This is a genomic window from Pseudomonas sp. NPDC090208 (assembly GCF_044746785.1).
In the GTDB taxonomy this organism is placed as follows: Bacteria; Pseudomonadota; Gammaproteobacteria; order Pseudomonadales; family Pseudomonadaceae; genus Aquipseudomonas.
The window spans coordinates 311,076-422,464 of sequence record NZ_JBIVCU010000004.1 but is presented as its reverse complement, the minus strand read 5'-3'; the positions used below and the strand labels follow the sequence as shown (position 1 = coordinate 422,464).

At 61.9% G+C, this 111,389-nt stretch carries 109 protein-coding genes (1 of these 109 only partly in view); 55 read left to right on the top strand and 54 right to left on the bottom strand.

The genetic code is table 11. From position 1 onward, the window contains the following. The 7 genes from ACIPL0_RS10235 to ACIPL0_RS10205 form a co-directional block, all read right to left on the bottom strand. On the bottom strand, window positions 1-204 hold the 5' portion of the coding sequence (locus tag ACIPL0_RS10235) for a periplasmic heavy metal sensor (RefSeq protein ID WP_400599803.1). The gene continues 270 nt to the left of window position 1, outside the view; only the first 204 of its 474 coding nucleotides appear in the window; it begins with the start codon at window positions 202-204; its stop codon lies beyond the left edge, outside the window. Further along, on the bottom strand, window positions 201-635 hold the full coding sequence (locus ACIPL0_RS10230; RefSeq protein ID WP_400599804.1) for a hypothetical protein: 435 nt from the start codon (window positions 633-635) through the stop codon (window positions 201-203). Before ACIPL0_RS10230 ends, ACIPL0_RS10235 begins: the two co-directional genes overlap by 4 nt. Then, window positions 632-1,213, bottom strand: a complete 582-nt coding sequence (locus tag ACIPL0_RS10225) for an RNA polymerase sigma factor (protein WP_400599805.1) — start codon at window positions 1,211-1,213, stop codon at window positions 632-634. Before ACIPL0_RS10225 ends, ACIPL0_RS10230 begins: the two co-directional genes overlap by 4 nt. 103 nt (window positions 1,214-1,316) lie before the next feature. Then, window positions 1,317-1,637 carry a YXWGXW repeat-containing protein gene (locus ACIPL0_RS10220; protein ID WP_400599806.1) on the bottom strand — a complete coding sequence of 107 codons (321 nt, stop codon included), beginning with the start codon at window positions 1,635-1,637 and terminating at the stop codon, window positions 1,317-1,319. 344 nt (window positions 1,638-1,981) lie between these two features. Then, entirely contained in the window at window positions 1,982-2,926 is a 945-nt protein-coding gene (locus tag ACIPL0_RS10215) for an ABC transporter substrate-binding protein (protein WP_400599807.1), read from the bottom strand. A 314-nt stretch (window positions 2,927-3,240) separates the two neighbouring features. Next, the gene (locus ACIPL0_RS10210; RefSeq protein ID WP_062382299.1) at window positions 3,241-3,465 is read right to left on the bottom strand and encodes a DUF6555 family protein; all 225 of its coding nucleotides are present in this window, start codon (window positions 3,463-3,465) and stop codon (window positions 3,241-3,243) included. Window positions 3,466-3,780: 315 nt separating this feature from the next. Next, complete coding sequence (locus tag ACIPL0_RS10205) at window positions 3,781-4,923, bottom strand: aldose epimerase family protein (RefSeq protein ID WP_400599808.1); 1,143 nt, start codon at window positions 4,921-4,923, stop codon at window positions 3,781-3,783. 269 nt (window positions 4,924-5,192) lie between these two features. Between ACIPL0_RS10205 and ACIPL0_RS10200 the strand changes: the two genes are divergently transcribed. The 5 genes from ACIPL0_RS10200 to araH all read left to right on the top strand — a co-directional run bounded on the left by ACIPL0_RS10200 (window position 5,193) and on the right by araH (window position 10,640). After that, window positions 5,193-5,885: a FadR/GntR family transcriptional regulator gene (locus tag ACIPL0_RS10200; RefSeq protein ID WP_400599809.1), complete on the top strand. Its 693-nt coding sequence runs from the start codon at window positions 5,193-5,195 to the stop codon at window positions 5,883-5,885. A gap of 60 nt (window positions 5,886-5,945) precedes the next feature. Continuing rightward, window positions 5,946-6,824 (top strand): SMP-30/gluconolactonase/LRE family protein, encoded by an 879-nt coding sequence (locus ACIPL0_RS10195; RefSeq protein ID WP_400599810.1) that lies wholly within the window; start codon window positions 5,946-5,948, stop codon window positions 6,822-6,824. A gap of 167 nt (window positions 6,825-6,991) precedes the next feature. Continuing rightward, the gene (locus tag ACIPL0_RS10190; RefSeq protein ID WP_400731524.1) at window positions 6,992-7,996 is read left to right on the top strand and encodes a substrate-binding domain-containing protein; all 1,005 of its coding nucleotides are present in this window, start codon (window positions 6,992-6,994) and stop codon (window positions 7,994-7,996) included. Between the two features lie 92 nt (window positions 7,997-8,088). Beyond that, window positions 8,089-9,630 carry an L-arabinose ABC transporter ATP-binding protein AraG gene (araG, locus tag ACIPL0_RS10185; RefSeq protein WP_400599812.1) on the top strand — a complete coding sequence of 514 codons (1,542 nt, stop codon included), beginning with the start codon at window positions 8,089-8,091 and terminating at the stop codon, window positions 9,628-9,630. 41 nt (window positions 9,631-9,671) lie between these two features. Then, window positions 9,672-10,640, top strand: a complete 969-nt coding sequence (araH, locus tag ACIPL0_RS10180) for an L-arabinose ABC transporter permease AraH (protein WP_400599813.1) — start codon at window positions 9,672-9,674, stop codon at window positions 10,638-10,640. Between the two features lie 991 nt (window positions 10,641-11,631). Here the strand turns inward: araH and ACIPL0_RS10175 are convergent. From ACIPL0_RS10175 to ACIPL0_RS10150, 6 genes are all read right to left on the bottom strand, one after another. Beyond that, complete coding sequence (locus ACIPL0_RS10175) at window positions 11,632-12,924, bottom strand: amidase (RefSeq protein WP_400599814.1); 1,293 nt, start codon at window positions 12,922-12,924, stop codon at window positions 11,632-11,634. Window positions 12,925-13,003: 79 nt separating this feature from the next. After that, window positions 13,004-13,471, bottom strand: a complete 468-nt coding sequence (locus ACIPL0_RS10170) for a helix-turn-helix domain-containing protein (protein ID WP_400599815.1) — start codon at window positions 13,469-13,471, stop codon at window positions 13,004-13,006. Between the two features lie 364 nt (window positions 13,472-13,835). Then, window positions 13,836-14,447 carry a membrane integrity-associated transporter subunit PqiC gene (locus tag ACIPL0_RS10165; protein ID WP_400599816.1) on the bottom strand — a complete coding sequence of 204 codons (612 nt, stop codon included), beginning with the start codon at window positions 14,445-14,447 and terminating at the stop codon, window positions 13,836-13,838. After that, the gene (locus tag ACIPL0_RS10160; protein WP_400599817.1) at window positions 14,444-16,132 is read right to left on the bottom strand and encodes an intermembrane transport protein PqiB; all 1,689 of its coding nucleotides are present in this window, start codon (window positions 16,130-16,132) and stop codon (window positions 14,444-14,446) included. Before ACIPL0_RS10160 ends, ACIPL0_RS10165 begins: the two co-directional genes overlap by 4 nt. Beyond that, window positions 16,122-16,739 carry a paraquat-inducible protein A gene (locus ACIPL0_RS10155; RefSeq protein WP_400599818.1) on the bottom strand — a complete coding sequence of 206 codons (618 nt, stop codon included), beginning with the start codon at window positions 16,737-16,739 and terminating at the stop codon, window positions 16,122-16,124. Before ACIPL0_RS10155 ends, ACIPL0_RS10160 begins: the two co-directional genes overlap by 11 nt. Then, a complete protein-coding gene (locus ACIPL0_RS10150; RefSeq protein WP_400599986.1) occupies window positions 16,736-17,365 on the bottom strand; it encodes a paraquat-inducible protein A in 630 nt (209 codons plus the stop codon). The genes ACIPL0_RS10155 and ACIPL0_RS10150 overlap by 4 nt, the downstream gene beginning before the upstream one ends. A gap of 380 nt (window positions 17,366-17,745) precedes the next feature. On the opposite strand from ACIPL0_RS10150, the gene ACIPL0_RS10145 reads away from it, so the two are divergent. Beyond that, window positions 17,746-19,932, top strand: a complete 2,187-nt coding sequence (locus tag ACIPL0_RS10145) for a PQQ-dependent dehydrogenase, methanol/ethanol family (RefSeq protein ID WP_400599819.1) — start codon at window positions 17,746-17,748, stop codon at window positions 19,930-19,932. Window positions 19,933-20,132: 200 nt separating this feature from the next. Continuing rightward, window positions 20,133-21,575, top strand: a complete 1,443-nt coding sequence (aldA, locus tag ACIPL0_RS10140) for an aldehyde dehydrogenase (protein ID WP_400599820.1) — start codon at window positions 20,133-20,135, stop codon at window positions 21,573-21,575. A gap of 151 nt (window positions 21,576-21,726) precedes the next feature. On the opposite strand, the gene ACIPL0_RS10135 is transcribed toward aldA, so the two are convergent. Further along, window positions 21,727-23,676 (bottom strand): sigma-54-dependent Fis family transcriptional regulator, encoded by a 1,950-nt coding sequence (locus tag ACIPL0_RS10135; RefSeq protein ID WP_400599821.1) that lies wholly within the window; start codon window positions 23,674-23,676, stop codon window positions 21,727-21,729. A 549-nt stretch (window positions 23,677-24,225) separates the two neighbouring features. Here ACIPL0_RS10135 and pqqA (ACIPL0_RS10130) point away from each other — a divergent pair. After that, on the top strand, window positions 24,226-24,297 hold the full coding sequence (pqqA, locus tag ACIPL0_RS10130; protein ID WP_375099634.1) for a pyrroloquinoline quinone precursor peptide PqqA: 72 nt from the start codon (window positions 24,226-24,228) through the stop codon (window positions 24,295-24,297). 84 nt (window positions 24,298-24,381) lie between these two features. Here the strand turns inward: pqqA (ACIPL0_RS10130) and ACIPL0_RS10125 are convergent, their stop codons facing one another. Continuing rightward, complete coding sequence (locus ACIPL0_RS10125; RefSeq protein WP_400599822.1) at window positions 24,382-25,251, bottom strand: LysR family transcriptional regulator; 870 nt, start codon at window positions 25,249-25,251, stop codon at window positions 24,382-24,384. Window positions 25,252-25,369: 118 nt separating this feature from the next. On the opposite strand from ACIPL0_RS10125, the gene ACIPL0_RS10120 reads away from it, so the two are divergent. The 3 genes from ACIPL0_RS10120 to ACIPL0_RS10110 all read left to right on the top strand — a co-directional run bounded on the left by ACIPL0_RS10120 (window position 25,370) and on the right by ACIPL0_RS10110 (window position 28,622). Beyond that, on the top strand, window positions 25,370-26,542 hold the full coding sequence (locus tag ACIPL0_RS10120; protein ID WP_400599823.1) for a mandelate racemase/muconate lactonizing enzyme family protein: 1,173 nt from the start codon (window positions 25,370-25,372) through the stop codon (window positions 26,540-26,542). A gap of 164 nt (window positions 26,543-26,706) precedes the next feature. After that, a complete protein-coding gene (gene dctA, locus ACIPL0_RS10115; protein ID WP_400599824.1) occupies window positions 26,707-28,023 on the top strand; it encodes a C4-dicarboxylate transporter DctA in 1,317 nt (438 codons plus the stop codon). Between the two features lie 245 nt (window positions 28,024-28,268). Then, on the top strand, window positions 28,269-28,622 hold the full coding sequence (locus ACIPL0_RS10110) for a hypothetical protein (protein ID WP_400599825.1): 354 nt from the start codon (window positions 28,269-28,271) through the stop codon (window positions 28,620-28,622). 165 nt (window positions 28,623-28,787) lie between these two features. On the opposite strand, the gene ACIPL0_RS10105 is transcribed toward ACIPL0_RS10110, so the two are convergent. After that, the gene (locus tag ACIPL0_RS10105; RefSeq protein WP_400599826.1) at window positions 28,788-29,105 is read right to left on the bottom strand and encodes a YqjD family protein; all 318 of its coding nucleotides are present in this window, start codon (window positions 29,103-29,105) and stop codon (window positions 28,788-28,790) included. 203 nt (window positions 29,106-29,308) lie between these two features. Here ACIPL0_RS10105 and ACIPL0_RS10100 point away from each other — a divergent pair, with 203 nt between their 5' ends. The 3 genes from ACIPL0_RS10100 to ACIPL0_RS10090 all read left to right on the top strand — a co-directional run bounded on the left by ACIPL0_RS10100 (window position 29,309) and on the right by ACIPL0_RS10090 (window position 31,186). Beyond that, on the top strand, window positions 29,309-29,569 hold the full coding sequence (locus ACIPL0_RS10100) for a hypothetical protein (protein WP_400599827.1): 261 nt from the start codon (window positions 29,309-29,311) through the stop codon (window positions 29,567-29,569). 170 nt (window positions 29,570-29,739) lie between these two features. After that, window positions 29,740-30,531, top strand: a complete 792-nt coding sequence (locus tag ACIPL0_RS10095; RefSeq protein WP_400599828.1) for a nitroreductase — start codon at window positions 29,740-29,742, stop codon at window positions 30,529-30,531. A 73-nt stretch (window positions 30,532-30,604) separates the two neighbouring features. After that, window positions 30,605-31,186, top strand: a complete 582-nt coding sequence (locus ACIPL0_RS10090) for an NADPH-dependent FMN reductase (protein ID WP_400599829.1) — start codon at window positions 30,605-30,607, stop codon at window positions 31,184-31,186. A 39-nt stretch (window positions 31,187-31,225) separates the two neighbouring features. On the opposite strand, the gene ACIPL0_RS10085 is transcribed toward ACIPL0_RS10090, so the two are convergent. Further along, window positions 31,226-32,215 carry a LysR substrate-binding domain-containing protein gene (locus tag ACIPL0_RS10085; protein WP_400599830.1) on the bottom strand — a complete coding sequence of 330 codons (990 nt, stop codon included), beginning with the start codon at window positions 32,213-32,215 and terminating at the stop codon, window positions 31,226-31,228. A gap of 183 nt (window positions 32,216-32,398) precedes the next feature. On the opposite strand from ACIPL0_RS10085, the gene ACIPL0_RS10080 reads away from it, so the two are divergent. From ACIPL0_RS10080 to ACIPL0_RS10070, 3 genes are all read left to right on the top strand, one after another. Then, window positions 32,399-32,935 carry a DUF4863 family protein gene (locus ACIPL0_RS10080; protein ID WP_400599831.1) on the top strand — a complete coding sequence of 179 codons (537 nt, stop codon included), beginning with the start codon at window positions 32,399-32,401 and terminating at the stop codon, window positions 32,933-32,935. A gap of 69 nt (window positions 32,936-33,004) precedes the next feature. Next, window positions 33,005-33,484, top strand: coding sequence for a chorismate--pyruvate lyase family protein (locus ACIPL0_RS10075; protein WP_400599832.1), 480 nt, complete (start codon window positions 33,005-33,007; stop codon window positions 33,482-33,484). A gap of 191 nt (window positions 33,485-33,675) precedes the next feature. Then, complete coding sequence (locus ACIPL0_RS10070; protein WP_400599833.1) at window positions 33,676-34,452, top strand: transporter; 777 nt, start codon at window positions 33,676-33,678, stop codon at window positions 34,450-34,452. Window positions 34,453-34,669: 217 nt separating this feature from the next. Here the strand turns inward: ACIPL0_RS10070 and ACIPL0_RS10065 are convergent, their stop codons facing one another. Then, window positions 34,670-35,992 carry an MFS transporter gene (locus tag ACIPL0_RS10065; RefSeq protein WP_400599835.1) on the bottom strand — a complete coding sequence of 441 codons (1,323 nt, stop codon included), beginning with the start codon at window positions 35,990-35,992 and terminating at the stop codon, window positions 34,670-34,672. A gap of 170 nt (window positions 35,993-36,162) precedes the next feature. On the opposite strand from ACIPL0_RS10065, the gene ACIPL0_RS10060 reads away from it, so the two are divergent. Then, window positions 36,163-37,074, top strand: a complete 912-nt coding sequence (locus ACIPL0_RS10060) for a LysR family transcriptional regulator (RefSeq protein ID WP_400599837.1) — start codon at window positions 36,163-36,165, stop codon at window positions 37,072-37,074. A gap of 154 nt (window positions 37,075-37,228) precedes the next feature. On the opposite strand, the gene ACIPL0_RS10055 is transcribed toward ACIPL0_RS10060, so the two are convergent. Then, window positions 37,229-37,708, bottom strand: a complete 480-nt coding sequence (locus ACIPL0_RS10055; protein ID WP_400599839.1) for an LEA type 2 family protein — start codon at window positions 37,706-37,708, stop codon at window positions 37,229-37,231. 59 nt (window positions 37,709-37,767) lie between these two features. Continuing rightward, a complete protein-coding gene (locus ACIPL0_RS10050; RefSeq protein ID WP_400599841.1) occupies window positions 37,768-39,240 on the bottom strand; it encodes a nucleobase:cation symporter-2 family protein in 1,473 nt (490 codons plus the stop codon). 363 nt (window positions 39,241-39,603) lie between these two features. Between ACIPL0_RS10050 and ACIPL0_RS10045 the strand changes: the two genes are divergently transcribed. Together ACIPL0_RS10045 and ACIPL0_RS10040 are read left to right on the top strand one after the other, a co-directional pair. Then, window positions 39,604-39,897, top strand: coding sequence for an ArsR/SmtB family transcription factor (locus ACIPL0_RS10045; protein WP_400599842.1), 294 nt, complete (start codon window positions 39,604-39,606; stop codon window positions 39,895-39,897). 166 nt (window positions 39,898-40,063) lie between these two features. Next, the gene (locus tag ACIPL0_RS10040) at window positions 40,064-41,497 is read left to right on the top strand and encodes an NAD-dependent succinate-semialdehyde dehydrogenase (RefSeq protein WP_400599844.1); all 1,434 of its coding nucleotides are present in this window, start codon (window positions 40,064-40,066) and stop codon (window positions 41,495-41,497) included. A gap of 128 nt (window positions 41,498-41,625) precedes the next feature. On the opposite strand, the gene ACIPL0_RS10035 is transcribed toward ACIPL0_RS10040, so the two are convergent. Beyond that, window positions 41,626-42,375 (bottom strand): GntR family transcriptional regulator, encoded by a 750-nt coding sequence (locus tag ACIPL0_RS10035; protein ID WP_400599987.1) that lies wholly within the window; start codon window positions 42,373-42,375, stop codon window positions 41,626-41,628. 115 nt (window positions 42,376-42,490) lie between these two features. Here ACIPL0_RS10035 and ACIPL0_RS10030 point away from each other — a divergent pair, with 115 nt between their 5' ends. From ACIPL0_RS10030 to ACIPL0_RS10020, 3 genes are all read left to right on the top strand, one after another. Continuing rightward, window positions 42,491-43,846, top strand: coding sequence for an adenylosuccinate lyase family protein (locus ACIPL0_RS10030; RefSeq protein ID WP_400599846.1), 1,356 nt, complete (start codon window positions 42,491-42,493; stop codon window positions 43,844-43,846). 164 nt (window positions 43,847-44,010) lie between these two features. Further along, window positions 44,011-45,312, top strand: coding sequence for a C4-dicarboxylate transporter DctA (dctA, locus tag ACIPL0_RS10025; protein ID WP_400599848.1), 1,302 nt, complete (start codon window positions 44,011-44,013; stop codon window positions 45,310-45,312). Further along, a complete protein-coding gene (locus ACIPL0_RS10020; protein WP_400599850.1) occupies window positions 45,309-46,700 on the top strand; it encodes a class II fumarate hydratase in 1,392 nt (463 codons plus the stop codon). The genes dctA (ACIPL0_RS10025) and ACIPL0_RS10020 overlap by 4 nt, the downstream gene beginning before the upstream one ends. A gap of 188 nt (window positions 46,701-46,888) precedes the next feature. Here the strand turns inward: ACIPL0_RS10020 and ACIPL0_RS10015 are convergent, their stop codons facing one another. After that, on the bottom strand, window positions 46,889-47,362 hold the full coding sequence (locus ACIPL0_RS10015; RefSeq protein ID WP_400599851.1) for an REP-associated tyrosine transposase: 474 nt from the start codon (window positions 47,360-47,362) through the stop codon (window positions 46,889-46,891). Window positions 47,363-48,113: 751 nt separating this feature from the next. On the opposite strand from ACIPL0_RS10015, the gene ACIPL0_RS10010 reads away from it, so the two are divergent. Then, window positions 48,114-49,553 (top strand): MFS transporter, encoded by a 1,440-nt coding sequence (locus tag ACIPL0_RS10010; protein WP_400599853.1) that lies wholly within the window; start codon window positions 48,114-48,116, stop codon window positions 49,551-49,553. Between the two features lie 263 nt (window positions 49,554-49,816). Then, window positions 49,817-50,404 carry a LysE family translocator gene (locus tag ACIPL0_RS10005; RefSeq protein WP_400599855.1) on the top strand — a complete coding sequence of 196 codons (588 nt, stop codon included), beginning with the start codon at window positions 49,817-49,819 and terminating at the stop codon, window positions 50,402-50,404. Here the strand turns inward: ACIPL0_RS10005 and ACIPL0_RS10000 are convergent, their stop codons facing one another. Both ACIPL0_RS10000 and ACIPL0_RS09995 read right to left on the bottom strand, forming a co-directional pair. After that, window positions 50,405-51,238: an AraC family transcriptional regulator gene (locus tag ACIPL0_RS10000; protein ID WP_400599857.1), complete on the bottom strand. Its 834-nt coding sequence runs from the start codon at window positions 51,236-51,238 to the stop codon at window positions 50,405-50,407. It lies immediately after the preceding gene. A gap of 6 nt (window positions 51,239-51,244) precedes the next feature. Further along, the gene (locus tag ACIPL0_RS09995; protein ID WP_400599859.1) at window positions 51,245-52,888 is read right to left on the bottom strand and encodes a phosphoethanolamine transferase; all 1,644 of its coding nucleotides are present in this window, start codon (window positions 52,886-52,888) and stop codon (window positions 51,245-51,247) included. Between the two features lie 404 nt (window positions 52,889-53,292). Here ACIPL0_RS09995 and ACIPL0_RS09990 point away from each other — a divergent pair, with 404 nt between their 5' ends. After that, the gene (locus tag ACIPL0_RS09990; RefSeq protein ID WP_400599861.1) at window positions 53,293-53,904 is read left to right on the top strand and encodes a glutathione S-transferase family protein; all 612 of its coding nucleotides are present in this window, start codon (window positions 53,293-53,295) and stop codon (window positions 53,902-53,904) included. Window positions 53,905-54,096: 192 nt separating this feature from the next. Here ACIPL0_RS09990 and ACIPL0_RS09985 read toward each other — a convergent pair whose 3' ends face one another. The 3 genes from ACIPL0_RS09985 to ACIPL0_RS09975 are packed head-to-tail and all read right to left on the bottom strand — an operon-like array spanning window position 54,097 to window position 56,983. Further along, on the bottom strand, window positions 54,097-54,846 hold the full coding sequence (locus ACIPL0_RS09985; RefSeq protein WP_400599863.1) for a substrate-binding periplasmic protein: 750 nt from the start codon (window positions 54,844-54,846) through the stop codon (window positions 54,097-54,099). A gap of 17 nt (window positions 54,847-54,863) precedes the next feature. Continuing rightward, on the bottom strand, window positions 54,864-56,210 hold the full coding sequence (locus ACIPL0_RS09980) for a diguanylate cyclase domain-containing protein (protein ID WP_400599865.1): 1,347 nt from the start codon (window positions 56,208-56,210) through the stop codon (window positions 54,864-54,866). Between the two features lie 2 nt (window positions 56,211-56,212). Next, window positions 56,213-56,983 (bottom strand): substrate-binding periplasmic protein, encoded by a 771-nt coding sequence (locus ACIPL0_RS09975; protein WP_400599866.1) that lies wholly within the window; start codon window positions 56,981-56,983, stop codon window positions 56,213-56,215. Between the two features lie 1,180 nt (window positions 56,984-58,163). Here ACIPL0_RS09975 and pqqA (ACIPL0_RS09970) point away from each other — a divergent pair. The 3 genes from pqqA (ACIPL0_RS09970) (at window position 58,164) to ACIPL0_RS09960 (ending at window position 61,270) form a co-directional block, all read left to right on the top strand. Further along, complete coding sequence (gene pqqA / locus ACIPL0_RS09970; protein ID WP_009394664.1) at window positions 58,164-58,235, top strand: pyrroloquinoline quinone precursor peptide PqqA; 72 nt, start codon at window positions 58,164-58,166, stop codon at window positions 58,233-58,235. 157 nt (window positions 58,236-58,392) lie between these two features. Continuing rightward, on the top strand, window positions 58,393-59,556 hold the full coding sequence (gene ercA / locus ACIPL0_RS09965) for an alcohol dehydrogenase-like regulatory protein ErcA (protein WP_400599868.1): 1,164 nt from the start codon (window positions 58,393-58,395) through the stop codon (window positions 59,554-59,556). Continuing rightward, complete coding sequence (locus tag ACIPL0_RS09960; protein WP_400599870.1) at window positions 59,540-61,270, top strand: NahK/ErcS family hybrid sensor histidine kinase/response regulator; 1,731 nt, start codon at window positions 59,540-59,542, stop codon at window positions 61,268-61,270. Before ercA ends, ACIPL0_RS09960 begins: the two co-directional genes overlap by 17 nt. A 612-nt stretch (window positions 61,271-61,882) precedes the next feature. On the opposite strand, the gene ACIPL0_RS09955 is transcribed toward ACIPL0_RS09960, so the two are convergent. Next, window positions 61,883-62,110 carry a hypothetical protein gene (locus tag ACIPL0_RS09955; RefSeq protein WP_400599872.1) on the bottom strand — a complete coding sequence of 76 codons (228 nt, stop codon included), beginning with the start codon at window positions 62,108-62,110 and terminating at the stop codon, window positions 61,883-61,885. Here ACIPL0_RS09955 and ACIPL0_RS09950 point away from each other — a divergent pair. Beyond that, on the top strand, window positions 62,109-63,398 hold the full coding sequence (locus tag ACIPL0_RS09950) for a nitrate- and nitrite sensing domain-containing protein (protein ID WP_400599874.1): 1,290 nt from the start codon (window positions 62,109-62,111) through the stop codon (window positions 63,396-63,398). The two genes, ACIPL0_RS09955 and ACIPL0_RS09950, sit on opposite strands and share 2 nt — an antisense overlap. A gap of 68 nt (window positions 63,399-63,466) precedes the next feature. Here ACIPL0_RS09950 and moaA read toward each other — a convergent pair whose 3' ends face one another. From moaA to ACIPL0_RS09905, 9 genes are all read right to left on the bottom strand, one after another. Then, window positions 63,467-64,465, bottom strand: a complete 999-nt coding sequence (moaA, locus tag ACIPL0_RS09945; RefSeq protein WP_400599876.1) for a GTP 3',8-cyclase MoaA — start codon at window positions 64,463-64,465, stop codon at window positions 63,467-63,469. Window positions 64,466-64,512: 47 nt separating this feature from the next. Continuing rightward, window positions 64,513-65,340: a formate/nitrite transporter family protein gene (locus tag ACIPL0_RS09940; protein WP_400599878.1), complete on the bottom strand. Its 828-nt coding sequence runs from the start codon at window positions 65,338-65,340 to the stop codon at window positions 64,513-64,515. Between the two features lie 746 nt (window positions 65,341-66,086). Beyond that, entirely contained in the window at window positions 66,087-67,139 is a 1,053-nt protein-coding gene (locus ACIPL0_RS09935) for an ABC transporter substrate-binding protein (RefSeq protein WP_400599880.1), read from the bottom strand. Beyond that, window positions 67,136-68,329 (bottom strand): NAD(P)/FAD-dependent oxidoreductase, encoded by a 1,194-nt coding sequence (locus tag ACIPL0_RS09930; RefSeq protein ID WP_400599882.1) that lies wholly within the window; start codon window positions 68,327-68,329, stop codon window positions 67,136-67,138. The genes ACIPL0_RS09935 and ACIPL0_RS09930 overlap by 4 nt, the downstream gene beginning before the upstream one ends. Next, complete coding sequence (locus ACIPL0_RS09925) at window positions 68,326-69,687, bottom strand: FAD-dependent oxidoreductase (protein ID WP_400599884.1); 1,362 nt, start codon at window positions 69,685-69,687, stop codon at window positions 68,326-68,328. Before ACIPL0_RS09925 ends, ACIPL0_RS09930 begins: the two co-directional genes overlap by 4 nt. Beyond that, a complete protein-coding gene (locus ACIPL0_RS09920; protein WP_400599886.1) occupies window positions 69,684-69,974 on the bottom strand; it encodes a (2Fe-2S)-binding protein in 291 nt (96 codons plus the stop codon). The genes ACIPL0_RS09925 and ACIPL0_RS09920 overlap by 4 nt, the downstream gene beginning before the upstream one ends. Window positions 69,975-70,035: 61 nt before the next feature. Then, entirely contained in the window at window positions 70,036-70,830 is a 795-nt protein-coding gene (locus ACIPL0_RS09915) for an ABC transporter permease (RefSeq protein WP_400599888.1), read from the bottom strand. A gap of 3 nt (window positions 70,831-70,833) precedes the next feature. Continuing rightward, window positions 70,834-71,706 carry an ABC transporter permease gene (locus ACIPL0_RS09910; RefSeq protein ID WP_400599890.1) on the bottom strand — a complete coding sequence of 291 codons (873 nt, stop codon included), beginning with the start codon at window positions 71,704-71,706 and terminating at the stop codon, window positions 70,834-70,836. Beyond that, window positions 71,703-72,731 carry an ABC transporter ATP-binding protein gene (locus tag ACIPL0_RS09905; protein ID WP_400599892.1) on the bottom strand — a complete coding sequence of 343 codons (1,029 nt, stop codon included), beginning with the start codon at window positions 72,729-72,731 and terminating at the stop codon, window positions 71,703-71,705. Before ACIPL0_RS09905 ends, ACIPL0_RS09910 begins: the two co-directional genes overlap by 4 nt. Before the next feature lie 249 nt (window positions 72,732-72,980). Here ACIPL0_RS09905 and ACIPL0_RS09900 point away from each other — a divergent pair, with 249 nt between their 5' ends. Next, window positions 72,981-73,817: an IclR family transcriptional regulator gene (locus ACIPL0_RS09900; RefSeq protein ID WP_400599894.1), complete on the top strand. Its 837-nt coding sequence runs from the start codon at window positions 72,981-72,983 to the stop codon at window positions 73,815-73,817. Between the two features lie 1,096 nt (window positions 73,818-74,913). Here ACIPL0_RS09900 and ACIPL0_RS09895 read toward each other — a convergent pair. The 4 genes from ACIPL0_RS09895 to ACIPL0_RS09880 form a co-directional block, all read right to left on the bottom strand. Continuing rightward, on the bottom strand, window positions 74,914-76,359 hold the full coding sequence (locus ACIPL0_RS09895) for a curlin (RefSeq protein ID WP_400599896.1): 1,446 nt from the start codon (window positions 76,357-76,359) through the stop codon (window positions 74,914-74,916). A gap of 43 nt (window positions 76,360-76,402) precedes the next feature. Then, on the bottom strand, window positions 76,403-76,897 hold the full coding sequence (locus ACIPL0_RS09890; protein WP_400599898.1) for a curlin: 495 nt from the start codon (window positions 76,895-76,897) through the stop codon (window positions 76,403-76,405). A 79-nt stretch (window positions 76,898-76,976) separates the two neighbouring features. Beyond that, the gene (locus ACIPL0_RS09885; RefSeq protein ID WP_400599900.1) at window positions 76,977-79,235 is read right to left on the bottom strand and encodes an Ig-like domain-containing protein; all 2,259 of its coding nucleotides are present in this window, start codon (window positions 79,233-79,235) and stop codon (window positions 76,977-76,979) included. Window positions 79,236-79,271: 36 nt separating this feature from the next. Further along, window positions 79,272-80,669, bottom strand: a complete 1,398-nt coding sequence (locus ACIPL0_RS09880; protein WP_400599902.1) for a hypothetical protein — start codon at window positions 80,667-80,669, stop codon at window positions 79,272-79,274. 519 nt (window positions 80,670-81,188) lie between these two features. On the opposite strand from ACIPL0_RS09880, the gene ACIPL0_RS09875 reads away from it, so the two are divergent. From ACIPL0_RS09875 to ACIPL0_RS09865, 3 genes are all read left to right on the top strand, one after another. Continuing rightward, the gene (locus ACIPL0_RS09875; protein WP_400599989.1) at window positions 81,189-82,622 is read left to right on the top strand and encodes a sensor histidine kinase; all 1,434 of its coding nucleotides are present in this window, start codon (window positions 81,189-81,191) and stop codon (window positions 82,620-82,622) included. A gap of 10 nt (window positions 82,623-82,632) precedes the next feature. Then, a complete protein-coding gene (locus tag ACIPL0_RS09870) occupies window positions 82,633-84,072 on the top strand; it encodes a sigma-54-dependent transcriptional regulator (RefSeq protein ID WP_400599904.1) in 1,440 nt (479 codons plus the stop codon). A gap of 104 nt (window positions 84,073-84,176) precedes the next feature. Beyond that, the gene (locus tag ACIPL0_RS09865; RefSeq protein WP_400599906.1) at window positions 84,177-84,647 is read left to right on the top strand and encodes a Dps family protein; all 471 of its coding nucleotides are present in this window, start codon (window positions 84,177-84,179) and stop codon (window positions 84,645-84,647) included. A 299-nt stretch (window positions 84,648-84,946) separates the two neighbouring features. Here ACIPL0_RS09865 and ACIPL0_RS09860 read toward each other — a convergent pair whose 3' ends face one another. Continuing rightward, complete coding sequence (locus ACIPL0_RS09860; RefSeq protein ID WP_400599908.1) at window positions 84,947-85,801, bottom strand: NAD(P)H-binding protein; 855 nt, start codon at window positions 85,799-85,801, stop codon at window positions 84,947-84,949. A 111-nt stretch (window positions 85,802-85,912) separates the two neighbouring features. On the opposite strand from ACIPL0_RS09860, the gene ACIPL0_RS09855 reads away from it, so the two are divergent. Next, window positions 85,913-86,818: a LysR substrate-binding domain-containing protein gene (locus tag ACIPL0_RS09855; protein WP_400599910.1), complete on the top strand. Its 906-nt coding sequence runs from the start codon at window positions 85,913-85,915 to the stop codon at window positions 86,816-86,818. An 8-nt stretch (window positions 86,819-86,826) separates the two neighbouring features. Here ACIPL0_RS09855 and ACIPL0_RS09850 read toward each other — a convergent pair whose 3' ends face one another. Beyond that, window positions 86,827-88,647 (bottom strand): monovalent cation:proton antiporter-2 (CPA2) family protein, encoded by a 1,821-nt coding sequence (locus tag ACIPL0_RS09850; RefSeq protein ID WP_400599912.1) that lies wholly within the window; start codon window positions 88,645-88,647, stop codon window positions 86,827-86,829. 257 nt (window positions 88,648-88,904) lie between these two features. On the opposite strand from ACIPL0_RS09850, the gene ACIPL0_RS09845 reads away from it, so the two are divergent. Continuing rightward, window positions 88,905-89,093: a hypothetical protein gene (locus ACIPL0_RS09845; RefSeq protein WP_400599913.1), complete on the top strand. Its 189-nt coding sequence runs from the start codon at window positions 88,905-88,907 to the stop codon at window positions 89,091-89,093. Window positions 89,094-89,333: 240 nt separating this feature from the next. Further along, entirely contained in the window at window positions 89,334-89,771 is a 438-nt protein-coding gene (locus ACIPL0_RS09840; RefSeq protein WP_400599915.1) for a GNAT family N-acetyltransferase, read from the top strand. A gap of 35 nt (window positions 89,772-89,806) precedes the next feature. Here the strand turns inward: ACIPL0_RS09840 and ACIPL0_RS09835 are convergent, their stop codons facing one another. Beyond that, window positions 89,807-91,045 (bottom strand): NAD(P)/FAD-dependent oxidoreductase, encoded by a 1,239-nt coding sequence (locus tag ACIPL0_RS09835; protein WP_400599917.1) that lies wholly within the window; start codon window positions 91,043-91,045, stop codon window positions 89,807-89,809. Window positions 91,046-91,210: 165 nt separating this feature from the next. On the opposite strand from ACIPL0_RS09835, the gene ACIPL0_RS09830 reads away from it, so the two are divergent. After that, window positions 91,211-92,242: an Ldh family oxidoreductase gene (locus ACIPL0_RS09830; RefSeq protein ID WP_400599919.1), complete on the top strand. Its 1,032-nt coding sequence runs from the start codon at window positions 91,211-91,213 to the stop codon at window positions 92,240-92,242. Here ACIPL0_RS09830 and ACIPL0_RS09825 read toward each other — a convergent pair. Then, window positions 92,239-92,685 carry a hypothetical protein gene (locus ACIPL0_RS09825; protein ID WP_400599921.1) on the bottom strand — a complete coding sequence of 149 codons (447 nt, stop codon included), beginning with the start codon at window positions 92,683-92,685 and terminating at the stop codon, window positions 92,239-92,241. The two genes, ACIPL0_RS09830 and ACIPL0_RS09825, sit on opposite strands and share 4 nt — an antisense overlap. Between ACIPL0_RS09825 and ACIPL0_RS09820 the strand changes: the two genes are divergently transcribed. Beyond that, a complete protein-coding gene (locus ACIPL0_RS09820; RefSeq protein WP_400599923.1) occupies window positions 92,663-92,872 on the top strand; it encodes a hypothetical protein in 210 nt (69 codons plus the stop codon). The two genes, ACIPL0_RS09825 and ACIPL0_RS09820, sit on opposite strands and share 23 nt — an antisense overlap. A 46-nt stretch (window positions 92,873-92,918) precedes the next feature. Here ACIPL0_RS09820 and ACIPL0_RS09815 read toward each other — a convergent pair whose 3' ends face one another. Beyond that, window positions 92,919-93,071 carry a hypothetical protein gene (locus ACIPL0_RS09815; protein WP_400599924.1) on the bottom strand — a complete coding sequence of 51 codons (153 nt, stop codon included), beginning with the start codon at window positions 93,069-93,071 and terminating at the stop codon, window positions 92,919-92,921. 191 nt (window positions 93,072-93,262) lie between these two features. Here ACIPL0_RS09815 and ACIPL0_RS09810 point away from each other — a divergent pair, with 191 nt between their 5' ends. The 3 genes from ACIPL0_RS09810 to map all read left to right on the top strand — a co-directional run bounded on the left by ACIPL0_RS09810 (window position 93,263) and on the right by map (window position 94,701). Beyond that, complete coding sequence (locus tag ACIPL0_RS09810) at window positions 93,263-93,610, top strand: helix-turn-helix domain-containing protein (RefSeq protein ID WP_400599925.1); 348 nt, start codon at window positions 93,263-93,265, stop codon at window positions 93,608-93,610. Between the two features lie 78 nt (window positions 93,611-93,688). After that, complete coding sequence (locus tag ACIPL0_RS09805) at window positions 93,689-93,919, top strand: ParD-like family protein (RefSeq protein ID WP_400599927.1); 231 nt, start codon at window positions 93,689-93,691, stop codon at window positions 93,917-93,919. Then, the gene (map, locus tag ACIPL0_RS09800) at window positions 93,916-94,701 is read left to right on the top strand and encodes a type I methionyl aminopeptidase (RefSeq protein ID WP_400599929.1); all 786 of its coding nucleotides are present in this window, start codon (window positions 93,916-93,918) and stop codon (window positions 94,699-94,701) included. The genes ACIPL0_RS09805 and map overlap by 4 nt, the downstream gene beginning before the upstream one ends. Before the next feature lie 313 nt (window positions 94,702-95,014). Here map and ACIPL0_RS09795 read toward each other — a convergent pair whose 3' ends face one another. The 4 genes from ACIPL0_RS09795 to ACIPL0_RS09780 form a co-directional block, all read right to left on the bottom strand. Continuing rightward, window positions 95,015-95,269, bottom strand: coding sequence for a hypothetical protein (locus ACIPL0_RS09795; RefSeq protein ID WP_400599931.1), 255 nt, complete (start codon window positions 95,267-95,269; stop codon window positions 95,015-95,017). 81 nt (window positions 95,270-95,350) lie between these two features. Continuing rightward, on the bottom strand, window positions 95,351-95,575 hold the full coding sequence (locus ACIPL0_RS09790) for a DUF6555 family protein (protein WP_400599991.1): 225 nt from the start codon (window positions 95,573-95,575) through the stop codon (window positions 95,351-95,353). Between the two features lie 361 nt (window positions 95,576-95,936). Continuing rightward, a complete protein-coding gene (locus ACIPL0_RS09785) occupies window positions 95,937-96,992 on the bottom strand; it encodes an endonuclease/exonuclease/phosphatase family protein (protein WP_400599933.1) in 1,056 nt (351 codons plus the stop codon). 95 nt (window positions 96,993-97,087) lie between these two features. After that, window positions 97,088-97,369, bottom strand: a complete 282-nt coding sequence (locus ACIPL0_RS09780) for a DUF1654 domain-containing protein (RefSeq protein ID WP_400599993.1) — start codon at window positions 97,367-97,369, stop codon at window positions 97,088-97,090. 172 nt (window positions 97,370-97,541) lie between these two features. On the opposite strand from ACIPL0_RS09780, the gene ACIPL0_RS09775 reads away from it, so the two are divergent. Further along, complete coding sequence (locus tag ACIPL0_RS09775; RefSeq protein WP_400599935.1) at window positions 97,542-97,766, top strand: YgdI/YgdR family lipoprotein; 225 nt, start codon at window positions 97,542-97,544, stop codon at window positions 97,764-97,766. A gap of 66 nt (window positions 97,767-97,832) precedes the next feature. Here ACIPL0_RS09775 and ACIPL0_RS09770 read toward each other — a convergent pair whose 3' ends face one another. Beyond that, window positions 97,833-98,936 (bottom strand): asparaginase, encoded by a 1,104-nt coding sequence (locus tag ACIPL0_RS09770; protein WP_400599937.1) that lies wholly within the window; start codon window positions 98,934-98,936, stop codon window positions 97,833-97,835. 437 nt (window positions 98,937-99,373) lie between these two features. Here ACIPL0_RS09770 and ACIPL0_RS09765 point away from each other — a divergent pair, with 437 nt between their 5' ends. From ACIPL0_RS09765 to ACIPL0_RS09735, 7 genes are all read left to right on the top strand, one after another. Continuing rightward, a complete protein-coding gene (locus ACIPL0_RS09765; protein WP_400599939.1) occupies window positions 99,374-100,333 on the top strand; it encodes a sugar ABC transporter substrate-binding protein in 960 nt (319 codons plus the stop codon). A 64-nt stretch (window positions 100,334-100,397) separates the two neighbouring features. After that, window positions 100,398-101,948 carry a sugar ABC transporter ATP-binding protein gene (locus ACIPL0_RS09760; protein ID WP_400599941.1) on the top strand — a complete coding sequence of 517 codons (1,551 nt, stop codon included), beginning with the start codon at window positions 100,398-100,400 and terminating at the stop codon, window positions 101,946-101,948. After that, window positions 101,948-102,943: an ABC transporter permease gene (locus tag ACIPL0_RS09755; RefSeq protein ID WP_400599943.1), complete on the top strand. Its 996-nt coding sequence runs from the start codon at window positions 101,948-101,950 to the stop codon at window positions 102,941-102,943. Before ACIPL0_RS09760 ends, ACIPL0_RS09755 begins: the two co-directional genes overlap by 1 nt. Window position 102,944: 1 nt before the next feature. After that, complete coding sequence (locus ACIPL0_RS09750) at window positions 102,945-103,967, top strand: LacI family DNA-binding transcriptional regulator (RefSeq protein WP_400599945.1); 1,023 nt, start codon at window positions 102,945-102,947, stop codon at window positions 103,965-103,967. Between the two features lie 37 nt (window positions 103,968-104,004). Beyond that, window positions 104,005-104,922: a ribokinase gene (rbsK, locus tag ACIPL0_RS09745; protein ID WP_400599947.1), complete on the top strand. Its 918-nt coding sequence runs from the start codon at window positions 104,005-104,007 to the stop codon at window positions 104,920-104,922. Then, window positions 104,919-105,323, top strand: a complete 405-nt coding sequence (rbsD, locus tag ACIPL0_RS09740; RefSeq protein ID WP_400599949.1) for a D-ribose pyranase — start codon at window positions 104,919-104,921, stop codon at window positions 105,321-105,323. Before rbsK ends, rbsD begins: the two co-directional genes overlap by 4 nt. 97 nt (window positions 105,324-105,420) lie before the next feature. Next, window positions 105,421-106,392 (top strand): nucleoside hydrolase, encoded by a 972-nt coding sequence (locus ACIPL0_RS09735; protein WP_400599995.1) that lies wholly within the window; start codon window positions 105,421-105,423, stop codon window positions 106,390-106,392. A gap of 6 nt (window positions 106,393-106,398) precedes the next feature. Here the strand turns inward: ACIPL0_RS09735 and ACIPL0_RS09730 are convergent, their stop codons facing one another. Continuing rightward, entirely contained in the window at window positions 106,399-106,596 is a 198-nt protein-coding gene (locus ACIPL0_RS09730; protein ID WP_400599951.1) for a hypothetical protein, read from the bottom strand. Between the two features lie 326 nt (window positions 106,597-106,922). On the opposite strand from ACIPL0_RS09730, the gene ACIPL0_RS09725 reads away from it, so the two are divergent. Then, window positions 106,923-107,249 carry an I78 family peptidase inhibitor gene (locus ACIPL0_RS09725; RefSeq protein WP_400599953.1) on the top strand — a complete coding sequence of 109 codons (327 nt, stop codon included), beginning with the start codon at window positions 106,923-106,925 and terminating at the stop codon, window positions 107,247-107,249. A 59-nt stretch (window positions 107,250-107,308) separates the two neighbouring features. On the opposite strand, the gene ACIPL0_RS09720 is transcribed toward ACIPL0_RS09725, so the two are convergent. Together ACIPL0_RS09720 and ACIPL0_RS09715 are read right to left on the bottom strand one after the other, a co-directional pair. Then, window positions 107,309-107,521, bottom strand: coding sequence for a cold-shock protein (locus ACIPL0_RS09720; RefSeq protein ID WP_017904083.1), 213 nt, complete (start codon window positions 107,519-107,521; stop codon window positions 107,309-107,311). Between the two features lie 285 nt (window positions 107,522-107,806). Continuing rightward, window positions 107,807-108,121 (bottom strand): hypothetical protein, encoded by a 315-nt coding sequence (locus ACIPL0_RS09715; protein ID WP_400599955.1) that lies wholly within the window; start codon window positions 108,119-108,121, stop codon window positions 107,807-107,809. Window positions 108,122-108,513: 392 nt separating this feature from the next. On the opposite strand from ACIPL0_RS09715, the gene thrS reads away from it, so the two are divergent. From thrS to ACIPL0_RS09695, 4 genes are all read left to right on the top strand, one after another. After that, window positions 108,514-110,436 carry a threonine--tRNA ligase gene (gene thrS / locus ACIPL0_RS09710; RefSeq protein WP_400599957.1) on the top strand — a complete coding sequence of 641 codons (1,923 nt, stop codon included), beginning with the start codon at window positions 108,514-108,516 and terminating at the stop codon, window positions 110,434-110,436. Beyond that, window positions 110,436-110,987, top strand: coding sequence for a translation initiation factor IF-3 (infC, locus tag ACIPL0_RS09705; protein WP_400599997.1), 552 nt, complete (start codon window positions 110,436-110,438; stop codon window positions 110,985-110,987). Before thrS ends, infC begins: the two co-directional genes overlap by 1 nt. A 60-nt stretch (window positions 110,988-111,047) precedes the next feature. Further along, window positions 111,048-111,242, top strand: a complete 195-nt coding sequence (gene rpmI / locus ACIPL0_RS09700) for a 50S ribosomal protein L35 (RefSeq protein WP_027620572.1) — start codon at window positions 111,048-111,050, stop codon at window positions 111,240-111,242. A 29-nt stretch (window positions 111,243-111,271) separates the two neighbouring features. Beyond that, a partial coding sequence (locus ACIPL0_RS09695) for a 50S ribosomal protein L20 (RefSeq protein WP_400731528.1) occupies window positions 111,272-111,389 on the top strand: 118 nt, incomplete at its 3' end.

The following is a 111,389-nucleotide window of genomic DNA, read 5'->3' as shown; positions in this document are numbered from 1 at the left end:
GCGCAGCATCTGTCGCAGTTGATGGCGGCGGGTGTCGGGTAACTGCGCCAATGCCTTGCCCAGTCCTGGCTGGATGACGGGGGCGGCTGGTGCTTTCTGGTTCGACCATTGGAACAGGCCGCCAGCGATGCCTCCGACCAGAAACACGTTGAGCAGCAATGATGCGACGAGGCCGGTTTTCAGGCGTGTGGGCGTGCGGCTCATGGTTGGTCCTCCTCGGCGTCGACGCCCAGTATCCATTCGATGTCGCCATGATCGAACACGCTCGGCAGGACCTCGGACGAGTCTGCCAGCGGCAGTTGCAGCGACATGACCAGCATGCCCGCCGCGATGCCGGCAAGGCCAGCACCCAGAAAGCCAAGCCGTGACCACCACTCGGCGTGACGTGACCACCACGATGGGCGAGGTTCAGCGAGCGCCGATGTGGCGATCCGGGTCTTCAGCAGCGGGTCGGCCAGCAGGGCCTGGTGCGAGTCCAGCCGACTGTCGAGCCAGCGCGCCTGATGCAGGGCGTCGAGCACGCAGGCGTCACCCCGCGCGATCAGTGTCTGCGCGCCGCTACGCTCGGCAGCAGGCCAGCGCCGCAGGTCGGCGCCATAGGCTTCGGCCAGATGAACGAAACGTTCGGGCGTCATCGCTTCTCCCTCCCTGAGCGGACCCTGTCGTCGGTGGCGGCAAGGTGGTTGCGTAAGTTGCGTCGAGCCCGCGCCAGCAGGCTTTCCAGTGCCTCGACACTGATCTGCATCAGTGCGGCGGCTTCGATGTTCGACAGGTCCTGATAGTACTGCAGCACGATCGCTTCGCGCTGGCGGTCCGGCAGGGCGGCCAGTGCCGCATCCATCTCCTTGCGTTGCGCTTCGGCCTGAAGCAGCGCTTCGGGCGGGGGTGCTTCATCGACGATGGTCAGGGCTTGCGAGCCATCGTCGAGGGCGAGGATCTTGCGCTTGCGCAGGCGATCACGGCACAGATTGAGTGTGACCTGGTGCAGCCAGGTGTCGAACCTGGCCGGACCGCTACGCCAGCTCGCGGCAATTTTCCAGATGCGCAGAAAGCTGTCCTGCGCCACGTCACGGGCTTCTTCGGCATCGCCCAGAAGGCGACCGGCCAGTGCCAGCAATCGCGGCAGCTTGCGTGTCACCATTTCCCTGACGGCGTCCGCTTCGTTGTTGCCGATGCGGGCCAGCAGCTCAAGGTCCGGATCAGTTTCTTTCAATCGGGTGGTACTCGGTCTGGTTACAGGTTGCCAGAGCCCTTTCGGCGCTGGCGGGGAAAGGCTGAAATATCCTGTAACTACAGACCACTTCCCCGCCATTGGTTCAGCGCACCCAACGACCTTCTATCCAGTACCAGTTCGGTCCGCGGGATTCCCAGTGTCCCGGTTGCCATTGGGCGTTACGACGGACCCGCTGCCAGTGGCCCGGCGCCCAGACATAACCGCGTCCATCCCAGCGCCAGTGGCCTCGGTCCCAGGCGTAGCCATGGCGCGGACCGGGCATCGGCTCCATGCGCATGGGCGGTGGCGCCTGGCGAATGATGACGTCGGCCTGCGCGAAGGTCGGTGTGCCCGCCAGCGCTGCGAGGGCCAAAGGGATGATCAAGGCATAGCGAATTTTCGCCAGAGATCGTGAGACGCTCATGACAACTCCTTCAAACCTGCACTCGATGGTGAGCGCAGTTGAAGGGTTAAACGGCGTGGGCAGAAATATCCGTCGCAGGAAAAGCAGATTTTTTATCGCTGTAATGCGATGGGCGCGCTACTTTTGAAAAGAGCCACCGCCCAACCGCGCAGAGCGATGAAGCGGTAGCCGGAATGCTTTGAAAGTCAACGCCATATCGTTGAAAAAGTTGTCCACGGAAAACGTGAATATCTCTGTGGATAACTGGCTGCATGCCAATAAATCCAAGGGCTGACCCAGAATGATCGTTTAATGATCAGTTTCGCCAATGGCGCTGATACAGCCCGCCAATCGTCAGAAAATGTTCAGTGAAACGCCCCGTTGAACGACGTATCGATCACGCTGCCGACGTCGAATGCCTTGGGCAGCGCACCGGTCTGCACGAGGAAATCGGCGGTGCCCTGATAGTCCGCTGCCGCGCTTTTGTCCACGGGACCGACGCTCATGTCGGCCTGGCCGATCCAGTGCCGTGACACCGCCTGATCCAGATTGGCCTTTTTCGCCCACAAGTCCGCGTAGGTTTCCTTGTTGGCCTGCACCCAGGCCCGCGCTTTCTGCAGGCGTGCGAGGAAATCGCTGATGGCGGCGCGTTTCGGCTCGATAGAGCGGGCGTTGGCGGCGATGCTAGACAAGCCCGGCATCAGGCCACGAGCCGTGATGATTGGCCGCGCCCCGGAAAACACCTGTTGTTGCGAGATGTAGGGTTCCCATACCGGGAAGGCGTCGATGCTGCCCTGTGGCAGTGCGGCGGCAGCGTCGATCGGCATGAGTTTGACGAACTCCACGTAATCCTTCGGCAGGCCGGCTTTCTCCAGCGCGCGCAAGGTCAATTGCTGGCTCCAGGCGCCGGGCCAGTAGGCGACTTTCTTGCCCTTGAGGTCTTCGATGGTCTTGGCGGGCGAGTCCTTCGGCACCAGCAGGGCGATGGTGTCGGGGTTCTGCCGCGAGACGCCGATCAGTTTCACCGGAGCGCCCTTGGCCGCCAGAAAGATAAACCCTGAATCCCCGAGAAAGCCCAGGTCCAATGCCCCGGCCTCAAGGCCTTCGGCAACCGGCGCGGCGGACTGGAAGTGCTTCCATTCAACGGTGTAAGGCGCGTCCTTGAGCACGCCGGATGCCTCCACCGAGGCGCGCACGTTGTAGTAGTTCTGGTCGCCCACGACGAGGGTGACGGGGTCGGCGGCATGCGCCATGGGGGTGATCAGGGCCAGCGCAGTCAGGCTGCGGCGAATGAAACGGGACAGGGTCATTGCGGGTTCTCGATGGGCATCGGTCCGGTGCTGTGCTGCCGACGCAGAGGTAGGGGCGCGCGGGTAAAGCCCGGGCGTAAAGTGAAGATTGCAGGGGATGTGCCAGCGGCCGTGGCGGTGCCGGTGTGGATGGCGAGAGCGTGTGGCGGAGCGTTGGACCGGCACCAGAGCGCCTGGTGTGAGGCGTGTGGCGGGGGTGTGTCGGTCAATGGCTCAAGCCGGTCTGTGCGAATGCCCGCAGATTGCGGATCTGCTGTTGGCTGGCGTGCAGTCGGGTGCGAGGCAGGGCTGCCGCGCACCGGGATGAATGTGAATCAGGACTCCGCCCACTCGACATCGGTCAGGCCCAGTTGCTCGGCCTTCGGCTTGCTGACCTTCGGCACTTTGTCCGAGCGGTATTTCGGTATCTGCCCGAAGCCGGCATCCACGGAAGCCCAATGCCAGGCGGATGCGTTGTCCATGGCTTCGGCGCTGATGTAGAAGCTCTTGTACTTGCCGTGAAGCAGGTAATCGATTCTGAAATGCTTGTACTGTGCCACTCTCGCGAACCTCCCTATCAGTCGCTGACATTTCAGTGAGTCGCGACGCTGCGGAAAATTCAGTCGAAATGCTCTATCCGGTGCCAGACGGTTGCAATTGGTACAGATGGAGGAAGCGTTGCGGGCAGATGAGGGCAAGTGGATGGGGCGGGTGATGCAGGCGTTGCTGGCAAGTCATGCAGACTGTTTTTGTGGGAGGGAGCCCTGCTCGCGAAAGCGTCTTTTCAGTCAACGCTGCAGTGTCTGAGCTGACGCATTCGCGAGCAGAGCTCCCTCCCACGGCCTTCGGCCAGAGCCAAAAGCCGTCGGCGCGGGTTACTTGCTCAGAAACTTGAACACCGTGGTCTGAGTGTAGGCCTTGCCCGGATCCAGTCGGGTGGACGGGAATTTCGGCTGGTTCGGCGAGTCCGGGTAGTGCTGGGTTTCCAGGGTGAAGGCGCCCCAGTGCGGGTAGATCTTGCCGCCCTTGCCCTTGACGGTGCCGTCCAGGAAGTTGCCGGTGTAGAGCTGCACGCCCGGCTCGCTGGTGAACAGTTGCAGGCGGCGCCCGGATTTCGGATCGACGATATCGGCGGCCAGTGCCGAAACCTTGCCCTTGGTGTCCAGCACCCAGTTATGGTCGTAGCCGCCCTGGGTCGCTTCGGCGAATTTCAGCTGCTGGTTGTCTTCGCGGATGCGCTTGCCGAACGCCACCGGCTTGAGGAAGTCGAACGGCGTGCCGGCCACGACGGGCAATTCGCCGGTGGGGATCAGTTTGACGTCGACCGGCGTGTAATGCGACGCCTTGACGATGGCGACCTGATCGAGAATGTCGCCATTACCCGCGCCGGCCAGGTTGAAATAGCTGTGGTTGGTCAGGTTCAGCACCGTCGGCTTGTCGGTGGTGGCGTGGTACTGGATGCGCAGCTCGTTCTTGTCGTTGAGGCTGTAGGTGACTTCGGTCTTCAGCGTACCGGGGAAGCCCATTTCACCGTCCGCCGACACGTAGGTCAGCTTGACTCCGACCGAATCCTTGCCCTTGACCGGCTCGGCTTTCCAGACCTGCTTGTCGAAACCCTTGGTGCCGCCGTGCAGGGCGTTGGTCTTGTCGTTCTGCGGCACCTGATAGGTCTTGCCGTCGAGTTTGAACTGACCATTCGCCAGGCGGTTGCCGAAGCGGCCGATGGTGGCGCCGAAGTAGGCAGTGCCTTTGAGGTAGCCATCCAGATCGTCGAAGCCGAGTACCACATCCTCGGCCTTGCCGTGTTTGTCCGGCACCAGCAGCGATTGCAGCGTGCCGCCATAGGTGATCACCGTGGCCTGCATGCCGAGGCTGTTGCGCAGGGTGTATTTCTCGACCTGAGTGCCGTCCGGCAGGGTGCCGAAAGCGCCGTGTTCACTGGAAAGGCCAGCGGCGTTCGCCTGAAGGGCGGCGGCCAACAGGGTCAGTCCTACAGCAGGGATAAGCGTTTTCCTCATTACGTCCTTCCTTTTGTTGTTATGGATGCAAAGGTTCCTGATGCTGATTTGGTCATACTATTTGAAGCGTTGAACTCGGTTTTGCTGATTAAGGCTGCGAAAATACTCGCCAAAAAAATAAATTGTAATACTATTTGGCGAAGATCTTCCTTGCAGTCACGCGCCGGACAGGTTTAGACCAGCTTTTTCGCCTTGTACAGGGGTTTGACGCGCAATCGTATGATCATTAGCCTCGATTTGCGGAAACGGCCGCAAAAAGGGGCGGATCAATGAGCAACAGTTTTCACGCGTCGACAGTGGACCGCCTGGGGGCGTGGATTGCTCAAGGCAATGTCACGCCGGGGCAGTCGCTGAAAGTCGAGGCGGCATTGGGTGAAGAGTTCGGCGTCAGTCGTACGGTGATCCGCGAAGCGATCAAGACCCTGGTGGCCAAAGGCATGCTGGAGGTCGGGCCGAAGGTCGGTACGCGGGTGCTGCCGGTGCGCAGCTGGAACCTGTTCGACCCGCAGGTGGTCGGCTGGCTGGCGGCCAAGGGGTTGCCGAAAAGCTTTGTGATGGATTTGCTGGATTTGCGTCGTGCCATCGAGCCGATGGCGGTGCGCTGGGCCTGTGAACGAGCGACCCCGCAACAGATCGCCGACATTCAGGCGGCGTATCTGGTGCTGGCGGCCAGCGTCGAGAACATGGGGGACTACAACCACGCCGACCAGTGTTTCCACGAGGCGGTACTGGCGGCCAGTCACAACCAGTTCATCGAGCAGATGCTGCCGGCGCTCGGCGCGTTGCTGGCGATCTCGTTCGAGGTGTCGTCGGCGGTGCCGGGCGAGCTGGGGCGGACCCTGCCGCTGCACAAGGATCTGGCCGATGCCATCGCGACGCGAGATGCGGCCCGTGGTGTGTGGGCCTGCATGAGTCTGATCGAAAACGCCTGCGAGGTGATTTCCCGCTCGCTGGTGTCGTAACTGCTGATGTCGTCAATGTGCCTGCGGGCCGAACAAGAATAACAACAGGAAAAACGCGAGATGAAATGGCTTCCGGTCTGTGACCAGCGTTTCAAACTGGCCGAAGGGCCGTTCTGGGATGACGCACAACACGCCCTGTACTGGGTCGATATCGCCGGGTTCTGCGCCCTGCGCTGGCAGCAGGGGCACCTGCGTCACTGGCAGTTCGACGAGCCGGTGTCGGCCATCATTCCTACCACCGAAGGTGACGCGCTGGTGACACTGGCCAGCGGTGTCTATCGCCTGGATCTGAATTCCCCTGCCGAGCGCCCGCAGTACAGCCTGTTCGTCGTGGCTGACACGGTGCCTGGCAACCGCGCCAACGAATCGCGCTGCGACAGCCAGGGCCGGCTGTGGCTGGGCAGCATGCAGAACAACCTCGATGCCGAAGGCGGTGACTTGCCGCTGGAGCGCCGCTCTGGCGGGTTGTTCCGGGTCGATGCCGACGCCACTGTCACGCCGCTGCTGGGCGGGCAGGGCATCGTCAACACGCTGCTGTGGGCCGACAACGATACCGCGGTGCTGACCGCCGACAGCCTCGACGGGGTGATTTACCGCTATCCGATTCAGCCAGACGGCGCCCTTGGCGAGCGCAGGATCTGGGCCGCGCAACATGCCCGCGGCGTGCCTGACGGTTCGGCGATGGACGCCGAGGGATATGTATGGAACGCCCGCTGGGGTGGTCATTGCATCATCCGCTTCGCCCCGGACGGCAGCGTTGACCGGATCGTCGAAGTGCCCGTGAGTCATCCCACCAGTTGTGTATTCGGTGGTCCGGACATGACCACGCTGTTTGTCACCAGTGCGCGTCCGGCCACGGACCCGCTGGCGCTGGACGGCGCTGTCATCCAGATCGAAACCGGTGTGGTCGGGCTGCCGTCGCAGCGCTTTGTCGGCTGATTTGATCGGGCCTTCGGGGGAGGTGTGACACTCGGTTACATAGGCTGCATTGATAATATGATATGACTGTTTTCAGTCGAGCGGCCGGAACGGTTTTCCCGTTTTGCGGCCGCCACGACACCCACTGCTGAACGCTGTAGCTAGTCAATAAAAATAAGGAGTTAGCTATGTTGAGTCGCCACGGGATCCGTTCCCTGTGCTGTGCTGCTGTTGCCACCGCCATCATGGGCATGGGCGCCGGTGTTTCCGCCGCCGACAAGGTCAAGATCGGTTTTCTGGTCAAGCAGGCTGAAGAGCCTTGGTTCCAGACCGAATGGGCCTTCGCCGAAAAAGCCGGCAAGGATCACGGCTTCGAAGTGATCAAGATCGCCGTGCCGGACGGTGAGAAAACCCTCTCCGCCATCGACAGCCTGGCCGCCAACGGCGCCAAGGGCTTCGTCATCTGCCCGCCTGATGTCTCGCTCGGCCCGTCGATCGTCGCCAAGGCCAAGGCCAACGACATGAAGGTCATGGCTGTCGACGACCGTTTCGTCGATGCCAAGGGCAAGTTCATGGAAGACGTGCCGTACCTGGGCATGGCGGCGTTCGAAGTCGGCCAGAAACAGGGCGCGGCAATGGCCACCGAAGCGCAGAACCGCAAGTGGGACTGGAAAGAAACCTACGCGATCATCAACACCTACAACGAGCTGGACACCGGCAAGAAGCGCACCGACGGTTCGGTGGACGCGCTGAAGAAAGCCGGCCTGCCTGAAGACCACACCCTCTTCACCCCGCAGAAAACCCTCGACGTACCGGGCAGCATGGACGCCACCAACGCGGCCCTGCCTAAACTGCCTTCCGGCGCCAAGAACCTCATCGTCGGTGGCATGAACGACAACACCGTGCTCGGCGGTGTGCGTGCCACTGCAGGTGCCGGTTTCGCGCCTGCCAACGTGATCGGCATCGGCATCAACGGCACCGACGCCATCGACGAATTGAAGAAGAAGGAAAGCGGCTTTTTCGGCTCGATGCTGCCTAGCCCGGACAAAGAGGGCTACAACACCGCCCTGCAAATGTACGAGTGGGTCACCACCGGCAAGGAACCACCGAAATACACCGCCATGGACGACGTGACCCTGATCACTCGCGCCAACTTCCAGGACGTGCTGACCAAGATCGGTCTGTGGAAATAACGCGGCTTCTGCACAGGCACGCCTGAACGACAGGCGGATATCTGCAAGACCTCGTCCCGTGCTGCCAGGCCGGGGCGAGGCGGAGGTGGTTCATGCAACACGCATCGGTTGAGCAACACGACGTTTCCCCTGCGCGGCAGGGCGGCAGTCTGCGTTTCAACGGGATCGGCAAGACCTTTCCCGGCGTGAAAGCGCTGTCGGACATCAATTTCGAAGCCCGCGCCGGCAGTGTCCATGCACTGATGGGCGAAAACGGCGCAGGCAAATCGACGCTGCTGAAGATTCTCGGCGGCTCGTATCAGCCCAACAGCGGCGATCTGCAGATCGGCGAGCAGCATCTGGCGTTCAAATCGACGGCCGACAGCATCGCTGCCGGGGTCGCGGTGATTCACCAGGAGCTGCATCTGGTCCCGGAAATGTCGGTGGCAGAAAATCTGCTGCTCGGCCACATGCCCAATCGCTGGGGCATGGTCAACCGCCGGGCGATGGTCCGTCGGGCCCGTGAGCTGCTCAAGGGGCTGGCCGACGAAATCGACCCGAACACCCGTCTGGGCGATCTTTCGCTGGGGCAGCGGCAACTGGTGGAAATCGCCAAGGCGATGTCACGCAACGCTCACGTCATCGCCTTCGACGAACCCACCAGCAGCCTGTCGGCGCGGGAGATCGACCGCCTGATGGCGATCATCGTCAAACTGCGCGACGAAGGCCGGGTGATTCTGTACGTGTCGCACCGCATGGAAGAAATCTTCCGGGTGTGCGACGCCGTGACCGTGTTCAAGGACGGCCGCTTCGTGCGCACCTTCGACGACATGGCCGAGCTGGACCACGACCGGCTGGTGACCTGCATGGTCGGTCGCGACATCCAGGACATCTACAACTACCGTCCCCGCGAGAAGCACGGCCCGAGCCTGCGTGTCACCGGGCTGTTGGGGCCGGGTTTGCAAGAGCCGGTCAGTTTCGCGGTGGAGAAGGGCGAAGTGCTGGGCTTCTTCGGTCTGGTCGGCGCCGGTCGTACCGAGCTGTTCCGCCTGCTGTCCGGGCTCGCCCGGCGTCAGGCCGGCACCCTGCAACTGGACGGTGCACCGCTGGAACTGAAGTCGCCGCGCGACGCGATTTCCGCCGGGATTCTGTTGTGCCCGGAAGACCGCAAGAAAGAAGGCATCGTGCCGCTGTCCAGCGTCGCCGAGAACATCAACATCGGTGCGCGTCCCCGTCACGTACACATGGGCTGCCTGATTCAAGGCCGCTGGGAGCGTGACAACGCCAAGCACCAGATTCGCTCGATGAACGTGAAAACCCCTTCGCCGGAGCAACAGATCATGTTCCTGTCCGGCGGCAATCAGCAGAAGGCCATTCTCGGCCGCTGGCTGTCGATGCCGATGAAGGTGCTGTTGCTGGACGAGCCAACGCGTGGCATCGACATCGGCGCCAAATCGGAGATCTACCAGATCATCCACAACCTGGCCGCCGACGGCATCGCGGTGATCGTCGTGTCCAGCGACCTGATGGAAGTCATGGGCATTTCCGACCGCATTCTGGTCATGAGCGAAGGCGCCATCACCGGCGAGCTGTCCCGCGATGAGGCCAATGAACAACGCTTGTTGCAATTGGCACTGCCGCGTACCCGCGGCTGAACACACTGGCTGAAAACGTGAAAAATAAAAACGAGGTGCGTATGTCTACCGAAACCAGCCTGACGGCGGCTCCCCGCCAGGGCATGAACATGCGTCGATTCGTCGACGACTGGGCCATGTTGCTCGCCGCATTGGGCATCTTCGTGCTCTGTGCCCTGTTGATCGACAACTTCATGTCGCCGCTGAACATGCGCGGCCTGGGGCTGGCGATTTCCACGGTCGGCATCGCCGCCTGCACCATGCTGTACTGCCTGGCGTCGGGGCATTTCGACCTGTCGGTCGGTTCGGTGCTGGCCTGCTCCGGGGTGATCGCCGGTATCGTCATCCGTGACACCGACAGCGTCTTTCTGGGTGTTTCCGCTGCGTTGGCCATGGGCCTGCTGGTGGGGCTGATCAACGGTATCGTCATTGCCAAGCTGCGTATCAATGCGTTGATCACCACCCTGGCGACCATGCAGATCGTGCGCGGTCTGGCCTACATCTTCTCCAATGGCAAGGCGGTCGGTGTCGGTGACGAGGCGTTCTTCGTGTTCGGCAACGGCCAGCTGTTTGGCGTGCCGGTGCCGATCCTGATCACCATCGTCTGCTTCGTGTTCTTCGGCTGGCTGCTGAACTACACCACCTACGGTCGCAACACGCTGGCCATCGGCGGTAACCAGGAAGCGGCGTTGCTGGCGGGTGTGCATGTCGACCGGACCAAGATCATCATCTTCGCCGTGCACGGCCTGATCGGTGCACTGGCCGGTGTGGTGCTGGCGTCGCGGATGACGTCGGGCCAGCCGATGATCGGCCAGGGCTTCGAGCTGACGGTGATTTCGGCTTGCGTGCTGGGTGGTGTGTCGCTCAGCGGCGGTATTGGCATGATCCGTCATGTCATCGCCGGTGTGTTGATTCTGGCGATCATCGAGAATGCGATGAACCTGAAGAATATCGACACGTTCTACCAGTACGTCATTCGCGGCACGATTCTGTTGCTGGCGGTGATCATTGACCGGTTGAAGCGGCGCTGAAGCCAGCGCTTGCGTAGCAGCATGGCTTGCCAGCGGCGGCGTCTTCGAGATCGCTGACGTCGGCAAGCCGGACTGCTACAGGTGGTTTGCGCTGTATCTGTAGGAGCTGGCTTGCCCTGCGACCGGCTGTAGGAGCGCGCTTGCCCGCGATCGGCGACGAAGTCGTCGTAAAACCCGTGCATGCGGTTTGTCTGGTCTGACGCTGTAGCTGCTAACGCAGCCTGTTTCGCCTGGCGGCGAGTTACTTGGAAAAGCCCCCCTCTCTGTTTCAAGAGGCAGCCAAGGGCTTTCTACCCCGCCATACGGTGCCTCGCTAATGCTCGGCATACCCTCACTCCGGCAATGCTCCGTGGGCACGCCGCGAATGGGCCATCCATGGCCCACGCGGCTCTCGCGACATCCTGTCGCTCGACCCACTGCGCATCGCCTGCGTTTGGCCTTCTGGGACGGGGCCCCAAGATCAAAAGCCAAAGCCAGATCAAAAGCCGGCAAACCCACACTCCCTGTGGGAGCGGGCTCGCCCGCGAAGGTGTCCTCAAGATCGCTATCGCCGGCAAGCCGGACTGCTACGGAGCGATGTATGCCACCTGCTTTTTTGATTCTGGCCGAAGGCCGTGGGAGGGATCGGAGTTTGCGAGGGTCGCGAATGCGGTTTGTCAGGCAAATCACATGGGTCCGGATACGCCCTGTCCCTCGTAGCCTCGGCTCCCTCCCGCGTGGGTTGGCTTTTTTCCGGCAAGTTTGCTGGTATGCCAGGTCCAACAAGCACCACGCATCCGTGGGAGGGTGCTCTGCTCGCGACGGCGTCCGGTCAGGCAATGCTGTGTTGGCTGAGTAACCGCATTCGCGAGCAGGGCTCCCCCCCCACAGGTTTTGCGGTGTCCGGTCTAGTTCGGTATGACACCCTTCCCCCGTAGCAGTCCAGCTTGCCGGCGGCAGCGATTCCAGAAGCGCCGCGCCAGCAAGTGGAATGCTCAGAAACGCCCCCGGCTCAATCGCGCAAACGCTGTTCGATCCAGTGGCAGAACCCCAGCATCTGCGTATCACTGTGCATCGGTCCGATCAGTTGGATACCCAGCGGTAGCCCTTGTGGGCCGACGCCGACTGGCAGGTTCAGGCTTGGCCAGCCGAGCAGGCTCCAGACCCTTGAAAACAGCGGGTCGCCCGTGCGCTCCAGACCGTGTTCGGCTTCGCCGCAGGCGCTGGGGGTCAGTAGCAGGTCGTAATCGCTAAAGCCACGTCCCAGTTGGTGCCGGGCCGAGGCCAGTTGCACGCGATGTTGCAGGCTCTGTTCGTAGCTGACAGTGCCGCCGCGCTGCAGCATGGTCTTCAGGCGCTCGCTGAGTCGATCCCGGTGATTCAGGCGCTCTTCCGCCAGCGCCTTGTACGCTTCGGCGCTCATCAGTTCGTCGTGCACCTCGGTCAAGGTGGCAACCGGCCCGGGCAGGGTGACGTCGATAATCTGCACACCTGCCTTGATCAGCCGTTGCACCACCGTTTCGAATGCGTGCTGCGCAGCGGCACTGGCCTTGTCCCACCAGGGTGTGCGGCACACGCCGATTCTGGGTGTGTGATTCTCGGGCAGTTGCCGCCACGCCGGGGCATTGGCCATCACCGAGGTGAGCAGGGCAACATCTTCGACACTGCGGCCAAAGCCGCCCACGGTGTCCAGCGACTCGCTGAGGCTCTTGATCCCCGCGCGAGGGATCAGGCCGAAGCTCGGTTTGAAGCCGACGATGCCGCAGTACGCTGCCGGACGGATCACCGACGCCGCCGTTTGCGTGCCCAGGGCCAGTGGCACCATGTGCGCGCCCACGGCCGCTGCCGAACCGCTGGAAGAACCGCCGGGGGTGTGCGCCGGGTTGTGTGGGTTGCGGGTCGGACCAGGGGTGAAGGTGGCGAATTCGGTGGTGACGGTCTTGCCCAGCACAATGGCGCCGGCCTCGCGACACAACGCGACAGCAGCGGCATCGTGGCCCGGGCGGTGTCGTTCATAGATCGGCGAGCCGTAACCGGAGGCAAAGTCGTGGGTGTCGAACAGGTCCTTCACGCCCAGTGGCAGGCCATGCAGCGGGCCACGCACAGGTCCGTTGTCCAGTGCTCGGGCCTGTTCGAGGGCATGGGCAGGGTTGAATTCGCGCCAGGCCAGCACCTCGGGCTCACGTTCCTGAATCCGTTCAAGGCATGAACCGAGCAAGGTCTGTGCAGTCAGTTCGCGTCGTTGCAACAGCCGCGCGGCGGCGCTGGCGGTCAGCAGGCTGGGGTCTTTCTCGGAGAGGGCCACGGCAATGTCCGGATCTTGTTATGGGGACGTAAATCATGCCGCAGCATTCAGGCGGGTGTATATCGTCTTGCAGTTATGCTCACGCCAGTTTCGAGGTCACGAAAATCAACCGCACCGAAGCCTGTGCCAAGGATTGCGCCTCAACGCGAATGCTGTCGAGTTCGTTCTTGACCTGCTGGTCTTCGGTGTCACTGACGCAGGCGTCGATCAATATCGAGATCTGGTATAGCGCATCGATCAAACCGTGCAGGTTGCGGTGCAATTGATGGGTGACCTTGCCCAGATGTTCGGTCAGCGCATGCTGCTGAGCCGCGGTTTCGACAGAGACGGTCGGGTCGATCACTTGGTTGAACTTGCCGGTCAGCACGAAGGTGATGTCGACCCCGGCCTCGGCGATGCGCAGCAGGTAGTCGGCCTTGGGAGAGCGCGCCCCACTTTCGTAGTTGCCCTGTGCGTTGGTTTCCACGCCACCCAGGCTGCCCAGCGCGCTCTGCGATAATTTAAGGCGGTTGCGCTCCTGCCTCAGCCGTAGACCAATCCCTATCATGGTATTTCTCCTCCTTGCTTTCGGTGGTGCAGATGCTCAATCCGGCTCGACAGCATTTGAATAAATGTGGCCCTGTCTATACCGGTTTATTGGTCAAACGCATAAACCTGTACAAGGTATGTGCTCACTGGCAGTCAAATTTGTAGCGCGCGGTGTGGATCCTATCTTGAATTCGATTGAATTGTGGCTGTATTCAAACGGCTGTGTAGGACTTTTCGCAAACAAGCGTATGACTGACGTTAAATTTTGGCTGTACAACGCAATTTTTTTGTATAGCTTTTTGCCATCCGTGTGCAAGTAACGGATAGATAAAGTGGACGCCACCACAATGACGGGCGCCCGCTTCGGGAGAGTTGAGGCGAGGTCAGGACGGGCAGCGAGATGATGGCTGGCGAACCCATTCGCCCGCAGTACGGGCGATGCTGTCCGCCAGGCTGGAAACGGCTTTTTGATGGGCCAGCACCAGATTCTCCATGCCCATGCCTGCCGGTTGGCGAATCACGCTGCTGCAGGTCAGTGACTGGCGTTTGCCGGTGTTGCCGCGCACGCTGAGGTTCCACACCACATCGATCAGTGCGTACTGACCGAGCACTGATTCGAAGCGGCGGACGTCGGTGCGGATCGACAGCACCGGTTGATCGCTCTGCTTGGGCAGGCCCGCCAGATCGCGAGAGCCGAAGCGGCGTTCCAGCTGGCCGGTCAGCGCGTCGTGAAACTCGTCGCCCAACGGCGCGCCCCAGCGTTCGTTTTCCAGAATTGCCAGGCTACCGTCGCCCTGGCGCACCACCAGCGGCGGCTGGTCGACCTGTACCGGCATCAGCACCGATTGCATCTCGAACTGGAACGGCGCCTCGCTGGTCGCAGATGGGCTCTGGGTCGGCGGGGCGATCAGGGTGTAATAGTGGGTCTGCGGCGACGCGCAGGCGCCCAGGCCCAGCGCGCAGGCCAGGGCCAGCAGGTGATTACGCACGGTCATTGCACAGGCTCCGGAGCAATTTCACGGGAAGAAGATGAACCTTTGTACGAACCCGGCGCGGCATCGCCGGAGCGACCCCGGATCAGCGATTCAGGGTGACGGCTGAGGAAGTCGGTCAGCACCCGTACCGAACGGGCGGTGCGCTGCACTTCTTCCATGGCCTGGCCCAGTTGCTGGCGGGCCGGCGAATCGTCCGACAGCGTCTCGTTGGCACTGCCCAGGGTTTTCTGCGCCTGCTGCAGGGTGCCGCGCATCTGCGGCAATACCTCGCCGTTGACGGTTTTCATGGTTTTCTGCAGTTCCATCAGGCTGCCATTGAGGTTGTTGGCCAGCTCGTCGATGGGGATCTTGCCGAGCTTGTCGACGAACGCCTGCAACTGTTCCTGCAGCTTGTCGAAGCTGCCGCCGATGGTCGGGATTTCCAGCGGCCGCGCCTTGGCGTTATAGGTGACTTTCGGTGCCTTGGGGTCGAAATCCATCGCGATGTACAACTGGCCGGTGAGCAGGTTGCCGTTGCGAATCTGCGCGCGCAGGCCTTTTTCCACAAAGCGGCTGAGGATGCGCGAGGTCTGTTCTTCTTCATCGCCCTCGATGCCGCCGATCTGCTCCCTGAGCTTGTCGTCAGCGGCGCCCAGGCGCTTCGGATAGATCACTGCGCCGACCACACCGGGGAACGTACCGGTGGCCGAGTCGTAATCGAGGTCCACCGAGACCACCCGGCCGATGGTGACGCCGAGGAAGTCCACCGGGGCGTTGACCACCAACCCGCGCAGCGACTGATTGAAACGCATGCGAATGTATTTCGGGTCGCCGTCCGGTGGCGCCAGCGCAGTGGCCTGGTCTTCGAACAGCTTGAACTGGGCGTTGCTGTCCGCCGCTTTGGCGTCAGGGCTGTACTTGGGTTCGCGGAAGGCGATGCCGCCGGAGATGATCGATGTCAGCGATTGCGTGGACACTTTCAGTCCGGCCGCGCCGAGGGTCACGTCGACGCCGCTGGCATTCCAGAAACGGGTGTCGGTGAGGACGAATTGGTCGTTGGGCGAGTTGACGAAAATCTCGACGTTGACGCCTTTACCGTCCTTGGCCAGTTCGTAGGCCACCACCTGACCGACCTGGATGCGGCGGAAGTACACCGGTGAGCCGATGTCCAGCGAGCCGAGGTCGTCGGTTTGCAGGATGAAGCGCTTGCCCTTGTCGCCATAGGTGACGGGGGGCGGGGTTTCCAGGCCGGTGAAATTCTTTTCGGTGTGCTCGGAGCTGCCGGCGTCGGCACTGATGAACGCGCCGGAAAGCAGGGTGTCGACCCCGGACACGCCGTGGGCGCCGATGCGCGGCCGCACCACCCAGTACTGCGTGTCGGCGCGGGTGAACGGTGTGGCCGACTGGTTCAGCTCGATGGTCGCCAGAATGTGCGTGCGGTCTTCGCTCAGCTCGATGTCGGTGACCATGCCGATCACCACGTTCTTGTACTTGACCTGGGTTTTCTTCGCTTCCAGACCTTCGGCGGTGAGGAAGCTGACCACCACTTTGGGACCGACGTTGAGGAAGTCATGGATGACCATCGACAGGCCGATCAGGCCGGCCACGATCGGCACCAGCCAGACCAGCGAAACGCGGGCCTTGCGTGCCTTGACCTGCGGTCGTGTCGGCGCCGGGGCCGACGGGGGTAGGGTGTTATCTGACATCTTCAACCTCTGCGTCCCAGATAAGCCGGGGATCGAAACTCATGGCGGCGAACATCGTCATCACCACCACCAAACCAAAGAACAGGATGCCCAGTCGCGGCTCGATGGTGCTCAAGCCGCGAAACTGGACCAGCGCCGCGACCAGCGCGACCACCAGTACGTCGAGCATCGACCAGTAGCCGATCAGCTCGATGAAACGGTACAACTTCGAGCGCTCGCGCATGGCCCACTGGCTGCGACGCTGGCAGGTCACCAGCAGCATGCCGAGGACCAGAAACTTGATGCACGGCACCAGCACGCTGGCGATGAAAATCAGGATGGCGATGTCCCACGAGCCATGCTCGGCGAACTCGATGACGCCGCTCATGATGGTGTTTTCGCTCTGGCTGCCCAGCAGCGTGGTGAACATTACCGGCAGCACGTTTGCCGGTATGTAGAAGATCAGCCCGGCGATCAGGAACGCCCAGGTGCGCACCAGGCTGTTGGGCTTTCTTGCATGCACCGGCGACTCGCAGCGCGGGCATTCGTCGGCGTCGAGCGCGCAGACCTGGCCGCAGACATGGCAGAGGGTGACGTTGTGCTCGCGGGCGAAGGGAATGTCGTTCATTCGGCGCCCACTCCCAGTTCATCCCACAGGCGGCGGATGTCCTTGCCGGCAATCAGCACGATCAGCACCATCAGCATGGCCATCGCCCACAGGCCGACGCCGGGGTGGACATCGAGCATGCCGGCCAGCTTGATGATCGCCACCAGAATGCCCAGCAGACAGACTTCGAGCATGCTCCACGGGCGCAGGTGTTCGAGGGTGCGCATGCAGGTCTTGAAGCCCGGCGCGATCTCGCCGCGGTGGGCGTGGGCCAGGACCCAGAACAGCAGGGCGATCTGCAGCGCCGGGGCGAGGATGATCGCCAGCCCCGCCACCAGGGCAATGAATGTGATCTGGCCCTGGGCCAGCGCCTCCACCGAGCCCCACAGCGTCACCGAGTTGTGCAGGCCCTGCATGCTGATGCTGATGACGGGGAAGACGTTGGCAAAGATGAACAGAATTCCCGCCGCCACGCTCAGGGCCAGCAGTTGTTCGATGCTCAGGCGATGGCCGCGGTCGAGCACGGCGGCGCAGCGCAGGCAATAGGCTCCCTCGCCCTTGTTCAGGGTTGGAGCTTCGTAGAGCGAGTCGCAATGCTCGCAGATGATCCACTTGGGATCGGCTTGAAGCGGTGAACGGTCGGTCATCGGAGCCGGGTCATTGAAGGAGTGGACAGGTTGACGCTGGATTGCCGCTGGCGGGTCACGGTTGCGGGCGTGGACGGCGGCACGCAACGGCTTTGCCTGAGTCATTGACCACATTGCCAGCATCCGGTTCGCCACTGCTCAAGCAGTATGGGAAACAAGCCGGGCAAAAGCACGTCCTGCCGTTGCCGGACGTCCGCAATGGTTGTAGCGGCTGTTGCTGAAAACGCGACAAGTGTAGCGCGACAGCGTCCCTTCGGACTGTCGGGCAAACGACATAAGTGGCTGAAAAACATAGGCTTGTCTGCCGTGGCACAGCGCTTGCTCTCCCGCTTGCAGCCGGGGCACACACGTTCCCGGTTCTAATAAGAACGGAGAGCCTCATGAACCGACCTGGCCCGCTTCCCTGTCTTCCTCGCACTTGTTCCGTTGCACCTACCGTGCTGCTGGCCGCCGCCATCGCACTGGGCATCGCTGCGCCGACCTCGCTTTTCGCCGCCGAAAAACCTGCCGCCGTGGATGGCGCGCGCATCAGCGCCGCCGATCAGGAGCCCGGCAACTGGATGAGCCACGGGCGCACCTATGACGAACAGCGCTTCAGCCCGCTGAAGAAAATCAACGACGGCAACGTCGGCGGACTGAGCCTGGCCTGGACCTACAAGCTGGACATCGACCGTGGCGTCGAAGCCACTCCCATCGTGGTCGACGGCGTAATGTACACCACCGGGCCGTTTTCCGTGGTCTACGCGCTGGATGCACGCAACGGCAAACTGCTGTGGAAGTACGACCCGCACTCCGACCGCAGCCGCGCCGGTGAAGCCTGTTGCGATGCGGTCAACCGTGGCGTGGCGGTGTGGGGCGGCAAGGTCTTTGTCGGCGTGCTCGATGGTCGTCTTGAAGCCATCGACGCCAAGAGCGGGCAGAAGGTCTGGTCGGTCGACACCCGCACCGACCCCAACCGCAGCATCACCATCACCGGAGCACCACGGGTGGTGAAAGGCAAGGTGATCATCGGCAACGGCGGCGCCGAATATGGCGTGCGTGGCTACATCACCGCCTATGACGCCAACACCGGCAAGCAGGACTGGCGTTTCTTCACTGTGCCGGGCGACCCGAAACTGCCGCCGGAAAACAAGGCCATGGAGATCGCCAGCAAGACCTGGTACGGCGACAAGTTCGTCGAACAGGGCGGCGGCGGTACGGTCTGGGACTCGATGTCTTACGACCCGAAACTCAATCTGCTGTACATCGGCGTCGGCAACGCCTCGTCGTGGAACCCGCGTCTGCGCTCCGAGGGCAAGGGCGACAACCTGTTCCTGTCGTCCATCGTCGCCATCAACCCGGACAACGGCGAATACGTCTGGCACTACCAGACCACCCCCGGCGACGCCTGGGACTTCACCGCCACTGCGCACATCATGCTGGCGGACCTGCCGATCAACGGCAAAGTGCGTCAGGTGCTGATGCAGTCGCCGAAGAACGGCTTCTTCTACGTGATCGACCGCAAGACCGGCGAGCTGCTGTCGGCCAAGAACATCGTGCCGATCAACTGGGCCACCGGGGTCGACATGAAGACCGGTCGGCCCATCGTCGACGAGAAAGCCGCCGTGTACTGGCGCGACCCGGAGAAAAAGGCGCTGCGGGTGCAGCCTGCATTCTGGGGCGCCCACGACTGGCAGCCGATGTCCTACAACCCGCAGACCGGTCTGGTGTACATCCCGGCGCACATCATGTCGGCGCTGTATCAGGACGTCGACGGCCAGCCGCCGCGCAAGAAGTTCAAGAGCATGTACCAGTTGCAGGTCAACACCGGGATGATGCCGGAAGACCCCGACGGCCTGCGTAAGCTGGCCGACACCTGGACCGGCAAGCTGATCGCCTGGGACCCGCTCAAACAGGAAGCGCGCTGGGAAGTGCCGTACTCGACGATCTTCAACGGCGGCACCTTGAGCACGGCCGGCAACCTGCTTTTTGAAGGCACGGCGGACGGCCGGGTGGTCGCCTATTCGGCGGACAAGGGCAAGGTGCTGTGGGAGCAACCGGCAAACACCGGGGTGATGGCAGGGCCGGTCACCTACGAGGTCGACGGCGAACAGTACGTGACCTTCATGGCCGGCTGGGGCGGGGCGTTTTCTACTTTTGCCGGGGCGCTGTCGTTGCGTGCCGGGGTCAAGCCCAATGCCCAGGTGCTGACCTACAAGCTCGGCGGCACGGCGAAGCTGCCTGACCTGAAATACAAATACGCCGACCGCAGGGTTGACCCGCCGGCCTTCACCGGCACCACCGAGCAGGTCGACAAGGGCCGCGCACTGTTCAACGGCCACTGCGACACCTGCCACGGCATCAACGCCATCAGCGGCGGCGTGCTGCCGGACCTGCGCATGCTCAGCAAGGAAAACCACCAGATGTTCCTCGGCATCGTCTACGGCGGCCGGGTCAATGACGGCATGCCGTCGTTCGCCGACGAGCTCAAGCCGGATGAAGTGGAGCTGGTGCACCAGTACATCATCAAACGGGCCAACGACCTGAAGAAGGAAATGGCCTCGGCCAAGACCGCAGCCGCCCAGTAAGAGGATCAATCGGCTCGTTCCGTGATTCCTGTAGGAGCTGGCTTGTCCTGCGACCGGCGGGGAACCCGTCGTAAATTCTGCAAATGCGGTCTGCCTGACACACCGCATTCTCTGATTTTACTGCCGCTTCGCGTCAGGTCGCAGGGCAAGCCGGCTCCTGCAAGGGATCGCATATCCATTCAATAAGAGAGGCAAACCCCATGAGCAACCCGCTACCGATCTACCAGAGCTACATCGACGGCGCCTTCAGTGCCAGCGACAACCTGATCGAAGTCTTCAACCCGGCCAACGGCGACCTGCTCGGCGCAGTGCCGGAAACCAGTCTCAATGAAGTCGAACGCGCCATCGCCGCCGCCCGGGCTGCGCAAAAGGGTTGGGCGCGCAAGCCGGCCAACGAACGGGCCGGTTATCTGCGCCGCATCGCCACCAAGGTTCGGGAAAACGCCGACCGCCTGGCGCACATCATCACCGCCGAGCAGGGCAAGGTGCTGGGTCTGGCGCGGGTGGAAGTGGACTTTACCGCCGATTACCTGGATTACATGGCCGAGTGGGGCCGCCGTCTGGAAGGCGAAATCCTGACCAGCGACCGTCCGGGCGAGAACATCTTTGTCTTTCGCAAACCATTGGGTGTGGTGGCCGGCATCCTGCCGTGGAACTTCCCGTTCTTCCTGATCGCCCGCAAGCTGGCGCCGGCGTTGATCACCGGCAACACCATCGTCATCAAACCCAGTGAAGAAACCCCGATCAACTGCTTCGAATTCGCTCGCCTGCTGGCGGAAACCGACCTGCCCAAAGGTGTGGTCAACATCGTTTCCGGCAAGGGCTCGACCGTCGGCAATGCGCTGAGCGCCAGTGCTGCGGTGGACATGGTCAACTTCACCGGCAGCGTCGCCACCGGCCAGCGCATCATGGCCGCTGCCGCACACAACATCACCAAGCTCAATCTGGAACTGGGCGGCAAGGCGCCGGCCATCGTGCTGGCCGACGCCGACCTGGACCTCGCTGTAAAAGCCATCACCGCCTCGCGGGTGATCAACACCGGGCAGGTGTGCAACTGCGCCGAGCGCGTCTATGTGCAGCGCAAGGTGGCCGATCAGTTCATCGAGCGGGTCAGTGCGGCGATGGCGGCGACCAAGTATGGCGATCCACTGGCGGAAGAAGGTCTGGACATGGGGCCGCTGGTCAATCAGGGCGGTCTGGACAAGGTGGCGCAGATGGTCAGGACCGCCGTCGGCGACGGCGCGCAGATCATCACCGGCGGTGCGGTGGCCGACAAGAACGGCAAGGGCTTCCACTATCAGCCGACCGTGCTCGCCAACTGCCGCCAGGACATGGAAATCATGCGTCAGGAGATTTTCGGGCCGGTGCTGCCGATCCAGATCATCGACGACCTCGACGAAGGCATCGCCCTGGCCAACGATTGCGAATACGGCCTGACTTCATCGCTGTACACTCGTGACCTGAGCGCCGCGATGCGTGCCTGCAACGAGATCGACTTCGGCGAAACCTACATCAACCGCGAGAACTTCGAAGCGATGCAGGGCTTCCACGCCGGGGTGCGCAAGTCCGGCATCGGTGGCGCGGATGGCAAGCACGGGGTGTATGAATTCACCCATACCCATGTGGTGTATATGCAGATCTAGCGTCCGACAGGAAACAATCCTTGGGGGCTGGAATGATTCTGGCCGAAGGCCGTGGGAGCCGGCTTGCTGGCGAATGCGATGGGTCAGCCACGTTGTTGTATCTGACCCACCGCTGTTCGCCAGCAAGTCGGCTCCTACAGGGGGATGGTGATCACTGTTCCACCTGATTCGGCGCGACGATCCGGTATTTCTTCATCTTGCGGTACAGGGTCGATCGGGCCACGGCGAATTCTTCGGCGACACCGGTGATGTTCCAGCGGTGTCGGCGCAGGGCGTCGAGCAGGCGCTGGCCTTCGTCGTCGGCGTTCAGCTGCGCCAGTGGCGTGCAGGCTGGCGGGCGGGTCGACGGCAGCATCGGTGATGGCGTCAGCACCTCGCCCGGCAGGCAATCGGCATCGATCACGCCGTTGTCGGCCAACGCCACCGCGTAACGCAGTACGTTGATCAACTGGCGGATGTTGCCTGGCCAGGCGTAGCGGGTCAGATGGTCCATGGTCGCGGCGTCGATCCGGCAACGTTCACCGCCGGGCTGATCACGCAACACTTCTTCGATCAAGACCGGCAGGTCGGTACGCTCGCGCAGTGCGGGCAGTTGGAGTGTCATGCCGTTGAGGCGATAGAACAGGTCTTCGCGAAAGCTTTTGCCGGCCATCATCTGCGCCAGATTCTGGTGGGTGGCGGAGATCACCTGAATGTCCAGCGGTGACGGCATGTCCGCACCCAGCGGGGTGATTTCCCGTTCCGCCAGCACCCGCAACAGGCGGGTTTGCAGGTGCGCCGGCATGTCGCCGATTTCGTCGAGAAACAGCGTGCCGCCATTGGCCAGTTCCAGCTTGCCTTTCATGCCTTTCTTGCTGGCGCCGGTGAAGCTGCCGCTGCGGTAGCCGAACAGCTCGCTTTCGATCAGCGTCTCGGGAATCGCCGCGCAATTGAGCGCCACGAACGGCCCGCCATGGCGACGGCTGGCCTGATGGATAGCGCGGGCAAACGCCTCCTTGCCGGTGCCGGTTTCGCCGTTGATGAGAATCGGCAGGTCCTTGTCCAGCACCTTGCGCAGCCGCGCCACGCTCTGTTGCAGGCCGGCATCGGCACCGCTCAGACGATCAAGGGTCGGTGTGCCCGGCAATGTATCGGCGGCGCGCACTTCGCGTTTCTTGCCGACTGCGCCGACCTTGACCGGCATGCGCAAACCCACTTCCAGCAGACGCCGTCCGGCCTGCAGCCGCGTGGCGTTGGCGCCGCCGTTGCACAGACGCAGCAACTCGTCGACGTTCACCGGCAGCAACTCGTCCAGGCGTCGGCCGAGCAGGACGCCGAGGTCATGCCGATCATGCTCGACGAAGGCCGCATGGTTGGCGCCGATCACCCGGCCCTGATCGTCCAGCGCCAGTAGTTGCTCGTTGGCCAGGTCGCTGATGTCTTCGCACGGTTTGAGCATTAGGGTCAGGGTGTTGCGATGGCTGTGGCGAAACCAGGCGTTCTCGATCATCCGCGCATACATGATCACCAGATGCAGGGTCAGATACTGCGCTTCTTTCGGGCCATTGCTGTTCAGGCACGAGGCGTTCAGGCAGCCGCGCACGTTGCCCAACGCGTCGAAGATCGGCGACACCGAGCAACTGAGCCGGCCGTTCTCGCGCAGAAAATGCTCGTCGCGGTGGATGATCAGCGCGCTGCCCGAGGCCAGGCCGGTGCCGATGCCATTGGTACCGACCAGCGATTCGTCCCAGCGCGATCCGACAATCAAGCCGCAGTCGGAATAGACATTGCCGCTGCCAGGCACCCGCGAGTCCAGTGCGATGCCCTGTTCGTCGCTGAGCAGCACGGCAAAGCCGGCCTGGCCGACGCGGCGGGCCAGGCCGCTGACACCCTGACCGGCGATGGACATGTAGTCGTGATGGAAGTCTTGATGGCGATGGATCTCGGCGGCGCTGAGGACCACCTTGTGCCCGCGACCGGCGGGTTCCAGGCCGTGCTCGACCACGCTGCGATACCAGGACTGCACGATCAGGCCGTCGGACGGCAGGCGCCGGTCGGGGAAGTAGTCGCCGACGAAGGTGCTGAGGTCGGCAGGCGTGGTGGCCGTGGTCTGCAAGGACATCGTGTTCCTCCCTGATGCGGCTGCGAACGAGGCGCGCAGCGCATGTTTATTGTTGTGCAGCCTGTCAGGGCTGACGACGCCGGATCACTCCGGGGCCGGGGCGTAGATACTCAGACCAGGCCCTGCACGAAATGTCCTGACACTCGGTGATGCTGCGTTGAAAACAGGCTCGGAATGCTCATTTACAACTCGTAGACTCCGCTTCCTCGCCTGTTTTCGCCTTGCCTCACCTTCGCGTCAAAACTTTTCGTACAGAGCCTAGCGTCTGACGAAAAAAACGTCTGTTACAAAAAATAATCCGGCGGGTAAAAATGTCTCAGCAAAAGCTGTACCGCCAGGCTTCCGACCACTGCCGGGCCTCTAAACCGCGGCACCTTGCCTGCACCGTGGACGGCGTGTCGCGCTACGCCTGAAGCAACGTTGCAACAGTTGTAGCGCCAGTGTTGCGGCGTTGCGGCAAGCCTGCAACGGCGTGGCCTTGCAGCCTTGGGGCATCGGCGTATAACGGGGCTTGCCGGACTGTCCCGGTGATTTCAGGGAGCATCGCCTATGTGGAGCAAACCCGCGTACACCGATCTGCGGATTGGTTTCGAAGTCACCATGTACTTCGCCAACCGCTGAGTTCATCCGTTGCATCAAGCCCCGACGGGTTCGGGGCTTTTTCATGCCCGGACTGCTACAAGCAGGATGGGGCGATGCCTGGGCCTAAAGCTTGGCCCAGAACGCTTCGCCGAAATCACTCAGCGCGGTGTTGGGCCGGAACAGGCGGATTTCCACCGGGATGTCCCAGCGCTCATCCAGTGCCCGCACCAGCCGCCCGCTGCTCATTTCGCTTTCGGCCAGGGTCAGTGGCAGCCAGGCGAAACCCTTGCCTTCCTGGGCCATCGACAGCAGCACCGCCGCCAGGTGTGAGCTGAACACCGTGTGCAGGGCAGGGGGCTTGTTTTCCTTGGCCAGTCTGGCGGCGACGATGCGGCCCAGCCCGGATTCGGCGGTGTAGGCCAAGTGCGGTGCTGCGCCAGCGTCAGTGATCGACGGCGCGTCGCGGGACTGCAGCGGGATCAGCAAATCGCTGCCAATGACCCGGGATTGGAATTGATCGGCGGCGAATCTGGGGGGAACGTCGGGGTGCTGGTGGCACAGCAGAAACTGCACTTCGCCGCCCAGCAGCATCTGCTCGCACACGCTCATGTTGTCCGACAGCAGGCGGATCGCCTCCAGCGGACCGGAACGCTCGGCGGCGCGCACCCAGCCGGGGAAGAAGGTGAACGACAGCGAATGGGTGGCCGCGAAATGCAGCGTGCGCGCCTGCTTGCCGGCGACTTCGCGAGCTTCCTGACGCATCTGGTACAGGCGCCGGGTCAACTCCTGGGCGTTCTCCTGCATGTGCCGCCCGGCATCGGTCAGGGTCGCGCCCTGGGTGGTGCGCTCGAACAGGTCGACGCCGATCCACGTCTCCAGCGCGCGGATCCGTCGGCTGAACGCCGGCTGGGTCACATGGCGCAATTCAGCGGCGCGGGAGAAGTTGCCGCATTGCGCCAGTACATTGAAATCTTCCAGCCAGACCAGTTCCATCGTGATGCCATCCGCGCATTGAGTGCCGCGTTTTTAGCATTGGCCGCCGCGAGAGGTCCACCCCTAGAGTGGGGCCAACACGCTGCACCTCTTCACTAAAAACAACAGGAGTCACCCGATGCGTATCGTCGACATTCGCGAGAAGACCGTTTCCATTGCCTCGCCCATTGCCAATGCCTACATCGACTTTTCCAAGATGACCTGCTCGGTGGTCGCGGTGGTCACCGACGTCATTCGCGACGGCAAACCGGTGATCGGCTACGGCTTCAACTCCAACGGCCGCTACGGTCAGGGCGCACTGATGCGCGACCGTTTCCTGGCCCGGGTGCTGGAAGCCGATCCCGAATCGCTGATCGACAAGGAACACAACAACCTCGACCCGTTCGCCATCTGGAAAGCCCTGATGACCAACGAAAAGCCGGGCGGCCACGGCGAGCGTTCGGTGGCGGTGGGCACCATCGACATGGCGGTGTGGGACGCGGTGGCGAAGATCGAAGGCAAGCCGCTGTACCGCTTGCTGGCCGACCGTTATCGCGACGGTGTGGCCGACGACAAGGTCTGGGTCTACGCGGCGGGCGGTTACTACTACCCCGGCAAGGACCAGAGCAAGCTCAAGGCGGAAATGCAGAGCTACCTGGACCGCGGCTACGACGTGGTGAAAATGAAGATCGGCGCCGTGCCGCTGGCCGAAGACATCCGCCGGATCGAGGCGGTGCTGGAAGTGGTGGGCGACGGTCGGCGTCTGGCGGTGGATGCCAACGGACGCTTCGACCTGAAGACCGGTATTGCCTACGCCGAGGCGATCAAGCCGTACAACCTGTTCTGGTACGAAGAAGTCGGCGATCCGCTGGATTACGCCCTGCAAGCCGAACTGGCCAATCACTACGAACTGCCGATGGCCACCGGCGAAAACCTGTTCTCTCACCAGGACGCGCGCAACCTGCTGCGTCATGGCGGCATGCGCCCGGATCGCGATTTCGTGCAGTTCGACTGCGCGCTGTCCTACGGCCTGGTGGAATACCTGCGCACCCTCGACGTGATGAAAGAACTGGGCTGGTCTTCTCGCCGCGTCGTTCCCCACGGCGGTCACCAGATGTCGCTGAACATCGCTGCCGGCCTACACCTGGGGGGCAACGAATCCTACCCGGACGTGTTCCAGCCGTTCGGCGGCTTCGCCGACGGCATCCGCGTGGAGAACGGCTATGTCGGCCTGCCGGACATTCCGGGCGTGGGCTTCGAAGCCAAGTCGGCGCTGTATGCAGTGATGCGCGAGCTGGGTGAGGGCGCCTGATCGCAGCTTCCCCTGTAGGAGTGAGCTTGCTCGCGATCACTGTGTGTCAGGTAACACAGGTGGCACTGATACATGGCAATCGCGAGCAAGCTCACTCCTACAGATCCGATTTTCTGCAACACACAGTCCTTTCCCCTCATACAAAAACAACAGTGAGGCATTCCATGGAACAGGCTTCGACACGCTGGTACGCCCAGCTCTACGTGCAAGTGCTGATCGGTATCGTCATTGGCGGTGCGGTCGGCTTCTTTCTTCCCGACATCGGCGCGAAGCTGCAACCGCTGGCCGACGGTTTCATCAAGCTGATCAAGATGCTGCTGGCACCGATCATCTTCGGTACGGTGGTGGTCGGCATCGCCAAGATGGGCAGCGTCAAGGAGGTCGGGCGCATCGGCGCCAAGGCGCTGATCTACTTCGAGGTGCTGTCGACCCTGGCGCTGGTGATCGGCATGGTGGTGGTCAATATCCTCAAGCCCGGCGTGGGCATGAATATCGACGTCAACACCATCAACGGCAGCGCCATTTCCGGCTACACCCAGGCCGCGGCGGCCCAGGGCGGAGTGGTCGAATTCTTCCTCAACATCATCCCCAGCACCCTGTTCGACGCCTTCGCCAAAGGCGCGATGCTGCAGGTGATTCTGGTCTCGGTGCTGATGGGCGTGGCGCTGGTGCAAATCGGCGAGCCGGTCAAGCCGCTGGTCAATGTCATCGACATGCTGCTGCAGAGCCTGTTTCGCATCGTCGCCATGGTCATGCGCCTGGCGCCGCTGGGCGCCGGCGCCGGCATGGCCTTCACCATCGGCAAATACGGTATCGGCACGCTGATGTCGCTGGGGCAGTTGCTGGTGGCGCTGTACCTGACCACGCTGGTGTTCATCGTCGTGGTCCTCGGTGCCGTGGCGCGCTGGTCGGGGCTGCCGCTGTTGCAGTTCCTGCGCTATTTCAAGGATGAAATCCTCGTCACCCTCGGCACCTGTTCCACGGAGGCGGTGCTGCCACGCATGATGGTCAAGCTGGAAAAGCTCGGCTGCGAGAAGTCCGTGGTCGGCATGGTGCTGCCCACCGGCTACACCTTCAATTCCGACGGCACCTGCATCTACCTGACCATGGCGGCGATCTTCGTGGCCCAGGCCACCAACACGCCACTGACCTTGTGGGATCAACTGACCGTGCTCGGTGTGCTGTTGCTGACCTCCAAGGGTTCGGCGGGGGTGGCCGGTGCCGGTTTCGTCACCCTGGCGGCAACGCTGTCGGTGGTGCACGGCATCCCGATGATCGGCCTGGTGCTGTTGCTCGGCGTCGACCGTTTCCTCAACGAGGCACGAGCAGTGACCAACCTGATCGGCAACGGTATCGGCACCATTGCCATTGCCAAATGGGACGGCGCGTTCGACAAGGCCAAGGCACAGCGGGAATTGGCGGCGATGAATGCTGCGTCGGGTAAAGCCATGGGAAGTCGTGGGGTGAGCGAAGGTGCCTAGCCACCTTCGGTTGCTGTAGGAGTGAGCTCGCTCGCGATTGCGTCAGGTCAGACGACTGAAAGGGTGGCTGACACATTGCAATCGCGAGCAAGCTCACTCCTACAATCATCCACATCCACATCCACATCCACATCCACATCCACATCCACATCCACATCCGCATCCGCGTCGGAACGTCGCAGGTCGGCAGATCGCTTCTCCCTGCAGTGGTAGACTCTCGCCACTTCAGATGAGGAGCGACAGACGTGCGCAAGATGGCAATGATGGTGGCGGTGTTGATGCTGGCGGGCTGCGATGGCGGCAAACCAGCGCCCACGGCGAAAGTTTCGACCACTGATACGGTGGCGGAGGCGCCAACCCCGGCTTCGGCGCAGTGGACCATTCGCGTTCATTTGAAAGAAGCGCTCAGCGACATGGCTTACTGGCTGGTCGAGCACCATTACCCGTCTTACGTGGTCAAGGTCGATGACAAGGAAGTGGTGATGATCGGGCCGTTCGAATCTCAGGAAGCCGCCGAAAAGGCCAAGACCGACATCGATGCAGCGCTGGTCAAGGGCCATCGCCTGTCGCAGCTGGAAGTGATTCCGCCGAAATCCTGAGCGCCTGTATGAACGACGTGGTGTGACATGCGCACCACGTCATTGTGGGAGGGAGCTCTGCTCGCGATGACGGCATGTCAGACACATCAATACAGACTGACTTGACGCCATCGCGCGCAGAGCTCCCTCCCACCTGTTTTCAGCGTTCAGCAGCAGTACCGTCGATCAACGACGCCCCAGCAACAACCCCACCACCAGACCGAAGCCGGCGGACACCGCCACGGTCTGCCAAGGGTGGCCGCCGATGTAGGTTTCGGTGGCCTCGACCGCAGGCTTGGTGCGATCGCGCACGCTGCCCACCGAATCCAGTGCCTGCTTGAGTTTCAGGCTCAGTTGCGCACGCACGGTTTCGGCCTCTTCACCGACCAGCGCAGCGCTGTCCTTGAGCAGTTTGTCGGACTCCTCGATCAAGGCCGCCAATTCGCTGAAAGCCTGATCCTTGATCTGGTCGGCGGCATTCTGGGCAGCAGTTTTACGAGCCATGGCAATTTCCTTTCAGTTGATGATGGCAGTGAGCAATGGAGTCATCGCGGTTTGAAAAAGTTGCAGCGGGTTTTCCACTGGCGGTAAAAAGTGCGACGAATGTCGTCGGGTGACGGCCGTCGCGGGTGTAAGATGCGCTCGCTTTGCCGCCGTTTGCCGGTGCGCAGTATCGCGTTTGATTTTTGCATACAGAGGTTAATGTCATGAGCTTCAACCTGGCCAACAAGTCGCTTGCCGAGCGCGCCGCCATCGAAGACGAAAAATCCCGTCTGTTCGAACTGTGGCAGAGCAACCTGGGCAAGGCCAAGGGCGAGGCCGCGCGGCTGATGGGCGAGCGCGGCAAGCGCAAGGGCCGATGGGGCGAGTGGGTGCGCGCCGAGCTGGACGTGATGTCGCCGCCTGAATACGCCAACATGGTGCGCAGCGAAGTCAACCGTCTGGTGGCGGCGGCCAAGGCCGGTTGACCCGAGCCGAGCATCGAGACCCGTAGCCGAGACACACGGCGTACGGGTCCAACCCAACCCAACCCAACCCAACCCAACCCAACCCAACCCTCCGCCGACACCCCTGCCGACCGACACCGCACATCGCCAACAAGCCCGCTGCCACGGGCTTTCACGGCAGTTCTGTGCTCTTGCACCGCCTGCATTTTCAAGCTGCATACACTTCACTGCTCCTTGAGCAGAGCCTATGTGAAACTCCCCGGACTGATGACAAGAACATGGCCGTTGTGGAGTGTCGTATGCGTTCGCTGGTGGATGATTTTGATGCCGTGGTTGCCTCGCGCAAGGCTGTGCGGGCTTTCGCTTCGACGCCCGTTTCAAGGGCTTTGATCGATGAAATCATCGACGTTGCACGTTTGGCCCCCAGCAATTCCAACACCCAGCCGTGGTCGGTGCATGTACTGACCGGCGAGCCCAGGCGTGCCCTGAGTACCTTGCTGGCCAGCGCGCACGCCGATCCCCAGGCCGAGCCGTTGCAGCATCTGCCGGACGATCTGGCACAGAAATACCGCGACCGTCAGGAGCAGTTCGGCACCCTGTTTTACGGCCTGCAGCGGATTGAAAAGGGCGACAGGGAAGGCCGGGCGCGCGTGAGCGGGTTGAATTTCGAGTTCTTCGGCGCGCCAGTCGGGCTGATCTTCACCATCGATACGAACCTGAAGAAATACAGCTGGCTCGACTACGGTCTGTTTCTGCAAACCCTGATGCTGGCGGCGCGCGCTCGCGGACTGTCGACTTGCCCGCAGGTGTCATTCGCCCGATTCCAGGTCTTGATCCAAGACTTTCTCCAGCTGGACGGCGATCAGGAAATCGTCTGCGGCATGTCGCTGGGGTATGCCGACGACACGGCACCCGTGAACGCCCTGGACATGCCACGAGAGTCGTCCCGGGCCTTCACGCGTTTTCTTGGCTTCGATCAGTAGCCCATTTTTCCGGACGCCACCCGCTACCCACCACGTGGCGTCCTTCACATTGCAGCATGAGGTACACATCAAGATGGTAGTTCGAGTTCTGGCGATATCTGGCAGCACCCGCAGGGGTTCGCTGAATCAAAAACTGCTGAACGTCGCGGTGCAGGGTGCGCTGGCCGCCGGCGCTGAAGTGACCGTGGTGTCGTTGAGCGATTATCCGCTGCCGTTTTACGACAGCGAGCTTGAAAAGGAGCAGGGCGTACCTGTTCATGCGCTGAGCCTGCAGAAACTGCTCAGCGAGCACGACGCATTGCTGGTGGCTTCCCCGGACTACAACGGCGGTTACACGGCATTGTTGAAAAACGCCATTGACTGGATGAGCCGGCCGACCCCGGAAAAAATCTCCGGCCTGGCCCTGTTCGCCAACAAGGCAGCGGCGGTGATTTCGGCATCGCCAGGCCCGATGGGCGGCGTGCGTTCGATGCTGGCCATGCGTGGGGTGCTGGATAAACTGGGCGCGGTAGTGATCCCGCAAACCTTCACGCTGGGGGCGGCACACCAGGCCTTTGGCGAGAATGATCAGTTGAACAATCCACAAGTGGACAGCGAAGTGAGAGCCGTCGGCGCGGCCCTGACCCGCGTCTCCCGCGCCCTGCGCGCCGCCTGATCCGCAGTTGAGCAAGGACGTTGCCCCGAACGGCCTTGCTCAGTCGTGCAAACGCGATATTGCATCCGCCGCCGCGCTGATCTGTCCATGCAGCCAGCGTTGCGCCGGATCGCCGTCATTGCTGCTGTGCCAGATCATGTCCAGTTGCTGGCGGGCAACCGGGTAGGGCAATGGCTTGATCATGAAGTCCAGGGTTCGGGCGAAGGTCGTGGCCAGCGGGCGCGGCACGATTGCCAGCAGTTCGCTGTCTTCAAGCAGCATCGGCAATGCCAGAAAATGTGGCAGCACGATTTGCCTTCTCACCGACAGACCCGCCTCGGCCAATGCATTCTCCAGCGCATTGCGGTCGTACATCTGCGCCTGCCGCGCCAGACCCCTTTCCAGTATGAAGCCGCTTAGCATGCCTTCGCCGTCGCCGCCCAAGGACACCACGGCCAGCGGGTATCGGGCCAGGTCTTCGAGTTGCAGCGCCTTGTCGCCGATCGGGTGGCCCCCGCTGCAGGTGAGCACCTCGTCCTGAAACAGTACCGGCCGGGTGTGAAACCGCTCCGGGGTGTTGCGGAAAGTGCCGATGGCGACGTCGATGCGCCCGAGGTCGATCTGCTCGGCCAGGTCGAGCCGGGTTGCCGGGGTGATCGACAGGTCGATGCCCGGGGCCGCCGTCGATAACTGGCGATTGAGTTGTGGCAGCAGGGTGGCCGACACGTAGTCGTTGGCGGCAATCACAAAAGACCGGCTCACGGTTTCCGGCAGGAATGAGGAGGCGGCCTGCGACAGGGTCTGGCTCATGCTGTGCAGTGCCGCGCGCAACGGCCCGCTGATCTCTATCGCATAAGTGGTGGGGGTCATGCCTTTGCCGGTGCGGACAAAAATTTCCTGGGCCAGGCTTTCACGCAAACGGGACAGCGCATGACTGACTGCGGACTGGCTCAAGTGCAGACGCTGGCTGGCACGGAGCACGCTGCGTTCTTCCATGACGGCATCGAAGACTCTAATCAGATTCAGATCCAGCTTGTCGAAACTCATCATGGCGGGGCATTCCGGGTGGCGCGCGTCAGCCAGTAATTTGAGGCCATATATCAAGTGTTTGCAAGCGAGTGTCGAGGGCCGGTCATATTGAATATCGTGCATTTGGACACTGCAAAAAGTTCGCTTTTTGCCCGCTGGCGACTATGGGAGAGTGTAAAAAACCTTTGAAACAGCGAGCATTACATGATGAGCAAGCGTGATGAGTTGATCCAACTTTGTATCGAGTTTCTCGCCAAGGTAAAAGACAAGACGGCGAGCGATAATCTTGAACAGTGGCTTAATGAAACTTATGGGCCGGACAGCGAAACCTATCAGCGAATCGCCGATCTGGTCATCGAAGGGGTGGCGCAGGGCTGGGCCGCCAATTCTGAAATCACCGGGCCGAATTATCGTCGCAGCCGTCTGTGCGAACCGTGCGCGGAAACCTTCTACTTCAGCATCACCACGGTCTACATGGACAGCAAGGGGCACGAGCTGGATAACCAGCAGCGCTCTTTCCGTGGTGATTACCACAGCCATCCGTACGGCGAGTTGAACATGGTCATCCCGCTCGATGAAGGGGCTGTGCTGGCCGGGCCGCGGGGCTGGCAGGGCGCGGGCTGGACCGCGCCGTCGCCGGGCAGCCATCACTTTCCGGAAGTGAAGGGCGGTGCCCTGATCGCCTTCTTCTTCCTGCCTGCCGGGCGCATTTCCTACGACTTCCCCGCACAGGCCAGTTGAATGGAGCCTGCGTACCGGTTTTCGCAACCGCAGCTGCAGTGGAATGACTATGGGCACTGGCATGCGTCGATGCCCGCGATCCATCGCGACTGGTTGTTCGACCGCAGTTCATTGACCCGGCGTCTCAGGAAGCTGTCCGACGGCGAGTTCCAGGTGATTCCCCTGTGTGAAACCGAGGGGCCGATCTTGCCGGAAGAATGCCGGGCGCTGGGGTTGCAACCCGGCAGCACGGGCTGGATTCGTGAAGTCTACCTGGTCGGTTTCGGCCGGCCGTGGGTGTATGCAAGGTCAGTGATCGATCACCGTGATGTTGAAGCCAGTGATTCGGCGTTACTTCAACTGGGCAATGCGCCGCTGGGCAGTCTGTTATTTGGCGAGAAGCCCTATAAGCGCAGCGAAATAGAAGTATGCCGTTATCACGATGACGGCCAGTCCGACAGTCGATCGGTTTATCCGTTATGGGCCAGGCGCTCAGTGTTCAGTCGTGGGCAAAGTCGCGTCCTGGTTCATGAAATGTTCTTGCCTGCACTGTGGGATGAGTTGAGTTAAACAGCAACAGCGCCACACCCCGTAAAACTGAACAACCATTTTAATAACAATAACCAGGTATCCAGATGAGCGTTTATCAATATGCGCGCAGGGTGTCCCTGCGCGCCTCGTTTGTTGTTTCCACCTCTGTATTAAGCGTTTATTGCGGCGGTGCCCATGCGGTTGATGTTTCGCCAGGTGGCTATATACCCATGCCCGCTGGCAGCAATCTTGCGATGTTGTATCTGGGGGGCGGCAAGGCCGGTGAGTTCGAGCCGGTGCATGGCAAGGCCGTCAGCAAAGGCACCGAGCTCAAGACCCGAACCGGGCTGGTGCGCCTGTTCCATATGTTCGAGGTGGCCCGGCACCGGGTGCAACTGCAGTTCGGGTTGCCGTTCGGCAGTCAGGACCTGAAGCTCAACGGCGTGAAAATAGGCCATGAGGGCGGCATTTCCGATGCGTACGCGGCGGTGACGGGCTGGCTGATCGATGACCCTGCGCTCAAGCGCTATTTTTCGGTGACGGGGTACATGGCGATTCCCACCGGCTCGTATCAGAACAACCATTCATTGAACATGGGCAACAATCGCTATGCCCACGCGCTCTCGCTCGGGTATGCGGAAAGCTGGGGGCCGTGGCGGCTGGAGCTCAACCAGGACGTGACCTGGTATGGCGACAACGATGACTACGGCCCGGCAAAACGCAAGCTGGAGCAGGACCCCACCTACAACTTTCAGCCGTGGCTGAGTTACACCTTCGACAACAAGGTCACGACCTCGCTGGGTATTGCGCGTACCTGGGGTGGCGAGTCGAGTGTCGAGGGTATCGAGACCGGCCGGCGCACCGACTACCTGCGGGCGCGCGCCGGTGTCGGCTATTGGGTGCGCAAGAATGTGCAGCTCTACACCGAGCTGGGTCGCGACATCGAGGTCAAGGGCGGCTACAAATTCGACTACACCGGATTCGTGCGCATGGCGGTGATGTTCTAGCGCAGGGCGTGAGTACAGGACCCATCGGGTTTTCAGTTGAACGTCGGGTGTCGGGGTTGCGGTTTTTACCGGGATCCTGCCCCGGCGTTTTTTTTTTGCTGTCGCGCGAGGCGCCGAAGGTCAGCGTAAAGGCGTTGCGCAGAAACGCCAATGCCCGCCGGGTGAGGACTCGGCGGGCATTGGCAGGTCAGACGATCGGGGCGGGCGCGTCAGGCGTTCAGCTCTGCAACTGAACTGCCGCGGGCGCCTCGGCGTTGCGCCGGGTAACGGCCGCCACAGCCAGCAAAGCGATCATGCCCGGTACGGCGCAGAGGATGAAGTTCAGCTGCAGCGACAGGTTCAAGCTCAGCATCAGGCCGCCCAGGGCCGGCCCGGCGATGCCGCCCATGCGTCCGACGGCGGAGCACCAACTGATGCCGGTGGCGCGGATGTCGGTGGGGTATTGCTGCGCGGCGAACGCGTGGATCACCGACAGGCTGCCAATGGTGGCGGCCCCGGCGAGAAACAGCATGACATCCAGCAATAGCGGCCCGGGCTTGATGCCTAAGGTGATCAGTGACACCACGGCCAGCGTCAGGCACATCATCAGGGTCGGCTTGGTGCCCCAACGGTCGGCCAGCCAGCCGCCGCCCAGGGCACCGGCGATGGAGCCCAGGTTCATGGTGATCAGGAACATCAGACCGGACACCAGCGGGTATCCCCCCGCGACCATGATCTTCGGCAGCCAGGTATTGAGGCCGTAGACCATCAGCAGGCACATGCCGAATCCGATCCACAGCATCAGGGTGTGAAGGGCGCGGCCGTCTTTGAACAGGCCGGACACTGGTGCGGAAACCCGCTGCGTGTCCAGTGAAGGCCAATGCAGTTTGCCGACGTCGAGCCCCGGCTGGATTCGACGCAACAGGGCGGTGGCGGCGACCTTGTCACGCGCCACCAGGTACGGCAGGGATTCCGGCAGGAAGCGGTACATCCACGGCAGCGTCAACAGCGGCAGCCCGGCGATGATGAAGGTCGACTCCCAGCCAAAACGCGACAGCACCAGCAGCGCCACCAGTGCCGAGAGCAGTGCGCCCAGCGAGTAGCAGCCGAGCATCACCGTGGTCATGATGTTGCGCCGGGCCTTGGGTGCCATGTCGTTGATCAGCGCGACGATATTGGGAATGGTCCCGCCCAGGCCGATCCCGGTGATGAAGCGCAACACCGCAAAGCTCACGGCATCCCAGGCAAAGGCATTGGCAAACGCTGTCAGGCTGCCCAGGGCAATGGCCAGCAGAATCACCCGGCGGCGCCCGAAGCGGTCGGCCAGCGGCCCCAGGGTCAAGGCGCCGAACATCATCCCGAACAGCGCCGCGCTGCCCATCCAGCCGGCCTGCACGGCGGGCAACTGCCACTGCTCCATCAGGTGCGGCACCACTGAGCCGTAGATAACCAGGTCATATCCGTCGAACAACATGATGAAAGAACACCAGAACAGCAATCCGAAGTGGAAGCGGTTCATCGGCGCAGTTTCAGCGACTTCTAATACGTCGTGTGTAGCCATGGAAAAATCTCTTTTTGTTGTATGAATCGCGACTGCGCGTAGGCCGGCCCACAGCCCTGTCATCGTGGGAGGGGCCGGGTCGTTTCAGTCTAAAAATTAACGATTCATGCAACCAATCAATATTTGGTGGTGGCAATATAGATAGTATCTATAGAGGTTGGGTGTGAGCGATGAGCGCCTTTGATTTGAATCTGATCCCCATGTTCGTGGCCCTGCACGAGACGGGCAGCGTCACCGCGACCGCTGAACGCCTGCACGTCACCCAGCCCTCGATCAGCTACGCACTGGGCAAGTTGCGCGAGCAGTTCGATGACCCGCTGTTCATTCGCAACCGCCAGGGCATGCAGCCGACGCGGTTGGCCAACGCGCTGTACGCGAGCTTCAAGGAGGTGGCGCAGAACGTCGATTCGGCGATTGCCCAGGCACGCAAATTCGAGCCCGGCAGTTCCACCCGCAACTTTCGCCTGGCGCTGTCGGACATGGGTGAGGTGGATTTTCTGCCGAGGATTCTGGAACACCTCAACCGGGTGGCGCCGCACATCGAGCTTGAGGTGATATCGCTGAACATCGAACTGGCGGGGCAATGGCTCAGCGAAGGGCATGTCGATGCGTTGATCTGCAGTCGGGTGCTGGCCGAGGCGGGCATCGCGCACCATCCGGTGCTGCTGGAGAATTACGTGTGCCTGCTGGCCGCCGACCATCCACGGGTGGGGGACTCGCTCAGCATGGCGCAATTCGTCGCCGAGCCCCATGTGCTGGTCAACAGCACTTCGGGGCACAACATGGTCGCGCAAGTGTTGAAGACGTTGAACGTCAAACGCCGTGTGCGCCTGCGTCTGCCGCATTTTTCGGTGTTGCCGGGCATCCTTCCCGGCACCGAGCTGCTGACGGTCCTGCCGTCGCACATTGCCAAAGGCTTTTGCCGCCATCCGGTGAGCGGCCCGCTGAAAGTGCTGGAACTGCCGTTCAAGGTCCCCGCGTTCTACGTGAACCTGCACTGGCATACACGCAGCGATCAATCCACGGCCCTGAAATGGTTTTACAGCGAGCTCAAGGTGGCCTTGAAAGACATGAAGGCGTGATGGGGCGCAGGTTGTTGCCCATGGCCGGTGCCCTGTGGGAGCCGGCTTGCTGGCGAATGCGCTGGGTCAGCGACGTTGTTGTATCTGATCCAGCGCGGTTCGCCAGCAAGCCGGCTCCTACAAGGTCGCTATCGTCAGTAAAACGCTTGCTCCCTCACCAATGCCCGTTCACCGGCTGCGGCAGGTTCAGTGTGCCGCTGTCGTAGAAACGCATGGTGCCGAACAGCCCGCCGGCGAGTTTGCCGTGCAGTTCGTAGGGCAGATTGTCGAGGCGTTGCTGTTCGGTGAGCCCGACCGCCTGACGCAGCGCGGCAAAGGCCGACACCGTCACTGGCACGCTCAGCACACCCTCGGAGAAACGTCCGATGGTGCCTTTCTGGTCGCTGACCCCCGAGGCCAGCAACTTGCCGTTGACGTCCAGATTCAGGGCCACGCCGTCGTACTGGATGTCCATGTCGTTGGGGTTCTGCAGGCGCAGTTTCACCGCAAAGCGGATTTCCAGATCCTGTCCTTGCAGCGGCTCGATGCCGACCACGTTGATGTTCAGCGGGTCGCGGTTGGGGAACAGGGCACAGGCGCTCAGGGCCAGCATCAGCAGGCCGGTGAGCAGGGTTCGGGTCAAGCGTGGTGACATCGGTCGCTCCGTGTCGCAGGCGGTGAAGGGCGCGATATGCGCCCCTTCCGTTATTGAGCCTAGCGGTTCAACTCTGCGACCGCGCGGGCGGACATAGGTTCTGCTTTGGCGTCCTGCAGCACTTCGACGACGGACGCTTCGGGGTCGAATTCGCTGACCTCGTCTTCAACCGTTTCTTCCGGCAGGAAGATGTTCAGCAGGATGGCGCAGAAGGCGCCCACGGTGATCGGCGATTCGAAGATGTTGTGCAGCGCCTTGGGTAACTCGCGCAGAACATCCGGCACTGCCGCAACACCCAGGCCCATGCCCAGGGAAATCGCCACCACCAGCATGTTGCGCCGATGCAGCCCGGCTTCGGAGAGGATCTTGATCCCGGCCACTGCCACGGTGCCGAACATGATCAGCGTGGCGCCGCCCAGCACCGGTTTGGGCATCAGTTGCAGCACTGCGCCGATCACCGGAAACAGCCCCAGCAACACCAGAATGCCGGCGATGAAGAACGCCACGTAGCGGCTGGCGACGCCGGTGAGCTGAATCACCCCGTTGTTCTGGGCGAAGGTCACCATCGGCAGGCTGTTGAAGGTGGCCGCCATGGCCGAGTTGAGACCATCGGCCAGCAGACCGGATTTGATTCGCTGAATGTACAGCGGGCCGCTGACCGGCTGGCGCGAGATCATCGAGTTGGCAGTCAGGTCACCGGCGGCTTCCAGCGGCGAGACCAGAAAGATCACCGCAATCGGGATGAACGCCACCAGGTCGAAAGAGAAGCCGTATTTGAACGGCACCGGAATGCTCATCAGCGGCACCGACGGCATCTGCGCGAAATCGACGCGGCCCATCAGCCAGGCGACGCTGAAACCCAGGGCCAGGCCGATGATGATCGCGCTCAGGCGCAGCAGCGGAATGTTGAAACGGTTGAGCACGACGATGGTGCCCAGCACCAGACCCGCCAGGCCAAGGTTGGCAGCAGAACCAAGGTCGCTGGCGCCGAAACCGCCGGCCATGTCGGTCATCGCCACCTTGAGCAGCGACAGGCCCATCAGGGTAATGATGGTGCCGGTCACCACCGGGGTGATCAGCTTGCGCAGCTTGCCGATGAACTGGCTCAGGGCCACTTCGATGAAAGCGGCGCAGAAACACACGCCGAAAATCGTCGACAGCACTTCTTCCGTGCCGCCGCCGCGGCTTTTCACCAGAAAACCGGCGCTGAGGATCACGCTGAGGAAGGAAAAGCTGGTTCCTTGCAGACACAACAGGCCCGAGCCGATGGGGCCGAAACGTCGCGCCTGGACGAAGGTGCCGAGGCCGGAGACGAACAGCGCCATGCTGATCAGGTAGGGCACTTCGCTGCCCAGGCCCAGCACGCTGCCGACGATCAGCGTCGGGGTGATGATGCCGACGAAGCTGGCGAGGACGTGCTGCAGGGCGGCGAAGATCGCGGCGGTGAAGTGCGGCCGGTCGTCGAGGCCGTAGATCAGGTCGCTGCGGCGCGAAGTGGACGAGGGTGTAGCGGTGCGTTCAGGTGGGGTCATGGTTAGCCTGCCAATTGTTTTTGTTCGGTCGTGGGCTTGCAGATGACGCTGGGCCTGGCTGTATACAAAAGTTGTCTATCAGGTCAGGTTTTGCGACTGTACAATATGTCCACATCGTTAAAAACAATTTATTTGTAATTTGTGTACAAAATTTCGGCTTGAGCTGCGCGCAGCGCCGTAGGAAAAAGGTCGCGCAGAATGCCAGAAAATACTTCGCTGGTCTGCGATAGCCGCTTATTCTGTTGCCGCTGAACCTTGGAGCGCCGACGAGCGTCCAAGTCGACGTGTGAATATGGGGAAATATTCAGTTTTCGCGAGTCCGATTCTCGACAAGGAGGTTTCAACTGGGGCGTTACGATCCACATGAGCACGGCACAACAATTCCCCTTGACTGATCTGCAGATCGAGCTGATATCCCGGGCCCTGGCCGATCGCAGGCGTTACCAGATCCTGATGCAGATCGGCGCCAGCGACGAAGCGGTGCCCTGCGCCGAGCTGCTCAAGGTGCATCCGGTCAGCGCGGCCACGGTGTCTCATCACACCAAGGAGCTGGAGCGGGCAGGGCTGATCACGACGTTGCGGGAAGGCAAATACGCCAGTTTCAAGATTCAGCGTGAAACATTGCGGGCTTATGCTCAGCAACTGACGCAGATCTGAACCGGCGGCGCATCAGCAGAAGCGCGTTATATTGCGCCAATAATGTCTATTAATAAGACATCGTACGACTATCATCTTGACCCACGCTGGCATATGCCAGTAAATTTCCCGGCCTGCGTTTTCTTCCTTCTCCCGCCTGTCTCAAGGCGCTTGCGGAGCTTCTTGTATGTACCCAGACGTTCAGCTGTACATCGATGGTCAATGGCGCGCCGGTGAAGACGGCCGCACCATCGCCGTGATCAACCCGGCCAATGGTGAAACCCTGGGCACCGTCGCCCATGCCGGCATCGCCGATCTGGATCAGGCACTGGCCGCCGCCGAGCGTGGCTTTGAAACCTGGCGCAGCACCCCGGCCTATGATCGCTACAAGATCATGCAAAAAGCCGCCGATCTGCTGCGTGATCGCGTCGATCACATCGCCAGCATCATGACCCGGGAACAGGGCAAGCCGCTGGCCGAAGCGCGCATGGAAACCCTGTCCGCCGCCGACATCATCGACTGGCTGGCCGAAGAAGGCCGCCGTGCCTACGGCCGTCTGGTGCCGTCGCGCAACGTCTCGGTCGAACAGAAAGTCATCAAGGAGCCGGTCGGCCCTGTCGCGGCTTTCACGCCGTGGAACTTCCCGATCAACCAGGTGGTGCGCAAGCTGTCGTCGGCACTGGCGGCCGGCTGCTCGATCATCGTCAAGGCACCGGAAGAGACCCCGGCTTCGCCTGCCGAACTGGTTCGTGCGTTCATCGATGCCGGCGTGCCGGCGGGCGTGATCGGTCTGGTGTACGGCGACCCGGCGCAGATCTCCAGTTACCTGATCGCCCATCCGACCATCAAGAAAGTCACCTTCACCGGTTCGACCCCGGTCGGCAAGCAACTGGCCGCGCTGGCCGGTCAGCACATGAAGCGCGCGACCATGGAGCTGGGTGGTCACGCACCGGCGCTAGTGTTCGACGACGCCGACATCGACCTGGCTGCTCGTACTCTGGCCGGTGCCAAGTTCCGTAACGCCGGGCAGGTCTGCGTCTCGCCGACCCGCATTCTGGTGCAGCGCGGCGTGTACGAAGCCTTCGTCGAGAAATTCGTCGGCTTCACCCACGAAGTGAAAGTCGGCAATGGCCTGGAGCAGGGCGTGACCATGGGCCCGCTGGCCAACGAACGTCGTGCCCCGGCACTGGCGGCGCTGATCAAGGACGCCTGTGAAAAAGGCGCGAAACTGGAAGTGGGTGGCAAGGCGGTGGACGGTCCTGGCTACTTCTTCCAGCCGACCGTGCTCAGCGGCCTGACCACCGACATGCGCGCCATGAACGAAGAACCGTTCGGCCCGCTGGCGTTGATCGTGCCGTTCGATACCGTGGAAGAAGCAGTTGCCGAATCCAACCGCGTGCCGTTTGGCTTGGCGTCCTACGCGTTCACCACGTCTATGAAAACTGCGCACATCCTCAGCAGCCGCATCGAAGCGGGCATGCTGTCGATCAACCACCAGGGCATCGGTCTGGTGGAAGTGCCGTTCGGCGGGATCAAGGATTCCGGCTACGGCTCTGAAGGCGGCACCGAGGCCATCGAGGCGTACCTGAACACCAAGCTGGTGACGGTGTTCAACCTCTGAAACTGGCGTGAATGAAAAAAGCCCACCGTGATCGGTGGGCTTTTTTGTGGGCAATCATGTGTAGGCGCTGGCTTGCCCTGCGACCCCGGCGCGCTCGCAGGACAAGCCAGCTCTTACAGTCGCGGCGTCTACAGATCCTGCGCCGCCACGCGCTTTTCGCGCTTCATCTGCATCACCAGGGTAAACCGGTCATCCGGGTACACCGTCTCCGACACCGCGATCAGCCCGCCCTGATCGTCGCGGTACTGACGAATGATGTTCAGCCCCAGTGATCCCGCCGCTGCATTCAGGCGGGTGGCCAGTTCGGCATTCAACTGCACCGGGCGCACCTGCTGATCCACGGCATCGATCCGCCGCCCGAATTCCTGCTCGATCAACGCTGCGATCAATTCGCCCGGGCATTGCTCGGCCAGCGGGATGATGGCGGCGTATTGCTCATCGGCGTAAACGTCGGTCCAGCACAATGGCGCGCTGCGCTGATTGACGTCGACCTTGATGCTCGACATGCAGAAACAGTGCGCCCCCGGCTCGAGCCCCAGACGTCGAGCCTGGGCGATGTCGGCGACGAAATGGCGAACCTGTTGAACGTCGCGAATGTGGGTTTCCGCCACATGCACCAGATCGGCCACCGAGGCCAGCGACTGCGAATAGCCGCCGCTCGGCGTCGCCGCTTCCACCCGCGTACCGACGCGCTTGCGCCGCGACACCATGCCCTGATTCTGCAACTGGGTGATGGCTGCGCGCACGGTGTGGCGGCTCACGTCATACAGCTCGCACAACTCGAATTCGGTCGGCAGCAACGAACCGACCGGATAGCGGCCGCTGCTGATGCCCTCCATCAGGTCTCTGGCGACCACGGCGTAACGCGTTTGATTGATGCCTTCCATCGAGCTCTCCCCACAGCGAGTTGACAGTGTATCAGGGCAAGGGGTAATAATTATGTACGGACATAATAAATATGTACGGCCAATAACAACATTTGGGACCCTTTCCATGTCCACTACCGTTTTTGACTCCGCCCTGTTCCGCGACATGTTCGGCACCGCCGAGATGCGCGAGGTGTTCTCCGACAAAGCCCTGATCGAGCGTTACATTGAGGTCGAAGTGGCGCTGGCCCGTGCCGAGGCCCGCTGTGGCGTGATTCCTGCCGACGCCGCCGAGCAGATCGCCGCCAAGGCCACCTTCGAGTCGCTGGACCTGGCGCTGATGCAGCACGAAACCGAAATCGTCGGCTATCCGATCCTGCCGCTGGTGGAGCAACTGTCGAAGACCTGCGGCGAAGCCGGGCGCTATGTGCATTGGGGCGCGACTACCCAGGACATCATGGACACCGCCGTGGTCCTGCAGGTGCGGGCCGCGCTGAAGCTGGTCGAGCGTGACATTCAAGCCGTGCGCGGTCTGCTCGCCGGGCTGGCACAGAAATACCGCGACACGCCGATGGCCGGCCGTACCCACCTGCAGCACGCGCTGCCGATCACCTTCGGCTACAAGTGCGCGGTGTGGCTGAGCATGTTCGACCGTCACGCCGAGCGTCTGGTCGAGCTGCGTCCGCGGGTCGAAGTCGGTCAGTTCGCCGGCGCTGCCGGTACGCTGGCATCGCTGGGCGACAAGGGCCTGGACGTGCAGGAAGCGCTGATGGCCGAGCTGGGTCTGGGCGTGCCGCAGGCCACCTGGCACGTGGCCCGTGACGGCCTGGCGGAAACCCTGAACTTCCTCGGTCTGGTCACCGCCTCGTTGGGCAAGGTCGCGCTGGACGTCATGATGATGATGACCAGCGAGCTGGGCGAAGCCTACGAGCCGTTCGTCAAGGGCCGTGGCGCCAGCAGCACCATGCCGCAGAAGCGCAACCCGATCTCCTGCGAATTAATGTACGCCGCCGCCAAGGGCGTGCGTCAGCAGGCGGGTCTGATGCTCGACGCGATGATTCAGGATTTCGAGCGCTCAACCGGCCCGTGGCAGGCCGAATGGATCGCCATTCCTGAAGCCTTCGCCCTCAGCGCTGCCTCGCTGGGTCAGGCGAAATTCATGCTCGCCGGGCTGGAAGTGCGTCCTGAGCGCATGCTCAAGAACCTCAACATGACCCAGGGTCTGATCGTCGCCGAAGCCGTGATGATGGGCCTGGCCCCGGCCCTCGGCCGTCAACTGGCCCACGACGTGGTGTATGCCGCCTGCCGCGTGGCCAACGACGAAAACATCAGCCTACTCGACGCGCTGGTGGCCCAGGGCGCCGTCACCGAGCGCCTGGATCTGGCCGAGCTGCAACGCCTGACCGACCCGCGCAACTATCTGGGCCTGGCGCCGCAGATGGTCGATCGCGCGTTGGCCCGGGAGGGCGCGGTGAAACGCTGACGGATGACGCCATGCGCAGGACCTGTGGGAGCCGGCTGGCTGGCGAAAGCGGTGGATGATTCAACATCGCGGTATCCGAGATGACGCCTTCGCCAGCAAGCCGGCTCCCACAAGGGTTGCGGTGGCCCTGATTTCTGCCCGATAACAACAATGAGAGCGCAAGCATGTCTTCTACCGGTAAAAAACCGTTTTACCGCGACCTGACCTTTCAGGTCGTTGCCGCCATGGTCCTGGGCATCGCCTTCGGCTTTGTCGCCCCGGAGCTGGCTGCCAGCTTCAAGGTGCTCGGCGACATCTTTCTCAAACTGATCAAGACCGCCGTCGCGCCACTGGTGTTCTTCACCGTGGTCCACGGCATTGCCTCGGCCGGCGATATCAAGCGGGTCGGCAAGGTCGGTCTGCGTGCCTTGATCTACTTCGAAGTGCTGTCCACGGTGGCCCTGGCCATCGGCCTGATCTGGGGCAACCTGCTGCAGATCGGTTCGGGCATGCACGATGCCCACCCGAGCAGCGCCACCGCTGCAGCCGCCAGTGCCGCCGTTGCCAAGGGCCATGGGCCGACCTCGACCATGGACTTCATCTACGGCATCTTCCCGGACAACTTCGTCGGCGCCTTCGCCGGCGGCCAGTTGTTGCAGGTGCTGGTGATCTCGGTGCTGTTCGGCTTTGCGCTGCTGGCGCTCAAGCCCGAGCGGCGCGCGGTGATCGAAGACGGCCTGAGTCGCATCTCCGAATGCTTCTTCGAGTTCATCAACCTGATCATGAAGTTCGCCCCGCTGGGCGCCTTCGGTTCGGTGGCCTATGCGGTGGGCAGTAACGGCACGGCGGTGCTGATGTCGCTGGCCAACCTGGTGCTGATGTTCTACGTCGCGGTGTTCTTCTTCATTTTTGTCGTGCTCGGCGTGGTGTGTCGTCTGGCCGGTTTCAGCCTGTGGCGTTTCTTGCACTACATCAAGGATGAGATTTTCATCGTGCTGGGCACGGCATCCTCGGAAAGCGCGCTGCCGCGCCTGCTGCAAAAGCTGGAAAAGTTCGGCTGCTCGAAACAGAGCGTCGGCCTGGTGCTGCCCACCGGCTACGCGTTCAACCTCGACGGCACCTCCCTCTATATGTCGCTGTGCGTGCTGTTCATCGCCAATGCCTACGGCGTGCCGCTGAGCTGGGAGCACCAACTGGGCATCATCGCCATCATGCTGGTGACCTCCAAGGGCGCAGCGGCGGTGTCTGGCGGCAGTTTCGTGGTGTTCGCCGCCACAGTCACGGCGGTCGGCGTGCTGCCGGCGGAAGGTCTGGCGCTGCTGTTCGGCGTGTACCGCTTCATGTCCATGGCCATCGCCACCTGCAACACCATCGGCAACAGCGTCGCCACTGTGGTGGTCGCCAAGTGGGCCGGTGAGTTCTCCGAGCAGACCGCTCAGGAAGAATATCGCCGCGAACTAGGCCGTGCGCCGGGAGCCGCGCTATGAGCAAGGTGCGCCTGGAAAACGATGCGTTCGGCCCGGTGGAAATTCCTGCCGACCGCCTGTGGGGCGCGCAGACCCAGCGTGCCCTGGCAGTGTTCGGTGAGCACGGCGAGCGTTTTTCGCCAGCGCTGATTCACGCGTTCGGCCTGCAGAAAATCGCTGCCGCCAAGGCTAACCGGCAATTGGGCGCGCTGCCTGAGGAACTGGCCGACGCCATCGAACAGGCAGCGGCTCAGGTGGCAGCGGGGCAGTGCGACGGGCATTTTCCGCTGACAGTGTGGCAGACCGGTTCCGGCACCCAGACCAACATGAACGCCAACGAGGTCATCGCCAACCTCGCCAACCTGGCGCTGGGCGGAGAGCTGGGCGGCAAACGGCCAGTGCATCCCAACGACCACGTCAACCGCTCGCAGTCGTCCAATGACAGCTTCCCCACGGTGATGCACGTGGCGACGGCGTTGCAGTTGCGCGATCACCTGCTGCCGGCGCTGGCAGGGTTGCGCGATGCGTTGGCGGACAAGGCTCGGAGTTGGGCCAACGTGCTGAAAATCGGCCGTACCCATCTGATGGACGCCGTGCCGATGACCCTGGGTCAGGCATTCGACGCCTTCGCCCGGCAGATCGACCATGGCATCGAACGTATCGAAGGCTGCTTGCCGCGTCTGCGGGCATTGCCGCAAGGTGGTACGGCGGTGGGTTCCGGGTTGAATGCCCCGGTGGGTTTTGACGTGGCATTCTGCGCCGCGCTGAGCGAGCTGACTGGCGAGCCGTTCATGCCCAATCCGAGCAAGTTCGAAGGCATGGGCACCCACGATGCGCTGGTGGAAGTGTCCGGCGCGCTGAACGTGCTGGCGGTGTCGCTGAGCAAGATCGGCAACGACATCCGCCTGCTCGGCTCGGGACCGCGTTGCGGATTCGGCGAACTGCTGCTGCCGGACGACGGCCTGACCTCATCGATCATGCCCGGCAAACGCAACCCGACGATCGCCGAAGTTTTGGTACAGGCGGCGATGCAGGTCATGGGCAACCACACCACCATCACCGTCGCCGGAGCGTCCAGCACCTTCGAACTGAACGTCGCCAAACCGGTATTGATCCACAACCTGCTGCAGTCGATCGGCGTGCTTGGCCATTGCGTCGGTATCTTCACCGACAAACTGGTCCGCGGCCTCGACGTCAACCGCCGCCAACTGGCCGACAACCTCGAAAACGCGTTGCTGATGGCCACCGTGCTCAACCCGGTGCTCGGTTACGACCGCGTGGCGCAGATCACCCGCAAGGCGGCGGAGGAGGGACTGTCACCCAAGGCAGCGGCGATGGCACTGGGCTTCATCAGCGCCGAAGACTACGACCGCCTGGTGCGGCCGGAATTGATGGTCAGCCCGCAATAGCCACCGTGGCGCTGACCGACCACGCGCCAGACCCCGGCCCCGTAGGAGCGCGCTTGCCCGCGAAGACTGAGTAACTGTCGCTGAAGCCCCAGAGCCTGACCTGGCCTCCTCGTGGGCAAGCCCACTCCCACAGATTTGCGTTGTGCCCGTGATAGTTGGACAGCCACATAACCCGGCAATAGTGGAGCTTAACCAGAACCGGGTAACCAAATCGCATCCCACAGAGGGTAGTCTCCGATCCGTCTTGCCAGCCGGGCTCTCAGCGGATTGGCAACGATGTAGCGGGCAAAAAAATGGATCATGTCCTCTTCATGGCGCACGGCGATATCGTGATAACCCGGCTGCCAGATCCGCCCCTGGCTTGCGATGGTCTTGTTGACGGCGATAGCCGTTCTGGATTTGACCCGCCGCACGATATCCGGCAGCGACCCTGCCGCCAATTCGACCAGCCAGTGAAAATGATCAGGCATGACAACCCATGCCAGTGATTTGGTGATGCCTAGTTCTTGTGCTTCTCGCAGCTCATGTACCAGCAGCCTGCCTAGTCGCCAATCTGCAAAATCTCGGCGATGTCGTTCCAGACGAGATGTGACCAGATAAATTCTCCCCTTTTCAGAAAAGCGACCGGTGCGCAGGCGGTGTGAATGTGATTTTTCAGGCACTTGCAGTTCTCTTTTTCCATGATGGAAATGCCAATCTAGTCAGAGGCTGAAAGGGCAGTGGAGCAAGTGTTTTGCCTGATGTGTTGGAGACGCTTCATGACTGTATGAGAGCGGATTTGCTTGCGAAGGCTGAGCGGCTACCGCTGAAAGTCCAGCGTCTGAACGAGCCTCTTCGTGGGCAAGCCCACTCCCACAGATTTGCGTTGTGCCCGTGATAGTTGGACGGCCACATAACCCTGTGGGCGCGGGCTTCCCCGCGAAGATTGAGTAGCTGCCGCTGAAGCCCCAGAGCCTGACCAGGCCTCTTCGTGGGCAAGCCCACTCCCACAGATCTGCGTTGTGCCCGTGATAGTTGGACGGCCACATAACCCTGTGGGAGCGGGCTTGCCCGCGAAGATTGAGTGGCTACCGCTGAAGCCTCAGAGACTGAACTGGCCTCTTCGTAGGCAAGCCCACTCCCACAGATCTGCGTTGTGCCCGTGATAGTTGGAAAGCCACATAACCCTGTGGGAGCGGGCTTGCCCGCGAAGGCTGAGTAGCTGCCGCTGAAGCCCCAGAGCCTGACCTGGCCTCTTCGTGGGCAAGCCCACTCCCACAGATTTGCGTTGTTCCCGTGATAGTTGGAAAGCCACATAACCCCGTGGGAGCGGGCTTGCCCGCGAAGGCGTCAGCTCAGGCAACGTGATGTCGACTGAACTCCCGCCACGCGCCTGAACTCTCAACCCAGAGACCACTCAGGCGCGGACCCGTCATGGCAAACCCCGGCACGCTGTTTGAAACCGATCTGCCCGCGCGTCTGGACCGGTTGCCGTGGGGGCGGTTTCATACTTTGCTGGTGTTTGCGCTGGGCATCACCTGGCTGCTCGACGGGCTGGAGGTCACCCTGGCCGGTTCTGTGTCCGGTGCCTTGAAGGAAAGCCCGGTGCTGCGCCTGAGTAACGCCGATATCGGTCTGGCCGGCGGTGCGTATATCTGCGGTGCGGTGCTCGGCGCGTTGTTCTTCGGCTGGCTGACCGATCGACTTGGCCGGCGCAAGCTGTTTTTCATCACTCTGGCCTTGTACATCAGCGCCACGGTGGCGACGGCGTTTTCCTTCAGCCTGTGGAGTTTCATGCTGTTCCGCTTTCTCACTGGCATGGGCATTGGCGGCGAGTACACGGCGATCAACTCGACCATCCAGGAGTTCACCCCAGCGCGCTTTCGTGGCTGGGTCGATCTGACCATCAATGGCACGTTCTGGATCGGCGCGGCGCTCGGTGCTGGCGGTTCGATTCTGTTGCTCGATCCCGCACTCGCCGGTGGTGATCTGGGTTGGCGGCTGTGTTTCGCCATCGGCGCGGTGCTGGGCCTGGTGATTCTGCTGATGCGTCTGTGGTTGCCGGAAAGCCCGCGCTGGTTGCTGATTCATGGTCAGGCCGAGGAGGCGAGGGCGATTGTCGAGAGCATCGAGCAGCGTCTGCGCCAGCAAGGCCATCAATTGGCACCACCCGCCAGCGCGCCGCTGCGCCTGCATGCGCGAGATCACACCCCCATCGGTGAAATCTTCAGCACGCTGTTCGTCACCTATCGTCAGCGGGCGCTGGTGGGGCTGACCCTGCTGACCGCCCAGGCATTTTTCTACAACGCGATCTTCTTCACTTACGCGCTGGTGCTCACCGAATTCTACGGCGTGCCGTCGGCGTCCATCGGCTGGTACGTGCTGCCGCTGGCGCTGGGTAATTTCTGTGGGCCGCTGTTGTTGGGACGGCTGTTCGACGTGATTGGCCGGCGAGTGATGATCAGCCTGACCTACGCGCTGTCGGCGATTCTGCTGAGCATCAGCGGTTACTTGTTTGCACAGGGGGTGCTGAGCGTCAGCCAGCAGGCCATTGCCTGGATGGTGATTTTCTTCTTTGCCTCGGCGGCGGCCAGCTCGGCGTACCTGACCGTGGCCGAGACGTTTCCGCTGGAGATCCGTGCGCTGGCCATCGCGGTGTTCTATGCCTTCGGTACGGCGCTGGGAGGCATTGTCGGGCCGACGTTGTTCGGGCAGTTGATCGACAGCCATCAGCGCGGACCGGTGTTCGTCGGCTACTTGATCGGCGCGGCGCTGATGCTGCTGGCCGCGGCGGTGCAGGCGATCTGGGGTGTGGCTTCGGAGCGCAAGTCGCTGGAACAGGTGGCACGGCCGTTGTCGCAGGTGGCGGATTGATCGCGTCGCGGGCAAGCGCGCTCCTACAGGTCGTATTGGATGTTCCGGATGTAAACAGCCCCCGTGGGAGGGAGCCCTGCTCGCGAAGGCGTCATCCCATTCAATGATGCACCGTCTGACACACCGCTTTCGCGACCGTCGTAACCTCCGATCCCTCCCACAGGAGATCGAGCCGGCCGTGCGTTGGTCAGTTTTCTTCAATACCCCCAACCCCTCCCGCGCTTAACGTACCCCGGCATTCAACGAAACGGAGACTGATGCCGATGACCCTGTTGTTTTCCATGGCCGCCTTTGCCCTGGCGGCGTCCATTTCCCCCGGGCCGGTCAATGTCGTGGCGCTGAGCAGCGGGGCGCAGTTCGGTCTGCTGCCGAGCCTGCGCCATGTCATGGGCGCGACAGTGGGGTTTGTCATGCTGCTGGTGTTCACCGGGTTCGGCCTGCATGAAGTGCTGCGCCAGTACCCGGTGCTGACGGACATCATCCGCTGGGCCGGGGTGGCGTTTCTGCTCTGGCTGGCCTGGAAACTGGCGGCCGACGATGGTCGCCTGACCGTGGACAAGCCGGCTCGCCCGCCGTCCTACCTGCATGGCGCGGCGATGCAGTGGCTCAACCCCAAGGCATGGCTGGCCGCCGTGGCAGGAATGGGTGCGTTCGTTGCCGATGGTGAGGCGCGACTGATCGGTCTGTTTGCCCTGATCTACTTTGTCGTCTGTTACCTGTCGGTGGCCTGCTGGGCCTATGCCGGCGCATTTCTCGGGCCGTGGCTGCGTAGCCCGCAACGCATTCGCCTGTTCAACCGCAGCATGGCGGCGTTGCTGACCGGTTGTGCGGTGTCGCTGCTGTACGTCTGATCACTGCCGGTATTGCCCTGGCGTCGCTGCCAGGTGCTTCTTGAACACCCGCTGGAAATGCGCTTGATCGGCAAAGCCGCTCTGCTGGGCGATAGCGGCAATCGGCTCGCCATCGCGCAGTTGCGCCTGGGCGTGCTGGATGCGGCGGTTGATCAGGTAGGCGTGGGGCGTCATGTGGTAGTGCTGCTCGAAGGCGCGGATCAGATAGGCCTCGGACAGATTCGCCGCCTCGCAGATGTCCTCCAGGCGGATTGCCTCAAGGAAGTGCGCGTTGATGTACTCGGCGGCGCGTTCGACCCGGGCGCTGGCCTGTTTCAATGGCGCCTGTGCGCCGCCCAGACGCTGCTGCATCAGGGTGAAGAAGGCAATGGCGGCTTCGTGTTTTTCCAGCACGTCGCGCTCGGCATCGATCAACAAACGGTGCAGGTCGAGCAGGCCGGCGAACAGCTCGGGATCGTTGCTGCGAATCGCCGCCAGCGGCTGGAACCCCGACGCCACGTCCACTCCACACGCCTGCTGTACGCGACCCAGCCAGCACGCGTCCAGATACAGCATTACGTAGGACCACGGCTGATCGTCGATGGGATTACAGGCATGCACATCGCCAGGGTTCATCAGCACCACAGTGCCGGTGTCGATGGTCTTGCGGGTTTTTTCGTGCAGGTAGGTGCTTTGCCCGGCGGTGATGGCGCCGATGGAAAACACGTCGTGGGAGTGGCGTGCGTAACAGACCTTGCGCCCGTCCGCGATGGAGCGGGCTTCGATGAAGGGCAACCCGGCGTCCCGCCAGAACACCGGTATCGCAGCAGGCTGTACCGGGTTCTGGAGGGGCATGTCAGGTCATCCTTTGGCGCGGGTGCAGCTGTGGAAGATGTCCAGCGCGGGTTGGTACTCGCTGCTGGTAACGCCGAGCAAGCCTAGCACCGAATGAAACATGTAGTCATGGCTCAGGTCCGGCTGGTTCTGCTTGGCGGCCAGACAGGCGCGGTCGACACCGGCGTCCTGCAGGGTGGCGTTGCCGAACCACATGACCATCGGCACATGGGTCTGTGCGCTTGGGGCAATGGCGTAAGGCGCGGCGTGCAGATAGATGCCGTTCTCGCCCAGCGATTCGCCGTGGTCGGAGACGTAGATCATCGAGGTGTCGACCTTGTCCTGGTTGCGCTTGAGCAACTCGATGGTCTGCGCCAGGAAGTGGTCGGTGTAGAGGATGGTGTTGTCGTAGACGTTCTTCAGTTCATCCGAGGTGCAACTGCCCAACTGGTTGGTGCGGCAGACCGGGGTGAAGCGCTCCATGTCCTTCGGATAGCGGTCGTAGTACTCGGGGCCGTGGCTGCCATCGGCGTGCAGCACGATGATGGCGTTGTCCTTGAGCGAGTCGATGTACTCCTGCAGGCCGACCAGCAGCGCTTCGTCCAGGCAATTCTGACCGTCGCAGAACGGGCTTGGCTGGTTTTTCGGAATATCGCTGTGGGGCACGCGCAGGCAGGTGCCCTTGCAGTCGCTGTTGTTGTCCAGCCAGACCACTTTCAGCCCGGCGCGCTGGAGCATGTCCAGCAGGCCTTCGTAGGTCTTGCCCTTTTTGTCGCTGTAATCGGTGCGCGGGAATTTGGAGAACATGCACGGCACAGACACCGCCGTGGACGTGCCGCAAGAGGCGACCTGGGTGAAGTTGAGGATGTCCTGTTTCTTCAGCTCCGGGTTGGTTTCGCGGGCGTAACCGTTGAGCGAGAAGTGGTCGGCGCGGGCGGTTTCACCGACGACGAAGATCATCAGGCTCTTTTTCGGCCGCTGTTGCGCTTCGGCGCTGAGGGCGGCATCGGTGCCGACGGCCTGGATCTTGACGGTTTCCTTGATCGCGACGGTCTGCTTGGTCAGCTTGCCGATGGCGTATATGTAGTTGGTCGGGTTGATGAAGTGGGTCAGCTTGTCTTCGTCGCGGAAGATCGGCGCGTAGGTCGAATAGAACGGCCCCACGGACGCGGCAATCACCAGCACGCAACCGATGCAGACCAGCACCTTGTTGACCAGCCCCGGCAGCACACGGCGGTAGGTCACCGGCAGCCACCAGATCAGTGCAATCGGCAGCGCGCCCAGCAACGCCAGGTACAGGAACAGCTTGCCGCTGAGCAGTGCCTTGGCTTCACCGGGGTTGGTTTCCAGCACGTTCTGCATCATCACCGTGTCGATGGTGATGCCGTAGGTGTTCATGAAATACGCTGCCGACGCCGAGCACAGCGCCACCAGGCTCAGGACCGGTTTGAGCGTGGGGCGAAACGAGAAGGGCGTCAGCAGCAGGGTGATCGCGGCCCACAGAAACACCGCGAACGAGACATAGAACGCAACGGCCTTGATGCCCTGCAACTGAATCAGACCGGTCAGTGCATGCCAGGTGGCAAGGTTGTAGAACACCACAAGACACAGGGAAAACAGCATGACCAGGCGGGTCGAAGTGAGGGGTTTGGCCATTGAATTCAAATTCATGTAAAGCGCTATCCGTGCACGCGTTGAAGACAGCCTGCCGTGTCTGCACCGGGTTGATACTCATGAGAAAGGCGCGGTGAGGGCAGGCAACGCGCGGGAGTCTTTCAGATCGTTTGTGAAGAGTTTGTGAAGGCGTTTTTAGCACATTAATGCGGGGTATGGGCAAAGGCAGAGCATCGTTATCAGATCCCGGAGCTGTAGGAGTGAGCTTGCTCGCGATGGTGTTTTCCAGGTGCATGCACATCGCTGATAAATCGCCATCGCGAGCAAGCTCACTCCTACAGTTTTGTGGCCGCCTCGCTGCTTTGAACATTGCACAGCCGCCGACCTTTGCTAGCCTGCGGGTCTGGAGCGGTTTTTCATGCCATTACGGTGGCATCAATAAAGAAACGGGAGGTGGCTGGATGAAGCTCATCGGTATGCTGGATTCGCCTTATGTACGGCGGGTCGCGGTCAGTCTGAAACGTATGGGTGTGGCGTTCGAGCATGAAGCAGTGTCGGTGTTTCGCGGCATGGACCGGTTCAGGGAAATCAATCCATTGATCAAGGCACCGACCTTGATCACCGACGACGGTGTGGTGCTGATGGAGTCGAGCCTGATCCTCGACTACGTGGAGACCTTGCAAGGCCCCGGCAACGGGTTGATGCCGACGTCGCTGGCCGAGCGCACGCGGACCTTGCGCCTGACCGGCCTCGCCCTGGTGGCCTATGAAAAGGCGGTGCAGATCTATTACGAGCGTAACCTGCGCCCGGCAGAAATCCAGCACGGGCCGTGGGTGGACCGGGTCAGCCAGCAGTTGCAGACCGCCTGCGCGGAACTCGAACGCGAACTTGGTAGGCAGCCGCTGAGCGCCGGCCCGGACATCGGCCAGGACGGTATCAGCATTGCGGTGGGCTGGTCGTTCATTCAACTGGTGGTGCCGGATCAGGCCAGCGCCGTGCAGTTTCCGCAGTTGGCGGCGTTTACGGCAGAGGCCGAAAAGCTGGACATCTTCCGCAGTTTGCCGATGGTGTGAAACCGGCGCCGATGCCGGTATGGCCGATGAATCTGCCCGTCTCTGCGAATCCTGTGGGAGGGAGCCCTGCTCGCGAAAGCGTCGTGTCAGTCAATATTGCAGTGTCTGATCTGACGCATTCGCGAGCAGGGCTCCCTCCCACAGGTTCGGTTGTTCGGCTTATGGCGGGTGGAACGCATGGGATCGGCTCGACTACTGCGCCAATACCTTCGCCACCGTGCCGTCGGCCTTCAACTGGGCAAAGGCCTCGGTGACACGCTTGACCGTGTCCGCAGGGGTGGTGGCGCTGAGGGCCACGTAAAGTCCCTTGGACAATTCGTCGAGGGTGTAGACGTTTTCCAGATCCTCGTACGCAATGTGCAAGTCATCGCATTGCTCCCGGGCTTCGCGCTCAGGTAATGGCACCAGGGCGACCTGGCCGCTGAGCAGTTTGCGCAGGTTGTCGAGGTTGTTGGCCGACACCACCATGCGGCTGAAGCCCTTGCCTTCGAGGTATTCCTGTCGCGAGTCGCCGCGCACCACGCCGATGCTGTACTTCTTCGCATCCTGCAGGCTGTTGACCACCACATCGCGACGTTCGCGCAGCTTGTAGAGCTGCGGCGTGACCTGCTCCAACTCGCCCACCCACTTGAACTGCGGCTCGCGTTCGGCGCTGCGGATGATCGGATAGATCAGCACATTGGGTTCCAGACGTGCCATGTCGTAGGCTCGGGCCCACGGGTAGAGCGCCATGTGGTAATCGCTGATACCGGCTCTGGCCAGGGTCTGTTCCACGATTTCGCTGGCCGAGCCGCTCACCTTGCCGTCGACCAGCGAGCTGTAGGAAGAGTCTTCGGTCACCACCTGCAAGGTGTCCGCTTGCGCACTCAGGCAAAGCAGCGCGAGCAGGGCAGCCGAGCAGAACAGGCGCGGATGTTTCAGCGAGTGCCTGGCGTTATCCATTTCAGCTTTTTCCCCGGTCAGATCACACAACGGTCGCGGCCCAGGCTCTTGGCCCGGTACAGCGCCTTGTCGGCGCTTTGCAGCAACTGGTCGAAACGCTGCATCGTCGCCGGATCGAGTTCGGCGATGCCGATGCTCAAGGTCACGAAAGGCGACACCGACGAAGCGCTGTGGGGCAGTTGACGGCTGGCGAGCAGCTCACGCAGGCGCTCGGCGGACTCCAGCGCCTGTTCGTGAGCCTGCCCCGGCAACAGCACGGCAAATTCTTCGCCGCCCAGACGCGCCACCAGCTCGCCGGAGCGAGAGAACAGCGCGCTCATGGTCAAGGCCACGTCGCGCAGGCACTGGTCGCCCATGGCGTGGCCGTAGGTGTCGTTGTACAGCTTGAAAAAGTCGATGTCGCACATCAGCACGGAAAACGGCTGTTCATGGCGCAGGGCACGGTTGAACTCCATTTCCTTCACTTCATCGAAGTGGCGCCGGTTGGCCAGACCGGTCAACGGATCGAAACGGGTCAGTGCCTCCAGCCGCGTGTTGGCGGCTTTCAGCTGCGCGGTGCGCTGCTCCACCAGTTCGGCCAGTTGGTCGCGGCTGGCGGCGAGGGCGGCCTCGTCGCGGGCCTGGCGTTCGATGTGGTTGGCCAGTTTGTCCTGCAGGTCATTGACCCCGGCTTCGAGCATGTCCAGCTCGTCGGCGCTGTTGCTGTGCCGTCCCAGGGTCAGATGCTGTTTGAGATTCTGCGGCGTGAGCTGCTCCAGATGGCGGGCAATGCGCCGCACATGCAGGGTCACCGAATGGTTGAACATGCCCATGATCAGCCCGGCCAGCGCCAGCGACTGAATGATCTGGGTCAGCATGATGATCCCGACTTCCTTCCACAGGCGCTTCCACAACAGGCTTTCATCGCCCTCGATGGTCAGCTCGCCGACCGTCTCATTGGCGCCTGCGTAGGGGCTGTAGATCAACTGCCGGTGCAGCGCCGGCGCCAGAATCGAACCGGTATGGCCGGGGTGTTTGCGCTCCAGCACTTCCGGCGCGCGGCCCGGCCGGACGATGCGCAACTCGACGCGACCCACCGGTGCGGCCAGCGACACACTGTCGACCTGAGCCTGCATGGCTTCGCCGTCCATTTCCCAGACGGCCTTGGACAGCGTGCCCTGAAACACCTGATCGATCAGGTTCAGCTCGGCATTCATGTTCGACAGGTTGGTGTTCCAGGCAAACCAGGTGCGGACCATCACCGTCGCCAGAGTGAACACCAGGCAGAAGGCCAGCGTGGCCATGACCAGACGACGGGCCAGCGAGCCGGTGCGCGGCAGGGCGGGGGGATTTTCGGTCAACTTGGTTTCGGACTCCGCGAGCATGCTCAATTCCATTTCCGTGCAATGGCGTCGTAGGTTCCGTTCGCACGGAGTTTGGCCAGTCCCTTTTGAAACAATTGCACAGTAGCATCCGCTGTCCCGGTGCTGAAAGCCATGTTGAACCCTCCGGCATCTTCCAGAGCCGGTAGACGCAAGGATTGCACCAGCGTGTGATCAGGATCGTCGCCGACCTGACGAGCGAGATAGCGGGCGTTGAGTTCGTCGGAAATCCACAGATCGACGTGGCCGGTCTGCAGCTTCTGATAATTGAGTTCGTAGCGGTTGCTCGACTGCAACTGCTGGCCGACCACGAACTGCTTGCCGGTCAGGTACTGTTCTCCGACGTCTTCGTTGACCGTTGCGGTCTGCCAATCGCGCGCGTCTTCCAGGTCCATCAGGCTGACCGGATGGCTGGCGGCGGAATACAGATACCACGGCGAAGACGCGATCGTGCCGACCCACTTGAACAAGTGTTCGCGCTCGGGCGTGCGGGTGATGGAATAGATGAGCACATCGGGTTCGTGCAGCGCCAGATCGTAGGCCCGCGCCCAGGGCATCACCTGGATCGTCGCCTCCACGTTCACTTCCTTGAGCACCGCCTGCACCACCTCGGTGCTCATGCCGGTGAGCTTGCCGTCGCGGGTCATGCTGTAAGGCGGCAGTTCCTCAGTGACGATACGAATCGGCCCGGCACTGACCCACGAACTGCTCAGGCACAACCACGCGGCAACGAAAACCGCGCTACAGGCCTTGAGATAGAGCGTTGGGGGAGTCATGAAGAGCCGTCTCGTCAAAAGCAGTCGCAGCGTTTTTTCCGATCCCTGGCGCCGTTGGAACCCTGTGAGGCGCTGTCTGCACAACCAGCATATCGGCTGAATCGCTCGCCACTTGAGCAGATTGCCTGCCGTTCATCATGTACCGGAAGAGGGGGCGGCCAGAATCAAAAGCACAAGGCATGCACGAGACGTGAATCACCATCCATCCAAGTGGGAGGGCGCTTTGCTCGCGATGGCAGTGAGCCAGTCAACACAGTATTGGCAGGAATGAGGCCATCGCGAGCAGAGCTCCCTCCCACGGATTGTGGTGTTTGCGGGATCTTGGCATGGCAACACAACCGGGATGATCACTGCCTATTTGTAGGAGCTGGCTTGCCCTGCGACCGGCGAGGCACTCGTCGTAAAACCGGTGAACGCGGAGTGTCAGAAATGCATAGTCGTCAGGGTTAACGACTGCTACGCAGCCGGTCGCAGGACGAGCCAGCTCCTACAGGAGATTGCGTTCGGCCAGCCAGGTCGGACGTTAGTCCGCCTCGCCGAGATTTTGATCTGGCTTTTGATTTTGATCTTGGGGCCCCGTTCCAGAAGGCCGAACGCAGGTGATGCGCAGTGGGTTGAGCGGCATGGATGCCGCGAGAGCCGCGTGGGCCATGGATGGCCCATTCGCGGCGGGCCCACGGAGCGTCGCCGGAGTGAGGGAACATCGAGCCAAAGCGAGATGCCGTATGGCGGGGTAAAAAGCCCTTGGTTACTTGGGGCTTTTCCAAGTAACTCGCCGTGAGGCGAAACAGGGCTGCGTTAGCAGACTCGGCAATCCAAATGACACACCGCATGCACAGGTTTTACGACGACTGCGTCGCCGATCGCGGGCAAGCCACGCTCCTACAGGTTCGCGTAACGTGCCGGAGGCGAAACCAAGCTGCGTTAGCAGCTACAGCGATCAGCCAGACAAACCGAGTGCACAGATTTTACGACGACTGCCTCGCCGGTCGCAGGGCAAGCCAGCTCCTACAGGGATAGCATTCTTTCAGCGATGAGGCGGCGTCGGCCATGACGCCATCGCGGGCAGGCGCGCTCCTACAGTCTTATCCGGATCAGTGCCAAAGTACTATTCGCCCGCCCACGTTCCCGTGCCCTAATGCACAGGCCGGACCAACCCGGTACACAGGAGGAACGACCCATGTGGAAAAAACCCGCGTTCACCGACCTGCGCATTGGTTTTGAAGTGACCATGTACTTCGCCAACCGCTGATCGTGCACCGGTCAATCACTGGGTTGACCGGTCTATCTCACGCCCTGCGCAGACCTTTGCCATGAGCCGACACCGTCAGACATTGGTCCTGTTGCATTACCCGACAGATGCTCTAGGCTGGCGCTCATTCTCTGATAACAACAAGAATGCGCGTGATATGAGCCAGAGCCTCAACCAACTGCGTAAATTCGTCTCCCCGGAAATCATCTTCGGTGCGGGCAGCCGCCACAGCGTCGGCAACTACGCAAAAACCTTCGGCGCACGCAAGGTGCTGGTGGTCAGCGATCCCGGCGTGATCGCCGCCGGCTGGGTGGCGGACGTCGAAGCCAGCCTGCAGGCCCAGGGTCTGGAATACTTCCTTTATAGCGGCGTCTCGCCCAACCCGCGGGTGGAAGAGGTCATGCTCGGCGCCGAGCTGTACCGCGAACACCATTGCGATGTGATCGTCGCGGTCGGCGGCGGCAGCCCCATGGACTGCGGCAAGGGCATCGGCATTGCCGTGGCCCACGGACGCAACATCCTCGAATTCGAAGGTGTCGACACCATCCGCGTGCCGAGCCCGCCACTGATCCTGATCCCGACCACCGCCGGCACCTCCGCCGACGTCTCGCAGTTCGTGATCATTTCCGATCAGCAGGAACGCATGAAATTCTCCATCGTCAGCAAGGCCGTGGTGCCCGACGTGTCGCTGATCGACCCGGAAACCACCCTGAGCATGGACCCGTTCCTGTCGGCCTGTACCGGCATCGATGCGCTGGTGCATGCCATCGAAGCGTTCGTTTCCACCGGCCATGGCCCGTTGACCGACCCTCATGCGCTGGAAGCCATGCGGCTGATCAACGGCAATCTGGTGCAGATGATCGCCAATCCGGCAGACATCGCCCTGCGCGAGAAAATCATGCTCGGCAGCATGCAGGCCGGTCTGGCGTTCTCCAACGCGATCCTCGGCGCGGTGCATGCGATGTCCCACAGCCTCGGCGGTTTCCTCGATCTGCCCCACGGCCTGTGCAACGCGGTGCTGGTCGAGCATGTGGTGGCGTTCAACTACAGCGCCGCCCCGGACCGCTTCAAGGTGATTGCCGAAACCCTCGGCATCGACTGCCGCGGCCTCAGCCATGCGGCGATCAGCAAGCGCCTGGTCGAGCATCTGGTCACGCTCAAGCATCAGGTCGGCTTCCACGAAACCCTGAGCCTGCATGGCGTCGGCACCAGCGACATTCCGTTCCTGTCGCAGCACGCCATGGGCGATCCGTGCATCCTCACCAACCCGCGCGTGTCCAGCCAGCGCGACGTCGAAGTGGTGTATGGCGAAGCCCTCTGAACCCCAGCAAGGTGCGCTGACCGCGCTGCTTGGCCTGGGCAACCATTCCACGCGCAAGAGCCATTACCCGGAACTGACCCTGCGTCTGGCCGAGCTGGAAAACGAGCGCAACCGCTACAAATGGCTGTTCGAGCATGCGGTACACGGCATCTTCCAGGCCAGCCTGCACGAAGGCCTGCGCGCGGCCAACCCGGCGCTGGCGCGCATGCTCGGTTATCGCGATGAAGAGGAATTGCTGCTGTTTCTGCACGATCTGGCCGGCACGCTGTTCATCGGTGCCCAGGTCGAGTTGAACGCCATCGCCCACGTGCTGCAACGCGAGCACAGCCTGCAGGGCTATGAAACCCGCCTGCGGCGCAAGGACGGCAGCTACGTCGATGTGCTGATGAACCTGCTGCTCAAGCCCGACGAAGACGGCCTGTTCGAGGGCTTTGTCGCCGACATCACCGAACGCAAGCTGGCCCAGCAACGCTTGCAGGAACTCAACGATCAACTGGAATTGCGGGTGGCGGCGCGCACCGATGAATTGCTGGACGCCAACCGCAAACTACAAAAGCAGATCGCCCGCCGCGAACGCATCGAACGTGACCTGCGCGAGGCGCGGGACGCTGCCGAGGCGGCCAACCGCAGCAAGGACAAATACCTTGCCGCCGCCAGCCACGACCTGTTGCAGCCGCTCAATGCGGCACGGCTGTTGATCTCCACTTTGCGCGAGCGCACCTTGCCCGATGCCGAACAGGTCCTGGTGGAACGCACCCATCAGGCGCTGGAAGGCGCGGAAGACCTGCTGACCGACCTGCTCGACATCTCCAAGCTCGACCGCGCTGCCGTTCAGCCTGACATCGACGTGTACCGGCTGGATGAGGTACTGATGCCGCTGGTTTCCGAGTTCGAGCCCGTGGCCTCCGCGGAGGGGCTGACCCTGCGTGCGCGCATCGGACAGTTCGCCATTCGCACCGACCTGCGTCTGCTCACTCGTATCCTGCGCAACTTTCTCAGCAACGCCTGCCGTTACACCGACCATGGCAGCATTCTGCTGGGGGCGCGCAAGCGTGGCGACCAGTTGCGAATCGAGGTCTGGGACAGCGGGCGTGGAATTGCCGCAGACCGGCTGCAATCGATCTTCCTCGAATTCAACCAGTTGGATGTCGGTCGGGCAGCGGATCGCAAGGGCGTCGGATTGGGACTTGCGATCGTCGAGCGGATCGGCCGCGTGCTCGGCTGCCGGATTCTGGTGCGCTCGCAACCCGGAATGGGGTCGGTGTTCTCCATCGACGTGCCGCTGTCGACTGACATGCCGGTACCGGTCAGTGTTGCAGTACAGCAGATACCTGGCACCGGCAACCCGCTGCCCGGTCGGCGCCTGCTGGTGCTGGACAACGAAATCAGCATTCTCGACAGCATGGCCGCGTTGCTGGGGCAGTGGGGTTGCGAGGTGCTTACCGCCACTGACAAGGCGTCCTGCTACCAGGTGCTGCAGGGGCGGGCGCCGGAGCTGATCCTGTTCGATTTCCACCTTGACCACGGTGTGCTCGGCTGCGATGTCGTTGCCCACCTGCGTCAGCATTTCGGTCGCGACATTCCCTGTGTGATGATCAGCGCCGACCGTACCGACCTGTGCCGCCGTTCGTTGCAGAAGCTCAATGCGCCGCTGCTGAACAAACCGGTCAAGCCTGGCAAATTGCGGGCGGTGGTGAGTCAGTTGTTGGGGTGAGACGTAAGCCGCGAACCCTGTAGGAGCTGGCTTGCCCTGCGAGCGCGCCGGGGTCGCGTCCGACCGCAGTCGTCGTAAAACCTGTGTCCTTGGCATATCTGACACTCCGCCGAGTCTGCTAACGCAGCCTTGTTTCGCCTGACGGCGAGTTACTTGGAAAAGCCCCCCTCTCTGTTTCAAGAGGCAGCCAAGGGCTCTTTACCCCGCCATACGGCACCTCGCCAATGCTCGGTGTTCCCTCACTCCGGCGACGCTCCGTGGGCCCGCCGCGAATGGGCCATCGATGGCCCACGCGGCTCTCGCGACATCCTGTCGCTCGGCCCACTGCGCATCGCCTGCGTTCGGCCTTCTGGGACGGGGCCCCAAGATCAAAATCAAAAGCCAGATCAAAAGCCGGCGAAACACACACTGTGGGAGCGGGCTCGCCCGCGAAGGCGTCCTCAAGATCGCCACCGCCGGCAAGCCGGACTGCTACGGGGGTTGGTGGTGTACTGATATCTGGCAAACACCCTGAAAAACGGTGGGAGCGAATTCATTCGCGATGCGGTATTCCTGACGATGATTTCGTGTCGGCTGGATGATCATCGCGAATGAATTCGCTCCCACAGTCGATCAGTGTGTTGTAGGAGCGCGCTCGCCCGCGATGGCGTCATCACCGACGCCATCATTTCTCTGAACAAACGCACTCCCGCCGTAGCAGTCCGGCTTGCCGGCGACGACATTCTTGAAATCGCCACCGCCGGCAAGCCGGACTGCTACAGGGCGATATTGCGACAATCCTGGCGGCCCCGCTTTTGCATCCCCTACAGCATCGCCCTCAGCTAAAGAATCGATTCGCATGACCGACACTCCCATGCCTCCCGCGTTGCGTTTCATGCTGGCTGCCCGGCGCAGTGAACTGGCGGGGCTGGAGGGGCTGGCGCAGACGTGCGAATTGGTGGCGCTGGTGAGCCAGTGGGTGCATGTGCTGCAGCGTGAGCGTGGCTATTCCAATGTGTATCTGGGCAGTCAGGATGCCGGTCATCTACCGATGCTCGACGCTTTGAGCACCGAAGCGCGGGCGGTGGAGCAGCGGGTGGTGGCGTGCTTTCTGGCGATCGATCTGGATTCGGCCAGTGCAGCGGACCGCGCGCGGTTGTTCAACCGGCTGGCGTTTGTCATGCACGGGCTGGATGAGTTGCCGGGGTTGCGGCGGCGCATTCGTGATCAGCGGATTGCTGCGCTGGAGGCCACCGCCGCGCTGACCCGGTTGATCGGTGGCCTGTTGGCGGTGGTGTTCGAGGCGGCCGATACTGCCATCGACCCGCAGATCACCCGGGTGCTGGTGGCGATGTTCAACTTCATGCAGGGCAAGGAGTTGGCCGGGCAGGAACGGGCCAGTGGCGTGACCGGGTTCGCGGCGGGTTTCTTCGACAAGCCGCTGCGTGAGCGTATCGAGTATCTGGTGCAGGGCCAGGAACGCTGTTTTCAGACCTTTGCCGAGTTCGCCGACGAGGACGGCAAGCGCCTCTGGCGCAACCAGCAGGCCGGTGAAACGGCGGCGCAAGTGGCGCGCTTGCGCGGGGTGGCATTGAAGACATCGGCCAGCGACACGGTCGATCCGGCGCTGTCGCAGATGTGGTTTGAACTGACCACCCGGCGTATCGATGCCATGCGCGAGGTGGAAACCCATCTCGCCGACGTGCTGCAGCAGTGCTGCCAGGCCAGCATCCGTGAGGCCCGCGCCGATCTGGACAACCATCGCACGCTGCTCAACCGGCTGGTCAGTCTGGAAAGCACCGGCTGCATCGATCAGGCGCTGTTGTTCAACGTGCAGGCACTGGATCTGGACAGCGCGGCGGAGGATGGTCTGGGTCACCATCTGGGGCGTTCGGTGCTGGACATGTTGCAGGCTCAGACCCAGCGTCTGCTCAGCGCCCACGACGAACGCGACGAAGCCCGTCAGGCGCTCAATGAACGAAAAGTGGTGGAGCGGGCCAAGCGGCTGTTGATGGATGAATACGGGCTCAGCGAAAACGACGCCTACGAACGGCTGCGGATCTCTTCCATGGACCGTGGTCAGCGCATGGTCGATGTGGCGCAGGCGCTGCTGGATCTGGCGGCAGGACGTGCTTCGCCGCGACGTTGATGCACTGCGCTCAGGCGGCGCGTGTCCAGCGTGCTTCATTGTTGTGCGTGATTGCGCGTGGCGCCGGGCTAGCCGCCGGTCATGTTCATGAACCGCACCACCTGCACATCGTCATTGATCTGGAAGTTGTGCTGGTACGGTTTCAGTTGCATGGCGTCGACAATGGCCTTTTCCAGCTTTTCCGGCTGGCCAGGGTTAGCGCGCAGGATGGCCTTGAGGTCGGCTGAGTGTTCATTGCCCAGGCACAGCAACAGCCGCCCCTCGACGGTGACGCGCACGCGGTTGCAAGTGGCGCAGAAATTGTGGCTGTGGGGGGAGATGAAGCCGACGCGGATGTCCGGCGCCTCGGCCAGCCGCCAGTAGCGCGATGGCCCTTGGGTGGACTCGGCGGAGTTGATCAGGGTGTAGCGTTCGGCGATGCGCTCGCGCACTTGGTCGCTGGAGAAGAACGACTCGGCGCGGCTGTGCTCGCTGATCACGCCCAGCGGCATCTCTTCGATAAAGGTGATGTCCAGGCCGCGATCGATGGCGAACGCCACCAGGTCGTTGATCTCGTGATCGTTGCGACCCTGCATCACCACGCAATTGAGTTTGGTGTGCTTGAACCCGGCGGCGTTGGCGGCGTCGATACCGGCGATGACCTTGTGCAGGTCGCCGGTGCGGGTCAATTCCTTGAAACGCACCGGGTCGAGGCTGTCGAGGCTGATGTTCAGTCGGCTGAGGCCGGCGTCGAACAGCGGCTGGGCCAGTTTGTCCAGCTGCGAGCCGTTGGTGGTCATGCACAGTTCGCGCAGGCCGGGCAGGGCGGCGATGTTGCGGCACAGCCCGACGATGCCGGAGCGAACCAGCGGCTCGCCGCCGGTCAGACGAATCTTTTTCGTGCCCATGGCGACAAACGCCTCGGCCACCTGCTGGATCTCTTCCAGAGACAGAATCTGCTGGCGCGGCAGAAAGGTCATGTCTTCCGCCATGCAATACACACAGCGGAAGTCGCAGCGATCAGTCACCGAGAGGCGAACGTAATCGACTTTGCGGGCAAAACCGTCTATCAGGATGCGATCCGACATTTATTATTCTCGACAGCGAACGGTGATGGCATCAGGCCGCACGTTCGTCATATTTTGTGACTGACCTGGTGGTCAATAATCGCAGCATTTTCGGATTTTGCCGAGCCCTGTGGTGCTTTCATGTACGACACGTAGTACGCCAGACCGACAAACACCGCGCCGCCCACCGCGTTACCGAGGAACACCGCGACGAAGTTTTCGCCGAACTGCGCCCAGCTCAGGGCATCGGCGAAGATCGCCGCCGGAATCACAAACATGTTCGCTACCACGTGCTGGAAGCCGATGGCGACGAAGGCCATGATCGGAAACCACATGCCGATCACCTTGCCGGTCAGGTCCTTGGCGGCATACGACAGCCACACCGCCAGGCATACCAGCCAGTTGCAGCCGATGCCGGAAATGAACGCCTGGCCGAAATCGGCGCCGGCCTTGGCTTTGGCGATGGCCAGGGTCTTGCTCAGGTAGGCGCCTTCGGTCAGGCCCAGCAGGTGGCCAAAGAAATACGCGATGAACAGCGCGCCGAGCAGGTTGGCGAAGGTCACCAGCAGCCAGTTGCGTGCCACCGCCATCGGCGAAATGCGCCCGGCGAACATCGCCGTCGGCAGGCTCATCATGTTGCCGGTGAGCAGCTCGCCGCCGGCGAGGATGGTCAGGATCAGGCCGATGGGGAACACCGCCGCGCCCAGCAGGTTACCCAGAGAGGCCCACTGGCCGGGGATCATGGTGCTGACGTGGATGTCCAGCAGAAAGCCCAGGGAAATGAACGCTCCGGCCAGAAAGCCCAGCACCAGAATCGACGGGACGGGCAGATGCGACTTCTTTACACCGGCTTCGATGGTGATCTCGGCGATCTGTTGCGGGGTATGGATGGACATTGTTTTCCGGACTCGCAGGCAATGGCCGGCACTACGACGAAAAGGCCGCGCGCCATGCAGATATGAATGGGGTGTTCAAGCGTCCAGTCTTGAGGCGGGCGGTCAGCGGACCGTCCGGCAAAATCCTTGTGAAGAGACCGATGCACGGCGGTCGATAACAGTGGCGACCGGAAACACGTGATCAGATGGTGAGCAAGCTACCGACCGCAGCGTAGAGCGTCCAATCGCTTGTTCCGATGAATTGATCGATGTCATCTATCGAGAGGGGAAGGGCGATTTCATTTTCGGCGTAAAACCTGGCCTGTGGCAGGCGGCAAAACGCCGCGTGTCAGAACGCCGCAGCGGTCTGACACTCGCGTTTTGCCTGACACACCGCCTTCGCGACCCTCGCAAACTCGGATCCCTCCACGGCCTTCGGCCAGAAGCAACGGCAGACGGACTGCTACAGGTGGTTGACGCAAAACCTGTAGGAGCGCGCTTGCCCGCGATGGCGGCGGTGCAGACGGCACAGCAGTGTCAGGCCTGACGCTATCGCGAGCAGAGCTCCCTCCCACAGGTGTGTGTTGTTTGCCGGATCTCGGCATGGCAACGCACCCCGCAGAATCACCGCAGACCCTGTGGGAGGGATCCGAGGTCACGAGGGTCGCGAAAGCGATTTGCCTGACACACCGCTATCGCCAGCAAGCCGGCTCCCACGGCCGTCGGCCAGAAGCAATGGCGTCGGCACTTGCCGGGGAAAAGGCTGCTTACCGCTCGATGGTCTTGCTCCAGCGCGAGTTCCATTCCGGGCGGATCTGGTTGACCTGGTCCCAGTCGATGGTCACCGCCGTTTCCAGGTATTTATTCATCGCTTCGACCTGACCACGGGTCTTGTCGCTGGTCGGGGTGTTGGGGTTGGACGGAATCTGGTCGCCCAGTTCCAGCGCCGGCGCCTGGGCTTCCGGGGTCAGCAGGAATTCGGCGAGTTTCTGTGCCAGTTCCGGCTGGTCGTTGTTGGCGATGGTGCACTCGGCCACGTTCAACACCACGCCGCCTTCCTTGGGCGGTGCGTATTCGACGGGCACGCCCTTGAGTTTCAGCGCGGTGACCTGGGTCGGGGTCAGCGGGAACAGCGCCGCTTCGCCGGTCTGCACCATCTCCGAAATCTTCGCGGAGCTTGCGATGTATTCCAGCACGTTGGGGCCGACGGTCTTCGGCCAGGCCTTGAAGCCCGGTTCGACGTTAGTCTCGCTGCCACCCTGCAAACGGTTGAACATCAGGAAGCCATGCAAGCCGAAGGTCGACGACGCCAGCGACTGGAACACCAGCTTGTCCTTGTAGCGCTTGTCCGCCATGTCGGCCCACGACGTCGGCGCGCTCCAGCCATTTTCGGCGAACATCTTCGTGTTGTAGGCAAGGCCCGTGACGCCCAGGCTCACCGCGACGGCTTCGTCCTTGATCTTGCCCTTGGCCGGGATCTGCGCCAGGGTCGCGTTCGGTTGCAGCTTGCCGCACAGGCCCATGGAAATCGCCCGGTACATGATGCCGTCGTCGAGGAACATCACGTGCATCTGCGGGTTGTCCTTGCTGGCCTGGACCTTGGCGAGAATGTCCGAAGACGTGCCCGGCACGATCACCACCTTGACGTGGTTGGCCTTCTCGAAGGCCGGCAGCACCTGGTCGGCATACAGGCGTTCCATGGTGCCGCCATTCATGCCCAGGTACAGGGTCGGCTCGGCCATCGCCGGCGCCGAGGCGAACAGGGCGGCCAATGACAGGCCAGACAGACCGGACAGGGCAAAGCGTTTGAAGGTGTTCATGGCTGCGATCTTCCTCGTTGCAGGGGGATGACGTTATCCGCGCCAGCCGGCAAGGCGGTGGCGGGGCGGACGGGCTGGGCAGGTTGAAAGCGTGTGATCGAAAACGGTGTCAGGGCGATGTCAGGCGCGCCGTGACAGACGATCTGCGCCAGCGCTTCACCGGCAGCAGGGCCGATCTGAAAGCCGGAGCCGGCAAAGCCGAAGCCGTGCAGCAGACCGGGTTGGGTGCGGCTGGCTCCGAGCACCGGCTCGCGGTCCGGCAGATAACCTTCGGTGCCGCTCCAGGTGCGGATCGCCTGGGCACCGGCCAGCGGTGGATACAGCTCCACGGCGTTGCGCAGGATCTCCAGAATCGCCGCCTGACCGGGGCGGGCCTTGCGCGGATCAAGGGGGAAGCCTTGTCCACCGCCGAGCACGCAATTGCCCCGGGCGACCTGGCGGGCATAGATGCCGCCGCCTTCGACCCCGGTGCTGACGTCCATGAACATCGGTAGCGGTTCGGTGACCAGCATCGCCGGGTGGCCGGAGCGCATCGGCACCGGTTCGCCGAACTGATCGGCCAGGTGCGCGGCCCAGGCACCGGCGCAGTTCAACAGCCACGGCGCGCGCAAACGCTGGCCGTTGGCGGTGCGTACGTTGAACGCTTGACCGTCGTGTTCCACCGCCGTGACATGGGCCTGCTCGAACGCCTGAGCGCCAGCGCGTTGGGCGGCGCGGGCAAAGGCCGGCGAGACCAGCCGTGGGTTGGCGTGGCCGTCGTCGGCGCACAATGACGCGCCGACCGCCACGTCGCCGGCCCAGGCAAAACGCGCGCGCAGTTGATCGCGATCAAGCAGTTGCAGGTCCAGACCGAAACCCCGCGAAGCCTGTTCATAGGCCACCAGCGCCGCCATGTCCTTGTCGCTGCGGGCGAGCTTGAGATGGCCGGAACGCTGATATTCGCCATCGATACCGATCCACTTCTGCAAGTCTGCCCAGATGGCGTGGGCCCGCTGCGACAGCGGCAATTGCGACAGCGGCCGGCCCTGACGGCGTACGCCGCCGTAGTTGACGCCGCTGGAGTGCGAACCGAAAAAGTCCCGCTCCAGCAAGGCCACGCGCTTGCCGCCCTTGGCCAGAAACAGTGCGGCGCTGGCGCCGACGATGCCGCCGCCGATGACGATGGCATCCACTTCGATGACAGGGTTCATTGTTCTGTCTCCACGCCGAACGGCAGCGGCTTGATCGGCGCCTGTCCGCGCAGACGGCCGACACTGGCGATGTCGCGTCCTGCGGCGTGGGCGACAATTTCCGTGGCCGCCAGCCCGCACATGCGGCCCTGGCAGCGGCCCATGCCGACCCGGCACATGGCCTTGACCCGATTGATCTCCCAATGCCCCTCGGCCACGGTCTGGCGGATATCGCCGACGCTGACTTCTTCGCAGCGGCACAGGGTCAACTCGTCCGGCGCATTGGCCGCCCAGTGCTGCGGAAACGGAAAGGCGCTTTCCAGGCCATGACGGAAACGCTGGATCGCTTCCAGTTGGCGTTGCAGATGAGTGGTGCGGGCCTGATCGATCCGTTGGCCGCCATCGCCGAGGAGGGTCAGCGCGGCCAGTTCGCCGGCCATTTCCGCGGCATCGGCGCCCATGATCCCGGCACCGTCACCGGCCAGATAGACGCCGTCGACACTGCTGCGACCGCAGGCATCGCGGGTCGGCAGCCAGGCGCGGTTGAGCGGGTTCCAGTCGAAGCTGCAACCGAGCAGGTCGGCCAGTTGCGTTTCGCTGCGCAGGGCATGGGCGAAGGCCACCGCGTCGCAATCGAGACGCTGCTGTTGCGCACCGCGCAGCCAGGTGACGCCGCTGACCCGCTGTTCGCCCTGAATGCTCTGCAGCTCGACGCCCTGATGCACCGGGACGCCGTGGGCGGTGAGCCAGCCGCGGTAATACATGCCCTTGGCCAGGGTTTTCGGTTGGCCGAGCAACGCGGGCAGGGCGCGGGCCTGAGCCGACAACGGCGAGCTGTCGAGCACCGCAACGACCTTGGCGCCGGCCTTGGCGTACTGATACGCCACCAGATACAGCAGCGGCCCGCTGCCGGCGAACACCACACGTTCGCCGATGGCGCAGCCCTGGAATTTCAAGGCGATCTGCGCCGCGCCGAGGCTGTACACGCCCGGCAGGGTCCAGCCCGGCACCGGCAGAATGCGGTCGGTGGCGCCGGTGGCGATGATCAGCCGGCGATACGGCACCTGCGCCGCCACGCCGTCGCAGAGCGTATCCAGCGTGCGGTTTTCGGCGTTCCACACCAGCGTCTGCGGGCGGTAATCGATGTCGCCCTGCAACTGATCGAGGGTGGCATGCAGGGCTTGCGCCTTGCCCGCTTCAAAACCGTACAGGGCGTTGGCCGAGCGTTTGAAATTGTCCGGCTGGCGGCGATAGATCTGCCCGCCGCCGCGCAGGCTTTCGTCGATCAGCAGCGGCCGCAGGCCATAAGCATTCAGGGTTTGCGCGGCGCGGATGCCGGCGGGGCCTGCGCCGACGATCACCACATCGTTGTTTTTCATAGGCTGCGCCCCGGCTCACGGCTGACGCACTGGCCCGCTTCCAGCAGGGTCGAACAGGCGCGCACGCGGCGACCGTCGCCGAGTTTTACCCAGCAATCCTGGCAGGCGCCCATCAGGCAGAAACCGGCGCGGGGTTCGGCGCTGAAATCGCTGCCGCGCAGAAAGTCGGTAGCGGTCAGTACGGCAGTCAGCAACGTGTCGCCTTGCAGGCCGCTGGCCGGCTGGCCGTCGAGGGTGAAGGGCAGGACATCGCGGTCGCGCTCTGCCAGTCGTTTCAGCAAGGCCATGGTGCGTTCTCTACAGGGCAAAAGGCAGAAGGGCGGCAGTGGTCGATCAGGCTCGGTTTCATCAGTGACGCCCCACCAGCACGCGGTCCAGGCCATAGACCCGATCGAGAATGATCATGGTCACGGCGGTCAGGGCGATCACCAGCGCCGACACGGCGGCCATCATCGGGTCGATGGACTCGGTGGCATACACGTACATGCGCACCGGCAGGGTCTGGGTCGACGGCGAGGTGACGAAGATCGACAGAGTCACTTCGTCGAAACTGTTGATGAACGCCAGCAGCCAGCCACCGGCCACGCCGGGCAGAATCATCGGCAGGGTGATGCGACTGAACAGGGTGAAGCGATTGGCGCCCAGCGACTCGGCGGCCTGTTCGGCGCTGCGGTCCATGCCGATGGCGGCGGCAATCACCAGGCGCAACACGTACGGCGTGATCACCAGCACATGGGCAAACATCAGCCAGACGAAGCTGCCGTTGACGCCCATCAGGGCGAACAGGCGCAGCATCGCCACGCCCAGCACCAGATGCGGAATGATGATCGGCGAGAGGAACAGGCCATTGAGAAAGTCGCGGCCGGGAAAGCGGTAGCGGGTGATCGCCAGCGCCGCCGGCACCGCGATCAGCGTCGCCAGGGTGGCGGCGACGGCGGCCAGGATCAGGCTGTTATAAAAAGCCTGAATGAAATCGGCGCGCTCGAACACCGCTTCGAACCAGCGCAGGGAGAAACCGTCCCACGGCAGGCTCAGGGTGTTTTCCGGGGTAAACGCCACCAGACAGACCACCACCAGCGGCGCCAGCATGAACACCACGACCAGCGCGTGAAAGGACAGGGCCAGAGGACCGTTCTTGGACATCAATCATTCCCCCAGGGATTTTTTGTAGCGGTTTTCCACCAGCCGGTTCCACGACAGCATCACCAGCAGGTTGATCAGCAACAGCGCGACAGCGATGGTGGCGCCCATGGGCCAGTTGAGTTCCGAGAGGTACTGGTCGTAGACCACCGTGGCGACCATCTTCAGACGGCGCCCGCCAAGCAGGCCGGGAATGGCGAAGGAACTGGCCGACAGGCCGAACACGATCAGGGTGCCGGACAGCACGCCAGGCATGACCTGCGGCAGCACCACTCGGCGCATCACCGTGGCCTGGCTTGCACCCAGCGACAACGCAGCCTGTTCGGCGGAGCGGTCGAGCTTCTGCAGCGAGGTCCACACCGGGATGATCATGAACGGCAACATGACGTGGACCAGCGCCAGCACCACGGCGAACGGCGTGTAGAGCAGCTTCACCGGGCGCCCGCCAAGGGCCTGGATTGCCTGGTTGACCAGACCGTCGGCGCCGAGCAGCAGGCTCCAGCCGAAGGCGCGAACCACCACGGAAATCAGCAGCGGAGTGAGGATCAGGATCAGAAAGATCGAGCGCCACGGCGTGCCCATGCGGCTGAGGATGTAGGCCTCGGGCACACCGATCAGCACGCACAGCAACGTCACCAGCGCACTGATCCAGAAGGTGCGAAAAAAGATCTCGTAGAAGTACGAATCGGTGACCAGATTCAGGTACTGAGCGAAGGTCCAGGCATCGCCCTTGACCCCGACTTCATAGTCGAACACGTTGAACGACAGCACCAGGGTCAACAGCAATGGCAACACCAGCAGGCTGACAAAAAGCGCCAGCGCCGGGGTCGACAACAGATAGCCGCGACCGCTGTCGCGCAACAGGCTTGCACTGCTCATGCCGGCACCTCGTCGGCGTGCAGCACGCGCAGCAGTTCCGACGGCCAGTCCAGGCCCACCGCCATGCCTTCATTGAGCGGCGCGTCGCCATTGTTGCGGCGCACCACGGTCAACTCGCCGATCGGTGTTTCGATGCGGTACAGCCACTGGCTGCCGAGGAAATAGCGGGTGATGACCCGGCCTTGCAGACGGCCTTCACCGGCGTGCAGCAGGTCGATCTTTTCCGGGCGCAGGCTCAGGCTCAATTCGCCGTCACCGTGCTGCTGACGGATCTGCACCTGGCCTGCGTGATCGCGGTCGCCGCGCAACAGGTTGGCCTTGCCGACGAAATCGGAAATGAAGCGCGTGCGCGGGTGTTCGTAGAGCTTGTACGGCTCGTCGATCTGGGTGATGCGCCCGGCCTGCATGACCACCACGCGGTCGCTGATCGACAGCGCTTCGGCCTGATCGTGGGTGACCATCAGGGTGGTGATGCCGACTTCACGCTGAATGCGGCGGATCTCGAACTGCATTTCTTCGCGCAGGTTGGCGTCGAGGTTGGACAGCGGCTCGTCGAGCAGCAACACCGGCGGCTCGATCACCAGTGCCCTGGCCAGCGCCACACGCTGACGCTGGCCGCCAGACAGCTCACGCGGGTAGCGCTCGGCGTGGCGATCCAGACGCACCAGTTCCAGCACCCGGGAAACGCGCTTCTGGATATCGTCGTTCGCCACCTTGCGCATCTTCAGGCCGAAGGCAACGTTGTCGCGCACAGTCATGTGCGGGAACAGCGCGTAGGACTGAAACACCACGCCCAGGCCACGGCTGGCGGGTTTGGCGTGAGTGATGTCGCGTCCATCGAGGAGGATGCGCCCGGAGGTGACGTCGACGAAGCCGGCGATCATTTGCAGGGTGGTGGTCTTGCCGCAGCCGGAAGGGCCGAGCAGGGAAACGAATTCGCCTTTGGCCACCGACAGATCGGTGGCGACCACTGCGTCGGTTGCGCCGTAGCGCTTGCACAGTGCCTGGAGCTGAAGAAAAGCCATGACTGCTTCCACCTTTGTTGTCGTGCATGCCGTGGCATGCGTTTTTTGTGGGCAGATGCGAAAAGAGAAAACGTGCGTGTGGTGCCTGGACGCTGGCGCTCGATCGGTGTCGGCTGCCGCTGTTATTCAAATCGCCCTGTGGACTGATCCTAGGCCGAAGAATAGGATGGGCTCAACGAGGAATTTCACTGAGCGAAGAGTATTTTCAAGTTTATTCATTCAGTGGATTGAACAAGGAAATAGTAAAAAATGAATTCCACTGAACGGAATAAAGCGGAAAAAGAAACAGGCGTCGGTGCAGTGTCGCGGCTGTTCGCCGTACTGCGTTGCCTGGGCGATTGCCCGGAGGGTGGCGAGCGGGTCACCCAGGTGGCACAGCGGGTCGGCCTGTCGCAACCGACCACCCACCGCTTGCTGCGCAGCCTGATGGACGAGGGCATGGTCGAGCAGGATGCGCGCAGCAAGCGCTATCGGCTGAGCCTGGAGTTCTTCGCCCTGGCGGCGAAGGCCGGGCAGTCCGGCAACCTGCGCGATGTGGTGCGGCCGAGTCTGTTGCGCTTGTCGGCGTCGCTGGGCGATTCGTTGTTCTTGCTGGCGCGCAGTGGGTTTGACGCGGTGTGCCTGGACCGCAGCGAAGGGCCGTATCCGATCCGCACCTTCACCGGCGACATCGGCGGGCGCGTGGCACTGGGCGTGGGGCAGGGCAGCCTGGCGATCCTGGCCTTCCTGCCGGAAGAAGAGCGCGACACGGTGATCCGTTACAACCTGCCACGGCTGCGGGATTTCCACCTGTACGACGAAGTGATGCTGCGCTCGGAAATCGACAATGTGCGTCGTCTGGGCTATGCCGCGCGCAACACTGGCGTGCTCGAAGGCATGGCCGGTCTGGCCGTGCCCATTCTCGACCGCGAAGGCCGTGCCGTGGCGGCTCTCAGCGTGGCCACCATCAGCGACCGCCTCAACGCCGAACGCATGCCCACCGTGGTGGAACTGCTCAAACGTGAAGCCTCGGCCATCAGCCAGAAAATCAACCCCTTCGACCCGGTACTGCGCCGGCCTTCACAGGTGTTCGGGCAGAAGGGGTGATTGTTCGGCTGATGGCGGTGGGTCAGACACATGTTCGTTGACTGATCCGACGCCATCGCGAGCAGAGCTCCCTCCCACAAGGTTCTGGGGGGGCTGGCAAATTCCAGCATGCCGGCAGAGCCTGTAGCCGTCCGGCTTGCTGGCGTCAGCAGTCTTGAAACCGTCACCGCCAGCAAGCCACACCACTGAACCCATGTGGGAGCTGGCAGATTTCATCAAGCCGGACTGCTACGGGGCTTTTGATTTTGATCTGGGGCCTCGTCCCAGAAGGCCGAACGCAGGCAATGCGCAGTGGCGCCGAGCGGCATGGATGCCGCGAGAGCCGCGTGGGCCATGGATGGCCCATTCGCGGCGTGCCCACGGAGTGTCGCCGGAGTGAGGGAACACCGAGCATTAGCGAGGTGTCATATGGCGGGGTAAAAAGCCCTTGGCTGCCTCTTGAAACAGAGAGGGGGGCTTTTCCAAGTAACTCGCCGCCAGGCGAAACAAGGCTGCGTTAGCAGCTAAAGCGTCAGGCCAGACACACCGAGTGCACAGGATTTACGACGACTGCGTCGCCGATCGCAGGGCAAGCCAGCTCCTACAGGTACAGCGCAAAACCACCCGTAGCAGTCCGGCTTGCCGGCGGAGGCGATCTTGAAGACGCCTTCGCGGGCGAGCCCGCTCCCACAGGGAGTGTGTGTTTCGCCGGCTTTTGATCTGGCTTTTGATTTTGATGTTGGGGCCCCGTCCCAGAAGGCCGAACGCAGGCGATGTGGAGTGGCGCCGAGCGGCATGGATGCCGCGAGAGCCGCGTTGGGCCATGGATGGCCCATTCGCGGCGGGCCCGCGGAGCGTCGCCGGAGTGAGGGAACACCGAGCCTAGGCGAGGTGCCGTATGGCGGGGTAGAGAGCCCTTGGTTACTTGGGGCTCTTCCAAGTAACTCGCCGCCAGGCGAAACCAAGTTGCGTTAGCAGCTACAGCTATCAGCCAGATAAACCGAGTGCACAGGTTTTACGACGAGTGCCTCGCCGATCGCGGGCAAGCGCGCTCCTACGTCGGCTACAGCCATAAAAAAGCCGCCTTGCGGCGGCTCTTCAACGGTACGACACAACCTCAACGCTGATTCACGGTCGCCGTGTTGCTGTTGCCGATCTGCGTCACACTGGCCGCCTGATTGGTCGCACTCTGAGTGACCGTCGCCGTGTTCAGATTACCGCTCTGAGTCACATACGCGACGTTGTAACTGTCAGACTGCTTCAGGGTGATCAGGTTGGAATCGCCGTTCTGCGAAGTGTACGACTGGTTGTCGCTGCCCGACTGCGTCAGATCGGTGGTGTTGCCGTTGCCGAAACTGGTGCCCTGAGCGTAGTTGCTGTCGCCACGCTGATCGGCGATCAGAATGTTGTCGCTACCGTTCTGCTCAAAGTACAGCTCGTTGTAGTTGTCGTCCTGCGTGACCTTGGCATCGTTGCGCGCGCCGCCGCCCTGTTTCAGGTTGGTCAGGTTGGCGTTGCCTTTCTGGGTCAGGTTGATGGCGTTGTTCTGGCCGCTCTGATTGAGGAACGCGGTCTGGTTGGTACCGAACTGACCACCCAGCCGTGCGCCGTCATACTCGCTGGCCTGCACCTTGTTGCCGGAGCCGTAAGCCACCGACGTCAGGTTGTGCCCGCTGCCGGCCTGGGAACTGAACAGCAGGTGATCCTGACCGTTCTGGGTGACCGTGGTGGTGGCATTGTTGACGTTCCACTGCACCACACTGGCCGCGTTGCGGTCGCCCCACTGATTGATGGTGCCCAGGTTGTTGAAACCGTTGAGCTGGTCGACCACGCCTTCGTTCCAGTTGCCGGTCTGGGTAACGGTCGAATGGCTGTTGGTCTGGTTGTCCTGGAACATCTGCGCGGTGTTGAACTGGCCGTACTGATCGACATTGATCGAGCCGCCATTGCCGTTGCGCTGTTCGGCATAGGCATAGTTGCCCTGGCCGTCCTGATAGAGATTGATCTGGCCGTTGAGGTGGCCGAGCTGTTCGGTGTAAGCCTGGTTGGCATCGCCGCGCTGGGTGATCTGCGCATTGTTGCCGGTGCCGCCGTACAACTGCTCGGCGGTCGCCGAGTTGTTGTTGCCGCTCTGGTCGGTGTTGATGGTGCTGCCGTACTGGTTGTCCTGGAAGGCAAAGGTGAAGTTGCCGTCGCCGGACTGGTGGGTGGTGATCTGGTTGTTCTGGCCCAGCGACTGACTGGCGTGGGTGTTGTTGCGCTGGTCGTTCTGGCGCTGGGTGATCTTGCTGGACTGTTCCTGAATCTGCTCGCCATAGGCGCCGTTCTGGTTGCCCTGCTGTTGCTGATCGATCTGTGAATCGGTGGTTTCCTGGTAGGCGGCGGTGTCGTTGCCATTACCGATCTGCACTTGCTGGACAGAGGCGTAGCTGGCGTCGACCTGCTGGACATCGGCAATGTTGCTGCTTCCGTTCTGGTACTGACTCGAGAGGCTGTTGGCAGCCAGGGCATGGCCGGTGACCATGACCAACACCGCAGCAGCGACAGGGGTAAGTTTAAACATGATGTAGACCTCCTGATGGTAAGTTGCCGAGGTGTCGAGCGCGTCAACGCAGTTGACGAACTTCTACGCTCTGGCCGTTTCCAGACTGAACGATGCTGCTCTGCAGTCCCGTGCCTGTCTGTTCGATGCTGGCGCTGTTGTTGGCGCCCTTTTGCGTAATCGCTGCCTGGTTGTTGGAGCCGTTCTGGCTGATCCAGGCCTGGTTGCCGTTGCCCTGCTGGTTGATGGACGCCATGAGGTCCTCGCCCTGTTGCAGGATGTAGGCTTCCTGAGCACTGCCGACCTGAACGATGTTGCCCAGCAACGATGTGCCGTTCTGCGTCAGCACGGCGATGTTGGCCGACCCTTGCTGCAGGATCGTCGCGCGCTGACCGCTGATGACACTCCCAGGCAGGCTGATCGGGGCATCGCCCAGTTCTGACCCGCCACCCAACTCGTCGCCCCCGGTCAGCTCGTCGGCGTGGGCCGACAGGCTGGACAGGCCAAGCACCAACAGCAGGGCGGTGCAGTACAACGAAAGGCAGTGACGGACTGACATGGTGTTCTCCTGTCCCGCTGGCCTTGACGGCGGGGGACCGTGCCCCGCCTGCGCTTTCACACAGACGGGGCGGTTTGCATCAACGAACGGTGATCGGCAGTGTGCGCACCGTGCCTTTGGACGAAGTCGCCGTGGCAGTCGGGTTGGTGGCCCGTGGTGCGATGGTGTTCACCACCGAACTTCTCCAGCGACCGGTCACCGGTACGGTCACCCGATCCAGCTCTTGCACGCCGGTCGGTGTGGTCACCGTGATCACGATGGTGTTGCCGGTGGTCACCGAGCTGGTGCCCGAGATGTCCCAACTGAACAGCGCGCCACCGCCACGGGTCTGTACCGCTGCCGAGGTGATGGTCAGGGTCTCGTTACCCGCTGGTGGTGCTGTGACCGAGACGCTGACCGTGGCAGGGGTCGACAGGGCTCCGAAGGAGTCCGCGGCCTGGTAGGTGAACGTTGCGGTGAACGGCGCCGTGATGGTGGCTGGTGGCGTGTAGGTCACGGTGGTGCCGTTGGTGGTCACGGTGCCGCGGCCGACCGCTGGCTGGGTCAGGTTGTTCACGGTCAGCGGCACGTTGCCTTCAGGGTCGGTGTCGTTGGCCAGCACAGTGAGTACCAGCGGGCTGCCTGCCAGGGTGGCACCGGTATCGTTGCCTGCAACCGGTGGACGGTTAGGCGTGACGGTGACACTCACGGTCGCAGCCGAAGTCGATTTCAACCCTTTGCTGTCCACGGCCTTGTAGGTGAAGGTCGCGGTGAGCGGTGCGTTGACCACGGCTGGCGGTGTGTAGACGATCGACGTGGTGCCGTTCAGGGCGACGGTGCCTTGCCCGGTAGCCGGTTGGGTCAGGTCGCTGATGGTCAGCGGTGTATCGCCGTCCGGATCGCTGTCGTTGGTCAGCACGTTGAGGGTCAGCGGTACGCCGAAGCCGGTGCTGCCGGTGTCGTTGACCGCCACAGGTGGCCGGTTTTCACCGTTGTTCGGCGCGGTGCCGAGGACGATGACCGGTTCGGTGTCCACACCGCCGCGAGCCGATTTGACCGTGACGAAGCCAGGTGGCTGATTCAGGTTAGGCACAGTCAACTGCTGGCTGGTGCCGCTCTTGGTCATCGGGCCGAAGCCTTGGGCAATCATGTCGGGCACCGAGGTTTCGTCGCTCGACGTGGCTTCCAGGGTCAGGGTGTGGTTGCTCCAGGTGTACTGGGCCGTGCGGATTTTCACCACGTCGACCAGCTTGGTGGAGACCGCTGTCGGCTTGGTGGTGCCCAGCGGGTTGCTGGCGGTCATGATCACGAACGGTGGCAGCGTCGTGGCCGAATGGGCGACGAAGAAGTTGCCGTTGTTATCGCCGAGCAGGTTGAACTGGCAAGGGCTGGCCGGTGTGCCCGGCACCAGTGCCAGGGTTTCCCGGTAGCACAGCGTGGAGCTGTTCGGGGATGAGGCGAACAGCTCCACGCGAGTGCCCGCGGCATTGCGGCTGTAGGTGCCGCGTCTGACTTCGACCGGGGTCTGCACGCGAGGGTCGCGAACCTTGCCGCTGACGGTGAAGAGGTTCTGGATCAGCGTGCCGGCAGGGCCTTCGATTTTCACGAAGTTGGTGCCGAACGGGCTGCCCGTCACCGTTTCGGTGATGTTCGGGTCGCCAATATAGGTATTGACGGAACCGGTCTCCGGATCGATCTCGGTGTAGGGGCCGCCGACGCCTTTGACCCATGGGCCGATATTGCCGGCGAGGGCGCCGGTGAAATCGCCAGGGGCACCGATGCCGATGTCGCGGGTCAGGTTGATCGCCCGCCGGCCGGTGGTGGTGACGTTGAAGGTTTCCACGCCGTAAGGGTGGGTCACGGTGTAGGTGCCCGGCCGGTTGGCGGGAATGTCGATACGCATGCGGATGCGCGCGAAGCTCTGTTGCGAACCGTCGCTGGGCGGATCGGTGGCGAAGGCGGCTTCGACGCCTGCGGTGTAGATCTCCAGGCCGTAACCGGCAATCGGGCTGACGTTGGATTTCAGCTGCGCCTGCAGCAGATACCAGAACATTTCGTCAGGGAAGTTATCCGGGAAGACCATCGGAAATGCGTCGTCGTAGATACCGGGAACGGCACCGAGCGTACACATGTAGGCCGGTGGCACGGCGGCGGCGACCCGGGAACTCACGGCGCGCGACTGGCACAGTTCCAGCTCGCGACCCTGTACCGGATCGGCGAGGTCTCTGTACCACTGCGGGAAACGTCCTGTGGCGACGGTGTAGGGGCCAGGGTCCACCGAATCAAGGGCGGCGTACGCCGACCCGCTGACTGCGATGAGACTCATGGCGCCGAAAATCAGACTTGGCCAACTGTTCATGTTGCCTCCAGATTCGAGTGCAAGGAGTGGTTGCGATCAGGGAACGATCACCACTTCTTCGGTATCGCTGCCGCCGTTGGACGAGGTCACCGTGACTTTGGCTGGCGGGATCGGCGAGATGCCGGTCGTCAGGGTCTTGGTCGCGTCGCCGCTGAGCGTGCCGATGGCGCCGCCGGAACTGCCGGTCGCCGTCAACGTGACCGCGCTGGTGGCGTCACTGGTGGTGGCGGTCAGGCTCAGTTGGCCGTTGCCCAGGCTGTACGTGGCGTTGGTGATGGTCACCAGGTCCGTCAGCGCATGGGGCACCGTGGTCGGCGTGCTGGTCGGAATCGCCAGGTGGTTGTCGGCGGTGACCTGCACGCTGGTCGGCAGCACGCTGGGGTTGGCCGTGGACTGGCCGTACCAGCTGCCGGTGGCATTGGCTTCGGTCATGGCGATGGTGGCGTTATCGGTGTCGACATACTGGGCAGTGCCCGGTGGTGGCGGGGCCAGGGCGAACACGTCTTCCTGGGCCTGAACACCGGTGCTGCCGGTGCCGCCGGTCTTGCGCGAGTAGGTGGCGCGCTGGACCACGGCCGGGGTTGGCCGCACGACCGTGGACAGCTTGCCGGTAATGCCGAACACGTCGGTGCGCACATCGAGGCCGTTGGGGCCCTGAACGCGAACGTAGTTGGTATTGAACGGGCTGCCGGTGACCTGCTCGGTCAGGTTGGGGTCGCCGATGTATTGCGAAGCGGTCCCCGTGACCGGATCGGTTTCGGTGTAAGGGCCGTTGACGCTGCGCAGGAACGGCCCGACATCGCCGGCCAGGGCGCCGGTGAACACGCCCGGGGAGGTGATGCCGATGTCCCGGGTCAGGTTGATGGCCTTGATGCCGTTGGCGCCGCCGTTGCCATTACCGTTGCCGTTCGGCACGGGAGGGTCGACGGTGAACACTTCAACCCCGTAAGGGTGGGTGATGGTGTAGACGCCGGGCGCCGCGTTCATGCGGATACGGATCCGCGCGAAGCTGATCTGATCGTTCGGTGCCGGGTCACCACCGCCGAACGCCGCTTCCAGCGCGGCGGTGTATTTCAGATTCAGTGTGGTGGCGCCTGCCGTCGGGATCGCCGCATCCGCGAGGAACCAGAAGGCTTCATCGGGGAAGTTGGTGGGGAAGACCATCGGCTGGGTGTCGTCGAACACGCCGGCGGTGACCGCCAGGGTGCACATGTACGATGGCACGCCAGGGGTAGAGGGCACCCGGGAACTCAGTGCCTTGCCCAGGCACAGGTCAAGCGTGCGACCGTGAGTATCCTGATACCACTGGGCGAAGTTACCGTTTTGCGGACTGTAGGGTCCCTGATCGACCGCAAACAGAGCGGCCTGGGCTGAACCGTGCACGGCTGCGATCAGCGACAGCAGGGTGACGGCTTGGGTCAATTTGCTGGGCATTTGTTTTCCCTCTCGCAATGAACCGGGCCTCTGGCGTGGGTAGGACAAGAGCGTCGGTTCCAGGAGGCTGAGGGGGCCAGCGCAACATCTGTACCAGATCTTCGGCGCGCCGCTGCAGGCCACGGCCAACAAGGCTTCCAGCGATCAGGACAAAAAAATGCGGGGGCGTTGCGCAGGTGAAACAGCGGGGGACAGTGGGGCGCTCTCCCCAGAGTTGGGGGAACCGCGTGGGGAGTTTCAGGGCTGGTGGCGGGGTAGAAACGGGTGTAGCGATGTGTTGGGAGCGGTTCTCAACGCTGTCGGACGGACGGCGGCAGAATGAAAAAGTTCCGGTTTTTTCGGGAAACTTCCTTGCCTATCAGGGACTAAGCGCCAGACGGTCAGTGTGGGTGATATCGCTGTGATATCAGTCGCGTAAAGCCCGGATGAAATGTCGCTATCGTTTAGCCACGGCTTGCGCTATACCGACTCTAAAAAGTGACCAGGATGGCTGTCATGGGATCCATAGGGCGCAACGACATGCTGACTCAGGCCAGCATAAAAGAACTCGAAAAACCGCCAAGGCCACAATTCAATCTGCTGCGCTGGTTCTCCATCGTCAGCTTGCTGGTGATCGCCTCGGTGGCCATCGGGCTGGGGCTGATCTCCACCCGTTTCGTCGTCAGCGAAGCGGTGCAGCGCGATTCCCTGCTGACCTCGCAGTTCGTCCACGCCATCGGCCCGACGGAGATTCGCCACGCCGATATCCCGTCGCGCTACACCATGGGCCAGTTGCTCGACACCCGTGCCGACATCCCGCTGGCCGACGTCGACCCGGAAGTGCGGCGCAAGGCCCGCGACGAGTTTCTCGACCATATTTCGTCACTGCCCGACGCCTTGCTGGTCAACGTCTACGCACCGGACCGGGTGATCATCTGGTCGACCAATCCGGCCCTGATCGGCAAATCCATCCTCGGCAACGAAGACCTGGAAGCTGCGTTCAATTCGCGTCAGCGCACCGGCAGCGCCCACCATGAAAACCAGCGTCGGCAGAACGAACAGAAGTTCCTCAACCCGCCGGATTACCTGTTCATCGAGAACTACATCCCGCTGTTCGACGCCGAAGAAAAGGACGTGCTGGCCATCGTCGAAATCTATAAGGAGCCCAAGGACCTGATCGCCAGTATCGAGCGCGGCTACGTGGTGATCTGGGTCTCCACCGGGCTGGGCGGCATGCTTATTTATCTGGGCCTGTTCTGGATCGTGCGGCGCGCCTCCAAGCTGCTGGAATTCCAGCAACGCCAGTTGATCAACAGCGAGAAATTCGCCGCCCTCGGCGAGATGTCCTCGGCGGTGGCCCACAGCCTGCGCAACCCGCTGGCGACCATCCGTTCCAGTGCCGAGCTGGCGCTGGAAGTGGTCGACCCGGCTGCACAGAAAAACATCAACGACATCATCAGCCAGGTCGACCGTATGTCGAAGTGGGTCCGGGAATTGCTTCTGTCCCTGCGGCCCATCAGCGGCGAGTCGGAAGCGGTGGATCTGGTGTCGTGCGTACATGATGTGCTGCAGTCCTACGAACAGCAGATCCGGCGGGCCAATATCAGCGTCGAGTTCTCCCCGCAGGAGGTGCCGATGGTGGTCAGCCAGCGCATTTTGCTGGCGCAGATTCTCAACAGCCTGATGTCCAACGCCATCGAAGCGATGGCCAAAGACGGCAAGCTGAAGATCGAGATTGTGCCCGAGCCTGCCAGCGGCCGGGTTTACCTGACGGTGGCAGACAACGGCAAAGGCATGTCCCGGCAACAGGAGGCCATGGTGTTCAAACCGTTTTTCACCACCAAACAGGGTGGGCTGGGCGTTGGCCTGGTGCTGGTCAAGCGGATCATGGAGCGTTTCTCCGGCAAGGTCTCACTGACCAGCCGCGAGCAGGAAGGCACCCGTGTGAAATTGACGTTCAAAATTGCAACGTGAGGGGGACGCGATGGAGCACAGCATACTGGTGGTCGAGGATGACGAGCTGCTGGCCAACAATATCCAGACGTACCTGGAGCGTCGGGATTTCGAGGCGCGGGTCTGTCATTCCGCCGAGGAGGCTCTGGAAGCGCTGCAGAACTGGCGTCCGGACGTGGTGCTGACCGACAACTCGCTGCCCGGCATGAGCGGCCACGAGCTGATCAATGCGCTCAAGGAAAGCGCGCCGGACCTCAAGCTGATCATGATGACCGGCTACGGCAACATCGAAGACGCGGTCACGGCGATGAAGGAGGGGGCCTTTCATTACCTGACCAAACCGGTGGCGCTGCCCGAACTCAAGCTGTTGCTGGACAAGGCGCTGGCCGCCGAACGCATGGAGCGCACGCTGTCGTTCTATCAGGACCGCGAAGCCAAGCATTCCGGGTTGCAGGCGCTAATCGGCGACTCCCCGGCGATGATGGGGGTCAAGAGCGTCATCACCCAGTTGCTCGATGCCGAAACTCGCATGACCAGCAACGATTTGCCACCGGTACTGGTGGAAGGCGAAACCGGCACCGGCAAGGAACTGGTCGCCCGGGCCCTGCATTTCGACGGACCCCGGGCCAAGGGGCCGTTCGTGGAATTCAACTGTGCGTCGATCCCGGCGCACTTGATCGAAGCCGAACTGTTCGGCCATGAAAAGGGCGCCTTCACCGACGCCAAGGATCGCCGTACCGGGCTGGTCGAAGCGGCCGACGGCGGCACGTTGTTCCTCGACGAAGTCGGCGAAATGGACCTGCTGCTGCAGGCCAAGCTGCTCAAACTGCTGGAAGATCGCACCGTGCGGCGCATCGGCTCGGTCAAGGAGCGCAAGGTCGACCTGCGCATCATCAGTGCCACCAACTGCAACCTCGAACAGATGGTGCAGCAAGGCAAATTCCGCCGCGACTTGTTCTTCCGCCTGCGCATCATCTCCATCAAGGTGCCGCGCCTGCAGGCCCGTGGCGAAGACGTGATCCGCCTGGCCCGGCATTTCCTGCAGACCCACGGCAAGCGCTACGGCAAGAGCGACCTGTATTTCAGCAGCGAGTCCGAGCACCTGCTGCGCAGTTATAACTGGCCGGGCAACGTGCGCGAGTTGCGCAACATGCTCGAACAGACCGTGCTGCTGACCCAGAACAATTGCATCGCGCCGCATCAACTGGGCCTGTGCATGAGCCTGATGGACGAGCCGATGATGGCGCAGGCGGCGTTCACCCCGGCCTTCACCCCGCAGCCGCCATCCCTGGGCGACGACATGGGCAGCATGAACCTGCCGGAAGTGGAAAACGAAATGGTGCGCAAGGTGCTCGACAAGACCGACTGGAATGTCACCAAGTCGGCGCGCCTGCTGGGCCTGACCCGCGACATGCTGCGCTACCGCATCGACAAACTCGGCCTGACCCGGCCGGACCGCACCCAGTCATAGCCAGCGTCGATGACGGCGATTGCCAGCGGTGATTTCCGCCGCTGGTCGGCGCTCCCTACAATCGGTTTCACACAGAGAAACCAGACCAAAGGGAGACACTCACCATGGGCATTGAAATCGGTATCAACGAACGGGACCGCGCACAGATCGTCGAAGGGCTGTCGCGGCTGATCTCGGACACCTACGTGCTGTACCTGAAGACCCACAATTTCCACTGGAACGTCACCGGCCCGATGTTCCACACCCTGCACCTGCTGTTCGAGGAGCAGTACACCGAACTGGCCACGGCGGTCGACGCCATCGCCGAACGCATCCGCGCCCTGGGCTTTCCGGCGCCGGGCACTTACTCAACCTATGCGCGCCTGTCGTCGATCAAGGAAGAGCCCGGCGTGCCGGCTGCCGCCGAGATGATCCGGCAACTGGTAGAAGGCCAGGAAGCCGTGACCCGCACCGCTCGCGGCCTGTTCCCGCTGCTTGAACAAGTCAGCGACGAACCCACCGCCGACCTGCTCACCCAGCGCATGCAAGTGCACGAAAAAGCCGCGTGGATGCTGCGTTCGCTGCTGGAGAACTGATTAACCCTCCAACCCCACAGGAGTCCGGCTTGCCGGCGGTGGCGATTTTGAAATCGCTGACGCCGGCAAGCCGGACTGCTTTCGCGACCCTCGTAACCTCGGATTGCTCCCACGGTAAATCGAGATTCACTCATGCGTATGGGCAATCCTCCCACGGGAGGCATGCGGCACTGCAGGATGGGGTGTTGTGCCGACATCTTGCAGCCGACACAGATCCTGTGGGAGGGAGCCCTGCCCGCGAAGGGGCAAGCCCGGTCAACACACTGTTGGCTGACCTGACACTTTATCAGCCCCGACGGCTACCCTCGCGCCAGCAACCCTTGCAGCACGGTTTTCAGACCCACCCGGCCCTTGCGGGGCACGCCTTCGAAACGGATCCATCCCTGATTGAAACCGTCGAGCATCTGCATGCGCGGCAGCGGATTGCTCATGCCCTGAGCCAGAAACAAGGCTTCCCAATCGCGCCGTGGCACGGCCTGTACGGTCACCGGTTGATCGAGCAGTTCCGCCAGGGTGGTGGCGATCTGCTCCGGTGTGACGGCTTGCTCGCCTTCCAGTTCGACGACGCGCTTGCCTAACCAGTGTTCCTGCAACAGCTCGGCGGCCACCCGACCGACGTCGGCGGTGGCGATCATCGGCACCGGCTTGTCCAGTGGTTGCAGGAAGCTCTGGATCACGCCGGTGTCGGTGGCGGGCTGGATGTCCCAAAGGCAGTTCTCCATGAACCAGCCAGGCCGCAGAAAGGTGACGGGCAGGTCCAGCTCGCTCAGGCTGTTCTCCAGCAGTTGCAGCTGGGTGAGCAGGTTGGTCTGGCTGGCCTGCGCGCCGATGGTCGACAGGCAGACGATCTTCTCCGGGCGTGCCGTGGCCAGCGCCGAGTGGAGGTTGGCGATCACCGAACGGGCCTCCGTAAAGCCTTCGGACGGCGAAAAGTTCGGCGGTAACAGCACGAACACCGCGACGCTGTTCTGAAACGCCTGGGTCAGTGCGCGCACGTCATCGACCTCGGCAACGGCCACTTCACAGCCCAGATCCGCCCACGGTTGGCCTTTTTCGTGGCTGCGAACCACCGCGCGGACCGGCTTGCCGGCTGCCAGCAACTGACGTGCGACGGCACCGCCGACTTGCCCTGTAATGCCCATGATGGTGTACATGCGAAATCCTCGATCAGGGCGACAACGCGTCGCCGTTGCAAGAATGCTGCGCCGGTTGCCTGGATTCTCCGATAGCATGAGTGTCATCGCACAAGTGACGGAGAATCATCAATGAGCCTGGACGGGCATCTGGTCAGCGGCATGGGTGTGCTGTCGGCGGTGGTCGACAGTGGCAGCTTCGCCAAGGCCTCCGAGGTGCTGGACATGACCCCGTCCGGTGTCAGCCGTGCTATCGCCAGGCTGGAGGCTCGGTTGGGTATCCGCCTGTTCGATCGCACCACTCGCTCGGTCAAGCTGACCGATGAGGGGCGGCGACTGTATGAGGAAATCGCGCCGCTGTTGGCCGGGTTGGAGGAAGCCGCGACGCTGGCTTCCGGCAGCGCCACGGCAATTCGCGGACGTTTGCGGGTCAATGTCGATCCGTATTTTTCCCGACTGCTTCTCGCCCCGGCGCTGGGTGATTTCATGGCGACTTACCCGGAGCTGGAACTGGACCTGCTGACCCGCGAGCAACTGGGCGATCCGGTGGCCGATGGCGTCGATCTGGCCGTGCGCTTCGGCGAGCAGCCGTCGTCATCGCTGATCGGTCGGCAATTGCTCAAGACCCGGGTGCTGACCGTGGCGTCGCCGGCGTATCTGAAGCGGCATGGCCGGCCGCGCCACCCCACCGACCTGCAAAGCTCACAGCATATCTGCGTCGATTTTCGCGATCCGCAGACCGGTCGGCCGTTTGCCTGGGAGTTCCACCGCGGCAGCGAGCGGCTGCAGGTCGATACCCGTGGCCGGCTGATGGTCAATGATGTTGGCACCCTGCATCGCATCTGCGAAGAAGGCCAGGCGGTGGGGCAGGTGCTGGAGCTGGGGGTGGAACCGGCGATCCGCGCAGGACGGCTGATCGAATTGTTTCCCGAGTGGCCGGACGAGTACTTCCCGCTGTATGCGTTGTACCCGTCGCGGCATCTGCCGCCCGCCAAGGTGCGGGCGTTTCTCGAGTTTGTCGTGGCCTTGAGCCGCTGACTGGCGGCTCAGCCTTTGGCGGCGGCTTCTTCCGCCTCTTCGTCGATACGGTCGGCTTCGAACAGTTCGGCCAGCTCGGCGCGGGCCTCCAGTGCGCTCTGCATGACCTTGGTCGCGTCGTTGTAGATCAGGTGCTGACGGTTCAGCACCTGTTCGTCGTGACGCTTGAAGCGGTTGATCCGCGCCTGTGCCTGGGCTTCGCTCAGCCCCAGGCCGATCAGCGTGCGGCGCGTCATCTCCAGACTGGAGTAGAACGTTTCCCGCACGGCCTGGGCGTCGAGGTCCATCAGGCGGTGAACGTGCTGACGGTTACGGGCCCGGGCGATGATTTTCAGGTGCGGGTACAGCTTGCGCACCAGTTCGGCGGTCTTGATGTTGGTGTCCGGATCGTCGGTGGCGATGACAAAATATTCGGCCTGGTCGACCTTGGCGGCGCGCAGGATTTCCGGGCGCAGCGGGTCGCCGTAGAACACCGGCACGTTGCCGAAACTGCGGGTGAACTCGATGGTTTCGACCGAAGTGTCGAGGGCAATGAACGGAATGTTCTGCGCCCGCAGGATACGCGCCACGATCTGGCCCATCCGGCCCATGCCGGCGATCACCACACGCGGGTTGTCCGATTCGATCTCGCGGTACTCCTCGGGCACGTCCTTGACCACCGCCTTGGGTTTCAACCAGCGCGCCATTACCAGCAACAGCAGTGGCGTCAGGGCCATGGACAGGGTGATGGTCAGGACCAGCGTGTCGTACAGCGCGGCATCGAACAGCCCCTGATCGCGGCCGATCTTGAAGACGACGAAGGCGAATTCACCGCCTGCCGCCAATACAAGACCCAGACGCAGTGCGCTCTGTTTGCCCAGCCCGCCGGCCATGCGTCCGACGAAGAACAGCAGCGGCAGTTTCAACGCGATCAGCAGTACGGTCAGCGCCAGCACGGTGAACGGCGAGCTGATCAGCAGGCCGATGTTGGCGCCCATGCCGACGCTGATGAAGAACAGCCCGAGCAACAGACCCTTGAACGGTTCGATCTGCGATTCCAGCTCATGACGGTATTCCGAATCGGCCAGCAGCAGACCGGCGAGGAACGCGCCCAAGGCCATCGACACGCCGACCAGATCCATCAGCCAGGCGGTGCCGATCACCACCAACAGCGCAGTGGCCGTCGACACTTCCTGAATCTTGCTCTTGGCGACGATGCGGAACACCGGGCGCAGCAGGTAGCGACCGCCGACCACCACCACGGCGATGCCGCCGAGCACTTGCAGGCCGTGACGCAGCGAGTCGCCGGAACTGGCTTCGTGACCACTGCCGGCCAGCATCGGCACGAGGGCGATCAGCGGGATTGCGGCAATATCCTGAAACAACAAAATCGCGAAGGCCAGACGGCCATGGGGGGCGTTCAGTTCCTTGCGTTCGGCCAGGCTCTGCAAGCCGAAGGCCGTCGACGACAGCGCCAGACCCAGGCCCAGCACCACTGCACTGTTGAGCGGCTGGCCGAAGCCAAGCAGGGCCACCGTGCCAATCACAAGGCCGGTGAGCAGCACTTGCGCCAGGCCCACGCCGAATACCGATTTGCGCATCACCCACAGGCGCTTCGGCGACAGCTCCAGGCCGATGATAAACAGCAGCAAGACGACGCCCAGCTCGGAGATGTGCGCGACGCTTTGCGGGTTGCCGATCAGGCCGAAGCCGGCAGGGCCGATGATGACGCCGGCGATCAGATAGCCGATCACGGCGCCGAGTTGCAGGCGCTTGGCCAGTGGAACCGCCAATACGGCGGCGAACAGAAACACGACTGCGGCCTGTAACAGGCTGCCTTCATGGGGCATGGGGGGACTCCTTGCTCGCGGAGGTCATAGTGAAAGCGCCTATTCTACGCGCTGACTTTTCACACAAACCTGATCACATGTGCTCAATTGATAAAGTGAGTGTATTAAACCACGCCAAAGTGACAGGATCAGCGCCCGAGACGCTTCGCCGCAGCCACGGGCCGACCGGTGAGATGCCAGCGCCGCCGTGCTGGCGTAACATATGCGCCGCGTTTGCCTTGGGTGAACGATCTTTAGCCGTTTTCAGGATTCCCGCAATGACCCACAAACAGCGTCTGATTTACTCGATCATCATCGCCTTGAGCGTACTGGCCATCATGCTGGGCCTGTCGCACCTGCAGACCATTGGCGTGCTCAGCCAGAAAACCTTCCAGTACATCGCGATGGCCGTGGCCGTGGTGGTGGTCGTGCTGAACGGCATCCTGCGTCGCAAGGTCAAGCGCTGACAGCAGGGGCGCAGTGATGATTCTGGAACACCTGTGGGAGCGAATTCATTCGCGAGAGGCCGGCACATCCGACACATCTGTATCGTCTGTCATGCCACATCGCGAATGAATTCGCTCCCACAGTGCATGCCGCAGCGCTTGTCCGCTGGTGGCTCGCACGTCCTGCGCGGGCCACGCTTTACTCCGTCCCGCCGATTCGACACCCTTGCGCTTTCCATAACCCAGAGCAGGAAGCGTGGCATGAGTGTGCGGATCGAATTCAAGAGCAACCCCAGCGAAGACGAGCGGCTCCAGATTCTGGAACCGCTGCGGGCCTATAACGCCGCTCAGGCCGGTGATGGCCTGTCGGAGAAGTTCGCCTTCTTCGTTCGTGATGAACACAGCGACGCCGTACTCGGCGGCCTGCATGGCCGGATTCTGTATCGCTGGTGCTTCATCGAATTGCTGGTAGTGCCCGAACAGAGCCGCGGTCAACGTCTGGGCAGCCGGTTGATGGCGATGGCGGAAGAGTTCGCCCGCGAGCGCAACTGTGTGGGTGTGTGGCTCGACACGTTCGACTTCCAGGCGCCGGACTTCTACCGCAAGCACGGCTACGAACAATTCGGTCAGCTGGACGATTACCCGCCGGGCCACCAGCGCCTGTTCTTCCACAAGCGTCTGGTGCCCGAGAGCGCCTGACCGGCATCGCTCACCAATCCGGTTTACGCTCTCTATCAGCCGAAGCGTTCCGCGCGGTAGGGCTCTGGGTCGGTGAATGGTGTCGCGCCGGTCATCATCTGCGCCAGCAGACGCCCGCACACCGGACCCAGCGTCAGACCGTGGTGGGCGTGGCCGAAGTTGAACCACAGGCCTTTATGCCGAGGGGCAGGACCGATGACCGGACGCATGTCCGGCAGACACGGTCTGCGCCCCAGCCAAGGCTCGCCGTCCAGTCGCTCACCCAGCGGGAACAACTGGCGGGCGACGGCTTCGCAGCGGCGCAATTGAATCTCGTTGGCCGGTGCGTCGGCGGCGGCAAACTCGACCCCGGTGGTCAGGCGAATGCCGCGCGCCATGGGGGCCAGCACGAAGCCGGCCTGGGCGTCGACGATCGAGTGGCGCAACTCGGCGCCGGGCTGCGTGGCGTAGTGCATGTGATAGCCGCGCTTGATCGCCAGCGGAATGCGATATCCCAGCGGCGCATACACATCGGCCGATTGTGGTCCCAATGCCAGCACCACCTGCCGGGCCCGCAGCGTGCCGTCTTCGCTGTCGACCTGCCAGCCTTCACCGGACTGGCGCAGGCTGCGCGCATCGCCACGCAACAGCACACCACCGCGCTGCACGAACAACGCCGCGTAACCGCGCACCAGTGCACCGGGATCGGTCACGTTTTTCGGATCGAGCCAGTGAATGGCGCCGACCACGCCCTGCAGATCGGGCTCGCGCTGGCGCAACTGCCCGGCATCGAGCACGTCATAGCGCAGGCCGTACTGCTCGAACGTGCGCGCATCGGCGATGGCCAGGTCGAGTTCGGCAGGGTCCCGATAGAGCTTGATCCAGCCTTCTGCACGGATTAGCTCAGTCATGCCTGCGGCCTCGGCCAGCGTGTCATGCTCACTGACGCAGCGCTCGATCAACGGCTGCATGGCGCGGCTGGCGATCGTCAGATTATCCGGTGCCGATTGCCGCCAGTACTCGAACAGCCACCCGGCCACGCTGGGCAGAAAGGTCGGGCTGTAACGCATCGATGACTGGCGGTTGAGGCTATAGCGCAACAGGCGCGGCCAGTCGCGAGGGAAGGGGTAGGGAATCATGCTGGAGCGTTCGATCAGGCCGGCGTTGCCGTGGCTGGTGCCGCGGCCGGGCTCGTCACGGTCCAGCAACACGACCTGCTGGCCTGCGGCTTGCAGGTGCAGGGCGGAACACACGCCGACGATGCCGGCGCCGAGCACGAGGGTCTGACATTCCATGGATCGGTCCTTGATGGTCTGGGGGCAAACGGGGTGCGAGAAACTGGCGCGCAGTTTACCTGTTTGACGGCCCACAGTACTCTCCAGCCAGACTGATGCGTGTGTGCTGGCATCAGGCCTTGTTCTGTCCGGCTTCCTCTTTTAATAAATACATCGGAGCTTCAGATGTCCTCACCCCGCGACACCGTAGACACCCAGACGATTTCCTTTGCCGACCTGACCGAATTGCTGCGGCAGATTTTTCTGCGCCACGGCACCGCGGAGCCGGTGGCCCGGGTACTGGCCGAAAACTGCGCCAGCGCCGAACGCGACGGCTCGCACAGCCACGGGATCTTTCGCATCAAGGGCTACCTGGCCTCGCTGGCCGCCGGCTGGGTGAACGGGCAAGCGGTACCGAAAGTCGAGGATGTCGGCGCCGGTTTCGTACGGGTCGATGCCGGCGGCGGCTTTGCCCAGCCAGCCATGCAGGCCGCACGGGCGCTGCTGATCGACAAGGCGCGCGATGCCGGGATCGCGATTCTGGCGATTCGCAACTCGCACCACTTCGCCGCCTTGTGGCCGGACGTCGAACCGTTCGCTCAGGAAGGTCTGGTGGCGCTGAGCGTGGTCAACAGCATGACCTGCGTGGTGCCCCACGACGCGCAAAAGCCGCTGTTCGGCACCAACCCGATTGCTTTTGCTGCACCGCGCGCCGGTGGTGAGCCGATCGTGTTCGACATGGCGACCAGCGCCATCGCCCATGGCGATGTGCAGATCGCCGCACGGGAAGGGCACTCGTTGCCACCTGGCATGGGCGTGGATCGCAACGGGCAGCCGACCCAGGACCCAAAGGCGATTCTTGACGGCGGTGCGTTGCTGCCATTTGGCGGTTACAAAGGCTCGGCGCTGTCGATGATGGTCGAGCTGTTGTCGGCGGCTTTGACCGGCGGCAACTTTTCTTTCGAGTTCGACATGTCCACCCATCCCGGCGCGCAGACGCCGTGGACCGGGCAGACGATCATCGTCATCGACCCGGACAAGGGCAGCGGCCAGGCGTTCGCCCAGCGCAGCGAAGAGCTGGTGCGGCAGATGCACGGTGTCGGCCAGCAGCGCATGCCGGGTGACCGGCGTTATCGTCAGCGCGAACGTTCACTGGCCGAAGGCATCGTTCTGTCGGGCGACGACCTGAATCGTCTGCGCGGTCTGGCAGGCGCCTAGGCCTGCAGCCTGATCGGCGGGCCCGTGCGCTTGAGCGTGACCGGGCCTTGCTGCGCGACATGCAGGCGGATCATTTGCTGAGCGTCCATGGCTTCGCCGGTCGAGCGGGTTTTCGCACTACAGGGCATGGCCAGGGCGGTGGCGCTGATTGCGACCAAAAGCAGGGTCACGACGAAAGCGATAAGGCTTTTCATGCTGTTGCCTCGCAGGCTGAGGAACATGCGTTCAATGCTCACAGGGTACGAGCCAGAGCGCTGCGGGCGGTATTCGATTACTGCCCGGTTCTTGCCTGATGCTGTCGTCGGCCGCACGGGTATGAATGCACGGACGTCTGACCGCTTGTCGTAACAGCGCTTGCGTTTGCCGGTTTCTGCAAATACTGTATGTTTAAACAGTATTTCAACGAAAGAGGAATCGACGATGCTTACCCATTGCGCCGACATCACTGAAAGCAGCACTCAACCTGCCGTGTCCGGTTTCGATCAGATCTGGGGCAACGCCATGCAGCGCGAGGATTTTCTGGCCCTGGCCGCCAGCCTGCGTCAATTCAACCTGAGCCAGGCAAACCTGGCGTTTTTGCCAGGCACGACAGGGCAGCCCGTCGAGCAGGTAGCTTTCGCGCAGGAATGATTTCACACCGGACCTGAGTCGGACCGGTGCGTGGGAAGAAGGGGAGTCAGGCCTTGTAGCGGCCGGGGTTGTTCACGACGGGTGCCATTTCGCCGTCGTCCGCTTCGGGCTGGCGACGTTTGCCGGTGCGGATCAGGCTCAGTGCCAGCAGCGTACCGATCAGGGACAAGGCGCACCAACCCAGTAAAAATGTGATCACGTCTGGTTCTCCGAACTGCAGAAATCGGGTTGTCAGCAAAAATGACAAACTGTCCATCCGAATCTATCGGCCGCCGTCAGGCTTCCCTGAGGCCGAAAAAACGCAAGCTTGAACAATTGTCGGGATGATGGCAACTCCCCCGGACCAATGGGGTCTTGCTTTAAACAAAGTCTATTTCGAGGGCGATGTTTATGAGCGATCTGGGTTCGCGTTTAAAGAATGAGCGCAAACGGCTTGATCTTTCACAGCAGGAGTTCGGTGCCATCGGCGGTGTCGAGGCCAATGCACAGGGCAAATACGAGAGCGGTGAACGCATCCCGCGCTCTGATTACCTGGCAGCGCTGGGCAAGAAAGGGGTGGACGTGCTGTATGTGTTGTCTGGCGAGCGCACGCCGATTGCCGTCGATACGCTGAACGACACCGAGCGGGCGATCATCACCCATTACCGCGCACTCGACGAAGACGATCAGGGCGCCATCCTGCAGTTGGCGCAGTCGTTGTCGGAATGTGCGACCGAGGCCAGCCAGTCGTCTGGCTGACTCGGTGCCCGTGGCCGGGTTGTGGAGGAGTATATGAAACGTATATGCTTCGTATATTACTTCTGCAGCGAGTCAATCATGGGGCTGGTCAAGATTTCCGAAGGCATGCACGCCAATCTCCGCTCGGCCAGCGCCGCGCTGAGTCGTTCGATCAACGCACAGGCAGAGCACTGGATGCGCGTAGGTATGCTTGCCGAGCTCAATCCTTCGCTGGATTACAGTGCGATCTGCCAGTTGTTGCTTCAGGCGGAAACCGACGCAGGCGAACAGGACCTCGACGTGCGTCGCGTCCAGGCGGTGTCGCAATGAGCATCACAATCAAGAGCGAAGCCGATCTGGTCGGATTGCGGGTGGCGGGCCGTCTGGCGGCCGATGTGCTGGCGATGATTGCTCCGCATGTGAAGCCCGGTATCAGCACCGAGGCGCTGGACGACATCTGCAACGACTACATCGTCAATGAGCTGAAAGTCACGCCGGCCAACGTCGGTTACCACGGTTTCACCAAAACCACCTGTATTTCGCCGAACGCGGTGGTGTGCCATGGCATTCCTTCGCCGGATGACATTCTCAAGGAAGGCGACATCGTCAACATCGACGTCGCGGTGATCAAGGATGGCTGGTACGGCGACACCAGCCGCATGTATTACGTCGGCGAGGTCAGCCCGCTGGCGCGGCGCCTGGTGGAAACCACCTATGAAGCCACGCTGGCGGGCATTCGCACGGTGAAGCCGGGCGCGACGCTGGGTGACATCGGTCATGCGATCCAGACTGTGGCGTACCGCGAGGGTTTCAGCGTGGTGCGCGAGTATTGCGGGCATGGCATCGGTCGCAAGTACCACGAAGAACCGCAAGTGTTGCACTACGGTGCGGCGGGCAAAGGGCTCAGGCTCAAACCCGGCATGGTGTTCACCATTGAACCGATGATCAACGTCGGCAAGCCGGGGACCCATGTGCTGGATGACGGCTGGACGGTACTGACCCGCGACGGCTCGCTGTCGGCGCAGTGGGAGCACATGGTGGCGGTCACCGACAGCGGTTTTGAATTGCTGACCCCATGGCCGGACGGCACGGGCGATTACCCTGCGGTGTAATAGCGGATCTGTCGGCGGGTGAGTGCCGGCAGACGAATAAAGTCACAATTACACAAGTGACGAAAGTCCGACTCAGCTTGTAGTCTCCTTCTCGTTCCCCTGTAGTGCTGCTGCCTGACCGGCTCAAGGAAGATCAGGACAGCGGCACTTGGGGAGAACACCAGATGCTGTCTCGATCACTTCCTTTTGCCGACATCCATATATCTGCAGGAGCGCGCTTGCCCGTGAAAGCGCGGTGTCAGGCCGACGGTCCGCCATCGCGGGCAAGCGCGCTCCTACCGTTTCTACAGCTTCCCGATTAATTGGCTGAGCTTTACCCCTGCAAATGCTTCGCCGCGTCCACGCCTGCGGAACTGAGCTTGATGGGGTATTTGAGCGAACGTTCGCCCCGGGCCGGGTTGTCGACGCTGCCGTCATGGATCAGGCCCGCCTCCTGTAGATGTTGAAGGGCGTCGGCGACGGCGTTTTCCCCTCGGTAGTTGTCCAGCACCTCTTTCCCCAATCCGCCGGGGTGGGCATGCAGCAGCCGGGTCAGGACTTCTTTCTTGAGCGCGTTATCGACGTTCATATTTACCTCGCTTTGCTGGTTGATGAGCGCTGCTTGTAAATACCGACCGCCGTCTTCACGGTTCGTTTGGACTTTTTCAGCTCAGGCGCGTTTCCACGACACTTGGGTCACTCCAAGGTCTTCGGCGTAACGCATGGCCAGTCTGAGCGGGCCGGTGGCGACGTTGCCGTCACGTGTCCCGACGCCAGCATGCAGCGTGGCGAAGTGCACGGCATCGCTTTCGCAAAGATGGCTGGCCTGGTGGGAAAAACATCGAGGCTCGCCTCGAAACCGGTAATGAATTTCAAAATCCTTGTAATCATTCATCGTCATGGCCTGTCGGGCGTCGTTCACGCCGCTCTGAAATTGAGTACTTCCATCATGTACCTGACAGCCTGTACGCCGAGCTTATCGGCGGTGCTGTCACTTCATTTCGAGATCGATACAGGCTTGCCAGTACTTCAAGCGGCCAGAATCGTCGTGCCTTTTCTCTGAGTGAGGCGGGTACCTGCACGATCGTGCGAGGTGTGTGACCCGTGGAGAATTGCATTGTCTCGTGGCGTTTTGAATGCTGCCCCGATCAGCGGCGATGTGCCATATCTGTTTGAGTGGCATCTATGGTTCAACCGGGTAGAAAGCCGTAGATGCACTCTGTTTTTGAGGGGGCAGAAGAAATGGCGCAGGCGCCTCAGTGACAGTTGCCAGCCAAGCGGTAGTGCTGTGCTTCAGCCGCTGCGGCGCTGTTGAACTCGACCCGGTTCGACTCGGCGATGGCGTTGTACGACGGGCAGTCAGGGCGGTGGTAAACCATGGTTTTCTTGTTGCCACGGATGGCCAAGGCCAGGTTGGCAGTGTTGGCGGCCGGAGTCGCGGGTTGCATCGGATTGGCTCGCGCCGGTTGCGTGCTGACACTGACTGGGCCGACATTGCCGAGGCTGGCACTGAGGAAGATCGGCGCGTGGTCGGAAACGCTGTCACGCCCTTGCGCATGGGTCATGCCCAGGTATTTCGGGTAGTTGAACACCTGCACGTTGTTGACCCGAATGGCGGCGTTCTTGCCCACGAAAATGTTGTCGTAGAGGTTGGAGAACTTGCCGTCTGTGGTCGACAGGGTACTGGCGCCGCTGGTGACCAGTGGCTTGGCGCTGGCATCGAGGCTGTTCCAGGCCGGCGAGTCCGGTGGGGTGTTGAAGTCGCCCATCAGCATGATCGGGTTGTTGCCAGGGTAGGTGTCTTTCAGCCAGCTCCAGTAGTTCGACAGGGCAACAATTTCCGAGGCGCGGTCTGCCTGACTTTTGCCGTACAGGATGTGCACGGTGGCGACCACGAAGGTCGAGCCGTCCTTGAGCGATTTGAAGCGGGCGGAGTAGGGCTCGCGTTCGAAGGTGTCATTACGGTCGAGGTAGGTGACGGCACCGTCCTCGTAGGCAACGGCGTCATCGCGCCAGACGAATCCGTACATTTCCTTGTACGAGGAACGGCCGACTGCATGGGAGGCCATGGCGCTCCAGTGCTTGCCGGTCTGGCGGGTCAGTTCCTTGGCCAGTGCTTGCAGGGCGTCTTCATTCATCAATTCCTGAACGGCGAGAAAGTCGACTTTCTGCGCGACCTTGGCGATGCCCTGGAAATCCTTGTTCGGGCGCACGCTCAGGTGCTCAAGGTTCCAGGTGCCGATATTGATGTCCGCCGAAGCGTTTTGCAGGAAGGAAAGGGTCAGCAGCAGCGCGAAAAAAAATCGGGACATTGATTCCAACTACGACAGGGGTTAAGGCGAATGAGCGCAAGCTGCGAGCCGCGAAGGCTGCAGCTTGCCGCAGGTGTTTTCGAGCGGGGGGAGCGTCAGTCTTCCTTGGGTACAGTCCAGAAGATCTGCACGCCGCCATCGTCGCGCCAGGCGAGGGTGACGTTGTCGTTTTCCGCAATTTCTTCGAGCAACTGCGCCCAGTCATCCTCCTGCTCGTCGGCAAGGCGGAAGATCAATGCGGAGCGGGATCGCTGCGCGGTGGGCGAGTTGATGATTTTCTGGATGCGGGTACCGAGACGCTCGTAAGAGCCTGGTGCAGCGGCAGAGGCGGCTTGACTGGACACGAAAAAGATCCCTTGTTTTTGCTGTATGCACATACAGTATTTCAGTGTGGGACGTTTCGCAACACTGCTGTAGGACAAATAATGGCGATCACTCAATTCTTTGATTTACCTCGCCAATTTTTGCCTGGCGAACCAAAGACGCTTGAGCCGATCTGATCCTTTGATAGCCATTCAGTTCACCGTGAGCGGAAATACAGGAGCCTGTATGAACATCAAAGGGTTTGGGTTGACGATGGCGTTGCTGGCCTGTGCCGCGCTGGCGGGATGCTCCACGGCGACCGTCGTGACACTGCAGAACGGCACGCAGTACGTGACCAAGGACGCGCCGAAGACCAAGGGCAAGGACGGTTTTTACGAGTTTCAGGACATCTCTGGCAAAACCGTGAGAGTGCGGGCTGACGAGGTGGCAACGGTCAAGGAGGAAGATTGAATCCAGGGGCCTGATCACCGGGAGTGATCAGGCCCTGTCATTTCAGGCTGTGTTTTACAGCGCTGATCAGTATTCCCAGAACATCCGCTGCAGCTCTTTGCTGTCATTGGTTTTGGTCAGGCCGACCATCGCCAGAATCCGCGCTTTCTGTGGATTCAGATCGTGAGCCACCACCCAGTCGTACTTGTCGTCAGGCTGTTCGGCGTTGCGCAGCACGAAGCCGCCAGCGTTGACGTGGGACGAGCGAATGATCTGCACGCCGTCCTTGCGCAGCGCTTGCAGGGTCGGTACGACTTTCGACGACACCGAGCCATTGCCGGTGCCGGCATGGATGATCGCCTTCGCGCCGCCTTGGGCCAGTGCCTTGTAGGCGGTATCGGAAACGTTGCCATAGCCGTAGGCGATATCGACCTGCGGCAGGCTGCTGATCTGCTTGATGTCGAATTCCGAGTTCAGCGTGTGGCGCTTGACCGGCTGGCGGAACCAGTAGGATTTGCCCTCGACCACCATGCCCAGCGCGCCCCACGGGCTCTTGAAGGCTTCGGTCTTGATGTTGACCATTTTGCTGACGTCACGACCGGACTGGATCTCGTCGTTCATCGTCACCAGCACGCCTTTGCCCTTGGCTTCCTGGCTGCTGGCAACCGCAACGGCGTTGTACAGGTTGAGCATGCCATCGGCGGACATGGCGGTGCCCGGACGCATCGAGCCGACGACCACGATCGGCTTGTCGGTCTTTTCCACCAGGTTCAGGAAGTACGCAGTTTCTTCCAGCGTGTCGGTGCCATGGGTGATCACGATGCCATCGACATCCGCGCTTTCTGCCAACTCGGCGACGCGCTTGCCCAGTTGCAGCAGGTTGTCGTTACTGATGCTTTCCGATGCGATCTGCAGCACTTGTTCGCCGCGCACATTGGCCAGTGTGGCCAGCTCCGGTACGCCGGCGATCAGTTTGTCGACACCGACCTTGGCCGCCTGATACGTCGCGCTGTTGGCCGTGCTGGCGCCGGCGCCGGCAATGGTCCCGCCGGTTGCCAGAATCACGACGTTGGCCAGTTTCGATTTCTGTTGCGGGGGCTGTTCGGCGGTCTCGGCGAACGCCAGGCCAGGAGTCAGCAGGAAGCAGAGGGTCAGAGCGCCGGATTTAAAGGTTTTTACTGCAGCAGTCATTATTGTTCTCTCGCTGTGGTTAGACGGTGCCGTCCTGGCACCGGGAGTCTGTTTCATGGGGATGAACGCAGAGCGCACCGGGATGGTGCAGATTCCGTACCACGAGAGAGAGGTTCGATCGTGCTTGTTAACTATTTGAAAAATATGATTTTTTTAGGTTTGTCTGGAGACGGTGCGTCCGGCCTGCCGAACGTTGCAGAAAATTGCGGTCGGATAGCCGAACGGAGCAGCTACAGTACACATTTGTCCGCAAACAGGTGGACGAAAAGGGGGAATCGGCCGAGCCGCATATCGCCATGAATTGCCTGCTCGCGCAGTTGACAAATGTTGAAACCATTCCCATAGTTTCACTCACGCAAACGTTTGCGATCACGTCGTCTCCTGAAATCGACGCGCATTCGGTGCCGATACAATAATCATAATGTCGGAGTGATTCCATGAAGCTGCCATTCGCTGCACGCCTTCTTGCTGTAGCCATGCTCACCGCATCCGCTGTAACCCTGCCTCTCTCTTCTGCCTACGCCGACGACGCCAAGAAGCCGACCGTCGCGCTGGTGATGAAATCCCTCGCCAACGAATTCTTCCTGACCATGGAAGACGGCGCCAAGGATTACCAGAAGCAACATGCCGCCGACTTCGACCTGATTTCCAACGGCATCAAGAACGAATCCGACACCGCCGCGCAGATCGACATCGTCAACCAGATGATCGTCAAGAAAGTCGATGCGCTGGTGATTGCGCCGGCTGATTCCAAAGCACTGGCCTCGGTGATCAAGAAGGCCATGGATGCGGGTATCAAGGTGGTCAACATCGACAACCAACTCGATGCCGACGTGCTGAAAAGCAAGAACATCGAAGTGCCGTTCGTAGGGCCGAACAACCGCAAGGGTGCCAAGCTGGTGGGTGACTACCTGGCCAAGCAACTGACCGCAGGTGATGAGGTCGGCATTATCGAAGGCGTGTCGACCACCACCAACGCGCAGCAGCGCACCGCCGGTTTCAAGGATGCGATGGATGGCGCACAGATGAAAATCGTCTCCACGCAATCCGGCAACTGGGAAATCGACAAGGGCAACGCCGTGGCCTCCGCGATGCTTCAGGCTCACCCGAACCTGAAAGCCTTGCTGGCCGGCAACGACAGCATGGCGCTGGGCGCCGTTTCTGCGGTGCGCGCGGCAGGCAAGACCGGCAAGGTGCAAGTGGTCGGCTATGACAACATCAATGCCATCAAGCCGATGCTCCAGGATGGTCGCGTACTGGCGACAGCCGATCAGTTTGCCGCCCGGCAGGCTGTGTTCGGCATCGATACCGCTCTGAAAATGATCAAGGGCGAGAAACTCGACATCAAGGATGGTGTGATCGAGACCCCGGTCGAACTGGTTACCAAACCCCAGTAATCGCGGGCCTGTTCCAACACCTGTAAAAGCGCCTGTCCGCAAGGGCAGGCGCGTGGAGAGCGTTATGTCAGCGTCTGCTCAGGCCGCTGTTCTATCTGTCAGTGGTATCGGCAAAACCTACGCCCAGCCTGTTCTCGGTGACATCGACCTGACGCTGATGCGTGGGGAAGTGTTGGCGCTGACCGGCGAAAACGGTGCCGGCAAAAGCACCCTGTCCAAGATCATCGGCGGGCTGGTGACACCCACCACCGGCCAGATGCAGTTTCAGGGTCAGCCTTATCAACCGGCCAGTCGCACCCAGGCGGAAAAGCTCGGCGTGCGCATGGTCATGCAGGAACTTAATCTGCTGCAGACGCTGTCGGTGGCGGAAAATCTGTTCCTCGACAACCTGCCCAGCCGTGGTGGCTGGATCAATCGCAGGAAGCTGCGTGAAGACGCGATCAAGGCCATGGCTCAGGTTGGTCTGGACGCCATCGACCCTGACACACTGGTTGGCGAGCTGGGGATCGGTCATCAGCAGATGGTCGAAATCGCCCGCAACCTGATCGGCGATTGCCACGTACTGATTCTCGACGAGCCGACGGCGATGCTGACGGCCCGTGAAGTGGAGATGCTGTTCGAGCAGATCACCCGTCTGCAGGATCGCGGCGTTTCCATCATTTACATCTCCCATCGCCTCGAAGAGCTGGCGCGTGTGGCCCAGCGCATCGCCGTGTTGCGTGACGGCAAGCTGGTCCGCGTCGATGCCATGGCCAATTACAACAGCGAACAGCTGGTGACCCTGATGGTCGGGCGCGAGCTGGGCGAGCATATCGATCTGGGCCAACGCCGGATTGGCGAGGTGGCACTGTCGGTCAAGGGCCTGAGCCGCTCCGACAAGGTTCGCGACGTGTCCTTTGACGTGCGCGCCGGTGAGATTTTCGGCATTTCCGGCCTGATCGGTGCCGGTCGCACGGAGTTGCTGCGCTTGATCTACGGCGCCGACCGTGCCGACAGCGGCAGCGTCGAAGTGGGCAGCCCACTGCGGTCCGTGCGGGTGAATTCGCCGGTGGATGCGGTAAGCCACGGTATCGCCCTGATCACCGAAGACCGCAAAGGTGAAGGCTTGCTGCTGTCGCAGTCGATCAGCGCCAACATCGCGCTGGGCAACATGGAAGCGATTTCCAGTGTCGGCGTGGTCAATGGCGGGGCGGAGACGGCCCTGGCCAAACGGCAGGTGGAAGCCATGCGGATCCGCAGTTCGAGCCCGACGCAACTGGTCTCGGAGCTGTCCGGCGGCAACCAGCAGAAGGTCGTGATCGGCCGCTGGCTGGAGCGCGATTGCCAGGTGATGCTGTTCGATGAGCCGACTCGCGGGATCGACGTCGGCGCCAAATTCGACATCTATGCACTGCTCGGCGAACTGACCCGTCAGGGCAGGGCGCTGGTGGTGGTCTCCAGCGATCTGCGCGAACTGATGCTGATCTGCGACCGCATCGGCGTGTTGTCCGCCGGGCGTCTGATCGACACCTTCGAACGTGACCACTGGACTCAGGACGAGTTGCTCGCCGCAGCCTTCGCTGGCTACCAAAAACGTGATGCGCTGCTGTCCGATGCCGCGCCCAGGAACGACTGATGAAAACTTCGACTACCCCGGCCGCGCTGCCATCGCCAGGCAAGCGCAGCGGTAACTATTTCGGCCTGGGCACCTACTTGGGCCTGGCCGGTGCCTTGCTGGCAATGATCGTGCTGTTCTCCCTGCTCAGCGATCATTTCCTTTCCTATGAAACCTTCAGCACTCTGGCCAACCAGATCCCCGACCTGATGGTGTTGGCGGTGGGCATGACCTTCATCCTGATCATCGGCGGCATCGATCTGTCGGTGGGTTCGGTGCTGGCGCTGGCGGCGTCGGCGGTCAGCGTGGCGATGCTCGGCTGGGGCTGGGGCGTGCTGCCGGCGGCGTTGCTCGGCATGCTCTGCGCCACCGCAGCAGGCACCCTGACGGGGTCGATCACCGTGGCCTGGCGCATTCCGTCGTTCATCGTTTCGCTGGGTGTGCTGGAGATGGCACGCGGCGTGGCTTACCAGATGACCGACTCGCGCACGGCCTATATCGGTGACTCCTTCGCCTGGCTGTCCAACCCGTTCGCCTTCGGCATCTCGCCGTCGTTCGTCATCGCGCTGCTGGTGATCTTCGCGGCCCAGGCCGTACTGACCCGCACAGTGTTCGGCCGTTACCTGATCGGCATCGGCACCAACGAAGAAGCCGTGCGTCTGGCAGGTATCAATCCCAAGCCCTACAAGATTCTGGTGTTTTCGCTGATGGGGCTACTGGCCGGTGTTGCGGCGCTGTTCCAGATTTCCCGTCTGGAAGCGGCCGACCCGAATGCCGGTTCCGGCCTGGAACTGCAGGTGATCGCGGCTGTGGTCATCGGCGGCACCAGCCTGATGGGCGGCCGTGGTTCGGTGATCAGCACGTTCTTCGGCGTACTGATCATTTCGGTGCTGGCGGCGGGTCTGGCGCAGATCGGCGCGACCGAGCCAACCAAACGCATCATCACCGGTGCGGTGATCGTCGTTGCCGTGGTCCTCGATACCTACCGCAGCCATCGCGCACGGCGGCGCGGCTGATATGGCGACCATCAAAGACGTCGCCGCGATTGCGGGCATTTCCTACACCACGGTGTCGCATGTTCTGAACAGAACCCGACCTGTCAGTGATGAAGTGCGCAAGAAAGTCGAAGCAGCCATCGCGCAACTCGACTACGTGCCCAGTGCCGTCGCCCGCTCGCTGAAGGCCAAGGCCACAGCGACCATCGGGCTGCTGATTCCCAACGGCATCAACCCGTATTTCGCCGAGCTGGCCCGGGGCATCGAGGACTACTGCGAGCGCAACGGCTTTTGCGTGATCCTCTGCAACTCAGACGACAATCTGGAGAAGCAACGCAATTACTTGCGCGTGCTGCTGGAAAAGCGCGTGGATGGCCTGATCGTATCGTCGGTCGGTGGTGGCGACAGCCTGGTGGAAAGCCTGTCGGCCGTACGCACGCCGATGGTCATCGTCGACCGGGACCTGGAAAACATCACCGCCGATCTGGTGCGTATCGATCATGAGCTGGGTGGTTATCTGGCGACCTCGCATCTGCTGGAACTGGGCCATCGGCACATCGCCTGCATCAGCGGCCCGGCCGAAACCAGCGTGGCGCGCATGCGTCTGGCCGGCTATCGGCGGGCCATGGCCGAGGCGGCTATCGAGGTGCCCGAGAGTTGGGTGGTGGAAAGCGATTTCACCGGCCCCAGCGGTTATCAGGCGGCGGGTCAGTTGTTGGCACAGGATCGACCGACGGCGATTTTCGCTGCCAACGACATGGTCGGCATCGGCGTGTTGCGGGCGGCGGCCGAGCGCAATATTCGCGTGCCGAGCGATCTGTCGGTGATCGGTTTCGACGACATTCAGATGAGTCAGTATGTTTACCCGGCGCTGACCACGGTCGGCCAGTCGATCCTGCAGCTGGGCGAGCGAGCGGCCGAGGTGCTGCTCAAACGGATTGCCACACCGGGGCAGGCCGCGGTCGAGCGCCTGATCGTCGCGCCAAACATCGTGTTGCGCGAATCCACCGCGCCGCCGACCAACGCATTCAACGAGTTTCGCTGAACCGGAGCCCGGCTCCGGACTGAAGAGTAAAGACGTCATGCAAGCAAAAGTAGTGATTGTGGGCAGCCTGAACATGGACCTGGTAACGCGCGCGCCGCGTTTGCCCAAGGGCGGTGAAACCCTGGCAGGCCATTCGTTCGTGACCGTACCGGGTGGCAAGGGCGCGAATCAGGCAGTGGCCGCAGCGCGCCTTGGCGCCAGCGTGGCCATGGTCGGCTGCGTGGGTGATGACGCGTATGGCGAACAGCTGCGTGGGGCGTTGCTTGCCGAAGGTATCGACTGTCAGGCCGTGACGCGGGTGGCAGGGGAGTCGACCGGGGTGGCGCTGATCGTGGTCGATGACAGCAGCCAGAATGCGATCGTGATTGTCGCGGGGGGTAACGGCCATGTGACGGCGGAGGTGGTTGACGGCTTTGATGCGTTGCTGGCCCAGGCCGAGGTCATCATCTGCCAGCTGGAGGTGCCTCTGGCTACCGTCGGTCACGTGCTCAAGCGTGGCAAGGCGTTGGGCAAGACGGTCATTCTCAATCCGGCGCCAGCCAGCGGTCCCCTGCCAGCCGAATGGTATGCCTGGATTGACTACCTGATTCCCAACGAAAGTGAAGCCACCGCGCTCACCGGTCTGCCGGTAGACAGCGTGGCGACTGCACAGGCCGCAGCCACAGCGTTGCTGGCATCGGGTGTGGGCAAAGTCATCGTCACCCTGGGCGAGCAGGGCGCACTGTTTGCCGACGCTGCCCGTTCGGAGCATTTCCCCGCGCCGAAAGTGAAACCGGTCGACACCACGGCGGCTGGCGACACCTTTGTCGGCGGTTTTGCCGCTGCGCTGGCCGAGGGTAAATCCGAATCCGACGCGATCCGTTTCGGACAGGTCGCAGCGGCGCTGTCTGTCACCCGTTCCGGCGCTCAGCCATCGATTCCGACCGTTGCCGAAGTCCAGGGATTTGCCCCATGAAGAAGACACCCTTGCTCAATATCGCCTTGTCCCGCGTCATCGCTTCGCTGGGCCATGGCGACATCCTGATGATCGTCGATGCCGGCATGCCGGTGCCGCCAGGCGTCGAGCTGATCGACCTGGCCGTGACCCATGGCGTACCGGACTTTCTCAGTGTGCTGAACACTGTGCTGGCCGAGATGCAGGTGGAAAGCCATGTGCTGGCCGATGAAATGCTGGCGAAGCAACCCCTCGCGCTGCCTGCCGTCGAGCAGTTGCACGAAGCCGGTCAGCTCGGCGAGCGACGCCTGCTCAGTCATGAGGCGCTCAAGCAATTGAGTCGCAACGCTCGCGCCATCGTGCGTACCGGCGAATGCCAGCCGTACACCAATATTGCCCTGGTCGCCGGTGTGGTCTTCTGATCGGGGCGCTTCACCCTCAACAACGGAAAGGGAGTTTTCCATGCAAGTACGTCGACACGCTGTCTTCGGATTGATCAGGAGGATTGCATTAGTGGCCATGTTTTCTGCAGGTGCGGTACAGGCAGCCGAGAAGCGCGACCTGATCATCGACACCGATCCGGGCGCCGATGACGTCGTCGCCCTGTTGCTGGCGCTGGCGTCGCCGCAGGAATTGAACGTGATGGCGATCACCACGGTGGCTGGCAATGTGCGGGTCGACAAGACTTCACGCAATGCCCGTCTGGCCCGCGAGTGGGCCGGGCGCGAAGAGGTGCCGGTGTACGCCGGCGCCGGCAAGCCGCTGGTGCGTACGCCGATCTACGCGGAAAACATCCATGGCAAGGAAGGCCTGCCGGGTGTCGAGGTGCATGAGCCGGCGAAGCCACTGGCGTCTGGCAACGCCGTGCAATATCTGGTCGAGACGCTGAGCAAGGCTGCACCGCACAGCATCACCATTGCCATGTTGGGCCCGCAGACCAATCTCGCGCTTGCGCTGGTCCAGGCGCCGGAAATCACCCAGGGCATCAAGGAAGTGGTGGTCATGGGTGGCGCTCACTTCAACGGTGGAAACATCACCCCGGTTGCCGAATTCAACATTTTCGCCGATCCCGATGCGGCCCGAGTCGTGCTGGCCAGCGGTGTCAAGCTCACTTACGTGCCGCTGGATGTGACCCACAAGATCCTCACCAGCGATCAGCGCCTGAAGCAGATCCAGGGGCTGAACAACCATGCGGGCAAGTTGGTGAGCGACATCCTCAACGAGTACGTCAAGGCGGACATGGTGCATTACGGTCTGCCCGGAGGGCCTGTGCACGATGCCAGCGTGATCGCCTGGTTGCTCAAGCCGGAGCTGTTCTCCGGCAGGCCGGTCAATCTGGTGATCGACAGTCGTGAAGGGCCGAGCTTCGGCCAGACCGTTGCCGACTGGTACGACACGCTCGGGCAGCCGAAAAACGTCTTCTGGGTCGAGAACGGCGATGCGCAAGGCTTCTTCGATCTACTGACCCAGCGCCTGGGACGGCTGAAGTAGTCGGCGTCAGGCCTCGCTCAAGGCGTCGGCCGAGTAGCGCAGGAAGACCTGATTCATGAAGCTCTGGGCGCCGCCGGTGCCCAGTTCCTTGACCAGCAGGTCGATGGCAATGATGGCCAGCTCTTCCGGGCTGCCGGGGCTGTGGGCGCATTGCCCCTGTGGCCATCTGGCCTTGATGTCCGCATCGATGGATACGATTGCCATGTGTTTCATCTCCCCCCGGAAAAATATCGATCCCTGATCTGCGGCGTGTTGGCGTGCCCAGCAGGCTGCGTAGTAAAGCATTCCGCAGGCTGTTTCGCACTTCTACTTAGGCATGAGTCAGGTGGCGCGTCGGAATTTTTTGCAGCGAGGGCTGGATGCCAAACGTTTTGTGACGATTTGTCTGAGCCGGCAAGACCCGTGCTCATGCAGACTTTGCCGTCCCGCGCGCGGAGGTGGCCTATCGCCTTTTTCCGCGACGCCCGCGAAACAAAGCGGCTTCACCGCTGTCGCACAGGTTCAGTAGACGTTAAAGATAAGGAGGTTGTATGCCCTGGAAATACGCATCATCGGGTCTGGTAATGGTCGTGGCACTGCTGGCAGGTTGCAGCAGTTCGCCGGAGTCTTCGACGCAACCCGCTCAGGATTCCGCAAACACCGAAACCGGCCATTCCCGTTGTGATGCGGCCTCCGCGCAATTCGCTGTCGGCAAGCCGGCATCGCCGGAGCTGCTGGAACAGGCACGGGTCAAGGCCGGTGCGCAGACCGCCAGAGTATTGGGGCCGCGGGACATGGTGACGCTGGAGTACCGATCCGACCGTTTGAATCTGAATACCGATCAGGCGGCCACGGTGGTTCGCGTCAACTGCGGCTGAGGATGGCAACAGGCATAAAAAAACCCCGTCAGTGACGGGGTTTTTTCAGCACGCTCGGATTACTCCGGACGAACCTGAGCGGCTTGCATGCCCTTTTGGCCTTTCTCAGCCACGAAGGAAACAGTCTGGCCTTCTTTCAGGCTTTTGAAACCGTCGGCTTCGATGGCCTTGAAGTGTACGAACAGATCGTCACCGCCACCTTGTGGAGTGATAAAGCCGAAGCCTTTTTCATCGTTGAACCATTTTACGGTGCCGGTTTGGCGATTAGACATGGGGTATCTCCAGATACAGAATTTTCAGTAGTGCTGTGCTGCTCAGGCCAACTGGGCACACGGGGCTATCATAGTCGAATTGTGTGAATGCTGAGCTTTTTCAGTAAGAACTTTGCACCTGCGTTACGCGTGCAGGCGCCAAAATGATTCATTCTCAGCGGCGAAACACTGCGCCAGCGTCTTTCGCAGAATCGCTGAAGCCCCTGTATTCAGTGGGCTTCAGCGGCCTGGTCGCGCTCACTTCAGGCATTGGCTGCAGAGCATTTGTGGCGGAGTGTAAATTTTTTATTTTTTGCCTTTCAGGCAGTTTTCACTCACCGCTTTCTGCAAACGAGAGGTCATTTCGGTACTTGGAGGTGTCGTTTTGTCATTCAACGACGCGATTTCCTTGTCCGAGAAATTCTTGTTGATCTGCTGGGCGCCACATTCGCAATGCGCCTTGACGGCATTGGCATCCATTCCAGGGTTGTTCTGAGTGGCGGCTGCGGTGCACTCGTTCATGTAGCTGGTCTTGGTTTTCGCATCCATGGCGGCATGAGCACTGAGCGGGAGAGCCAGTGCCAGCGGAGCGAGGAGGGCGGCAACACGTAGAAGCTTCATGGTGGTTTCCTTCTTGTCTGTGGGGCTCGCGGCGAGCGGGCCTTGAATAAAGGCCTCGAATTATCTGACGGCAGCGAGCGGTGCCAGTTCACTGTTCGCGATTGTTACGCTGCGAAGAGCGCTTAATTGCAGTATCCACCGCCAATTGCCTGACTTAGAGGCATATGGCTGTGTTAGGATGCTCGCCCTGCAGAATCCCTGGGGGGGTCGCGGGCCAGGTCTGGTGTTGTTCCAGGTCTGTCGATTTCGTCAATTCCAGTCACTATGGTTCGGTCAACCGGTTGCCGAAAGGCGCCTGCCACTGTGAGGCAGGTTCACCACCGAATCACGTACTGGCTCTATCCCAACCCACGTGACCTTTGGTAGGGGTCACCACTAGGAGAGGAGGCGCCATGCCAACCATTACTCTTCCCGACGGCAGTCAACGTTCTTTCGATCATCCGGTATCGGTCGCCGATGTCGCGCTTTCCATTGGCGCGGGTCTGGCCAAGGCCACCATCGCCGGCAAAGTAAACGGCCAGCTGGTCGACGCCAGCGACATGATCACTGCCGACGCGACCCTGCAGATCATCACTGCAAAAGATCAGGAAGGCCTGGAGATCATTCGTCACTCCTGCGCGCACCTGGTCGGCCATGCCGTCAAGCAGCTGTACCCGACCGCGAAGATGGTCATCGGCCCGGTCATCGAGGATGGCTTCTATTACGATATCGCCTACGAGCGTCCATTCACTCCGGACGACATGGCAGCGATCGAAGCGCGCATGCAGCAGCTGATCGAGAAAGATTACGACGTCATCAAGAAGGTCACGCCGCGCGCGGAAGTGATCGAAGTGTTCACGGCCCGCGGCGAAGACTACAAGCTGCGTCTGGTCGAGGACATGCCGGATGAAAAGGCCATGGGCCTTTACTATCATGAAGAATACGTCGACATGTGCCGCGGTCCGCACGTGCCGAACACCCGTTTCCTCAAGTCGTTCAAGCTGACCAAACTGTCCGGTGCCTACTGGCGCGGTGATGCCAAGAACGAACAGCTGCAGCGCGTATACGGCACTGCCTGGGCTGACAAGAAGCAGCTGGCTGCTTACATCCAGCGCATCGAAGAAGCTGAAAAGCGCGACCATCGCAAGATCGGCAAGCAACTCGACCTGTTCCACCTGCAGGAAGAAGCGCCAGGCATGGTCTTCTGGCACGCCAACGGCTGGACCGTCTATCAGGTCCTTGAGCAGTACATGCGCAAGGTGCAGCGCGAAAACGGTTACCTGGAAATCAAGACGCCGCAGGTTGTCGACCGCGTCCTCTGGGAGCGTTCCGGCCACTGGTCCAACTACGCCGAAAACATGTTCACCACTTCGTCGGAAAGCCGTGACTACGCGGTCAAGCCGATGAACTGCCCGTGCCACGTGCAGGTTTTCAACCAGGGTCTGAAGTCGTACCGTGACCTGCCGCTGCGTCTGGCCGAATTCGGTGCCTGCCACCGCAACGAGCCGTCCGGCGCTCTGCACGGCATCATGCGCGTGCGTGGCTTCGTGCAGGACGACGCGCACATTTTCTGCACCGAAGATCAGGTGAAGAAAGAAGCGGCCGACTTCATCAAGCTCACCCTGGACGTCTACAAGGACTTCGGCTTCACCGACATCGCCATGAAGCTGTCGACCCGTCCGGCCAAGCGCGTGGGTTCTGAAGAGTTGTGGGATCGTGCCGAAAACGCTCTGGCCGACGCCTTGAACGAATCGGGTCTGGACTGGGAATACCAGCCGGGCGAGGGCGCGTTCTACGGTCCGAAGATCGAGTTCACCCTGCGCGACTGCCTCGGCCGTAACTGGCAGTGCGGCACTCTGCAGTACGACCCGAACCTGCCGGAGCGTCTGGATGCCAGCTACATCGCCGAAGACAACAACCGCAAGCGTCCGGTGATGTTGCACCGTGCGATCCTCGGTTCTTTCGAGCGTTTCATCGGTATGCTCATCGAGCATTACGCGGGAGTATTCCCTGCGTGGCTCGCGCCTACCCAGGCGGTAATCATGAATATTACCGACAAACAGGCCGATTTCGCCCTTGACGTCGAAAAAACACTGGCTGAAAGCGGGTTTCGTGCCAAGTCCGACTTGAGAAATGAAAAGATCGGCTTTAAAATCCGCGAGCATACTTTGCTCAAGGTTCCTTATCTCCTCGTTATCGGAGATCGGGAGGTTGAAACGCAAACTGTCGCTGTGCGTACCCGTGAAGGCGCAGACCTTGGCTCGATGCCGGTCGCCCAGTTCACGGCGCTTCTCGCGCAAGCGGTTTCCCGGCGTGGTCGCCAAGATTCGGAGTAATTATTATTAAGCGTGAAATGAGACAGGATAAACGAACTGCACCGAAGGCCCCGATCAACGAGAATATCTCGGCACGCGAGGTTCGGTTAATTGGCGCTGACGGCGAGCAGATTGGCATCGTCTCGATTGATGAAGCGCTTCGAATAGCTGAAGAAGCAAAGCTGGATCTGGTAGAAATTTCCGCTGACGCCCAGCCACCTGTCTGCAAGGTGATGGACTACGGCAAGCACCTCTTCGAGAAAAAGAAGCAGGCCAGCGAGGCGAAGAAAAACCAGAAGCAGATTCAGATTAAAGAAATCAAGTTTCGTCCAGGGACGGAGGAAGGGGATTACCAGGTAAAACTACGCAACCTGGTACGTTTCCTGAGTGAAGGGGACAAGGCCAAGATCTCTCTGAGATTCCGTGGTCGTGAGATGGCCCACCAGGAGCTGGGGATGGAGCTGTTGAAGCGGGTTGAAGCTGACCTCGCAGAATACGGTTCCGTCGAGCAGCATCCGAAGATGGAAGGACGCCAGCTTATGATGGTCATCGCCCCCAAAAAGAAGAAGTAACCACCAGGGCACGGCAGGCCTTGCGGTTATGTTTATCCACTGAATGCGGAGTATCCGAACATGCCAAAGATGAAAACGAAAAGTGGTGCAGCTAAGCGGTTTCTGAAAACCGCGAATGGCATCAAGCACAAGCACGCTTTCAAGAGCCACATCCTGACCAAAATGTCGACCAAGCGTAAGCGTCAACTGCGCGGCAGCAGCCTGCTGCACGCATCTGACGTGGCAAAAGTCGAGCGCATGCTGCGCCTTCGTTAATTTTGATCAAGAAATAGAGGAAGTAACTCATGGCTCGTGTAAAGCGTGGCGTCATTGCCCGTAAGCGTCACAAAAAAATTCTGAAACTTGCTAAAGGCTACTACGGCGCGCGTTCCCGCGTATTCCGTGTTGCCAAGCAAGCGGTAC

Coding starts and splice junctions, on each gene's coding strand:
- moaA (WP_400599876.1), bottom strand. CDS start 64,465: ATGTCGGATCGCATCCTGATAGACGGTTTTGCCCGCAAAGTCGATTAC.
- ACIPL0_RS09735 (WP_400599995.1), top strand. CDS start 105,421: ATGTTTTCTGCAGGTGCGGTACAGGCAGCCGAGAAGCGCGACCTGATC.
- ACIPL0_RS10150 (WP_400599986.1), bottom strand. CDS start 17,365: ATGACCGACCGTTCACCGCTTCAAGCCGATCCCAAGTGGATCATCTGC.
- ACIPL0_RS09940 (WP_400599878.1), bottom strand. CDS start 65,340: ATGTCCATCCATACCCCGCAACAGATCGCCGAGATCACCATCGAAGCC.
- ACIPL0_RS10040 (WP_400599844.1), top strand. CDS start 40,064: ATGTACCCAGACGTTCAGCTGTACATCGATGGTCAATGGCGCGCCGGT.
- ACIPL0_RS09810 (WP_400599925.1), top strand. CDS start 93,263: ATGAGCGATCTGGGTTCGCGTTTAAAGAATGAGCGCAAACGGCTTGAT.
- ACIPL0_RS09820 (WP_400599923.1), top strand. CDS start 92,663: ATGCTTACCCATTGCGCCGACATCACTGAAAGCAGCACTCAACCTGCC.
- ACIPL0_RS09990 (WP_400599861.1), top strand. CDS start 53,293: ATGAAGCTCATCGGTATGCTGGATTCGCCTTATGTACGGCGGGTCGCG.
- ACIPL0_RS09875 (WP_400599989.1), top strand. CDS start 81,189: ATGCTGACTCAGGCCAGCATAAAAGAACTCGAAAAACCGCCAAGGCCA.
- ACIPL0_RS10205 (WP_400599808.1), bottom strand. CDS start 4,923: ATGAGGAAAACGCTTATCCCTGCTGTAGGACTGACCCTGTTGGCCGCC.
- ACIPL0_RS09885 (WP_400599900.1), bottom strand. CDS start 79,235: ATGAACAGTTGGCCAAGTCTGATTTTCGGCGCCATGAGTCTCATCGCA.
- ACIPL0_RS10090 (WP_400599829.1), top strand. CDS start 30,605: ATGGTAGTTCGAGTTCTGGCGATATCTGGCAGCACCCGCAGGGGTTCG.
- ACIPL0_RS09835 (WP_400599917.1), bottom strand. CDS start 91,045: ATGGAATGTCAGACCCTCGTGCTCGGCGCCGGCATCGTCGGCGTGTGT.
- ACIPL0_RS10120 (WP_400599823.1), top strand. CDS start 25,370: ATGCGTATCGTCGACATTCGCGAGAAGACCGTTTCCATTGCCTCGCCC.
- ACIPL0_RS10100 (WP_400599827.1), top strand. CDS start 29,309: ATGAGCTTCAACCTGGCCAACAAGTCGCTTGCCGAGCGCGCCGCCATC.
- ACIPL0_RS10000 (WP_400599857.1), bottom strand. CDS start 51,238: ATGCCCCTCCAGAACCCGGTACAGCCTGCTGCGATACCGGTGTTCTGG.
- thrS (WP_400599957.1), top strand. CDS start 108,514: ATGCCAACCATTACTCTTCCCGACGGCAGTCAACGTTCTTTCGATCAT.
- ACIPL0_RS10005 (WP_400599855.1), top strand. CDS start 49,817: ATGACCCTGTTGTTTTCCATGGCCGCCTTTGCCCTGGCGGCGTCCATT.
- ACIPL0_RS09920 (WP_400599886.1), bottom strand. CDS start 69,974: ATGGCCTTGCTGAAACGACTGGCAGAGCGCGACCGCGATGTCCTGCCC.
- ACIPL0_RS10055 (WP_400599839.1), bottom strand. CDS start 37,708: ATGTCACCACGCTTGACCCGAACCCTGCTCACCGGCCTGCTGATGCTG.
- ACIPL0_RS09840 (WP_400599915.1), top strand. CDS start 89,334: ATGAGTGTGCGGATCGAATTCAAGAGCAACCCCAGCGAAGACGAGCGG.
- ACIPL0_RS09860 (WP_400599908.1), bottom strand. CDS start 85,801: ATGTACACCATCATGGGCATTACAGGGCAAGTCGGCGGTGCCGTCGCA.
- ACIPL0_RS10135 (WP_400599821.1), bottom strand. CDS start 23,676: ATGTCCTTGCAGACCACGGCCACCACGCCTGCCGACCTCAGCACCTTC.
- ACIPL0_RS09980 (WP_400599865.1), bottom strand. CDS start 56,210: ATGCTCGCGGAGTCCGAAACCAAGTTGACCGAAAATCCCCCCGCCCTG.
- ACIPL0_RS09935 (WP_400599880.1), bottom strand. CDS start 67,139: ATGAACACCTTCAAACGCTTTGCCCTGTCCGGTCTGTCTGGCCTGTCA.
- ACIPL0_RS09790 (WP_400599991.1), bottom strand. CDS start 95,575: ATGAATGATTACAAGGATTTTGAAATTCATTACCGGTTTCGAGGCGAG.
- map (WP_400599929.1), top strand. CDS start 93,916: ATGAGCATCACAATCAAGAGCGAAGCCGATCTGGTCGGATTGCGGGTG.
- ACIPL0_RS10220 (WP_400599806.1), bottom strand. CDS start 1,637: ATGAGCGTCTCACGATCTCTGGCGAAAATTCGCTATGCCTTGATCATC.
- ACIPL0_RS09785 (WP_400599933.1), bottom strand. CDS start 96,992: ATGTCCCGATTTTTTTTCGCGCTGCTGCTGACCCTTTCCTTCCTGCAA.
- ACIPL0_RS09865 (WP_400599906.1), top strand. CDS start 84,177: ATGGGCATTGAAATCGGTATCAACGAACGGGACCGCGCACAGATCGTC.
- rpmI (WP_027620572.1), top strand. CDS start 111,048: ATGCCAAAGATGAAAACGAAAAGTGGTGCAGCTAAGCGGTTTCTGAAA.
- ACIPL0_RS09855 (WP_400599910.1), top strand. CDS start 85,913: ATGAGCCTGGACGGGCATCTGGTCAGCGGCATGGGTGTGCTGTCGGCG.
- dctA (WP_400599848.1), top strand. CDS start 44,011: ATGTCTTCTACCGGTAAAAAACCGTTTTACCGCGACCTGACCTTTCAG.
- ACIPL0_RS10010 (WP_400599853.1), top strand. CDS start 48,114: ATGGCAAACCCCGGCACGCTGTTTGAAACCGATCTGCCCGCGCGTCTG.
- ACIPL0_RS09730 (WP_400599951.1), bottom strand. CDS start 106,596: ATGGCAATCGTATCCATCGATGCGGACATCAAGGCCAGATGGCCACAG.
- ACIPL0_RS10155 (WP_400599818.1), bottom strand. CDS start 16,739: ATGAACGACATTCCCTTCGCCCGCGAGCACAACGTCACCCTCTGCCAT.
- ACIPL0_RS09775 (WP_400599935.1), top strand. CDS start 97,542: ATGAACATCAAAGGGTTTGGGTTGACGATGGCGTTGCTGGCCTGTGCC.
- ACIPL0_RS09750 (WP_400599945.1), top strand. CDS start 102,945: ATGGCGACCATCAAAGACGTCGCCGCGATTGCGGGCATTTCCTACACC.
- ACIPL0_RS09905 (WP_400599892.1), bottom strand. CDS start 72,731: ATGGCTTTTCTTCAGCTCCAGGCACTGTGCAAGCGCTACGGCGCAACC.
- ACIPL0_RS10030 (WP_400599846.1), top strand. CDS start 42,491: ATGTCCACTACCGTTTTTGACTCCGCCCTGTTCCGCGACATGTTCGGC.
- ACIPL0_RS09895 (WP_400599896.1), bottom strand. CDS start 76,359: ATGTTTAAACTTACCCCTGTCGCTGCTGCGGTGTTGGTCATGGTCACC.
- ACIPL0_RS10230 (WP_400599804.1), bottom strand. CDS start 635: ATGACGCCCGAACGTTTCGTTCATCTGGCCGAAGCCTATGGCGCCGAC.
- araH (WP_400599813.1), top strand. CDS start 9,672: ATGTCTACCGAAACCAGCCTGACGGCGGCTCCCCGCCAGGGCATGAAC.
- ACIPL0_RS09925 (WP_400599884.1), bottom strand. CDS start 69,687: ATGAAAAACAACGATGTGGTGATCGTCGGCGCAGGCCCCGCCGGCATC.
- ACIPL0_RS09950 (WP_400599874.1), top strand. CDS start 62,109: ATGACCGACACTCCCATGCCTCCCGCGTTGCGTTTCATGCTGGCTGCC.
- ACIPL0_RS10085 (WP_400599830.1), bottom strand. CDS start 32,215: ATGATGAGTTTCGACAAGCTGGATCTGAATCTGATTAGAGTCTTCGAT.
- ACIPL0_RS09830 (WP_400599919.1), top strand. CDS start 91,211: ATGTCCTCACCCCGCGACACCGTAGACACCCAGACGATTTCCTTTGCC.
- ACIPL0_RS09960 (WP_400599870.1), top strand. CDS start 59,540: ATGGCGAAGCCCTCTGAACCCCAGCAAGGTGCGCTGACCGCGCTGCTT.
- ACIPL0_RS09880 (WP_400599902.1), bottom strand. CDS start 80,669: ATGCCCAGCAAATTGACCCAAGCCGTCACCCTGCTGTCGCTGATCGCA.
- ACIPL0_RS09975 (WP_400599866.1), bottom strand. CDS start 56,983: ATGACTCCCCCAACGCTCTATCTCAAGGCCTGTAGCGCGGTTTTCGTT.
- ACIPL0_RS09910 (WP_400599890.1), bottom strand. CDS start 71,706: ATGAGCAGTGCAAGCCTGTTGCGCGACAGCGGTCGCGGCTATCTGTTG.
- ACIPL0_RS10165 (WP_400599816.1), bottom strand. CDS start 14,447: ATGACCGTGCGTAATCACCTGCTGGCCCTGGCCTGCGCGCTGGGCCTG.
- ACIPL0_RS09995 (WP_400599859.1), bottom strand. CDS start 52,888: ATGAATTTGAATTCAATGGCCAAACCCCTCACTTCGACCCGCCTGGTC.
- ACIPL0_RS09955 (WP_400599872.1), bottom strand. CDS start 62,110: ATGCGAATCGATTCTTTAGCTGAGGGCGATGCTGTAGGGGATGCAAAA.
- ACIPL0_RS09780 (WP_400599993.1), bottom strand. CDS start 97,369: ATGTGCATACAGCAAAAACAAGGGATCTTTTTCGTGTCCAGTCAAGCC.
- araG (WP_400599812.1), top strand. CDS start 8,089: ATGCAACACGCATCGGTTGAGCAACACGACGTTTCCCCTGCGCGGCAG.
- ACIPL0_RS09725 (WP_400599953.1), top strand. CDS start 106,923: ATGCCCTGGAAATACGCATCATCGGGTCTGGTAATGGTCGTGGCACTG.
- ercA (WP_400599868.1), top strand. CDS start 58,393: ATGAGCCAGAGCCTCAACCAACTGCGTAAATTCGTCTCCCCGGAAATC.
- dctA (WP_400599824.1), top strand. CDS start 26,707: ATGGAACAGGCTTCGACACGCTGGTACGCCCAGCTCTACGTGCAAGTG.
- ACIPL0_RS10215 (WP_400599807.1), bottom strand. CDS start 2,926: ATGACCCTGTCCCGTTTCATTCGCCGCAGCCTGACTGCGCTGGCCCTG.
- ACIPL0_RS09805 (WP_400599927.1), top strand. CDS start 93,689: ATGGGGCTGGTCAAGATTTCCGAAGGCATGCACGCCAATCTCCGCTCG.
- ACIPL0_RS10080 (WP_400599831.1), top strand. CDS start 32,399: ATGATGAGCAAGCGTGATGAGTTGATCCAACTTTGTATCGAGTTTCTC.
- ACIPL0_RS10045 (WP_400599842.1), top strand. CDS start 39,604: ATGAGCACGGCACAACAATTCCCCTTGACTGATCTGCAGATCGAGCTG.
- aldA (WP_400599820.1), top strand. CDS start 20,133: ATGAGCAACCCGCTACCGATCTACCAGAGCTACATCGACGGCGCCTTC.
- ACIPL0_RS09770 (WP_400599937.1), bottom strand. CDS start 98,936: ATGACTGCTGCAGTAAAAACCTTTAAATCCGGCGCTCTGACCCTCTGC.
- ACIPL0_RS09825 (WP_400599921.1), bottom strand. CDS start 92,685: ATGTCGGCGCAATGGGTAAGCATCGTCGATTCCTCTTTCGTTGAAATA.
- ACIPL0_RS10105 (WP_400599826.1), bottom strand. CDS start 29,105: ATGGCTCGTAAAACTGCTGCCCAGAATGCCGCCGACCAGATCAAGGAT.
- ACIPL0_RS10145 (WP_400599819.1), top strand. CDS start 17,746: ATGAACCGACCTGGCCCGCTTCCCTGTCTTCCTCGCACTTGTTCCGTT.
- ACIPL0_RS10200 (WP_400599809.1), top strand. CDS start 5,193: ATGAGCAACAGTTTTCACGCGTCGACAGTGGACCGCCTGGGGGCGTGG.
- ACIPL0_RS09845 (WP_400599913.1), top strand. CDS start 88,905: ATGACCCACAAACAGCGTCTGATTTACTCGATCATCATCGCCTTGAGC.
- ACIPL0_RS09795 (WP_400599931.1), bottom strand. CDS start 95,269: ATGAACGTCGATAACGCGCTCAAGAAAGAAGTCCTGACCCGGCTGCTG.
- ACIPL0_RS10070 (WP_400599833.1), top strand. CDS start 33,676: ATGCCCGCTGGCAGCAATCTTGCGATGTTGTATCTGGGGGGCGGCAAG.
- ACIPL0_RS09755 (WP_400599943.1), top strand. CDS start 101,948: ATGAAAACTTCGACTACCCCGGCCGCGCTGCCATCGCCAGGCAAGCGC.
- rbsD (WP_400599949.1), top strand. CDS start 104,919: ATGAAGAAGACACCCTTGCTCAATATCGCCTTGTCCCGCGTCATCGCT.
- ACIPL0_RS09900 (WP_400599894.1), top strand. CDS start 72,981: ATGAATTCCACTGAACGGAATAAAGCGGAAAAAGAAACAGGCGTCGGT.
- ACIPL0_RS10065 (WP_400599835.1), bottom strand. CDS start 35,992: ATGGCTACACACGACGTATTAGAAGTCGCTGAAACTGCGCCGATGAAC.
- ACIPL0_RS09765 (WP_400599939.1), top strand. CDS start 99,374: ATGAAGCTGCCATTCGCTGCACGCCTTCTTGCTGTAGCCATGCTCACC.
- rbsK (WP_400599947.1), top strand. CDS start 104,005: ATGCAAGCAAAAGTAGTGATTGTGGGCAGCCTGAACATGGACCTGGTA.
- ACIPL0_RS09915 (WP_400599888.1), bottom strand. CDS start 70,830: ATGTCCAAGAACGGTCCTCTGGCCCTGTCCTTTCACGCGCTGGTCGTG.
- ACIPL0_RS10020 (WP_400599850.1), top strand. CDS start 45,309: ATGAGCAAGGTGCGCCTGGAAAACGATGCGTTCGGCCCGGTGGAAATT.
- ACIPL0_RS09760 (WP_400599941.1), top strand. CDS start 100,398: ATGTCAGCGTCTGCTCAGGCCGCTGTTCTATCTGTCAGTGGTATCGGC.
- ACIPL0_RS09930 (WP_400599882.1), bottom strand. CDS start 68,329: ATGAACCCTGTCATCGAAGTGGATGCCATCGTCATCGGCGGCGGCATC.
- ACIPL0_RS10125 (WP_400599822.1), bottom strand. CDS start 25,251: ATGGAACTGGTCTGGCTGGAAGATTTCAATGTACTGGCGCAATGCGGC.
- ACIPL0_RS10160 (WP_400599817.1), bottom strand. CDS start 16,132: ATGTCAGATAACACCCTACCCCCGTCGGCCCCGGCGCCGACACGACCG.
- ACIPL0_RS10050 (WP_400599841.1), bottom strand. CDS start 39,240: ATGACCCCACCTGAACGCACCGCTACACCCTCGTCCACTTCGCGCCGC.
- ACIPL0_RS10195 (WP_400599810.1), top strand. CDS start 5,946: ATGAAATGGCTTCCGGTCTGTGACCAGCGTTTCAAACTGGCCGAAGGG.
- ACIPL0_RS09850 (WP_400599912.1), bottom strand. CDS start 88,647: ATGCCCCATGAAGGCAGCCTGTTACAGGCCGCAGTCGTGTTTCTGTTC.
- ACIPL0_RS10170 (WP_400599815.1), bottom strand. CDS start 13,471: ATGATAGGGATTGGTCTACGGCTGAGGCAGGAGCGCAACCGCCTTAAA.
- ACIPL0_RS10075 (WP_400599832.1), top strand. CDS start 33,005: ATGCCCGCGATCCATCGCGACTGGTTGTTCGACCGCAGTTCATTGACC.
- ACIPL0_RS09890 (WP_400599898.1), bottom strand. CDS start 76,897: ATGTCAGTCCGTCACTGCCTTTCGTTGTACTGCACCGCCCTGCTGTTG.
- ACIPL0_RS09985 (WP_400599863.1), bottom strand. CDS start 54,846: ATGGATAACGCCAGGCACTCGCTGAAACATCCGCGCCTGTTCTGCTCG.
- ACIPL0_RS09870 (WP_400599904.1), top strand. CDS start 82,633: ATGGAGCACAGCATACTGGTGGTCGAGGATGACGAGCTGCTGGCCAAC.
- ACIPL0_RS09715 (WP_400599955.1), bottom strand. CDS start 108,121: ATGAAGCTTCTACGTGTTGCCGCCCTCCTCGCTCCGCTGGCACTGGCT.
- ACIPL0_RS10060 (WP_400599837.1), top strand. CDS start 36,163: ATGAGCGCCTTTGATTTGAATCTGATCCCCATGTTCGTGGCCCTGCAC.
- ACIPL0_RS09720 (WP_017904083.1), bottom strand. CDS start 107,521: ATGTCTAATCGCCAAACCGGCACCGTAAAATGGTTCAACGATGAAAAA.
- ACIPL0_RS10190 (WP_400731524.1), top strand. CDS start 6,992: ATGTTGAGTCGCCACGGGATCCGTTCCCTGTGCTGTGCTGCTGTTGCC.